Origin of the sequence: Enterobacter sp. BIDMC 29 (genome assembly GCF_019378755.1) — a bacterium.
Taxonomy (GTDB): Bacteria; Pseudomonadota; Gammaproteobacteria; order Enterobacterales; family Enterobacteriaceae; genus Enterobacter; species Enterobacter ludwigii.
The window spans coordinates 1,540,912-1,656,254 of record NZ_CP080000.1 but is presented as its reverse complement, the minus strand read 5'-3'; the positions used below and the strand labels follow the sequence as shown (position 1 = coordinate 1,656,254).

100 protein-coding genes and 2 pseudogenes (1 of these 102 running past the window's edge) are annotated in these 115,343 nt (G+C 55.1%); 54 read left to right on the top strand and 48 right to left on the bottom strand.

Annotated features, from left to right (window positions below; all coding sequences use genetic code 11):
- A protein-coding gene (locus JTA15_RS07350) for a hypothetical protein (protein ID WP_219373061.1) crosses the window boundary here: on the top strand, positions 1-55 show its end. The gene continues 704 nt to the left of window position 1, outside the view; only the last 55 of its 759 coding nucleotides appear in the window; the start codon falls outside the window, past its left edge; it ends in the stop codon at positions 53-55.
- Between the two features lie 69 nt (positions 56-124).
- Here the strand turns inward: JTA15_RS07350 and JTA15_RS07345 are convergent, their stop codons facing one another.
- The 4 genes from JTA15_RS07345 to JTA15_RS07330 form a co-directional block, all read right to left on the bottom strand.
- Positions 125-688 carry a DJ-1/PfpI family protein gene (locus tag JTA15_RS07345; protein ID WP_025204027.1) on the bottom strand — a complete coding sequence of 188 codons (564 nt, stop codon included), beginning with the start codon at positions 686-688 and terminating at the stop codon, positions 125-127.
- Positions 689-905: 217 nt separating this feature from the next.
- Entirely contained in the window at positions 906-1,046 is a 141-nt protein-coding gene (locus tag JTA15_RS07340) for an Ecr family regulatory small membrane protein (RefSeq protein ID WP_020882478.1), read from the bottom strand.
- A gap of 73 nt (positions 1,047-1,119) precedes the next feature.
- Positions 1,120-2,352 carry a sensor domain-containing diguanylate cyclase gene (locus tag JTA15_RS07335; protein ID WP_014170316.1) on the bottom strand — a complete coding sequence of 411 codons (1,233 nt, stop codon included), beginning with the start codon at positions 2,350-2,352 and terminating at the stop codon, positions 1,120-1,122.
- Between the two features lie 92 nt (positions 2,353-2,444).
- Positions 2,445-4,574, bottom strand: a complete 2,130-nt coding sequence (locus JTA15_RS07330; protein ID WP_219373060.1) for a bifunctional diguanylate cyclase/phosphodiesterase — start codon at positions 4,572-4,574, stop codon at positions 2,445-2,447.
- Positions 4,575-5,031: 457 nt separating this feature from the next.
- On the opposite strand from JTA15_RS07330, the gene JTA15_RS07325 reads away from it, so the two are divergent.
- The 3 genes from JTA15_RS07325 (at position 5,032) to dbpA (ending at position 9,225) form a co-directional block, all read left to right on the top strand.
- Complete coding sequence (locus JTA15_RS07325; RefSeq protein ID WP_219373059.1) at positions 5,032-6,183, top strand: methyl-accepting chemotaxis protein; 1,152 nt, start codon at positions 5,032-5,034, stop codon at positions 6,181-6,183.
- Positions 6,184-6,383: 200 nt separating this feature from the next.
- Positions 6,384-7,367 (top strand): zinc transporter ZntB, encoded by a 984-nt coding sequence (gene zntB / locus JTA15_RS07320; RefSeq protein ID WP_047356423.1) that lies wholly within the window; start codon positions 6,384-6,386, stop codon positions 7,365-7,367.
- Between the two features lie 484 nt (positions 7,368-7,851).
- On the top strand, positions 7,852-9,225 hold the full coding sequence (dbpA, locus tag JTA15_RS07315; RefSeq protein ID WP_014170312.1) for an ATP-dependent RNA helicase DbpA: 1,374 nt from the start codon (positions 7,852-7,854) through the stop codon (positions 9,223-9,225).
- 50 nt (positions 9,226-9,275) lie between these two features.
- Here dbpA and ttcA read toward each other — a convergent pair whose 3' ends face one another.
- Positions 9,276-10,211 (bottom strand): tRNA 2-thiocytidine(32) synthetase TtcA, encoded by a 936-nt coding sequence (gene ttcA / locus JTA15_RS07310; RefSeq protein WP_032678259.1) that lies wholly within the window; start codon positions 10,209-10,211, stop codon positions 9,276-9,278.
- A 141-nt stretch (positions 10,212-10,352) separates the two neighbouring features.
- Positions 10,353-10,469, bottom strand: a pseudogene (locus JTA15_RS07305) (site-specific integrase); the annotation flags it as partial.
- A 90-nt stretch (positions 10,470-10,559) separates the two neighbouring features.
- On the opposite strand from JTA15_RS07305, the gene JTA15_RS07300 reads away from it, so the two are divergent.
- The 5 genes from JTA15_RS07300 to JTA15_RS21700 all read left to right on the top strand — a co-directional run bounded on the left by JTA15_RS07300 (position 10,560) and on the right by JTA15_RS21700 (position 12,394).
- Complete coding sequence (locus JTA15_RS07300) at positions 10,560-10,904, top strand: DUF1294 domain-containing protein (RefSeq protein ID WP_020884005.1); 345 nt, start codon at positions 10,560-10,562, stop codon at positions 10,902-10,904.
- A 144-nt stretch (positions 10,905-11,048) separates the two neighbouring features.
- The gene (locus tag JTA15_RS07295) at positions 11,049-11,498 is read left to right on the top strand and encodes a hypothetical protein (protein WP_219373058.1); all 450 of its coding nucleotides are present in this window, start codon (positions 11,049-11,051) and stop codon (positions 11,496-11,498) included.
- Positions 11,499-11,632: 134 nt separating this feature from the next.
- Complete coding sequence (locus JTA15_RS07290; protein ID WP_014170281.1) at positions 11,633-11,830, top strand: hypothetical protein; 198 nt, start codon at positions 11,633-11,635, stop codon at positions 11,828-11,830.
- Between the two features lie 3 nt (positions 11,831-11,833).
- Positions 11,834-12,247 (top strand): GFA family protein, encoded by a 414-nt coding sequence (locus tag JTA15_RS07285; protein WP_020884007.1) that lies wholly within the window; start codon positions 11,834-11,836, stop codon positions 12,245-12,247.
- A gap of 69 nt (positions 12,248-12,316) precedes the next feature.
- Positions 12,317-12,394 carry a hypothetical protein gene (locus JTA15_RS21700; RefSeq protein ID WP_223263916.1) on the top strand — a complete coding sequence of 26 codons (78 nt, stop codon included), beginning with the start codon at positions 12,317-12,319 and terminating at the stop codon, positions 12,392-12,394.
- A 408-nt stretch (positions 12,395-12,802) separates the two neighbouring features.
- On the opposite strand, the gene ompC is transcribed toward JTA15_RS21700, so the two are convergent.
- Both ompC and nifJ read right to left on the bottom strand, forming a co-directional pair.
- Complete coding sequence (ompC, locus tag JTA15_RS07280) at positions 12,803-13,912, bottom strand: porin OmpC (protein ID WP_219373057.1); 1,110 nt, start codon at positions 13,910-13,912, stop codon at positions 12,803-12,805.
- 392 nt (positions 13,913-14,304) lie between these two features.
- The gene (gene nifJ, locus JTA15_RS07275) at positions 14,305-17,829 is read right to left on the bottom strand and encodes a pyruvate:ferredoxin (flavodoxin) oxidoreductase (RefSeq protein ID WP_219373056.1); all 3,525 of its coding nucleotides are present in this window, start codon (positions 17,827-17,829) and stop codon (positions 14,305-14,307) included.
- Positions 17,830-18,102: 273 nt separating this feature from the next.
- Here nifJ and JTA15_RS07270 point away from each other — a divergent pair, with 273 nt between their 5' ends.
- Positions 18,103-18,369, top strand: coding sequence for a DUF333 domain-containing protein (locus JTA15_RS07270; protein WP_014170276.1), 267 nt, complete (start codon positions 18,103-18,105; stop codon positions 18,367-18,369).
- Here the strand turns inward: JTA15_RS07270 and hslJ are convergent, their stop codons facing one another.
- The 4 genes from hslJ to JTA15_RS07250 all read right to left on the bottom strand — a co-directional run bounded on the left by hslJ (position 18,370) and on the right by JTA15_RS07250 (position 21,473).
- Positions 18,370-18,807 (bottom strand): heat shock protein HslJ, encoded by a 438-nt coding sequence (hslJ, locus tag JTA15_RS07265; protein ID WP_014170275.1) that lies wholly within the window; start codon positions 18,805-18,807, stop codon positions 18,370-18,372.
- A 127-nt stretch (positions 18,808-18,934) separates the two neighbouring features.
- A complete protein-coding gene (locus tag JTA15_RS07260) occupies positions 18,935-19,063 on the bottom strand; it encodes a DUF2474 domain-containing protein (RefSeq protein ID WP_014170274.1) in 129 nt (42 codons plus the stop codon).
- Positions 19,063-20,073 carry a cytochrome d ubiquinol oxidase subunit II gene (cydB, locus tag JTA15_RS07255; RefSeq protein WP_219373055.1) on the bottom strand — a complete coding sequence of 337 codons (1,011 nt, stop codon included), beginning with the start codon at positions 20,071-20,073 and terminating at the stop codon, positions 19,063-19,065. The genes JTA15_RS07260 and cydB overlap by 1 nt, the downstream gene beginning before the upstream one ends.
- Positions 20,073-21,473: a cytochrome ubiquinol oxidase subunit I gene (locus JTA15_RS07250; RefSeq protein WP_219373054.1), complete on the bottom strand. Its 1,401-nt coding sequence runs from the start codon at positions 21,471-21,473 to the stop codon at positions 20,073-20,075. Before JTA15_RS07250 ends, cydB begins: the two co-directional genes overlap by 1 nt.
- Positions 21,474-21,867: 394 nt before the next feature.
- Between JTA15_RS07250 and JTA15_RS07245 the strand changes: the two genes are divergently transcribed.
- The 9 genes from JTA15_RS07245 to JTA15_RS07205 all read left to right on the top strand — a co-directional run bounded on the left by JTA15_RS07245 (position 21,868) and on the right by JTA15_RS07205 (position 30,361).
- Positions 21,868-22,056, top strand: coding sequence for a hypothetical protein (locus tag JTA15_RS07245; protein WP_020884014.1), 189 nt, complete (start codon positions 21,868-21,870; stop codon positions 22,054-22,056).
- An 82-nt stretch (positions 22,057-22,138) separates the two neighbouring features.
- Positions 22,139-23,548 carry a PLP-dependent aminotransferase family protein gene (locus tag JTA15_RS07240; RefSeq protein WP_020884015.1) on the top strand — a complete coding sequence of 470 codons (1,410 nt, stop codon included), beginning with the start codon at positions 22,139-22,141 and terminating at the stop codon, positions 23,546-23,548.
- Positions 23,549-23,821: 273 nt separating this feature from the next.
- On the top strand, positions 23,822-24,967 hold the full coding sequence (gene ydcS, locus JTA15_RS07235; RefSeq protein ID WP_020884016.1) for a putative ABC transporter substrate-binding protein YdcS: 1,146 nt from the start codon (positions 23,822-23,824) through the stop codon (positions 24,965-24,967).
- 15 nt (positions 24,968-24,982) lie between these two features.
- Positions 24,983-25,996 (top strand): ABC transporter ATP-binding protein, encoded by a 1,014-nt coding sequence (locus JTA15_RS07230; RefSeq protein ID WP_032678252.1) that lies wholly within the window; start codon positions 24,983-24,985, stop codon positions 25,994-25,996.
- 1 nt (position 25,997) lies between these two features.
- Positions 25,998-26,942 carry an ABC transporter permease gene (locus tag JTA15_RS07225; protein WP_219373053.1) on the top strand — a complete coding sequence of 315 codons (945 nt, stop codon included), beginning with the start codon at positions 25,998-26,000 and terminating at the stop codon, positions 26,940-26,942.
- Positions 26,932-27,738: an ABC transporter permease gene (locus JTA15_RS07220; RefSeq protein WP_032680927.1), complete on the top strand. Its 807-nt coding sequence runs from the start codon at positions 26,932-26,934 to the stop codon at positions 27,736-27,738. The genes JTA15_RS07225 and JTA15_RS07220 overlap by 11 nt, the downstream gene beginning before the upstream one ends.
- A 24-nt stretch (positions 27,739-27,762) precedes the next feature.
- Positions 27,763-29,187: an aminobutyraldehyde dehydrogenase gene (patD, locus tag JTA15_RS07215; protein ID WP_050736870.1), complete on the top strand. Its 1,425-nt coding sequence runs from the start codon at positions 27,763-27,765 to the stop codon at positions 29,185-29,187.
- A 155-nt stretch (positions 29,188-29,342) separates the two neighbouring features.
- Positions 29,343-29,516 carry a GhoT/OrtT family toxin gene (locus tag JTA15_RS07210; protein ID WP_032670341.1) on the top strand — a complete coding sequence of 58 codons (174 nt, stop codon included), beginning with the start codon at positions 29,343-29,345 and terminating at the stop codon, positions 29,514-29,516.
- Positions 29,517-29,602: 86 nt separating this feature from the next.
- Positions 29,603-30,361 carry an alpha/beta fold hydrolase gene (locus tag JTA15_RS07205; RefSeq protein WP_219373052.1) on the top strand — a complete coding sequence of 253 codons (759 nt, stop codon included), beginning with the start codon at positions 29,603-29,605 and terminating at the stop codon, positions 30,359-30,361.
- A 33-nt stretch (positions 30,362-30,394) separates the two neighbouring features.
- Here the strand turns inward: JTA15_RS07205 and JTA15_RS07200 are convergent, their stop codons facing one another.
- Genes JTA15_RS07200 through JTA15_RS07190 form a run of 3 tightly spaced genes read right to left on the bottom strand, consistent with a single transcriptional unit; the run spans position 30,395 to position 36,904 of the window.
- Positions 30,395-32,569 carry a virulence factor SrfC family protein gene (locus JTA15_RS07200; protein WP_219373051.1) on the bottom strand — a complete coding sequence of 725 codons (2,175 nt, stop codon included), beginning with the start codon at positions 32,567-32,569 and terminating at the stop codon, positions 30,395-30,397.
- Entirely contained in the window at positions 32,566-35,547 is a 2,982-nt protein-coding gene (locus tag JTA15_RS07195) for a virulence factor SrfB (protein WP_121339639.1), read from the bottom strand. Before JTA15_RS07195 ends, JTA15_RS07200 begins: the two co-directional genes overlap by 4 nt.
- Positions 35,548-35,551: 4 nt before the next feature.
- Positions 35,552-36,904 (bottom strand): SrfA family protein, encoded by a 1,353-nt coding sequence (locus JTA15_RS07190; protein ID WP_063924907.1) that lies wholly within the window; start codon positions 36,902-36,904, stop codon positions 35,552-35,554.
- A 283-nt stretch (positions 36,905-37,187) separates the two neighbouring features.
- Between JTA15_RS07190 and JTA15_RS07185 the strand changes: the two genes are divergently transcribed.
- Both JTA15_RS07185 and JTA15_RS07180 read left to right on the top strand, forming a co-directional pair.
- The gene (locus JTA15_RS07185; RefSeq protein ID WP_025204114.1) at positions 37,188-38,786 is read left to right on the top strand and encodes an ABC transporter substrate-binding protein; all 1,599 of its coding nucleotides are present in this window, start codon (positions 37,188-37,190) and stop codon (positions 38,784-38,786) included.
- 51 nt (positions 38,787-38,837) lie between these two features.
- Positions 38,838-39,071, top strand: coding sequence for a YdcY family protein (locus JTA15_RS07180; protein WP_219373050.1), 234 nt, complete (start codon positions 38,838-38,840; stop codon positions 39,069-39,071).
- A 14-nt stretch (positions 39,072-39,085) separates the two neighbouring features.
- On the opposite strand, the gene JTA15_RS07175 is transcribed toward JTA15_RS07180, so the two are convergent.
- Together JTA15_RS07175 and JTA15_RS07170 are read right to left on the bottom strand one after the other, a co-directional pair.
- Entirely contained in the window at positions 39,086-39,535 is a 450-nt protein-coding gene (locus JTA15_RS07175; RefSeq protein ID WP_050736865.1) for a DMT family transporter, read from the bottom strand.
- Positions 39,532-40,050 (bottom strand): GNAT family N-acetyltransferase, encoded by a 519-nt coding sequence (locus JTA15_RS07170; protein ID WP_020884028.1) that lies wholly within the window; start codon positions 40,048-40,050, stop codon positions 39,532-39,534. The genes JTA15_RS07175 and JTA15_RS07170 overlap by 4 nt, the downstream gene beginning before the upstream one ends.
- A 150-nt stretch (positions 40,051-40,200) precedes the next feature.
- On the opposite strand from JTA15_RS07170, the gene JTA15_RS07165 reads away from it, so the two are divergent.
- From JTA15_RS07165 to JTA15_RS07155, 3 genes are all read left to right on the top strand, one after another.
- Positions 40,201-40,776, top strand: a complete 576-nt coding sequence (locus JTA15_RS07165; protein WP_032670344.1) for a helix-turn-helix domain-containing protein — start codon at positions 40,201-40,203, stop codon at positions 40,774-40,776.
- 65 nt (positions 40,777-40,841) lie between these two features.
- Positions 40,842-41,882 (top strand): NADP-dependent oxidoreductase, encoded by a 1,041-nt coding sequence (locus JTA15_RS07160; RefSeq protein WP_025204117.1) that lies wholly within the window; start codon positions 40,842-40,844, stop codon positions 41,880-41,882.
- Between the two features lie 254 nt (positions 41,883-42,136).
- Positions 42,137-42,805: a GntR family transcriptional regulator gene (locus JTA15_RS07155; RefSeq protein WP_020884031.1), complete on the top strand. Its 669-nt coding sequence runs from the start codon at positions 42,137-42,139 to the stop codon at positions 42,803-42,805.
- 133 nt (positions 42,806-42,938) lie between these two features.
- Here JTA15_RS07155 and pqqU read toward each other — a convergent pair whose 3' ends face one another.
- The gene (gene pqqU, locus JTA15_RS07150) at positions 42,939-45,053 is read right to left on the bottom strand and encodes a TonB-dependent receptor PqqU (RefSeq protein WP_219373049.1); all 2,115 of its coding nucleotides are present in this window, start codon (positions 45,051-45,053) and stop codon (positions 42,939-42,941) included.
- 242 nt (positions 45,054-45,295) lie between these two features.
- On the opposite strand from pqqU, the gene JTA15_RS07145 reads away from it, so the two are divergent.
- Entirely contained in the window at positions 45,296-46,357 is a 1,062-nt protein-coding gene (locus JTA15_RS07145; protein ID WP_020884033.1) for a YncE family protein, read from the top strand.
- A gap of 70 nt (positions 46,358-46,427) precedes the next feature.
- Here JTA15_RS07145 and ansP read toward each other — a convergent pair whose 3' ends face one another.
- Both ansP and JTA15_RS07135 read right to left on the bottom strand, forming a co-directional pair.
- On the bottom strand, positions 46,428-47,924 hold the full coding sequence (ansP, locus tag JTA15_RS07140) for an L-asparagine permease (RefSeq protein WP_219373048.1): 1,497 nt from the start codon (positions 47,922-47,924) through the stop codon (positions 46,428-46,430).
- A 347-nt stretch (positions 47,925-48,271) separates the two neighbouring features.
- Positions 48,272-49,807: a PAS domain-containing methyl-accepting chemotaxis protein gene (locus JTA15_RS07135; protein WP_025204119.1), complete on the bottom strand. Its 1,536-nt coding sequence runs from the start codon at positions 49,805-49,807 to the stop codon at positions 48,272-48,274.
- A 341-nt stretch (positions 49,808-50,148) separates the two neighbouring features.
- Between JTA15_RS07135 and JTA15_RS07130 the strand changes: the two genes are divergently transcribed.
- From JTA15_RS07130 to pptA, 10 genes and pseudogenes are all read left to right on the top strand, one after another.
- A complete protein-coding gene (locus JTA15_RS07130) occupies positions 50,149-50,688 on the top strand; it encodes an AAA family ATPase (protein WP_219373047.1) in 540 nt (179 codons plus the stop codon).
- A gap of 110 nt (positions 50,689-50,798) precedes the next feature.
- The gene (locus JTA15_RS07125; RefSeq protein ID WP_032678238.1) at positions 50,799-51,818 is read left to right on the top strand and encodes an LLM class flavin-dependent oxidoreductase; all 1,020 of its coding nucleotides are present in this window, start codon (positions 50,799-50,801) and stop codon (positions 51,816-51,818) included.
- Positions 51,797-52,918 (top strand): amidohydrolase, encoded by a 1,122-nt coding sequence (locus JTA15_RS07120; protein ID WP_032680943.1) that lies wholly within the window; start codon positions 51,797-51,799, stop codon positions 52,916-52,918. The genes JTA15_RS07125 and JTA15_RS07120 overlap by 22 nt, the downstream gene beginning before the upstream one ends.
- Before the next feature lie 16 nt (positions 52,919-52,934).
- Positions 52,935-55,198 (top strand): annotated as a pseudogene (locus JTA15_RS21695) (NtaA/DmoA family FMN-dependent monooxygenase).
- Between the two features lie 9 nt (positions 55,199-55,207).
- A complete protein-coding gene (locus JTA15_RS07105; protein WP_047366414.1) occupies positions 55,208-55,717 on the top strand; it encodes a GNAT family N-acetyltransferase in 510 nt (169 codons plus the stop codon).
- Positions 55,718-55,726: 9 nt separating this feature from the next.
- On the top strand, positions 55,727-56,653 hold the full coding sequence (locus JTA15_RS07100; RefSeq protein WP_176587194.1) for an amino acid ABC transporter permease: 927 nt from the start codon (positions 55,727-55,729) through the stop codon (positions 56,651-56,653).
- Positions 56,637-57,410: an amino acid ABC transporter ATP-binding protein gene (locus tag JTA15_RS07095; protein WP_014170239.1), complete on the top strand. Its 774-nt coding sequence runs from the start codon at positions 56,637-56,639 to the stop codon at positions 57,408-57,410. Before JTA15_RS07100 ends, JTA15_RS07095 begins: the two co-directional genes overlap by 17 nt.
- Positions 57,411-57,419: 9 nt before the next feature.
- Positions 57,420-58,307 (top strand): transporter substrate-binding domain-containing protein, encoded by an 888-nt coding sequence (locus tag JTA15_RS07090; protein ID WP_020884043.1) that lies wholly within the window; start codon positions 57,420-57,422, stop codon positions 58,305-58,307.
- A gap of 40 nt (positions 58,308-58,347) precedes the next feature.
- On the top strand, positions 58,348-58,965 hold the full coding sequence (locus tag JTA15_RS07085) for a glutathione S-transferase family protein (protein ID WP_219373046.1): 618 nt from the start codon (positions 58,348-58,350) through the stop codon (positions 58,963-58,965).
- A gap of 37 nt (positions 58,966-59,002) precedes the next feature.
- Entirely contained in the window at positions 59,003-59,233 is a 231-nt protein-coding gene (gene pptA / locus JTA15_RS07080) for a tautomerase PptA (protein ID WP_020884045.1), read from the top strand.
- Between the two features lie 43 nt (positions 59,234-59,276).
- Here pptA and JTA15_RS07075 read toward each other — a convergent pair whose 3' ends face one another.
- Entirely contained in the window at positions 59,277-59,576 is a 300-nt protein-coding gene (locus JTA15_RS07075; protein WP_014170235.1) for a helix-turn-helix transcriptional regulator, read from the bottom strand.
- A gap of 160 nt (positions 59,577-59,736) precedes the next feature.
- Between JTA15_RS07075 and fusA the strand changes: the two genes are divergently transcribed.
- Positions 59,737-61,836, top strand: a complete 2,100-nt coding sequence (gene fusA / locus JTA15_RS07070) for an elongation factor G (protein WP_014170234.1) — start codon at positions 59,737-59,739, stop codon at positions 61,834-61,836.
- 42 nt (positions 61,837-61,878) lie between these two features.
- Here fusA and JTA15_RS07065 read toward each other — a convergent pair whose 3' ends face one another.
- On the bottom strand, positions 61,879-62,454 hold the full coding sequence (locus JTA15_RS07065; protein WP_047955659.1) for a flavin reductase family protein: 576 nt from the start codon (positions 62,452-62,454) through the stop codon (positions 61,879-61,881).
- 143 nt (positions 62,455-62,597) lie between these two features.
- Here JTA15_RS07065 and nhoA point away from each other — a divergent pair, with 143 nt between their 5' ends.
- Complete coding sequence (gene nhoA / locus JTA15_RS07060; RefSeq protein WP_020884048.1) at positions 62,598-63,443, top strand: N-hydroxyarylamine O-acetyltransferase; 846 nt, start codon at positions 62,598-62,600, stop codon at positions 63,441-63,443.
- Between the two features lie 42 nt (positions 63,444-63,485).
- Here nhoA and narI read toward each other — a convergent pair whose 3' ends face one another.
- From narI to JTA15_RS07030, 6 genes are all read right to left on the bottom strand, one after another.
- Positions 63,486-64,166: a respiratory nitrate reductase subunit gamma gene (gene narI / locus JTA15_RS07055; protein ID WP_014170231.1), complete on the bottom strand. Its 681-nt coding sequence runs from the start codon at positions 64,164-64,166 to the stop codon at positions 63,486-63,488.
- Positions 64,163-64,858 (bottom strand): nitrate reductase molybdenum cofactor assembly chaperone, encoded by a 696-nt coding sequence (gene narW / locus JTA15_RS07050; RefSeq protein WP_025204126.1) that lies wholly within the window; start codon positions 64,856-64,858, stop codon positions 64,163-64,165. Before narW ends, narI begins: the two co-directional genes overlap by 4 nt.
- On the bottom strand, positions 64,858-66,402 hold the full coding sequence (gene narH, locus JTA15_RS07045; RefSeq protein ID WP_020884050.1) for a nitrate reductase subunit beta: 1,545 nt from the start codon (positions 66,400-66,402) through the stop codon (positions 64,858-64,860). The genes narW and narH overlap by 1 nt, the downstream gene beginning before the upstream one ends.
- Positions 66,399-70,139, bottom strand: coding sequence for a nitrate reductase subunit alpha (locus JTA15_RS07040; RefSeq protein ID WP_219373045.1), 3,741 nt, complete (start codon positions 70,137-70,139; stop codon positions 66,399-66,401). The genes narH and JTA15_RS07040 overlap by 4 nt, the downstream gene beginning before the upstream one ends.
- A gap of 66 nt (positions 70,140-70,205) precedes the next feature.
- Complete coding sequence (locus JTA15_RS07035; RefSeq protein ID WP_219373044.1) at positions 70,206-71,591, bottom strand: NarK family nitrate/nitrite MFS transporter; 1,386 nt, start codon at positions 71,589-71,591, stop codon at positions 70,206-70,208.
- Between the two features lie 206 nt (positions 71,592-71,797).
- Positions 71,798-72,373, bottom strand: coding sequence for a TetR family transcriptional regulator (locus JTA15_RS07030; protein WP_219373043.1), 576 nt, complete (start codon positions 72,371-72,373; stop codon positions 71,798-71,800).
- Between the two features lie 116 nt (positions 72,374-72,489).
- Between JTA15_RS07030 and JTA15_RS07025 the strand changes: the two genes are divergently transcribed.
- Positions 72,490-73,977, top strand: coding sequence for an MFS transporter (locus JTA15_RS07025; protein WP_040017572.1), 1,488 nt, complete (start codon positions 72,490-72,492; stop codon positions 73,975-73,977).
- A gap of 38 nt (positions 73,978-74,015) precedes the next feature.
- Here JTA15_RS07025 and JTA15_RS07020 read toward each other — a convergent pair whose 3' ends face one another.
- From JTA15_RS07020 to yddG, 3 genes are all read right to left on the bottom strand, one after another.
- Positions 74,016-74,474: a GFA family protein gene (locus JTA15_RS07020; RefSeq protein ID WP_020884055.1), complete on the bottom strand. Its 459-nt coding sequence runs from the start codon at positions 74,472-74,474 to the stop codon at positions 74,016-74,018.
- A gap of 79 nt (positions 74,475-74,553) precedes the next feature.
- Positions 74,554-75,627 (bottom strand): porin OmpD, encoded by a 1,074-nt coding sequence (gene ompD / locus JTA15_RS07015; protein ID WP_020884056.1) that lies wholly within the window; start codon positions 75,625-75,627, stop codon positions 74,554-74,556.
- 630 nt (positions 75,628-76,257) lie between these two features.
- On the bottom strand, positions 76,258-77,136 hold the full coding sequence (gene yddG, locus JTA15_RS07010) for an aromatic amino acid DMT transporter YddG (RefSeq protein ID WP_219373042.1): 879 nt from the start codon (positions 77,134-77,136) through the stop codon (positions 76,258-76,260).
- Positions 77,137-77,357: 221 nt separating this feature from the next.
- On the opposite strand from yddG, the gene fdnG reads away from it, so the two are divergent.
- Genes fdnG through fdnI form a run of 3 tightly spaced genes read left to right on the top strand, consistent with a single transcriptional unit; the run spans position 77,358 to position 81,947 of the window.
- Positions 77,358-80,405: a formate dehydrogenase-N subunit alpha gene (fdnG, locus tag JTA15_RS07005; RefSeq protein WP_131701781.1), complete on the top strand. Its 3,048-nt coding sequence runs from the start codon at positions 77,358-77,360 to the stop codon at positions 80,403-80,405.
- A gap of 11 nt (positions 80,406-80,416) precedes the next feature.
- Positions 80,417-81,301: a formate dehydrogenase subunit beta gene (fdxH, locus tag JTA15_RS07000; RefSeq protein WP_219373041.1), complete on the top strand. Its 885-nt coding sequence runs from the start codon at positions 80,417-80,419 to the stop codon at positions 81,299-81,301.
- A complete protein-coding gene (gene fdnI, locus JTA15_RS06995; protein ID WP_108648216.1) occupies positions 81,294-81,947 on the top strand; it encodes a formate dehydrogenase-N subunit gamma in 654 nt (217 codons plus the stop codon). The genes fdxH and fdnI overlap by 8 nt, the downstream gene beginning before the upstream one ends.
- A 43-nt stretch (positions 81,948-81,990) precedes the next feature.
- Here the strand turns inward: fdnI and ppk2 are convergent, their stop codons facing one another.
- Positions 81,991-82,809 (bottom strand): polyphosphate kinase 2, encoded by an 819-nt coding sequence (gene ppk2, locus JTA15_RS06990; RefSeq protein ID WP_108648217.1) that lies wholly within the window; start codon positions 82,807-82,809, stop codon positions 81,991-81,993.
- Positions 82,810-82,975: 166 nt separating this feature from the next.
- Here ppk2 and araJ point away from each other — a divergent pair, with 166 nt between their 5' ends.
- Positions 82,976-84,154 (top strand): MFS transporter AraJ, encoded by a 1,179-nt coding sequence (gene araJ / locus JTA15_RS06985; protein WP_219373040.1) that lies wholly within the window; start codon positions 82,976-82,978, stop codon positions 84,152-84,154.
- A 30-nt stretch (positions 84,155-84,184) separates the two neighbouring features.
- Here araJ and JTA15_RS06980 read toward each other — a convergent pair whose 3' ends face one another.
- Positions 84,185-85,387: an NAD(P)/FAD-dependent oxidoreductase gene (locus JTA15_RS06980; RefSeq protein ID WP_025204136.1), complete on the bottom strand. Its 1,203-nt coding sequence runs from the start codon at positions 85,385-85,387 to the stop codon at positions 84,185-84,187.
- Positions 85,388-85,586: 199 nt separating this feature from the next.
- On the opposite strand from JTA15_RS06980, the gene JTA15_RS06975 reads away from it, so the two are divergent.
- Complete coding sequence (locus JTA15_RS06975) at positions 85,587-86,093, top strand: Rrf2 family transcriptional regulator (protein WP_014170178.1); 507 nt, start codon at positions 85,587-85,589, stop codon at positions 86,091-86,093.
- A gap of 43 nt (positions 86,094-86,136) precedes the next feature.
- Here JTA15_RS06975 and adhP read toward each other — a convergent pair whose 3' ends face one another.
- From adhP to JTA15_RS06945, 6 genes are all read right to left on the bottom strand, one after another.
- Complete coding sequence (gene adhP, locus JTA15_RS06970; protein ID WP_020884077.1) at positions 86,137-87,147, bottom strand: alcohol dehydrogenase AdhP; 1,011 nt, start codon at positions 87,145-87,147, stop codon at positions 86,137-86,139.
- A 204-nt stretch (positions 87,148-87,351) separates the two neighbouring features.
- Positions 87,352-89,061 (bottom strand): ABC-F family ATP-binding cassette domain-containing protein, encoded by a 1,710-nt coding sequence (locus JTA15_RS06965; protein ID WP_219373039.1) that lies wholly within the window; start codon positions 89,059-89,061, stop codon positions 87,352-87,354.
- A 323-nt stretch (positions 89,062-89,384) separates the two neighbouring features.
- A complete protein-coding gene (locus JTA15_RS06960) occupies positions 89,385-91,082 on the bottom strand; it encodes an NAD-dependent malic enzyme (protein ID WP_020884079.1) in 1,698 nt (565 codons plus the stop codon).
- A gap of 176 nt (positions 91,083-91,258) precedes the next feature.
- Positions 91,259-91,396: a stationary-phase-induced ribosome-associated protein gene (gene sra / locus JTA15_RS06955; protein WP_013096533.1), complete on the bottom strand. Its 138-nt coding sequence runs from the start codon at positions 91,394-91,396 to the stop codon at positions 91,259-91,261.
- Between the two features lie 95 nt (positions 91,397-91,491).
- Complete coding sequence (gene bdm / locus JTA15_RS06950; protein WP_020884080.1) at positions 91,492-91,707, bottom strand: biofilm-dependent modulation protein; 216 nt, start codon at positions 91,705-91,707, stop codon at positions 91,492-91,494.
- A gap of 231 nt (positions 91,708-91,938) precedes the next feature.
- On the bottom strand, positions 91,939-92,790 hold the full coding sequence (locus JTA15_RS06945; RefSeq protein ID WP_025204138.1) for a Vmh family MBL fold metallo-hydrolase: 852 nt from the start codon (positions 92,788-92,790) through the stop codon (positions 91,939-91,941).
- Positions 92,791-92,901: 111 nt separating this feature from the next.
- Between JTA15_RS06945 and JTA15_RS06940 the strand changes: the two genes are divergently transcribed.
- Positions 92,902-93,777 (top strand): LysR family transcriptional regulator, encoded by an 876-nt coding sequence (locus JTA15_RS06940; RefSeq protein ID WP_020884082.1) that lies wholly within the window; start codon positions 92,902-92,904, stop codon positions 93,775-93,777.
- A 23-nt stretch (positions 93,778-93,800) separates the two neighbouring features.
- Here the strand turns inward: JTA15_RS06940 and JTA15_RS06935 are convergent, their stop codons facing one another.
- Entirely contained in the window at positions 93,801-94,760 is a 960-nt protein-coding gene (locus JTA15_RS06935) for a hypothetical protein (protein WP_219373038.1), read from the bottom strand.
- A gap of 127 nt (positions 94,761-94,887) precedes the next feature.
- Between JTA15_RS06935 and JTA15_RS06930 the strand changes: the two genes are divergently transcribed.
- Positions 94,888-95,316, top strand: a complete 429-nt coding sequence (locus tag JTA15_RS06930) for an OsmC family protein (protein ID WP_014170171.1) — start codon at positions 94,888-94,890, stop codon at positions 95,314-95,316.
- Positions 95,317-95,339: 23 nt separating this feature from the next.
- Here JTA15_RS06930 and JTA15_RS06925 read toward each other — a convergent pair whose 3' ends face one another.
- Positions 95,340-96,245 carry a LysR family transcriptional regulator gene (locus JTA15_RS06925; RefSeq protein ID WP_219373037.1) on the bottom strand — a complete coding sequence of 302 codons (906 nt, stop codon included), beginning with the start codon at positions 96,243-96,245 and terminating at the stop codon, positions 95,340-95,342.
- A 153-nt stretch (positions 96,246-96,398) separates the two neighbouring features.
- On the opposite strand from JTA15_RS06925, the gene JTA15_RS06920 reads away from it, so the two are divergent.
- Positions 96,399-97,148 carry an SDR family NAD(P)-dependent oxidoreductase gene (locus tag JTA15_RS06920; RefSeq protein ID WP_020884087.1) on the top strand — a complete coding sequence of 250 codons (750 nt, stop codon included), beginning with the start codon at positions 96,399-96,401 and terminating at the stop codon, positions 97,146-97,148.
- A 26-nt stretch (positions 97,149-97,174) separates the two neighbouring features.
- Here JTA15_RS06920 and JTA15_RS06915 read toward each other — a convergent pair whose 3' ends face one another.
- Genes JTA15_RS06915 through JTA15_RS06885 form a run of 7 tightly spaced genes read right to left on the bottom strand, consistent with a single transcriptional unit; the run spans position 97,175 to position 104,012 of the window.
- Positions 97,175-98,107: an ABC transporter ATP-binding protein gene (locus tag JTA15_RS06915; protein ID WP_025204144.1), complete on the bottom strand. Its 933-nt coding sequence runs from the start codon at positions 98,105-98,107 to the stop codon at positions 97,175-97,177.
- Positions 98,100-99,086 (bottom strand): ABC transporter ATP-binding protein, encoded by a 987-nt coding sequence (locus JTA15_RS06910; RefSeq protein ID WP_219373036.1) that lies wholly within the window; start codon positions 99,084-99,086, stop codon positions 98,100-98,102. Before JTA15_RS06910 ends, JTA15_RS06915 begins: the two co-directional genes overlap by 8 nt.
- The gene (gene ddpC, locus JTA15_RS06905; protein WP_020884090.1) at positions 99,083-99,979 is read right to left on the bottom strand and encodes a D,D-dipeptide ABC transporter permease; all 897 of its coding nucleotides are present in this window, start codon (positions 99,977-99,979) and stop codon (positions 99,083-99,085) included. The genes JTA15_RS06910 and ddpC overlap by 4 nt, the downstream gene beginning before the upstream one ends.
- A complete protein-coding gene (locus JTA15_RS06900; RefSeq protein WP_014170162.1) occupies positions 99,976-100,998 on the bottom strand; it encodes an ABC transporter permease in 1,023 nt (340 codons plus the stop codon). The genes ddpC and JTA15_RS06900 overlap by 4 nt, the downstream gene beginning before the upstream one ends.
- Positions 100,999-101,021: 23 nt before the next feature.
- Positions 101,022-102,554 carry an ABC transporter substrate-binding protein gene (locus tag JTA15_RS06895; protein ID WP_219373035.1) on the bottom strand — a complete coding sequence of 511 codons (1,533 nt, stop codon included), beginning with the start codon at positions 102,552-102,554 and terminating at the stop codon, positions 101,022-101,024.
- Between the two features lie 15 nt (positions 102,555-102,569).
- Complete coding sequence (gene ddpX, locus JTA15_RS06890; protein ID WP_014170160.1) at positions 102,570-103,145, bottom strand: D-alanyl-D-alanine dipeptidase; 576 nt, start codon at positions 103,143-103,145, stop codon at positions 102,570-102,572.
- Positions 103,146-103,157: 12 nt separating this feature from the next.
- A complete protein-coding gene (locus JTA15_RS06885; protein ID WP_219373034.1) occupies positions 103,158-104,012 on the bottom strand; it encodes a MurR/RpiR family transcriptional regulator in 855 nt (284 codons plus the stop codon).
- Positions 104,013-104,278: 266 nt separating this feature from the next.
- Here JTA15_RS06885 and JTA15_RS06880 point away from each other — a divergent pair, with 266 nt between their 5' ends.
- The 8 genes from JTA15_RS06880 (at position 104,279) to JTA15_RS06845 (ending at position 115,288) form a co-directional block, all read left to right on the top strand.
- Positions 104,279-105,760: a carboxylesterase gene (locus JTA15_RS06880; RefSeq protein ID WP_047744690.1), complete on the top strand. Its 1,482-nt coding sequence runs from the start codon at positions 104,279-104,281 to the stop codon at positions 105,758-105,760.
- A 93-nt stretch (positions 105,761-105,853) separates the two neighbouring features.
- Entirely contained in the window at positions 105,854-107,065 is a 1,212-nt protein-coding gene (locus JTA15_RS06875) for a diguanylate phosphodiesterase (protein WP_219373033.1), read from the top strand.
- An 89-nt stretch (positions 107,066-107,154) separates the two neighbouring features.
- Entirely contained in the window at positions 107,155-108,060 is a 906-nt protein-coding gene (locus JTA15_RS06870) for an aminoimidazole riboside kinase (protein WP_219373032.1), read from the top strand.
- Between the two features lie 173 nt (positions 108,061-108,233).
- Positions 108,234-109,751 carry a carbohydrate porin gene (locus JTA15_RS06865; RefSeq protein WP_014170154.1) on the top strand — a complete coding sequence of 506 codons (1,518 nt, stop codon included), beginning with the start codon at positions 108,234-108,236 and terminating at the stop codon, positions 109,749-109,751.
- Between the two features lie 67 nt (positions 109,752-109,818).
- On the top strand, positions 109,819-111,189 hold the full coding sequence (locus JTA15_RS06860; protein ID WP_025204151.1) for a sucrose-specific PTS transporter subunit IIBC: 1,371 nt from the start codon (positions 109,819-109,821) through the stop codon (positions 111,187-111,189).
- Positions 111,189-112,595, top strand: a complete 1,407-nt coding sequence (locus JTA15_RS06855) for a sucrose-6-phosphate hydrolase (RefSeq protein WP_219373031.1) — start codon at positions 111,189-111,191, stop codon at positions 112,593-112,595. The genes JTA15_RS06860 and JTA15_RS06855 overlap by 1 nt, the downstream gene beginning before the upstream one ends.
- A 28-nt stretch (positions 112,596-112,623) precedes the next feature.
- Entirely contained in the window at positions 112,624-113,640 is a 1,017-nt protein-coding gene (locus JTA15_RS06850; RefSeq protein ID WP_196087876.1) for a LacI family DNA-binding transcriptional regulator, read from the top strand.
- A gap of 97 nt (positions 113,641-113,737) precedes the next feature.
- On the top strand, positions 113,738-115,288 hold the full coding sequence (locus tag JTA15_RS06845; protein WP_040017542.1) for a methyl-accepting chemotaxis protein: 1,551 nt from the start codon (positions 113,738-113,740) through the stop codon (positions 115,286-115,288).
- Positions 115,289-115,343 lie beyond the last annotated feature (55 nt).

Genomic DNA, 115,343 nt, shown 5'->3' with positions numbered 1-115,343 from the left:
AGCCCGCAGAAAAGCGCGTGAGCGGGAAGCGCAGTGGGAGCAGCAGGATCGCTAAATCGCCGGGCGACACATTATTCCCAGCAGATTGCTCCCGCCAGGCGCTGCTGGCGGGAGCAGGGCAACGTTATTCTAGCAATGCACTGAATTTCGCCAGCCATTGCGGATGCGCAGGCCAGGCGGGGGCAGTGACCAGATTACCGTCTACGTGCGCCTGATCGATACCGATATTGGCATAGTGCCCGCCGCCGAGGCGGACTTCAGGCGCACAGGCGGGATAGGCGCTACAGGTTCGTCCTTTTAATATGCCGGCAGCAGCGAGCAGTTGCGGTCCGTGGCAAACCGCAGCAATCGGTTTGCGCGCGGCGTCGAAGGCCTGCACCAGTTTCAGCACGTCATCATTTAGCCGGAGATATTCAGGGGCTCGTCCGCCCGGGATTAGCAGCGCGTCATAATCCTGCTCTTTTACGGCGGAAAAATCGGCATTGAGGATAAAACGGTGGCCCGGCTTTTCACTGTAGGTCTGGGCACCGTCGAAATCATGGATCGCCGTCATGATGTAGTCGCCACGGGATTTGTCCGGGCAGACGGCGTCCACCTGATGGCCAATCATTTGTAAAGCCTGAAAGGGCACCATTGTTTCATAATCTTCGGCGTAATCGCCGACCAACATCAGGATTTTCTTGCTCATCATTTCTCACCTTTAGGTTTAACGATGTTTAAGATATAGCCTGGCACAGCTGAATTGCCGGAAATAAAAAAAGCCCGTCAGAGAACGGGCGAAATAAGCAAATGATTTAATGATTCGTTATCAACTTGTTGGAGGATAACGTTGCGTATTTTACGCACCTCTTACCGGTGCTGATACCTGACAAATTCGGTAGGTGAAACAAGGAATTAAACATGCGTCATAGCGCATCGAAGGTGGGGTAGATACTGTTCTCAAGGTATTCCACCAGAAACCAGATCTCACCGCTGAAAATAAACCAGAAGCCAAATATAATAACGAATAAAATAATTATGGTGAGTATTATTTCTGTTTTTCCCATTGCACATCTACCCACCTGTGGTCCATTTATTCGAGAGGGGCATTGTAACGGGGCTGACGAAGATACACCAGTTTCATGCCGCCAGGACTTTATTGCGCCCATCACTTTTGGCGCGATAAAGCGCATCGTCCACACGTTTAAACAGCTCATCCATACTCTCGCCCGGATTATGTCGCGCCACGCCAATGCTGACGGTGAAGCGAGGTAAACCCGGGATCGTAATGCGGGCGACCGCATCGCGCACAGTTTCGGCGATTTGCAGGGCGGTGTCGAGCGGGGTGCGCGGCAGCAGGATGACGAACTCCTCACCGCCCCAGCGGAAGACCAGGTCCTCTTTGCGGCTACAGGCTTCCAGCGTGCGCGAGAGCGAGATCAGCACCTCATCACCTTTCAGGTGGCCGAAGAGGTCGTTGATATTTTTGAAGTGATCGGTATCCACCAGCAGCAGGCTAAATTGCTGCTGCGCGGGAAGATGATGGGTGTTGGCCTGGTCGGTGATGATATAGAACTGACGCCGGTTGAGCAGGCCCGTCATGGAATCACGCAGTGCTGCGTGTTCCAGCTCCTGCTCCAGCCTTTTTTGCTCGGTGATATCGTGGATAATGCACAACATCAATTTGTCACCGTAAATTTCAATCGGCCCGGCATAGGTCTGAACATGGCGAGTGGAGCCATCGGCCAGACGGTGGATAAAGTTGAGGGGCTTATGGCCGCCCGGCAACGCGGCAATCTCCGTCATCACGGGGATCACATCCCGCCCCAGAGTATTGATTTCCCAGGTATGTTTTCTGCACATTTCATCATGCGCATAACCGTAAAAAGTCAGCGCCGCCAGATTGGCATCCACAATCTGGCCATCCCGGGACGGATCGATAAGCAGCATTGGCGCGCTGTTGGTCAGGAAAAAGCGCGCGTAAAATCCCTGTTTTTTGCGCTGGTAGGTCGCGGAGCGGCTGGCCTTAAGCCCGGAGAGAACCTGCTGCGTCAGCCCTTCAAAAACAATAACATTCCCCTGGGGCACGAAATGGGCAAGTGAAAGACGGCAGCTCAACGCGGTTTCATGTCCATCGCGGGAGATGGTCCAGATTTCGACGATCTCCTGCTCACTCTTCAGTTCAGGCACATACATCGACAGCACGTGATGCGCGTTGGCGGAATAGGTACCTTTGCGTAGGTCATCCAGGGTTTTATCGCCCATGATCTGAGCGGCGGCCACATTTGCAAAAATGATCTGTTCTGAAGCAGGTGAAATGAGCCACACGGGGGTTTTAATTAAATTCAGCGCATCAAAACAATTTTGCGACATAGCGTATTCCTGTACATCGGCACCATGTGCCTGAGGATCATGACAGAATTAACGGGAGTGGACTCCTTTGAAACATACTCTACTTAACCCGGTCAGGCATGATTTTTTTGTGAAATATATACGGGTTCCGCGTGAATTTTACCAATGGGTATAATTTGTTTGTCTGAGTTTTTTTGCAGCAGCAGCCAGGGAACCTGTTCGGCAGGTAAAGGACGGGAGAAAAGGAACCCCTGCAGGTAATCACAGCCGAGGTCCGTCAGCACCACCTGTTGTTCTTCCGTCTCGATCCCTTCCGCAACCACATTCATTTCCATGGTCCGGGCGATATTGATAATGGTTTCCACCAGCTTGCGGCTTTTTTCATTTACCAGCATCGAGTGCACAAAGCTTTTGTCGATTTTTAGCTCTTTAGCGGGCAGAACGCTCAACATCAATAGGTTGGAATAGCCGGTGCCAAAATCATCAATCGAGACGGTAATCCCGGCTTGATTGAACGCATTGAGTAATTCAATACTGCGGTCGAGATTTTTCAGTGCGGTACTTTCTGTCACCTCAAGGATAAGCCGGGAGGGCGACAGATTATATTTATGCAACATCGACGAAATGATGTGGAAGATATCCGGCTGTTCGAACTGGACGGGGGAGAGGTTAAAGGACAATGTCCACTGGCTGAAACCTTGTTCTGTCCAGAAATGAAGCTGACGGCATGCCGCTTCAATTGCCCAGTTCCCCACCGGGATGATCAGCCCCGTTTGTTCCAGCGACGGTAAAAACAGATTAGGTAGCAACACCCCTTGCTCAGGGTGCCGCCAGCGCAGAAGGGCTTCAAAACCGTGAATAGTGGTGTCTTTTGCATGCCAGGTCGGCTGATACCACAGTTCAAACTGATCGCGTTCCAGCGCCTGAGTTAACTCCTGCAGGAAGCCGGGGTTGGCCGGAATGGCCGTTGACATCTCGTTCCGGTAGACGGCCCAGCCGTTTCGTCCATCCTCTTTGACGCGATTCAGGGCCGCATCGGCTTTTAGCTTCAGCTCATGCAGCGTCTCGCCATCCTGCGGGTAGAGGCTGACACCCGCGCTGATTGTTGTGCTCAGCGTGTGCCCACAAAGTGAAAACGGGCGGCGCATATCCTCCAGCAATGTCGTGAGCAGCGGGTTGAGTTTATCGTCGTCACACTCGGGAACCAGCAGGATAAAGGCGTCGCCGCCAAGCCTGGCGAGTGTCATCTCGCGGGTAAGGCGGGCGGTAATGCGCTGCGCGAGAGAGATTAACAACTCATCCCCGGTGTTGTGGCCCCAGGTATCGTTGATGCGTTTGAAATGATCGACGTTGAGGAAAATCACGGCGAATGGCTTCTTGCTGAGCAATGCGCTGCGCAGGCAATCCTGCATCCGAATGTCCATCTGGTGGCGATTAGCGAGACCGGTGAGCGCATCAAACCGCGCCTGCAGTTCAAGCTGACGATTAAGCTGGCGTAGGTTGTCGGTCAGTCGGTTCGTCCGCCGGTGCGAGTCGATGAGCGAAATCATTAACATACCGCCGAGCAGGCACAGTGTGGTGACAGAAACCCAGACCGATAACCCCAGCTCGCTGATACCACCGGGCAGGGTATGCGTCATTTCCTGAAAATGGGCGGCATGCATGCCGGTGTAGTGCATCGCGCAGATTGCGACACCCAGCACGCAGGCCGCGAGAATACGATTGATAAACACCCCTTTGCGCATATCCCGCAGGCGGAATGCCAGCCACAGCGCCGCGCCGGAGGCCATAACGGCAATCAACACGGACACGGCAACAATGCGTCGATCCCAGAGAATATGGCTGTCCAGCATCAGTGCGGCCATACCGATAAAGTGCATACAGACCACGCCAGCACTCAGGAGCACCGTGGCAACGATCAATCGAAAAGGGGAAAGGGTTTTACCCGTTACGGCAATATTGATGGCGACCGTGGATGCTACCACCGCCACGCCCAGTGAGGCGAGGGTTAACCAGAGGTTATAGCTCATTATCATCGGCATTTGCATCGACAGCATGCCGATGAAGTGCATTGACCAGATCCCTATCCCAAGCGTGACGCCTCCGGCGATACGCCAGAACATCGCCGTTTTACGGCTGGAAAGCGGGATTTTTCCGGCGCTGTCCAGGGCCACAAATGAGGCGATAAAGGCCACCAGATACGAGAGGGCTATTAACACAGGGTCCCACGATATATTGAGCATTATGCAATCCCACGCCAAAGAGGGTTACCGATTTCGCCTGCCGGGCACGTCTTTAACTGGCAACGTACATGCGCATTCAAATAATATGAGTTATGTATCGTGCAAAACGACCGGTCATATTAAAACGTTAAGGCTGGCGGTGAATATAAAATATATTCTTTCCGGCACCTATTAAGCATTGCTAAACAAAGGCGAATAATTGCAGCAAAGCTCCTTAAATATGAGCGCGGCCATATTGTCTCATCGCAGGCGATGGTATCGCTTAAAGTGGCAGGAAACCAGTATCACAGGATGCTGCATATAACATTTTCACTAATACCCTGTTTTTATCTGACTTAAGTTAAATCTCAGGTGGCTAACGGCGAAAGGTGAAACCAGCGTTGTTCGTCAGGACAAACAACAACACGAATGCTATAAATCTTAATGCCGACCTAAATATAAAATCGTGGATATAATCATGCTAAGAAATATTAGTGTCAGAACCTTCATTGCCGGGTTCCTTTTATGTCTTTTCCTGGTTGATGCAGGTGTCGTTGTTCTATTTTCCAGCAAATCCTCTCTCTTTATTTCACTCAATATCATTAATTTCGTTGCGCTATTTTTGCTCTGGGGCTACATGACAAAGTATCTTGTGACGCCGATCAATACGGTGAAAAAAAGTATTGAAGAAGTGACTGCAGGCAATCTTGGTGTGACTATCCCTGAATTTGGCAATAACTGTGCAGGGCGTTTAATCCCCGGGATTAACAGCCTCTCCAGCAACATCGCGACCCTGGTACGCGAGATCAGAGCCTCGTCGCAAACCGCCATGACCTTGTCCGATCAACTCTCCGCGCGTAGCGCGCAGCTTTCGGTGAAAACAGAGCAGCAGTCTGCATCGCTGGTGCAAACGGCTGCCAGCATGGAGCAGATGGCAGCAAGTACCCGAAATAATGCCGATAACACCCGACTGGCCAGCGAGCAGGCAAACAGGGCGACACTGCAGGCGCGTAAAGGTGGCGAGTTGATGGGGCAGGTGGCCACCAATATGCAATCCATTACCGAATGTGCACAGCAAATGACGGAGATTATCTCAATGATCGACGGCATTGCCTTCCAGACGAATATCCTGGCGCTAAACGCGGCCGTTGAGGCGGCCAGAGCCGGCGACCACGGAAAAGGGTTTTCGGTGGTGGCAGAAGAGGTGCGAAACCTGGCCCACCGCAGTGCGGATGCCGCCAAAAACATCAAAACGCTGATTGAAGTGACCAGCAATAACGTCACTCAGGGCGTGACCGTTGTGTCCGAGGCTGAAAAGAATATGCAAGAAATTGTGACCGGCTCCGGCAATGTCAGCCAGTTGATGGATGACATTTTCACCTCGACGTCAGAGCAGGAGAAAGGCATTTCCCAGATTACGCTGGCCTTATCTGAGCTGGAACGGGTCACGCAAAGTAACGTTACGATGGCAGAAGAACTCAACGGATCCTCTGATGTACTGCGTAATCAGGTAAGTGAACTGCAGGCGCGGACGCGTAACTTCCGGCTCGAAAAGGGGGATCAGGCTGAATCCACGCCTTCTCATGCTGGCCCGCTGTCATTCCACTCGCGTCCCGGTCACTCCCTCTGATGCACGAAAAGAGCCTGGTCAACCGGGCTCTTTTATCCGGACTTCTCGCCACTGAATTACCCTCCCGTGCGGTCTGAAAAGGCGCCTGGCGGAATACGGTTATTTCCTGAGCGAATTCAGCGCGATGCGAAACATAGTTGTTGCTTAACCCCTGATGAAAGCTAGACTGACAACGAAAGAGCTGAAAAGGGGGAGGCGCGGTGGAGAGTATAAAAGGATCAGAACTAAACGTTCCTGATGCAGTTTTTGCCTGGGTGCTGGATGGTCGTGGCGGTGCCCGACCGCTGGAAGACAACGATGTTATTGATAATGAGCATCCCTGCTGGCTACACCTTAACTATACCCATCCGGACAGTGCCGACTGGCTGGCCTCGACGCCGCTCCTGCCGAACAACGTGCGTGATGCGCTGGCGGGTGAAAGCCTGCGGCCACGCGTGAGCAGAATGGGGGACGGCACGCTCATCACTTTGCGTTGCATTAACGGCAGCACCGATGAACGTCCTGACCAGCTGGTCGCGATGCGTGTTTATATGGACGATGGTCTGATTGTCTCCACCCGTCAGCGTAAAGTTCTGGCGCTGGATGACATTGTGAACGATCTGAAAGAGGGCACCGGACCGACCGATTGCGGAAGCTGGCTGGTGGACGTCTGCGACGCGCTGACTGACCATGCGAGTGAGTTTATCGAAGAGCTGCACGATAAAATCATCGACCTCGAAGATAACCTGCTCGATCAGCAGATCCCGCCGCGCGGTTTTCTGGCGCTTCTGCGTAAGCAGTTAATTGTCATGCGCCGTTATATGACGCCACAGCGGGACGTATACGCGCGTTTGTCCAGCGAAAGGCTCAACTGGATGAATGACGATCAGCGACGCCGAATGCAGGATATTGCCGACAGGCTGGGCCGCGGACTTGATGAAATCGATTCCTGTATTGCCCGCACGGGCGTCATGGCGGATGAAATCGCGCAGGTGATGCAGGAGTCACTGGCAAGAAGAACCTATACGATGTCGCTGATGGCAATGGTCTTTCTGCCGAGCACATTCCTGACGGGATTGTTTGGCGTGAACCTGGGCGGAATTCCCGGCGGAGCGGCCCATTATGGCTTTACCGCATTTTGCGTCATGTTAGTTGTTTTGATCGGTGGTGTTGCATGGTGGTTGCATCGTAGTAAATGGCTGTAAATTTACGCTTTTTTCAGCTTTTACGGAGATCAAAACGCTCTTTTAATTGAGCGAAGTCAATAAACAATGACCCCGTAAGGTGCAATATTACTCCCGCAGGTGAATGCAACGTCAAGCGATGGGCGTTGCGCTCCATATTGTCTTACTTCCTTTTTTGAATTACTGCATAGCACAATTGATTCGTACGACGCCGACTTAACTAGTCGGCTTTTTTTTGCCTCCTGTTCCCCAGCGTCTACCCTAAAAGGGACGTCAGTAAAACCTGGAGGGAATGATGAGCATCTTACTCGCTCTGCAACTGCAGTATTCACGTCAGTCCGATCCGATCCCCACCGATCCGACGCCGATGCCCGATCCTGTTCCGCGTCCGCAACCCATGCCTGACCCGCCGCCCGATGAAGAACCGATTAAATTGTCGCATCGAACCCCGAGATCTGCGAGGATACGCGCCATCTGACCGCAAAGATGACCACGAGAGACTATTGTGACCGCTTTTTCAACCCTGAATGTACTGCCCGCCGCCCAACTCGATAACCTCAACGAGTTGGGATACCTCACCATGACGCCTGTTCAGGCGGCCGCATTGCCCGCCATTCTTGAGGGGCGTGATGTACGCGTTCAGGCTAAAACAGGGAGCGGAAAAACGGCGGCTTTCGGTCTGGGTCTGCTACAGCATATTGATGCTGCGCTGTTTCAGACGCAGTCTCTGGTGCTGTGCCCAACCCGCGAACTGGCGGACCAGGTCGCGGGCGAGCTGCGTCGTCTGGCGCGATTCCTGCCTAACACCAAGATTTTAACCCTCTGTGGCGGACAACCGTTTGGCGCGCAGCGTGATTCGCTTCAGCATCCACCACACATCATTGTGGCGACGCCTGGCCGACTGCTCGACCACCTGCAAAAAGGTACGGTCTCGCTGGATGCATTACACACGCTGGTCATGGATGAGGCAGACCGGATGCTGGATATGGGCTTCAGCGATGCTATCGATGAAGTGATCCGTTTCGCGCCTGCAGACCGTCAGACGCTGTTATTTTCGGCGACCTGGCCTGAAGCGATCGCCGCAATCAGTGGCCGCGTGCAGAAAAATCCGCTCACCATCGAAATTGACAGTGTTGATGCGCTGCCTGCTATCGAGCAGCAGTTTTATGAAACGTCCCAGCACGGAAAAATCGCGCTCCTGCAGAAGGTGCTCAGTCAGCATCAGCCCGCTTCCTGCGTGGTGTTCTGTAACACCAAAAAAGATTGTCAGGCGGTCTGTGACGCCCTGAACGCTGCAGGGCAGAGCGCGTTATCGTTGCATGGCGATCTGGAACAGCGCGATCGCGATCAGACGCTGGTCCGTTTCGCTAACGGCAGCGCCCGCGTGCTGGTTGCCACCGACGTGGCGGCGCGCGGTCTGGATATTAAATCGCTTGAGCTGGTCGTGAACTACGAGCTGGCATGGGATCCTGAAGTACACGTTCACCGTATCGGCCGTACTGCGCGTGCCGGAAACAGCGGTCTGGCCATCAGCTTCTGCGCACCGGAAGAGGCGCAGCGCGCCAATATTCTGTCTGAAATGCTGCAGATTAAGCTTAACTGGGTGAATGCACCGGGCAATGTCAGTCTCGTTCCGCTGGAAGCAGAAATGGCAACGCTGTGTATTGATGGCGGTAAAAAAGCCAAGATGCGTCCGGGTGATGTGCTCGGTGCGCTGACCGGAGACGTGGGGCTGGATGGGGCTGATATCGGCAAGATTGCGGTACATCCTGCACATGTTTATGTTGCTGTTCGCCAGTCGGTTGCCCATAAGGCCTGGAAACAGCTGCAGAACGGGAAAATCAAGGGTAAAACCTGTCGCGTTCGTCTGCTGAAATAAGATTTAAACGCGTCTCAGACCGTGGTCTGAGACGCGTTTGCATTATTTCACTATTTYACTTCCACGACATTCAGGCGCAGTTCTTCAAACTGATTGTCATCTTCTTCTGGCTGCCAGCCAGCAGGTTTCACGGGGATCTCTTCCCGGTCAAACGCCAGATCGCCGCCATTCACCACTTCCGACTCATGGTTGATACCTTTGAAATCGAAAAGCTCAACATCCGCGAGGTGAGAAGGCACCACGTTCTGCATCGCGCTGAACATGGTTTCGATACGGCCCGGGTAGCGTTTGTCCCAGTCACGCAGCATGTCACCAATCACCTGACGCTGCAGGTTCGGCTGAGAGCCGCACAGGTTACATGGAATGATCGGGAATCCTTTGGCCTGAGAGAAACGTTCGATATCTTTCTCGCGGCAGTAGGCAAGCGGTCGGATCACAATGTGTTTGCCGTCATCGCTCATCAGTTTTGGCGGCATGCCTTTCATCTTGCCGCCGTAGAACATGTTCAGGAACAGCGTCTGCAGGATATCGTCGCGGTGATGGCCGAGTGCGATTTTGGTTGCACCCAGTTCTGTCGCGGTACGGTACAGGATGCCGCGGCGAAGACGAGAGCAGAGCGAGCAGGTGGTTTTGCCTTCCGGGATCTTCTCTTTCACAATCCCGTAGGTATTTTCTTCTACGATTTTATACTCAACGCCCAGTTTTTCGAGGTATTCCGGCAGAATGTGTTCCGGGAAACCAGGCTGCTTTTGATCGAGGTTAACCGCCACCAGGGAAAACTTCACCGGCGCGCTTTGCTGAAGATTACGCAGGATCTCCAGCATGGTGTAACTGTCTTTACCACCTGACAGGCAGACCATAATGCGGTCGCCTTCTTCAATCATATTGAAGTCTGCAATGGCTTCACCAACGTTACGGCGCAGACGCTTTTGCAGTTTGTTCAGGTTGTATTGCTCTTTCTTATTAATATCTTGATTTTGTTGCATTTAATCTGTACTCAAATTTCAAATGGGGCACCAGTGGGGCAAACGGTTTAGAGGGGCAGCTTCTTTCCGCATTGCCCTCTCTTTGCTGTTCATCTCTTCACTCTATGAAGCTTAGATTTCAAACACCCTCTGCGCATTTTAGTGCCCCATCTGACTGGCAATAAAAGACGGGTCAGCGCCTGCGGTTAACCACCAGCATGCGAAAGTGTGCCGTGTATGGTACGGATTGTTGCGCCGAATGCCAGCACGTTTTACAGGATTTTGAATTGTGGACGGCAGCAACCTTGCTTTGTGATATCGCGTATAATGCGGCTTCGACATACTCTGAACATTCCAGTGGCTTGTGCTATGACCCTCAATCGCTTTTGTTATTTGCTTCTGTTGATCGCCGCAATCGGAAGTCTATTCACCTCGCATCCGTTTATCCTGTGGCTCCTGCTTATCAACGTACTGACGTTAGCGATGTATGGCGCCGACAAAATGGCGGCGCGAAGGGCCATGCGCAGAGTGCCGGAAGCCACACTGCTGGTATTTGGCCTTATCGGCGGATGGCCCGGGGCGATTATAGGTCAGCAACTGTTTCGCCATAAAACGCAAAAGCAGCCCTTCAAAACCTACTTCATTGTCAGTGTCATCGTCAGTATTTCAGCGATGGTGGCGGTGTACCAACTCTTTCCTGTTTTAACGTACTGAGCGTGTACAAACGGAATGCAATAATGCGATGACCACGGTAGATAACTAAAAACGACTGCCAATAGTAGTAGGAATATTCTTAAGGTGTTGCTGTTTTTTTCACGATCTGAATAATGTGTGCAACGACACGGATGACAACATCTCATGAAAATTCAAACTATTACACTGGCAATGCTGGTGGTCGTTTCTGCGCCTTCGAGGTCAGCTTTTCAGGAACGGGAATATAATACCTGGTATATAAAAAATGCTGTTCTTTACGATATGACCCAGACTTCAGACGGTTTCCCGGTCATGTTGAGCATCTCTCAGCCTGAGCGGAAATCAGCAAATTTGCTGGTCTCCTATATCACCGAAGGGCGCTGTGGCGGGACCCGACAAGAACTTAACGTGAATGGCAAAGTGCTTGCGGCCACGTATTATTGTGTTCAGGTTGGGCAGAACCGGATAGAGCATTTTTCGGTGAAAGATGCGCAGAGCGTTAACGGCATGGTTAACCATCTGAAATCGGATTTTACCTTACTTCTTCAAAACGACATCAAGGTCTGGGCCGCGAACATTAATGCGCCCAAATACGGCCTCGCGCCGCGATTCTGACACGTACACCTCGACCTCATCGTCTGTTAACGGAGGGGTTACGCCCTGTATCACAGCATAAATAGCATCCGTGACAACGCCACGTTTTACCACAATCCTGCTACGCTTTTTGTGTTGTACAAGGGAGCACAAACATGAAGAACAAAGATGAACAAACGGGATTAGTGGGACTGGCAATTGGTGCCGCCGTTATCGGTCTTGTTTCAGCACAGCAACCCATCCATCGCGACAGTATTGTGAGTGAACTGGTCAGACTCGGCAGACAGAAAGGCGATGGCGTTGAAGATGAGGTTTTCGTTAAGGCTGCCGAGCTCGTGAGAAAGGGGGTGTAACCGATGGCTGATATTCGTCATGCACAGTGCCATTGTGGCGCGGTGGCGTTTACCGTTGAACTTTCAGACGGATTAAATACCGCCCGGCGCTGCAGCTGCTCTTTTTGCCGGATGCGGGGCGCCGTGGTGGTCTCGGCACCGCTGTCAGGCATTACCGTAACAAAAGGGGCGGATAAGCTCACGGAATATCGTTTTAACACAGGAACAGCCCGCCATTTCTTCTGCTCGGTCTGCGGGATTTATACCTTCCATCAGCGGCGTTCAAATCCCAACGAATACGGCGTGAATGTGGCCTGTTTTGAGAATGTGACCCCCTTTGATTTTGCCGAAGTGGCGGTGATGGACGGCGTTAATCATCCCGCGGATGGCGACAGCGGGGTTTTCGGCTACCTCTCTTTTCGTCAAAAAGAAGCGTAACTGCCGCCTGGCCAGATTTTAACAATGCGGCCTATAGTGGGGAGTGGGTATCCGAAACAGGAGAGAAATATGCTGTATGTTGAGAAAGACGATCCGCGTGAGGCGCCTGAGTCAGGTGATAAAAAGCCTCAGCCGGTCAAAAAATAGTCCGTTGATACGTTTCCCGCCACCGGCCCTGCTGGTGGCGTATTGTTTGGGGGAAACCTTAGCTGCCATCCAGATGATTCAACAGTGCGCCGAGATGCCCAACGACACCACCAAAATCAAAAATTAACGCCATCCATATAATCGCCAGAAGGGTAAGTACGGCAACTGATACACGACCAAACAATGCAGTTATCCTTAATGAAGCAAAGTCTATAAGGCTAGTCTACATGGGTTTCTTTAAACTTACCCTTAACGACACCGTCATAAATTTTCCTTTTGAGATGATTCACACATTCACTGAGCCGAGAGGCGCGAAGAGAGGGAAATATGATGGGAGAGAAGAGGAGGGCTGGCGTCAGGCGTCGCAACGAAAATAACGAGCCCGCATCACGATGCGGGCTCCTGGGATCAGAACTGGTAAACCAGACCTAATGCAACGACATCATCCGTGCTAATGCCGTTATTTTTGTAGAAACTGTCATCTTCATCCAACAGGTTGATTTTATAATCAACGTAGGTGGACATGTTTTTGTTAAAGTAGTAGGTTGCGCCTACGTCAGCATATTTAACCAGATCCTGATCGCCCTGACCGTTGGCCAGGTCTTTACCTTTAGACTGCAGATAAGAAATTGCCGGGCGCAGGCCGAAGTCGAACTGATATTGCGCGGTCACTTCAATGTTTTGTGTTTTATTGGCCACGGCATCCGTATTATCGCCATAAGGGGTCATATTGCGGGTTTCAGAATACATTGCCGCCAGATAAATATTGTTGGCGTCATATTTCAGGCCTGCAGTCCAGGCATCCGCTTTATCGCCACCGGCAGTGGTATTCATCACCTGTTCGTTGGTACGGTCAGAAGAGGTATAGGCAGCACCCGCGCTGATACCCATGCCAAAGTCATAGGTGGTGGAGATACCGAAGCCGTCACCGTTCTCATGGCGCGTGTCGCGACCATTGTTGGTGCCTTCCTGGTTGTTGCTGGCATCTTCGTTCTTACCCTGATATTGCAGGGCAAAGTTCAGACCCTGTACCAGACCATAGAAGTCAGTGTTACGGTAGGTTGCAACCCCGTTGGCACGGCCAGTCATAAAGTTGTCTGCATTGGTGTAAGAGTCACCACCGAATTCAGGCAACATATCGGTCCAGCCTTCCACGTCGTACAGAACGCCGTAGTTACGACCGTAATCGAAGGAGCCATAGTCACCGACTTTAACACCGGCGAAGGCCAGACGCGTCCATGATTGGTTATCAGACCCTTCAGTGTTATTGGCCTGGATGTTGTATTCCCACTGGGCGTAACCGGTCATCATGTTGTTGATCTGGGTTTCACCCTTGAAGCCCAGACGCATATAAGTTTGATCGCCATCTTTAGAGGCATCGTCGGAGAAGTAATGCAGACCATCTACTTTTCCGTACAGATCTAATTTATTGCCGTCTTTATTATAAATTTCTGCAGCATGCGCAGCGCCAGCCATTAACAGCGCTGGAATCATCAGGGCCAGTACTTTTCTTTGCATTTTGGAATTCCTTTGCAGTTGTTTTTATTTAATTACGTATTGAACTTTCCACACGAGAAAGCTGTCTCATGCTAAATCACTCCTGACCAAGAATAATAAAATATAATTGTTACGAGTTAAGTTAATTCTTAACCGGATTATGCGACGGAAATAGTCATTGGTTTTATGAATGATTTAAAGCTAATCATATTAAATGAAAATTATTAATTGCCCATTAAATCAGATAACCTCAGCGGCGTTATATGCCTTTAAGATTTTTCATCCATAATTTATGTGAATGTCATTTAGTGAATTAACGTGATATTCATTAATTATCTGGACTCGCCCGGTGTGAATACATCGGGCTTTTTTTATGGCAAAAAAATGCCCGGACAAGCCGGGCAGAGGGAGAGTCAGTCGCGGGTGGGTTTTTCCGCTTTTCCGGCCATTTGCGCCAGGAAATCATACCGTTTTTGCAGATCGGCGGCGGCATCTTTCCACAACTGCTCGGCCACCTCTGGTTGTTGCGCGTTGAGGCGACGGAAGCGCTGTTCCTGCATTAACGTTTCGGCCAACGCATCGGAAGGCGGGCGTGAATCCAGCGCCAGAGGCAATTTACCTTCATCGGCGCGGCGTGGGTCGAACCGGTAGAGCGGCCAGAAGCCGGTTGCGGTCAGCTGGCGCATCTGATCGTGGCTGAGTGCCAGGTCGTAGCCATGCTCTTCACACGGGCTGTAGGCAATGATCAGCGACGGACCCGGGTAGGCTTCCGCTTCCTGAATGGCTTTCACCGTCTGGTTCAGCTGCGCGCCCAGCGAGATTTGCGCGACATACACATGGCCGTACATCATCATGCTGACGCCGAGATCTTTACGCGCCTTGCGCTTGCCGTGTTCACCAAACTTAGTTACTGCGCCAAGCGGAGTAGCTTTTGACGCCTGGCCACCGGTGTTGGAATAGCACTGCGTATCCAGAACCAGAATGTTGACGTTTTCGGTAAGGCTTAACACGTGATCCAGCCCGCCAAAGCCGATGTCATACGCCCAGCCGTCACCGCCAATCAGCCAGATTGATTTTTCCACCAGCGCGTCAGCGTCGGTCAACAGCTGCCCGGCACCTTCTACGCCCTGCAGAGCGTTGCGCAGTTCCGCAACCTGCTCACGACGACGTTCTGGCGTTGCATCGGCGTGCAACGCCTCATTCAGCTCCGCCGGGATGTGGCCAGCAAACTGTTCCAGTAACCGCATCACGCGTGCGCGGTGCTGGTCAACGGTCAGACGGAAGCCCAGACCAAACTCGGCGTTATCCTCAAACAATGAGTTCGCCCATGCCGGACCGCGGCCATGGGCGTCGGTGGTGTACGGCGTGGAAGGCAGATTACCGCCATAGATTGATGAACAGCCCGTGGCGTTAGCGATCAACATTCTGTCGCCGTACAGTTGCGTGAGCAGCTTGATATACGGCGTTTCACCGCAGCCGGAGCAGGCGCCTGAATATTCGAACAGCGGAGTAATGAGCTGCGAGGTACGAATATCAATACGCTCCAGCGTGCTACGGTCGATCTCCGGCAGGTTCAGGAAGAAGTCATAATTTACCTTCTCTTCTTCGACATGCTCGAGGCGCGACATCATATTGATGGCTTTGATGTCCGGATCCTGACGATCTTTCGCCGGACAGACCTCAACGCACAGATTACATCCGGTGCAGTCTTCCGGAGCGACCTGCAGAACATACTTCTGTCCGCGCATATCACGGGATTTCACATCAAGTGAATGCAGGCTGGTCGGGGCGTCTTCCATCGCTTCCGGGGAGACCACTTTGGCACGAATGGCCGAGTGCGGGCAGGCTGCTACGCAGTGGTTGCACTGGGTACACAGCTCCTCTTTCCAGATGGGGATTTCTTCGGCGATGTTGCGTTTTTCCCAGCGCGTGGTGCCCATCGGCCAGGTGCCATCCGGCGGCAGCGCGGAGACGGGAAGGGCATCACCCAGCCCGGCCAGCATGGCTGCCGTCACGGTTTTCACGAAATCCGGTGCCGCGTCAGAAACCACCGGTGGACGGTTCGGGCTGGATGGATCAACCGCTTGCAGCGGTACTTCAAATAAAGACTCGCGCGCCAGCGCCAGCGCCTGCCAGTTACGCTCGACCAGCTCCTGACCTTTACTGCTGTAGCTTTTGGCAATCGCTCCCTGCAGTTCCATCAGCGCGCTGTCTCCCGGCAGGATCTGCGTCAGGTGGAAGAAGGCCATTTGCATCACGGTGTTGATTCGCGCGGCAAGGCCACACTCGCGGGCAATTTTTGCAGCGTTAATGACGTAGAAGCGGGCTTTTTTCTGGTTCAGCACCGCCTGCACTTCCTGCGGCAGCCGCGACCAGACTTCATCCACGCTGTATGGCGTATTGAGCAGGAAAATACCGCCCGGTTTCAGGCGCTCTGCCATCTGGTACTTATCGATGAACTGCAGCTGGTGACAGCCCACAAAATCAGCCTGCGAGATAAGGTACGCCGAGCGGATAGGGTGCTCGCTGACACGCAGGTGGGAAACGGTCAGCCCGCCTGCTTTTTTGGAGTCGTAGACAAAATACCCCTGGGCATACCACGACGTGGAGTTCCCGATAATCTTAATGTTGTTCTTGGTCGCGGAGACGCTACCGTCGCTGCCCAGTCCATAAAACAGCGCCTCAAGTTTTGCGGTGGAAGGCAGCGTGTTTTCCGGCAGGGGCAGAGAGAGGTTGGTCACGTCATCATAAATACCGACGGTAAAGCGCGGTTTTGGTTTAGCCTCGCTCAGCTCATTAAACACCGCCAGCACACAGTCCGGGCCAAACTCTTTGGAGGACAACCCATAGCGACCCCCGATCACGCGGGGCAGTGTTTCGCGCTCACCGCAATTAAACGCTTCAGCCAGCGCGGACATGACGTCCAGATACAGAGGTTCTGCGTGGGCGCCAGGCTCTTTAGTGCGATCGAGCACCGCCACGGTGCGCGCGCTTTCCGGCAGGGCGGAGAGCAAATGTCGCGCGGAAAACGGTCGGTAGAGCCGCACTTTGAGCACGCCGATTTTTTCACCACGGGTCAGCAGTTCATCCACCACCTCTTCACAGGTGCCAATGGCTGACCCCATGAGCACAATGACCCGTTCCGCCTGCGGATGGCCGTAGTATTCAAACGGTTTGTATTGCCGTCCGGTTGCCGCGGCAAAATCATCCATCGCCTTCTCAACGTGATCATAAACGGCGTTGTACCACGGGTTCGTTGCTTCCCGGGACTGGAAATAGGTATCCGGGTTGGCCGATGTCCCGCGGATCACGGGGTGTTCCGGGTTCAGCGCACGGGCGCGATGTGCGTCGATTTCCGCCTGCGGCAGAAGATTGAGGAGGGTGTCGTCAGTCAGCGGAACAATTTTATTGATTTCGTGAGAGGTACGAAAACCATCAAAGAAATGAATAAAGGGCACGCGACTCTTCAGCGTCGCCATGTGCGAAATTAACGCGAAGTCCTGTGCTTCCTGAACGCTGCTGGCGCACAGCATGGCGCAACCGGTCTGGCGGACGGCCATTACGTCTGAGTGATCGCCAAAGATGGAGAGGGCGTGTGTCGCAACGGTTCGTGCGGCAACGTGAAGCACAAACGGGGTAAGTTGTCCTGCCAGTTTATAGAGCGTCGGGATCATCAACAATAATCCCTGCGACGAGGTGAATGACGTCGACAAAGCACCGGTCTGCAGCGCCCCGTGTACGGTCGCGATAGCGCCAGCCTCAGACTGCATTTCCACGACTCGTGGGACGTCGCCCCAGACGTTTTTCAGTCCGTTGCCCGCCCAGGCATCGGCCTGTTCGGCCATCGTAGAACTTGGCGTAATTGGGTAGATGGCGATAACTTCACTGGTGCGAAACGCGACGGACGCGACTGCACCATTACCGTCAATAGTTTGCATAGGACAACACCCTTACATTGCGCAAAAAAAGGAGCCCGAAAAAAACACAACGGGCTTTGAATATTATTCCCTTAGTTTAGCAAAGGTCGGATTTTACGATTTTCGCTTTTGTGTCCTCGGTATTCTCGACATCAATGAGTAGATCAATCTTTTGGCGAAAAAATTGCGAGAAATTGTTTCAGAAGCGCATAAATACGCACTTTCACTCTCGACGACACGGCATGGGATGCCTATTATGCATAGGTTTCGCATTATTAATGGGGGAGAGAGAGCATGCGTTCAGCATTTTGGGTCGGGTGTGCCGCGTTATTATTATCGGCATGCAGCAGTGAACCTGTTCAGCAGGCAACGGCGGCACACGTAACGCCGGGAATGAAAGCGGCGATGTCCAGCTCCGGACAAGCCAACTGCGCGATGATTGGCGGCTCGCTGTCTGTTGCCCGCCAGCTTGACGGCTCAGCTATCGGGATGTGCGCATTGCCAAACGGCAAACGCTGCAGTGAACAGTCGCTTGCCGTAGGATCCTGCGGAAACTACTGATTACTCCGCACGCTTAAACATTAGCGTTTTATCGGCTGTCGCCAGCGTTAACTGGTCTTCAGTCAGGTCGACCTGCGCCCCTTTGCGCAGCATGTCGCCAATGGCCTGATCCAGTTCGTTCAACTGTGGTTCGGTACAGAGCTTGCGCGTCATGGCGAGCGTTTTGACCTTGAGCTCACCTTCGGACAATTTCCCCTGTCCGTTAAACGTGTTACACATCACGCCGGAAACGCTAATGTTATTAACCAGACTGATATCAGACAGGGCTTTGAAGCTGATCTCTGGTTGCGTTGTCGTGGCCTTAACGGCTTTCCCGTCCACATTCTCCAGCACAAAACGGTGGCTCTTAAGTTGGTCCGGCTGAACGGAGGCTTTACCAGGATTAACGCACCCGGTGAGGACAAGACTGATAACACTTAACGCAATGAGCTTTTTCATTTTTCTTCTCAGACGATAGATACTGTGAATCTTTTTTTCAGTGTAACGATACTCTGCCGTGCGTTAATGGGGTTTATCTGAAAGTGCGGGCGGGTACCGGGCAACGTTGTCGTTGCCCGCAATACGATCAGTGCGATTTAAACCCTGCGGCCGTCATTAACATGCGAAAGAGCATACTGACCGCCGCCAGTGCCAGTACGCTGCCGCCCCAGATAATGGCCAGCCACATGACTCTTTTCCAGAAAGGTTGTTGCATCAGTGATAACCCTCTCCATGCTGTACTTTTCCGCGAAACACGTAGTAACTCCAGAAGGTGTAGACCAGAATCACGGGAATGATCAACAACGCGCCCACCAGCATAAAGCCCTGGCTTTGTGTCGGAGCCGCCGCCTGCCAGAGCGTGATTGACGGGGGAATAATGTGCGGCCAGATGCTGATCCCAAGTCCGCTAAAGCCGAGAAAAATCAGCCCTAACGTCAGGATAAACGGCAGATGATGGCTCTCTGGGTTATTCAGGCAACGCCACTGACACAGGCTCAGGATCACCACCAGCACCGGCACGGGCAGCAGGAAGAAGAGATTCGGCAGGGTAAACCAGCGCGCGGCGATGGCCGGCTGCGCCAGTGGGGTCCAGAGGCTGATTGCTGCAATGAATACCAGAAGCAGGATCAGGAGCGTTCTGGATACCCGTCGCATTCGCTGTTGCAGCGCGTTTTCGCTTTTCATCACCAGCCATGTCGAGCCTAACAGCGCGTAGGCCACCACCAGACCTGCGCCGCAGAACAGGTTAAAAACGGTCAGCCAGTCGAACGGTCCGCCACTGTATGTGCGCCCGGTGACGCTAAAGCCGTTGATCACTGCGCCCACCGTCATGCCCTGGGTAAAGGTCGCCAGGATCGAACCGCCGATAAACGCTTTGTCCCAGAAAGGGCGGTGTGCCGGCGTGGCTTTAAAACGAAACTCAAATGCCACGCCCCGGAAAATAAGTCCGATCAGCATTAACGTCAGCGGAATAGTGAGGGCATCAATAATGACCGCATAGGCCAGCGGAAACGCGCCAAACAGCGCCGCACCGCCGAGCACCAGCCAGGTTTCATTGCCGTCCCAGACCGGCGCAACGCTGTTCACCATCACATCGCGATCGTCGGCATCAGGCGTAGCCGGGAACAGGATACCTATCCCCAGATCAAAACCATCCATCACGATATACATCAGCGTGGCAAAGACGATGATAACAAACCAGATAATGGAAAGATCGATACCCATTATGGTTGCTCCTTATGTTCAGTAGTAACGGCAGAAAGCGGGCGTGCGGGACGTCCATCGGACTCGGTGGCAAACGATTCATGAGGCTGAGGTCCTTTTTTAATCAGGCGGACCATATAGCTGTAACCCACGCCAAATACGGAGGTGTAGACGACGAAGAAGGCCAGCAGACTCACGCTCATATGCAAGTCACCATGGGCAGAAACCGCATCCTTCGTTCGCTGAAGCCCGTAGACGACCCACGGCTGGCGGCCCACTTCGGTAGTGACCCATCCGGCCAGGATGGCAATCAGCCCGGTGGGTCCCATCAGGAGGGCAAACCACAGGAAGGGACGCGAAGCGTACACGCGCTTTTTATAACGTAACCAGAGCGCCGTTACCCCAAGCAGCAGCATCAGCATGCCTAAGCCCGCCATAATGCGGAATGACCAGAAGACGATGGTGGAATTTGGCCGGTCTTCCTTTGGAAATTCTTTCAGTGCCGGAACCTGTTTGTCGAGGCTGTGCGTCAGAATAAGGCTGCCAAGCGCCGGGATCTCCAGCCCAAAGCGGGTGCGCTCCTGTTCCATATCCGGCCAGCCAAACAGCAGCAGCGGGGTGGGTTCACCCGTTGGGTTCTCCCAGTGGCCTTCAATGGCTGCTATTTTAGCGGGCTGATGCTTCAGGGTGTTCAACCCGTGCATATCACCCACCATCGCCTGAAGGGGAGCCACAATCAGGGTCATCCACAGCGCCATGGAAAACATCGCGCGGATGGCGGGGGTGTTGTTTCCGCGCAGCAAATGCCAGGCTGCGGATGCGCCGACAAACAGGGCGCTACTCAGGAAGGCCGCTATCGACATATGCAGCAGGCGATACGGGAAGGAGGGGTTAAACACCACGGCAAACCAGTCTACCGGCACCACCTGTCCGTTGACGATTTCAAAGCCCTGTGGTGTCTGCATCCAGCTGTTTGATGAGAGGATCCAGAAGGTTGAGATAACGGTCCCCAGCGCCACCATGCAGGTTGCAAAGAAATGCAGACCCGGCCCGACTTTATTCCAGCCGAACAGCATAACGCCGAGGAATCCTGCCTCGAGGAAGAAGGCAGTAAGCACTTCGTAGGTCAGGAGCGGGCCGGTAATACTGCCGGCAAATTGTGAAAACCCACTCCAGTTGGTCCCAAACTGGTAGGCCATGACCAGCCCGGAGACCACGCCCATACCGAAGTTAACGGCAAAAATCTTCGACCAGAAATGGTACAGCGAACGCCAGACCGGGTTTTTGGTTTTCAGCCACAGGCCTTCTAGCACAGCGAGATAACTCGCCAGACCGATGGTGATTGCCGGGAAAATAATGTGGAAGGATACGGTAAAGGCAAACTGTATCCGTGCAAGATGAAAAGCATCTAAACCAAACATGCACAACCTCAATGTCAAACGGTGTGCTGTTATGGTATAGGGGCGAAATAACGAGTATCAGACGCAGAAAAGCGAAATTTACCTATAACAGTTCATGAAAACATCACGCTTTGCACATCTGATATAGCTTGCGTGAAAGAATAAAAAAATTATTTTTATGAAATTTATGCATTAAACAGCTTGCCTTGTTATCAACATCATGCGTTAATGGCCCTCTGGGTTTGAGTCCAAATAAACATCTGACGTAGTTTTATAAAGCAGTTCTCATCACGTTGTGCCTCTCCGCAGCCTCTCTTGGGTCTTTTTCTACACTCCGATTAGTTTTTGTTTCAAACCACTATCGCCTGAAGGGCCCATTAAGCAATTAACGTTTTTACGTTTACAGGAGAATCCTATGACTTCTTATATCCATTTCCGCTGCCCATGCTGCCATGGTTCGCAGTACCGTACCTCAGCTTTTGATGTGTCTGAGAAAAACCCGTTCGGTGCAAAATGCATTTTTTGCAAATCGTCGATGATTACCCTCGATCATCTGGCCGCTGCCCGCCACGCTCAGCGTAACGTCACCGAACTGCGTAAGTAATGCATCTGGCTAACTATAACAGTTAGCAAAATCTTCTCTTTTTCTCCTGCTGATATACACTGTCGGTCATAAGGAGAATCTGATGAAAAAATACCAGCGTCTGGCGCAACAAATTATCTCGCAGATCGAGCTTGGCGTATGGTTGCCGGGCGATAAGCTGCCTTCTCTGCGAGAGCAGGTCGCGAGCAGCGGCATGAGTTTTATGACCGTGGGCCACGCGTATCAGATGCTGGAAAGCCAGGGGCGTATCGTCGCCAGGCCGCAGTCGGGCTATTACGTTGCCTCGCGCCCGACCGCACACCAACCTGCACCGCCTGCCCAGGTGATGCGGGACGAAGTGGTAGATATCAACACCTATATCTTCGACGTATTACAGGCCAGCCGCGACCCGTCGGTGGTTCCTTTCGCTTCTGCCTTCCCCGACCCCCGGCTTTTCCCGCTGCAGCAACTTAACCGTTCGCTGGCCAATGTCAGTAAAACCGCCACAGCAATGAGCGTAATTGAAAACCTGCCTCCGGGTAACGTTGACCTTCGCCACGCCATTGCCCGCCGCTATGCGCAGCAGGGAATGAATATCTCACCGGATGAGATTGTCATTACCGCAGGGGCACTCGAAGCCCTGAATCTTAGCCTGCAGGCCGTTACCGAGCCTGGTGACTGGGTGATTGTCGAAAACCCCTGTTTCTATGGTGCACTGCAGGCGCTTGAACGCCTGAAACTTAAAGCGCTGTCGGTGGCGACGGACGTCCGCGAAGGGATCGATCTGAATGCGCTTGAGCAGGCGCTCAATGAGTATCCGGTCAAAGCCTGCTGGCTCATGACCAACAGTCAAAATCCCCTCGGCTTCACGCTCAGCGCAGAGAAAAAAGCGCACCTGGTCGCGCTTCTCGCCAGGCACAACGTCACCCTGATCGAAGATGATGTCTACAGCGAACTCTATTTTGGCCGGGAGAAACCCCTGCCAGCGAAAGCCTGGGATCGTGACGATATGACGCTCCACTGCTCGTCCTTCTCGAAATGTCTGGTGGCGGGGTTTCGCATCGGCTGGGTGGCGGCAGGTAAACATGCGCGACGCATTCAGCAGCTACAGCTGATGAGCACCTTATCGACCAGTTCACCCATGCAGCTGGCGCTGGTGGATTACCTTGCGACAAAACGCTATGACGCCCATCTTCGCCGCCTGCGACGCACGCTGGCCGAACGCAAACAGCAGGCGTGGCAGTCGCTTTTGCGCCATATGCCGGCAGGCGTCAAAATTCATCACAACGACAGCGGCTATTTTTTGTGGCTGGAACTCCCGGCGCAGCTGGATGCCGGGCTGCTGAGTGAGAAAGCGCTAATGCACCACATCAGTATTGCCCCCGGTAAGATGTTTTCGACCTCTGACGCCTGGACACCATTCTTCCGGTTTAATACCTCCTGGGCGTGGGGGGAGCGGGAAGAACAGGCTGTGATTCAGTTAGGGAAATTAATTAGCAGCATGCTCGAATAATAATCTCCGCACCTTTCTAAAATAATCATTCCTTATCCTGATGGCGGTACGGCGAATATTCCGCAGTACCGCATCATAGGAAATCTGCATACCGCCTCTCAACGCTAACTCCTTGTCTATAATCCAGTTAACGGGGAATGCGCCCTCGGTCACACCTTGATGAAATTTCTTTAAGCCGCACGGTGCGGCGCATTTGCGCGGTCTACGTTTAATAAGGGAGATATTTTTACGGCACGGCTGCCGCTAAATTTCATTGCGACAGGAGTAATTCTTATGAGCAAAAAATTTGCCCGCAGCAGCCTGTGCGCGCTCGGCATGACCCTCATGACAGCGCACGCCGCAGAGCCACCGAAGGCTATCGGCGACGGGGAAGGACGACTGGATATTATTGCCTGGCCCGGGTACATCGAACGGGGACAAACCGATAAAAATTATGACTGGGTCACCCAGTTCGAAAAAGAGACTGGCTGCGCGGTGAACGTAAAAACCGCGGCCACCTCGGATGAAATGGTTAGCCTGATGGCGAAAGGAGGATACGATCTGGTCACTGCCTCGGGCGATGCCTCACTGCGCCTGATCATGGGGAAACGCGTTCAGCCGATTAACCCCGACCTTATCCCAAACTGGAAAACCCTCGACCCGCGGATCGTCAAAGGTGAATGGTTTAACGTCGGCGGCAACGTCTACGGCACGCCGTATCAGTGGGGGCCAAACCTGCTGATGTACAACAGCAAAACGTTCCCGACGCCGCCGGACAGCTGGAGCGTCGTCTTTACGAAACAGAATTTACCTGACGGTAAAACCAATCAGGGCCGCGTGCAGGCCTATGATGGCCCGATTTACATCGCCGATGCGGCGCTGTTTGTCAAAGCCACGCAGCCGCAACTGGGTATCACCGACCCGTACCAGCTAACAGAAAAACAGTATGCCGCCGTACTGAAGGTATTGCGTGACCAGCATGCGCTGATCCACCGCTACTGGCATGACACCACCGTTCAGATGAGCGACTTTAAAAATGAAGGCGTAGTGGCCTCCAGCGCCTGGCCCTATCAGGCCAATGCCCTGAAAGCGGAGAACCAGCCTGTCGCCACTGTTTTCCCGAAAGAAGGGGTAACCGGCTGGGCGGACACCACCATGCTGCACGCGCAGGCCAAGCACCCGATGTGCGCCTACAAATGGATGAACTGGTCGCTGACGCCTAAAGTGCAGGGCGATCTGGCGGCCTGGTTTGGCTCGCTGCCCGTGGTACCGGAAGGGTGTAAAGCCAGCACATTGCTCGGCGATAAAGGCTGCGAAACGAACGGCTACAACTATTTCGACAAAATCATGTTCTGGAAAACCCCGATTGCAGAAGGCGGCAAATTCGTTCCTTACAGCCGCTGGACACAGGATTACATCGCCATCATGGGCGGCCGTTAATCGCAGGAGCAGAACATGACGTACGCAGTAGAGTTTAATGACGTTTCCCGTCTGTACGGTGACGTGCGGGCGGTGGATGGGGTCACCATTGCTATTCATGACGGAGAGTTTTTCTCCATGCTGGGGCCTTCGGGCTCCGGTAAAACCACCTGCCTGCGTTTGATAGCCGGTTTTGAGCAGCTGTCAGGCGGCGCAATCAAAATCTTCGGTAAAGAGGCGAGCGCACTTCCCCCATGGGAACGCGATGTGAATACCGTGTTCCAGGATTATGCGTTGTTCCCGCATATGTCGATCCTCGACAACGTCGCGTACGGGCTCATGGTCAAAGGTATCGACAAGAAAACGCGCCATGCGCAGGCGCGTCAAGCGCTTGAAAAAGTGGGGCTAAGCTTTGCTGTCACGCGTAAGCCTTCGCAGCTTTCCGGCGGGCAACGTCAACGTGTCGCCATCGCGCGGGCGCTGGTCAATGAACCCCGGGTATTGCTGCTGGATGAACCGCTCGGCGCGCTCGATCTTAAACTGCGTGAGCAGATGCAGTTCGAGCTGAAAAAGCTGCAGCAGGAGCTCGGCATCACCTTTATTTTCGTCACTCACGATCAGGGGGAAGCCCTGTCGATGTCTGACCGGGTCGCGGTTTTCAATAATGGCCGCATTGAGCAAGTCGACACCCCGCGCGATCTCTATATGCGTCCAGGAACGCCATTCGTGGCGAGCTTTGTCGGGACCTCGAACGTGTTTGACGCCGGTATGGCACACAACGTGTGCGGGATGGAAGGCATCTATTCTTTACGACCGGAACATATTCGCCTCAATGAGAGCGGTGAGGTTCAGGTTGAGGGCGTGGTGCAGGCAGTACAGTATCAGGGGGCGGCAACGCGTCTTGAGCTAAAACTCGCTGACGGTACAAAACTGCTGGTCAGCCAGGCCAATTTTAGCGATGCCGCAACGCTGAACGGCGTGACGCCGGGACAGGCGGTGATGGCGTCGTGGTCACGTGATGCCATGGTTCGCCTGCAAGAGGAGAGGTGACATGAACACGCGTGTCGCGCCGCCTCCCGCCCACCGTAGCCGCATGAGCCGCCTTACCGCACTGTTCTGGCGTAAGCCATCGCTTGGGCTGTTCCTGCTGCTGCTCGCGCCGCTAATGTGGTTTGGCATCGTTTATCTGGGATCGCTTCTCACGCTTTTATGGCAAGGGTTTTATACCTTTGACGATTTCACCATGGCGGTCGCGCCGGACCTGACGTTTGCCAATATCCTGGCGCTTTTTAATCCGGCAAACTATGACATCATCCTGCGTACGCTGATGATGGCCATTGCGGTGACCATCGCCAGCGCTATCCTCGCGTTTCCGATGGCCTGGTACATGGCACGTTACACCCACGGCAAGTGGAAGGCGTTCTTCTATATCGCCGTGATGCTGCCAATGTGGGCCAGCTATATTGTTAAAGCCTATGCCTGGACGCTGCTGCTGGCGAAAGACGGGGTAGCGCAGTGGTTTCTGAGCCACCTGGGGCTGGAGCCGATCCTGACCGCGATCCTTACGCTACCGGCCATTGGCGGAAACACGCTTTCCACCTCCGGGCTGGGGCGTTTTCTGGTGTTCGTCTATATCTGGCTGCCGTTTATGATCCTGCCGGTACAGGCGGCGCTGGAGCGGCTGCCCGCGTCGTTACTGCAGGCTTCAGCCGATCTCGGCGCGCGACCACGCCAGACTTTTCGTTACGTCGTTTTGCCGCTGGCAATCCCGGGCATTGCCGCAGGGTCAATCTTCACTTTTTCCCTGACGCTGGGCGATTTCATTGTTCCACAGCTGGTGGGGCCGCCGGGGTACTTTATTGGCAATATGGTCTATTCCCAGCAGGGCGCTATCGGCAATATGCCCATGGCCGCGGCCTTCACCCTGGTACCAATTGTCCTCATCTCGCTTTATCTGGCGTTCGTGAAACGTCTGGGAGCATTCGATGCACTCTGAACGCGCACCGTTGTTCCTGAAAGTGGCAGCCTGGGGAGGCGTTATCTTCCTTCATTTTCCGCTGCTGATTATTGCGACCTACGCCTTTAACACCGAAGACGCCGCGTTCAGTTTTCCGCCACAGGGGTTGACCTTGAAGTGGTTCACCGTGGCAGCAGGGCGTGGCGATATCATTGAATCAGTGACGTTGTCACTTCAAATCGCTGCGCTGTCGACGGCTATCGCGCTGGTGCTTGGCACGCTTGCTGCAGCGGCGCTGTGGCGAAGCGCGTTTTTTGGCAAAAATGCGATCTCGCTGTTGCTGCTGTTGCCGATTGCGTTACCGGGGATTATCACCGGTCTGGCGCTGTTGACGGCGTTTAAAACCATTGACCTTGAGCCGGGTTTTTTCACCATCGTGGTCGGTCACGCCACGTTCTGCGTGGTGGTGGTGTTTAACAACGTGATTGCCCGTTTCAGACGCACCTCCTGGAGTCTGGTCGAGGCGTCAATGGATTTGGGAGCCGACGGCTGGCAAACCTTCCGTTACGTGGTCCTGCCGAATCTCGGTTCGGCGTTGCTGGCCGGGGGGATGCTGGCGTTTGCACTCTCGTTTGACGAAATCATCGTCACAACATTTACCGCGGGACACGAGCGCACGTTACCGCTGTGGTTGCTTAATCAGCTCGGGCGTCCGCGCGACGTGCCGGTCACCAACGTCGTTGCACTGCTGGTGATGCTGGTCACAACCCTACCCATTCTGGGAGCCTGGTGGCTAACCCGCGACGGCGAAAACAGTGCCGGAAGCGGGAAATAACATTGATTTCAACAGGACAATGCTATGCAAACACAACTGCTGATAAATGGTGAACTGGTCGCCGGGGACGGGGAAAAACAGCCGGTCTATAACCCTGCCACCGGAGAGGTACTTTTGGAGATTGCTGAAGCGTCAGCAGCGCAGGTCGACGCGGCGGTCCAGGCCGCCGATCGCGCATTCATTGAATGGGGACAAACCACGCCTAAAACGCGTGCCGAGTGTCTGCTGAAGCTGGCTGACGTGATTGAAGCCCACGGCGAAGAATTTGCCCGTCTCGAATCGCTCAATTGCGGTAAGCCACTGCACTGTGCGTTGGGAGATGAAATTCCGGCTGTGGTCGACGTTTTCCGCTTCTTTGCCGGCGCCGCCCGCTGCCTGAACGGGCTGGCCGCCGGCGAATATCTTGACGGTCACACATCGATGATACGCCGCGATCCGGTGGGCGTGGTCGCCTCCATTGCGCCATGGAACTATCCGCTGATGATGGCGGCATGGAAGCTGGCACCCGCGCTGGCCGCGGGTAACTGTGTGGTGATCAAACCTTCGGAGATTACCCCACTGACGGCCCTCAAGCTGGCGGAACTGGCGAAAGACATCTTCCCGGCAGGCGTTCTGAACGTTCTGTTTGGCCGCGGAAAAACGGTCGGCGATCCGCTGACCGGCCACGAAAAGGTGCGTATGGTGTCGCTCACCGGTTCTATTGCCACCGGCGAACATATTATTGGACACACGGCGTCCTCGATTAAACGCACCCATATGGAGCTGGGCGGCAAAGCCCCGGTTATCGTTTTCGACGACGCCGATCTTGATGCGGTTGTTGAAGGGGTACGTACTTTCGGTTTCTACAATGCGGGGCAGGATTGTACGGCAGCCTGTCGTATTTATGCGCAGAAAGGCGTTTATGCCGCGCTGGTGGAAAAACTGGGTGCCGCGGTGGCGAGCCTGAAGATGGGTGCACCGGAGGAGGAAACCACCGAGCTGGGCCCGCTCAGTTCCGAAGCCCATCTTTCACGCGTCTGTAAGGCGGTTGATGAGGCTAAAGCCCTGAGCCATATTCGCGTGGTGACCGGCGGCAGCAAAAAAGAGGGGGCAGGCTACTATTTCCAGCCAACCCTTCTGGCAGGGGCAAAACAGGACGATGCTATCGTTCAGCGTGAAGTGTTTGGCCCGGTTGTAAGTGTCACCGAGTTTGATGACGAAGCGCAGGTGCTGGCATGGGCGAACGATTCGCAGTACGGCCTGGCGTCATCGGTCTGGACCCGCGATGTAGGGCGTGCCCACCGGATGAGCGCGCGTCTGCAGTACGGCTGCACCTGGGTTAATACCCATTTTATGCTGGTGAGCGAAATGCCGCACGGCGGGATGAAGTTATCCGGCTACGGCAAAGATATGTCGGTGTACGGCCTTGAAGATTATACCGTTGTTCGCCACGTGATGATAAAGCACTAAGCCCCCATGCCCGGTCGCATTCAGCGCCGGGCATTCTCTGCCTGCAGTACATATCCCATATTATTCAGATGGTTATTATGTAATGAAAAAACTTGATCTGTATCAACATATGACGCATATTGCGTGCGGTTATTTTTTCGGCTCTGGTAAACAGAATGACGTTGTATCAAAAGATGTTGGTTTTTTACGCAATCATGGCTTCTGTCTGTGCATTAATTACCTGGTTCCTCTCTAAAGACCGCAAACGTATCCGACTGCTCAGTGCTTTTCTGGTGGGGTCAACCTGGCCAATGAGCTTTCCCGTTGCGCTGTTGATCTCGCTTTTCTGAAGCACGCTTCCCGTTTTAAAAGATGAACATAGCATTCCAGACACGAAGACTGTATAAATACACAGTGAATCGTTAAAGGAGTGCTTATGAACAGTTTTTACTCGCAGCAGGCCGGCTGCGTTGTGCGCTGGCACGATCTTCCCGGCTCTGGCGATCCTGTGGTGTTTATTCACGGGTTAGGCTGCGCCTCTTCTTATGAATATCCTCGTATCGTCTCTGACGCCCGGTTTGGTGCGCGCAGAGCCATTCTTATCGATCTCCCCGGCAGCGGTTACAGCGACAAACCCGTGCAGTATCGTTATCGCACCAGCGAGCAGGCGCGAGTGGTGGCTGAACTTTTGGACCATCTCAAACTCGATAGCTTCTGGCTATATGGTCATAGTATGGGTGGCAGCATTGCTATCGAGGCAGCAGGACTGCTGGCGCCACGCGTAAAAGGGTTGATGGTGTCGGAACCCAATTTTCACGCCGGGGGTGGCATGTTCAGCCGCTCTATTGCTGCACAGACGGAACAACAGTTCCTGGCGCAGGGGTATGATGCGCTGCTCAGTGCAGAAACCTCACCCTGGGCGGGCAGTCTGCAAAGCAATGCGCCGTATGCCGTGTGGCGTGGCGCGTCCAGCCTGGTGGAAGGGGTAGAGCCGGAATGGGAGGTTCAGTTTTTGTCTCTGCGCTGTCCGGTGACGTTGATTTTCGGCGAGTGGTCTCTACCTGATGATGATGTGGACTCTCTGCAAAAGCGGGGCGTTGAGGTGAAAATCATCCCAGCGGCCGGACACTCCATGTCATGGGAAAATCCGTCGGCACTGGCGCAGACGTTAGCAGAGTGTATGACCACGACCTGAAAGGATAGCCCGCATCTCTGCGGGCCAGGAGCGCTAACGTAACAGGGCTTGTAAGGCCTGGCGTGCGGCAGGCTGTACATCGTGCGGGTGGTGGAAATCGATGTTCTCTATTGCCCGGCTATAGAGGGCGACCAGCCAGTCATAGACATACACCGTTGCCGCATGTACGGGTTGTTCTCCCAGACGCGTCAGGCGCGGCGCGGTACTGTTGACCACCGGTGTGACAAAGATTGCCTGGCCTTTACGGATGCGGCTCGCCGGGCGTGCCTCTGCGGGTGTCCGATCGTAGCCCAGCCAGCCAATGAAGTTGCCCATTACGGCATGCAGTTGAGCAGCGCTGCTCTTGTCGGTTTCAACGATGTTCTGCAACTGCTGCGGCAGGTTCAGTCGGTAGCTGGCCACCACCAGAACGTCGGCAATTTGCTGCAAAACAGCGGGTTCCAGCCCAAGGCGCGCGGCAGTGGCATCGTTGCGGCTCCACTGGCGCAGATGGTTTATCCAGACTTTATGCGCCAGGCGAGCTTTGTCTTTGGTCTGGAATGGACTGGCGTTCTCCTGGGCATGCTCGGCAAACAGGTCAATGGTATCCGTAAACAGTCCGTTCACCTGCTCCTCGCGGGGCTGCTGAACGGCCAGCAGGGTTTCAAAGGCTTTAAGCGGCGGCAGAAGACCTTCAAGCAGTTCACCGTGGCGGGCGGCGGAGCTTTGCAGAACGCGCACCATGTTTTCGGCCTGAGTTCGTCTGGCGCCGGGTTCCTCAACCAGCGGTGCCAGATACCCCTTCATCAGGGCCGAGAGTTCCTGGCGCAGCATTGCTTTCAGCGTGCTAAGACGCTTCTGTCGCTGAGCGGATAACGTGGCCTGAGACAACCACTCGATCACGCGCTGCATGCTGTGGCTGTCCAGCGCCTGCAGTGTCCCCCAGCGCACACCCGGTTTGCCCAACAGGTGCTGTACCGTTTCATCAAGGTTCTGACGGGTGGTAAAACGTGCGTCGTGAGGCGTAATCGCCCACACCAGCCCCGGCAGGGCGGATTCTTCAACCGGCTGAGTCTCTTTGACCCAGTTCATCAGCACCCGGGCTTTTTTAGCCGTTTGCTCGTGCTGGGCTGTCGCATTGCAGATAACAAGCACGTCCGGCTGCAGCTGCTGGCGATAATGCTCCAGCAGCCACTGGCATTTAGCCTGATTCAGTGTATCGGCGCTGTTATCTGAAAAGACCGGAATATCAATAATATCGACATTATCCAGGGCGCTGCTTTCGACCGGCAAGACCAGCTCACGCGTCAGGAAGGCGAGCGTATCGACAGGGATACTGATGGCGTTAAGCATCTCGCCGTTGTTCAGCGGATGAAGCAGCGTCTCCTGGGCCTCCGGAAGGGAAAAGGTGCCGTGAGTCAGGAACCCTTCGCCCGGCAGCCCGAAGTTATCGACCAGCAGGCTGAGCGGGGCGGCGAGTTCTCCGGCATGGCTGGTCTGATGCAGGACATGAGCGAGCTTTAACCACTGCTGGGTCAACTCCTGTTGCTCACCCCACAGCAGCGACCAGACGCTGGCTCGCGTGCTGAGATCGAGCGAAGGGACCAGCTGTGCAAACTGATGCCACAGGGCATCATCAATTTGCTGTTTCGCGGCAGGTACTGAGCTTTGCCAGAAGCGGGCGATGGCACCCACGTCCTGAGCCGTAATACCAGGAACGCCCTGCGGCTGGCGCAGGCCACGCCACTTCTCCAGGCGCGTCTCAATGACCGCTTTATCCACGGCGCGGATGTCCGGCTGCAGCGTGGTGCGGGCGATAAACAGCTGAACCAGCTCTGCCTCTGTCACCAGGCTCAGGCGCAGCGGGAACGCCTCATCCACCACTTCTGCATTTCCGCGAGTGAACCGCACGGCCATGTTGGTCAGGGCATGTCCCGGATTAATGTGCGAAAAATAGTCAAATGTACGCTGGCCTGGCGTAACGTTCAGGCGGCCATTACCGCTGCCGCACAGCGATAAAAGCAGATGCGCTTTTGCACTCTGAGAATGACCGTAAAGTCCAATACTGCCCGGGCGGGACAGAGCGCGGTCAATGGCCTGCTCCCGTGCCTGCGTCGCGTTGATGCGCGCAAGAAGGGCATCGGCCTCGTTATCCAGCACAGGGGCGTTCAGGCGCGTCTCATTTATCCACCCGATTAAGGCCTGAGTGGTGGTCATCGTCGCAGTCATTTCAGGTATACGCTCCCGCTGTCGATCCAGTAGTGGCTGCCGCTATGACGGCGATCGGCCAGAGTATTCAGTTTGAAGGTTAAAGCATCAGGCGGAACCGGCGTCCCGTCCTGCAACCAGGCATCGCTCAGCGCGAAGGATTCAGGCCCTTCATGCTTATTGCCGCCGCAAAGTTTGAGCCGCACGTTCAGCACGCCGTCACCCGCAATCGCTTTGGCCAGTTCGGCCGAGTTGATGCTAAGCGTATAGAGCGGCGTTGCCGGCCAGCGCGCGTTCGCCAGCTGGCGGAAACCGAGCGTCACATTTCCGCGCAGGGGGAAGTGCAGACGAGCGTCGAGTTTCGCACCCGGTTTATCCAGGTCGATATCCTGATACCAGACGTTTTCTTCACGCAGGGTGTTCACGGTGTTATCCAGGACGCCCAGATAGCGAACCGTCGAATATGCACCGATATCCGCGGCTTTAAAGTTAAAGCGCGGCAGTCGCAGGTCTAGCGCCAGGCTGCAAAGCATCGCGCCGACGGCGGCGGTCGATTTTGGATTACCAATGCGTCCTTGCTGGCTGAACGGGTACCATTCATGAACCTGGTATTTATCCAGCCAGACGATGCGATTAACCGGCACCGGCTGCAGATGGCGAATAAGCGCCTGAACGCCAGGCAGGCAGCCCGGACGCCCCGTGATCAGCAGAATATCGCAGCTGTAATGTGAAATGGCCTCGCACACCGCATGCAGGGGTGACGCCAGCGTGAACTGGCCTGCCAGCATCGCATCCTGCATTTCACGGAAATTCACGTGCAGCGGAACGGCAAACAGATCGAAGGCTTCTGAACCTGCCGGCAAGGCATGATCGACGGCCTGTTGCAGATAATTCATCACGTTGCGGGTCGGTTTCTGCGACAGCAGATCGCCAAAGGTGGCATGCAAGCCTGCCAGCGGATCGTCGATGTCGCTGGATTCCCACGCGGCAAGGATGGCGTGACCAATCGGCATAAAGAGCTGAAGCGCCGTTTGCTGGCGCAATACCGCCTGAGTATCGATACGTCCTGAGTCACCAAACAGCGAGGCCATCAGCAGAGAGGCATCGGCGATACCGGACTTCTGCAGCTGGGTTTGCAGGGCGGGTAACACATAGCGCTGGATGACGTCCAGCAGGGTGTCGTCACCGGCCACTTTAAACCCTTCACGGAACAGCAGCTGCGGCGTGATTTTGACGTTGTTACCGGAGCCGTCATCCAGCTGATAATGGGTGATCGCCATGTCGGTTGTGCCACCGCCAATGTCGATAGAGGCGACACGCAGCGAGCGCCCCGGCTGCACGCCCGGTTCAGGTTCACGATCCGGGCGGGCGAGGGAGGCGAAGAACGCTTCCGTCTGACCACCAAAATGCGAGATCGCTTCGTTGTACAGCCACACCAGTTGACCACAGCTGGCCTCGTCCCACTCCATCTGGATTGCAGGTACCGGCACCACGCTTTTTTCCTGGTGCTTACGGGTGGCAAAATCGTCGTCCTGCGGGTGCCAGCCCATCGCTTTCCAGACGATAGCGATCGCTTCGAACATGCGGCGACGGAAGATCTCGCGTTCCTGCTTCGGCATCGCCGAGGGCAGGGTCAGGATCAGCGTACGCAACTGGCGTGGTGAGGCCGGAAAGCCCAGACGCAGGCGCGTGGCAACGCTGTTGATCTGCCCCAGCGCCTGTGCCAGCAGTTCGCACAGCATATGCGTCATCAGCGTGCTGCGGCTGTACTGCGGGGAGAAAACCGGCAGTCGCTCGTCCTGCGGCAGCGTAAAGAGCGGTTCACCGTCATCGTTCATCAGGTTCATCAGCGGGAACGCGGTCGCCAGCGGTTCGCGCTGGGTCTTGCTGTTCATCTGGCTAAAGCGCCAGTCCTGGACCACCGGGGTTTCATCCCACAGGTAGCGACGCGGGCTGGAGATACCGCTATTACCTTCCGTGCCCAGACGGTGCGTAGCCAGTTTGCGGGCTTCATCGCCCACGCGGACAATAGACGGCCAGACAAAGGCATCTTCACGCCCACTTTCCACCGAGAAGTGCTGCTTGCCAAAACGCGCTTCTGAAAACTCCAGACGACTGGTAAACAGCGGCTCATTGAGGAACTGTGGTTCGCTTAACGAGCGCACCTGCAGTTCGGCCGTCTGGCGCAGACCGTCGTTCGCATCACCGTGATCTTCAATAATAACGCCGCAGGTATGGGTATTCCCGACGTCGAGGATCAGGTCGACCGGAATAGCCGGCGTACTGAGGGTATGGGTGACAAATTTCACTTCCGGCACGGTAAGCTGTTCACCGAGCATGGACAGCAGGTTGAGCCAGTGTGCCTGGTACTCAAAGCTGCGCATTGCCTGCTGCAGGTCGCGTTCCGCGCGGTTTTCAACGTCGGTCGCATAGTGGGTAAACGCCTCGCGCAGCCAGCCGTCAATCCAGGTCTGGTCGAGGAAGCTTTCCACCTCATCATCTCGCCACGCCAGTCCGAAACGGGTGCCGTTGAGAATGTCATTTTCAACCGGGGACAGCGCGGCAGTAGCATGCTCTGCAATCTGGCTGTCGAGAGCGAGCGTGACGCGGTGTGTATTACCTGCCGCATCAGGCGTTTCAAGTTTACGCACCTGGACACGCGCCCAGTTATCCGGCCCGTCAACAAAGGTACGTGGCGGATTGAAGCGCAGGAAGGGAATGGGGAGCCAGACACCATCCAGCACCGTCAGGGACTGATGCAGTGGGATCGTGGTTTCCGGTTTCACCACTTCAGGCTGTCCGCCGTTCAATCCCGGCAGCGTGTAACGCCCGTTGACGAGATCGAAATCGAGACGCAGAAGCGGACCGTTGGCGGTTTTACGTACGAAGCGCCCGTTGCTGGCGGTGTCCTGCGGAGTCAGGCCAAAATCGAGGAATTGCACGCCGCTGTTGGCAATAAGCGTGACGCTCTGTTTATAGTCGCAAAGATTTACCAGCATAGGGTCAGGCACCTGCTTTCTTGAACGTCAGTGGAACGACGGTTTTGGCATCATAACGGGCATTACATTCAGCGACATCGCTGGTGCCTGCTTTACAGGCAACTTCCGGCATCGGGTAGCGTGAACCGTCTGTGCAGCGGGCATTACCGCGACTCTTAATCATCAGTTCGCCATTGCTGTGCAGCCCGGAGAAAACCTCCACGCGGCAGACAACATTGTCACCGTGAACAACACGAGCGAAGCCTTTATTGTTCTGGATCTGATAGCGCAGCGACGGTGGTTTGCCGGTAATCGGATCTTTCACGTCGAGGATCGCACGCCATGTTCCGTTCAGAAAACGCGTCGACCCCGCTTTCACCTGGTTTGCTTCCATGACCATGGCGTCTTTCGGGATCGCCGCAATCACAACCGGCGCAGGCGCTGGGGCGGCAACGGGAGCCGGCTCTTTTTCTTTGCTCGCGACCACCTCTGCCTGATGCAGCGGTAATTTCATCGGCAGTGGCTCAACGGCTTTAATCGGCTTTGGCGCAATGGCGACAGGTTCAGGGGCAACGACAGCCACTGGCTCGGCAGAAGGGGCCTGTTTTGGCCACAGCAACGGGGTGGCAATCGCGGCAACGATCACGGCGGCAACCGGAAGCGTCCACAGGGGAACGCGGCGTTTTTTGGCTACGATCGCAGGCTCTGGCTCGGGTTCTTCCACAGGCGGCACAATGACCGGCGCAGGCTCAGGCGTATACAGTTCGTCCGGCGTGATGCGCACCACCGTGGCTGGGGCGATCAGCGGCTCATCGGCCTGTTCAAAGGTCAGGACTGGGGTCGGTTCCGGCTCGGGTTCAGGGTCTTCAATGACAATCGGGGCTGGCTCAGGGATCAGCGATTCACGTAAACAGTCGAGTACGTCGTCACGTGCATTCTCATTGAGGTTTACAAACCCCCAGAAGCTTATGACCGGCTTTCCATCAACCAGGAAAAGGAAATTTTCGCCGGGAAACTGAAATGCTTTCGACAGCAGGGAGCCGAAAAGCTGTTGCGCTGTTTTTGGCGACTGCAGGCACTTCTTACTGAGCGATTCAACGCTGGCCAGAGTATTTTCCAGATAGCGCAGGGCGCGATAACGATCGTCTTCGTTCGCCGCTTTCCAGCTGGTTACACAACCGTCGACCGGCGAATACCAGTCGACACGGTCGCCACCATCATTGACCTGCGGAATAGCCAGACAGTCGACAATCGCCTGTTGTTTGCGTAACCGGAGCGCTTCCCGGATTTGTAACGCTGATTCAAAAACGGCTTGTCCGCCGCCGCCAACGGCCTGAAAGTCATCCAGATTACCGCTGCGTAAAAGAGTTTTTGCCACGATTTGATCCCATATACTTCTTCACACCGTTACTTTAACGAAATCGGGAAGCAACCAAACGGAGGAAGAGACGCCAAAAGGGACGATTTCTTGTGGCATAGAAAGGTGCGGTTGTGCTTGACGAATAATGGCACTTAAGGCAAATCAACCTCTGGCACACTGGCTGTAAAACCAGCGGAAAACGTTGCTTTAGAATAACCTGATAGTGATTCGTTATTTGCCAGGTTATAGCGGCTGTGCTGTTATTACAGTCCAATATAATAAAACTGCCAGGGTTATAACCATGTCTACAGGGAAAACGCTGCTCGCCCTCGCGCTGAGCACTCTCTTACCAGCAGGTGCCGCATGGGCGGCGAATAATGACACCATCATTTATTGCTCTGAAGCATCACCGGAGTCTTTCAACCCGCAGATCGCCAGCTCAGGCCCGTCATTCGTGGCCAGCTCTCAGGTCCTGTATAACCGCCTGATCAATTTCGACCCGGTGAAAAACACCCCGGTACCGTCGCTGGCAGAGTCCTGGACAATTTCCCCGGACGGTAAGACTTATACCTTTACGCTGCGTAAAGGAGTCAAGTTCAACAGCAATAAATACTTCAAGCCGACCCGTGATTTTAATGCGGATGACGTTATTTTTTCCGTCATGCGTCAGAAAGACCCTAAGCATCCTTATCACAATGTCTCCCAGGGTAATTACGAATACTTTAATGATGTAGGCCTGGACAAGCTGATTCAGGACGTCAAAAAGGTTGATGATTATCACGTGCAGTTTACGCTGAGCGAACCAAACGCCGCATTCCTTGCTGACTGGGGGATGGATTTCGCCTCTATTCTTTCCGCTGAATACGCTGACGCGATGCTGAAAAAAGGGACGCCTGAGAATGTCGATACCTGGCCGATTGGTACCGGGCCGTACGTTCTGCAACAGTACAAAGTGGATTCGCTGATCCGCTACGTCGCTAACCCGAACTACTGGGAAGGTGCGGTTCCGACGAAACATCTTATTTTCTCCATCACGCCAAACGTAGAAACGCGTCTGGCGAAGCTGCAGACCAACGAATGCCAGATCATTCCGGCACCGTCACCGGTTCAGTTTGATGTTATTAACAAAAATAAAGACCTGAAGCTGCACGCCGTGGAGGCGTTGAACGTGGGGTATCTGGCGTTCAATACCGAGAAAAAACCGTTTGATAACGTGCTGGTGCGTCAGGCCCTGAACTATGCGACGGACAAAAAAGCCATCGTGAATGCGGTCTTTATGGGTTCCGGTACGGTGGCGAAATCACCCATTCCGCCGAATATGCTGGGCTTTAATAACGATCTGAAGGACTACAGCTACGATCCTGAAAAAGCGAAAGCTTTATTGAAACAGGCCGGTCTGGAGAAGGGCGCGGACGTGACGCTGTGGTCAATGCCTGTGCAGCGTCCGTATAACCCTAACTCGAAGCGTATTGCGGAGATGATCCAGAGCGACTGGGCAAAAGTCGGCGTGAAGGCCAAAATTGTCTCTTACGAGTGGGGCGAGTATCTCTCCGGTATGCGTAAAGGGGAGCATGATTCCGCGTTGTTTGGCTGGATGTCCGATAACGGCGACCCGGATAACTTTGCTGATGTACTGCTGGGATGCGACAGCATCAAAACCGGATCGAACGCCGCGCGCTGGTGCGATAAGGGGTATGATGATCTGGTCAAGAAAGCCAAGCTGACCAGCAACCCGGGTGAGCGTGCGAAACTCTACAGCCAGGCGCAGGAGATCTTCTATGCCCAGGCACCGTGGATTGCGCTGGCGAACGGCAAAACGTTCTACGCCACCCGCAGCAACGTAACGGGGTACAGCGTGAGCCTGATGGGCAGCGATTTCTCCAAAGCGAAACTGAACTGACATTTTTCCCGGCAGGCACCGCGCCTGCCGGGCAGCTGACAAGGAGTGACAATGTCACATTTAAATGAAGTTATCGCCCGTGTCGATACCGCCATCGAAGAGGGAGTGATTAGCCGAATGAATGAACTGCTGATCGAACTGAGCGACGACGCAGCGTTAAGCCGTGAAGATCGCTACAGTCAGCAGCAGCGTCTGCGTACCGCGATTGTACATCACGGTAAGCAACATAAAGAAGAGATGGACGCCCGTCAGGAATTGCTGACCAAAGGCGGTACGATTCTGTAGCGGTAAGCCGGGGGTCAGAACTGGCGTCTCGCGACCAGCCACGCCCCGACCACCAGCATTACGGCACCGCACACCGGGCCAATCAGCGCGCGCAAGGGGATGCCACTGCTTCTGAGTACATCCATCACCAGCCCGCCAATCAACTGGCTTGCCACCAGCACGGCGATGGTTGTCGCTGCGCCAACATTTTGATAGCCGCTGATACTGGCAAAAACAAAAAACGACCCTAACAGCCCCGGGATCAACGTCCACCAGCGGATCGTTGAGGCCAGCTCGCTAAATCCGGCGAAGCCCTGTTTTAGCAGCAGAATGCTGACAAACAGCACAATGCCAACCAGCGAATTCAGCAGCATCGCGATAAGAATGGTCGAGGAGGACTGAGTGATGCGCACCATTAAGGTGTTTTGCACCACCAGGCCAATTCCCGCCGCCACCAGAAAAGCCAGCGTCAGAGACTGATTCATGAGATAGCGTCCGGATCGCTGCGCTCATCAAGCTGCAACTGCATAAAGGTCAGATCCAGCCAGCGGCCAAACTTGGTGCCCACCTGCGGCATCTGGCCGGTGGTCACAAAACCGAGCGTCTCATGAAGATGAATAGAGGCCTGGTTTTGCGCCTCAATGCCCGCCACCATGACGTGTTTGCCGAGGGTCCGCGCTTCAATAATCAGCGCGTTCATCAGCGTGCGGCCAATACCTTTCCCCTGATGATCCGGATGAACGTAGACAGAATGCTCTACCGTATGCCGGAAACCGTCAAAGGCGCGCCAGTCGCCAAACGAGGCGTAGCCGGTGATAACGCCATTCTCTTCACTCACCAGCACCGGGTAGCCTGCGAGGGCACGCGCCTCAAACCAGGCAATGCGGTTATCCGTATCGACGGTTTTATCATTCCAGATCGCGGCAGTATGCAGCACCGCGTGGTTGTAAATCTCCCCAATAGCGGCGCAGTCTTCTTTGCAGGCATGACGAACGATCATGTTTGAACCTCTGAGTATGTTGTTCACTATAGTATTACGTTATGAGTACGATATTACACAACTGTACAGACGGATGGCTATGACATAAGCCAGATTTTTTTGTTATCAAAACCGCGTTGAAATGCCGTTCATACACTATAGTATGACGTCATGAATACTATGACAGACACAATGAATCAAAGGATTAGCGCGCGAATTCGCCTTGAACGCGAGTCGCGAGGATGGTCATTAAGCGAGCTTGCTGACCGGGCCGGCGTCTCGCGCGCCATGATCCACAAGATAGAGCGCGGGGACAGCAGCCCGACGGCGACCTTGCTCGCGCGGTTATCCGGCGCGTTTGGCATCAGCATGTCAACGCTGATCGCCAGGGCCGAAATGCAGGAAGGAAAGCTGCTGCGTCTGGAAAACCAGCCCGTCTGGCGTGACCCTCAGACACACTACCTCCGCCGCCACGTTTCACCCCGCACCGATCTGCCCATCGATCTTGTTCAGGTTGAGCTGCCGGCGGGAAGCGATGTCCCTATGCCCGCCTCGTCGTATGCGCTGGCGCGCCAGCTTATCTGGCTGCAGTCTGGCGAACTGGTTTTCCAGGAGGGCGATACCCGTCATGAAATGCACGCCGGTGATTGCCTGGAACTGGGGCCGCCCAACGACTGCCGGTTCATTAATGAGACGAATGAAACCTGTATCTATCTGGTTGTGCGGCTTAACCAGTCTGGCTCGTAAAGTTAAAGCGTTTACGCCGATCATGAGCCAGGCTCTAATGACATTTGTACCAGAAGGAGTTCCTGATGAATCAATCTGTTTCGCAAAATCGCCGCTGGGTTCTGGCTTCTCGTCCGCACGGTGCGCCGGTCGCGGAGAATTTTCGTCTGGAAGAGCAGCCTGTTCCTGAACCTCAGGCAGGACAGCTTTTGCTGCGCACGGTCTGGCTGTCGCTTGATCCTTACATGCGTGGCCGCATGAGTGATGCACCGTCCTATTCACCGCCAGTGGAAATTGGGGCGGTCATGGTGGGGGGAACGGTCAGCCGCGTGGAGCAGTCAAACCATCCGGACTATACGCCGGGTGAGTGGGTGCTGGGCTACAGCGGCTGGCAGGAGTATGAAATTTCAGACGGCAGCGGCCTGGTGAAACTGGGCGATAATATTTCTCACCCCTCGTGGGCGCTGGGCATTCTGGGTATGCCAGGGTTTACCGCCTATATGGGGCTACTGGACATCGGCCAGCCTAAAGCCGGTGAAACGCTGGTGGTTGCGGCGGCGACGGGGCCGGTTGGTGCGACAGTCGGGCAGATCGGTAAAATCAAAGGTTGCCGGGTGATCGGCGTTGCCGGTGGTGCAGAAAAATGCCGCCATGCCGTCGAGGTGCTCGGGTTTGACCAGTGCCTGGATCACCATGCCGATGACTTCGCGGCCCAGCTTGAAAAGGCCTGCCCGAAAGGGATTGATGTCTATTATGAAAACGTCGGCGGGAAAGTTTTTGACGCCGTGTTGCCCTTACTGAACACCTCGGCGCGCGTACCGGTATGTGGTCTGGTGAGCGGTTACAATGCGACGGGTCTGCCGGAAGGGCCGGATCGTTTGCCGTTATTGATGGCGACGATTCTGAAGAAACGGATTCGTATGCAGGGGTTTATCATCGCTCAGGATTACGGCCATCGCATCAAGGAGTTCCAGGATGAGATGGGGCGCTGGGTGCAGGAAGGCAAAATTCACTACCGTGAGCAGGTTACAGACGGCCTGGAGAATGCGCCTGATGCGCTGATTGGCCTTCTTGAAGGAAAAAACTTCGGCAAAGTCGTGATTCGCGTCGCGGGTGACAATAAATAATCTAAAATATGGCGGGGTTTCCCGCCATATTTATTTGTGAAGATACGATATATTGTCTTTAATTAACTGGACATGGCTTTTCGCGCCTTCCGTTCAGATGAGCACGAAAACGAAAAAAAATAAATTTTGCATTTCTTGACATTTTTACAGACTTCCCATCACCAGGCATGACGATACAGGATATATCGGAACAGCGTCGTTTATAAAAAACGGCGTTTAAAAATAGCATTAAGTATTAGCTACAGGAATTGAACATGCTTGATTTGGACCATTTAGAAAAAGCGCAAAGGATCAGTCTTACCATGCAAGTCGAACTCAGTTTGAAAGGCGCGTTAATTACAGGCTCACTGAAACCTGGCGCTCGACTGATTACCAAAGAAATTGCTGATAAATTAGGAACCAGTATTACCCCGGTCCGCGAGGCGCTTTTGCGTCTGGTGTCGTCTGGGGCATTACACGCCACGCCGGCCCAGGCGTTTCTGGTTCCTGAGGTCACGCTTGAGCGTTATAACGAGATTAACGCCATCAGAAAACAGCTTGAGCCTATGGCGGTAGCTGCCGCCTGTCAGCATATGACGGAAAATAAGCTGGAGGTGTTGCGCAAGCTATCAGAGACATTCCATGAAGCCATGCGCAACGGGCACGTTCAGCAGGCGCTGCATGCTAACCGCATCTTTCGGTTTACGCTTTATCAGTACGCGGAAATGCCGACACTCAGCGCCTTAATTGAGCAGCTATGGGTGCGTATTGGACCTTGCATGAACTATCTGCATCAGGAGCTTAACGACATCAAGGTGTCGACTTATCACTACGCCGAGCTCCTGTCCGCGCTTGAGCGAAGAGATGTTGATGGCAGTCAGAAGGCGATAGAGACGTTGATTGATGAAGCGAACACGCTTTTACAGCGACAATATTTTAACTGAGAGATTATTTAGCAGAGCGACTATATCCTGCCGCGAATTATATTCCTGGTTAAATACTCCTGATGGCTTATTGCCATCAGGAGCGTTATTCCATTTATAAAAATAATATTCAGCAAAAAAGAATGCTTTTTGCTTACTCGAAGCGATAAGAGACTGACAGACCTACGCCGTAGTTACGGCCCGGTGCAGGTTCGTAATAACGCCCGTTGGATTCATTCACGATAACCGATCCGACATACTCTTTATCGAACAGGTTATCGACGCGACCAAAGACGTCCATTCCCCAGTTACCGTAGTTGAATTTATACCCGGTATTCAGCCCAACCACCGTGTAGGACGGGGCTTTCGCCGTGTTCTCGTCATCCGCCATGATATCGCTCATGTAGCGCACATCCGATCCCGCATACCAGCCTTCTTCCGGCTGCCAGCCAAACGAGGCATAACCCATATTGCGGGCAATGCCCGGCATACGGTTGCCGTTACAGTCGCCGGTGCTGCACACGTTGGTACGATAGGTGGCGTCCAGATAGGTCCACGCCATTTTCAGCTTCCAGTTCTCAGCAAACTGCTGATCCAGGGAAACTTCAACCCCCTGACGACGGGTTTTACCGGCGTTTTTATAGCTGGTACGACCGCCAGCGCTGGCATCGACGACAATCTCGTCATCCGTATCGGTGCGGAACAGCGCTGCCGTCAGCAGACCATTACCGATACGGGTTTTACTGCCCACTTCATAGGTATTGTTCGTGGAAGGTTTCAGGCCAATGTTGAGGCCGCCCTGGTTATCCGCACGATAAGAGAGCTCATTGATGGTTGGCGTTTCAAACCCGCGACCTGCCGCAGCATAGAGATTCCACGCATCGGTCACGGCATATTTCACCGAACCGGCCGGGAGCCACTTATGATAGCTTGCGTCACCGCTGTCGTCTCCGTTGCCCGGGGTCACGTAATGGTCGTTGGAGTCAAACCAGACCGAGCTGTAACGGACGCCGGCATCCACGGAGAGTTTCTGCGTTAACTGCCAGCTGGTTTGCAGGTACGGGTCGACGTTCCACATCAGGTTACGTTCATTACGACGTTTGTCGCCCTTGACGCCGTACTCCGGCACGCCGTTGTTCATGACGAAGTTCTCGTATCCGCGACGATCTTCGCTCATGTTTTCGTAGTTCAGACCGGTGGTAAAGGTGACCGGAACCAGCAGTTCGCCACGGTGCGTCCAGCGGGTATCAATCCCCTGGTAATGGCGCTGCATATCAATCACGCCGCCGGAGTGGGAAGGTCTCAACTGAGGCTGATAAGGAATTGACTGGTACTGCGTCATTTCACGTTCGCCGGCGTACATCATGACGCTGAGATCGTCCTGGGTGCTGAGCTGACGATCGTAGCGCAGGCCAGCCTGGGTCTGCTTGATGGTCTTGCGCGTATTATATTGATCGCCACGCGGAGACTGGCGAGGGTTGTCATGCCACTCCTGGGCACTCAGTCCACCCGGATCGTTAGCTTTCATGTCCACGCTGTTGAAAATCAGCGTCAGCTTGCTCACGTCATCAATACGAACACCCAGTTTAGCGTTGGCGAGATTCTTCCGCGCGCCGCTGTGGTCGCGATAACCTTTGGTCGTGAAACGGGTAGTGGACACGGTGTAATCCACATCCCCGGCATGCGTCCCATCACCCATCGCGCCGGCGGCTTTCATTCCATAGCGCCAGGTACCGTAACTGCCGTAATAGCTGCTGGCCTCGATGGTCGGCGGCTGCTGCCCGGTCTGGGTCGTCATGTTGATCACACCGCCAGAGGCGTTGCCATAAAGGGCAGAGAAGGGGCCGCGCAGCACTTCTACGCTGTCCACGCTGGAGAGGTCGATATTGGAGGTTTGTCCCTGTCCATCCGGCATGGTTGCCGGAATACCGTCGACATACATACGGATACCGCGCACGCCGAAGGTTGAGCGGGCACCAAATCCACGCATCGAAAGCTGGAGATCCTGAGCATAGTTCTGGCGGTTCTGGATCTGCAGTCCCGGCACGCTGCCAAGAGATTCAGACAGGTTAATGCGTGGCGCAGCATGACGCATATCCTCGCCATTCACGACGCTGACCGCCGCCGGGGTATCGAGCTCCGAGACGGTTTGCGGCGTGGCGCTGACGATCATGGTCTGTTCATCGGCACTCATCGCAGTGAGAGGCGCAGAGATAACAGGAACCAGCAGCAGTGGAAGCGTTGCCTTACGGGCAGAAATGATTTTCATGAAATAGACCGGTTATGGAAAAAAACGTACCAAATGGAACATGTCCATATATGTTAAATCTTTTGTAAATCTTTTGAAAACTATAACCGCACATTGCGTTAATGAAAGGCCGGGAAGGAAAGAAAAACTCCACATTTAACTCATAAATGATTACTATTCTCATTATCAAAACGGCAATGCCATGACGTTGCCTGCCGGAAGTGATGTCAGCAGTAAACCCTGTGTTCAAAAAAGGAATTGTTATGTCTTTACGTCATCTGTGCTCGCCGCGCCTGAGTATGTCTCTGCTGTCAGGGGCGTTACTGTTTGCCGGAACCTTCCAGGTTCATGCTGCCGAAGAGATGTTGCGCAAAGCGGTAGGGAAAGGCGCATATGAAATGGCCGTGAGCCAGCAGGAGAATGCGCTGTGGGTCGCGACATCGCAGAGCCGCAAAACGGACAAAGGCGGGATTGTCTATCGCCTTGACCCGGTCACGCTGGACGTGACGCAGGTCATTCATAACGATCTCAAACCGTTCGGTGCCACCCTTGATAATGCCACCCAGACGCTGTGGTTTGGTAACACCATCAACGGCGCGGTAACCGCGATTGATGCCAAAACGGGTGAGGTGAAAGGGCGACTGGTGCTGGATAACCGTCAGCGCAGTGAAACCGTCAAACCGCTGCAGCCGCGCCAGCTGGTGGCCGATGACAGCACAAACACGGTTTACATCACCGGCGTAGGCCAGGAGAGCGCGATTTGGGTGGTGGATGGTGCAACGCTGAAGCTGAAAGAGACCATCGGCAGCACCGGTAAATTCAGCACTGGCCTGGCGCTGGATGCGAAGGCAAAACGTCTTTACACCACCAACGCTGATGGCGAACTGGTGACGATTGATACGGCAACCCACAAAATCCTCAGCCGTAAAAAAGTGCAGGACGACGGTAAGGAGCACTTCTACTTGAATCTGAGCCTGGACACCGCCGGACAGCGTGCGTTCTTAACCGACTCAAAGCAGCCGGAAGTGCTGGTGGTGAATCTGAAGGACGGCAGCGTCATCAAGAAAATTGCCGTGCCTGAATCGCTGGCCGTTCTGTTTAACCCGGCGCGTAACGAAGCGTATGTGACGCACCGTGAAGCGGGTAAGGTGAGCGTAATCGACGCGAAAACCTACAACGTTACCAAAACCTTCGACACCCCGGTCTACCCGAACAGTCTGGCGCTCTCAGCGGATGGCAAAACCCTGTATGTGACGGTAAAACAAAAATCGACCCGTCAGCAGGAAGCCACCCAGCCTGATGACGTGATTCGTATCACACTCTAAGTTTCGCTCCTCAACACAAAGAAAAAGGGAAGGCGCAATGCCTTCCCTTTGTATAACCAGCAGGTCGATATTAACGCGACGTCTCTTCAACCAGCGGGGCGTCGTGTTTGGCATCATCAGGATGAACCGGCGCCGTACTGTGAATTTCTTGTACGCGTTTACGCACGCCAAACCAGCCGGCAATCAGCAATACGGCCAGCAGAGGAATGGTGGCAATCGTGTAGGTACCGTTCGGGTAATCAAACGCCATCAGCACCAGCACGCTGAACAGGAACAGCAGGGTGAGCCAGGAGGTCACCGGTGCGCCCGGCAGCTTAAAGCTGACTTCAGCGGTTTTGCCTTCTTTGATCGCTTTGCGCAGACGCATCTGGCAGACCACGATAAAGGCCCAGGAGGCGATGATGCCGAGCGCGGCAACGTTCAGCACGATTTCGAATACCTGAGACGGTACCAGGTAGTTCAGGAACACGCCGAAGACATACACCACTAGCGTCGCCAGAATGCCCGCGTAAGGCACATGCTGACGGCTCATCTTCGACATGAATTTCGGCGCCGAGCCGCCCATCGACATGGAGCGCAGGATACGACCGGTGGAGTAAAGACCCGAGTTCAGACTGGAGAGCGCAGCCGTCAGCACCACGATATTCATGATGCTGCCAACATAAGGCACGCCCAGTTTAGAGAAGAAGGTCACAAACGGGCTTTGACCCGCCTGATAGGCGTTCCACGGCAGCAGCAGAACCAGCAGCACCACGGAACCAACATAAAAGAGACCGATACGCCAGATAACGCTGTTAATGGCTTTAGGGACCATGGTCTGTGGGTCTTTACATTCACCCGCCGCGGTGCCGACCAGCTCAATGGACGCGAAGGCGAACACCACACCCTGAACCAGCACCAGCGCAGGCAGCAGGCCATGCGGGAAGAAACCGCCGTTATCAGTGATCAGGTGGAAACCGGTGGCATTGCCATCAAGCGGTTTACCGCTACCGAGGAACACCGTACCCACGACCAGGAACACCACGATGGCCAGCACTTTTACCAGCGCGAACCAGAACTCCATCTCCGCGAACCACTTCACGCCGATCATGTTCATGGTGCCGACAATGGCCAGTGCGCCCAGCGCAAACACCCATTGTGGCACATCCCCAAACGCGCCCCAGTAGTGCATGTAAAGCGCGACGGCGGTGATATCGACAATACCGGTCATTGCCCAGTTGACGAAGTACATCCATCCAGCAACGTAAGCCGCTTTTTCACCGAGGAATTCACGGGCGTAAGAGACAAAACTGCCGCTGGAAGGGCGATGCAGTACCAGTTCGCCCAATGCACGAAGAATGAAGAAAGAGAAGATCCCGCACACCAGATAGACCAGGGCGAGAGCCGGGCCAGCCATCTGCAGACGAGCGCCAGCACCTAAAAACAGACCCGTTCCGATAGCGCCGCCGATGGCGATCATTTGAACCTGACGGTTGCCCATCGCTTTGTGGTAGCCCTCTTCATGGGAGTTTAACCAGCGACGTTTAGCAGCGTGATGATCGGCTGCGCTTTTATTGCTTGTTTTCATTGAGTTACCTGTTTGCCTGTCTGAACCATTATCGTGATAGTCCTGCCTGGCAGAGTGCAATACAAACGATTGCTTCTGCGCAAACACATGTTGCCTTCCCAGTCATTCTGCGTATGGATAAGGCGAAACATGGCGAGGCATCCTACCTGCAATTCATAAGCGACGCAAAATATAACCGTGCCGAAAGTGATGCACGTCGAAGGAAATCGTGTGGTCAGAGCAGACGGGGATCACAACACGCTGAATAGCGGTGAGTTTTTAGACAAATCCATTAATGAAGTGGTGCTTTAATCATCAGTTTCGCTTAATGATTGCGCAAAGCAACCAGCTCATAACGGCGCCTTTGCTCAACCGCCAAAAACGGCAATCGCCTGTTGCAGGCGGGTCGTGCGCTGCGTCAGATGGTGTGCGGCGTCCGTCACGTTATCCACCATACCGGTATTGTTTTGGGTCATTGTACCGATGCGGGAGATGGACGCGTTAATCAGGGTCAGCGCCTGCGTTTGCTCCTGCGTGGCGTGGCCTATCTCCTTAATCAGAGAAGACATCTCCATGACATTGCCAATCATCACCGTGAGCTGCGATTCAGTTTGCTCGACCTTCTCCACGCCGGCGTTCACGCTGGAAACGTTTTTCTCTATAAGCGTTTTGATCTCTTTGGCCGCGGTGGCAGAGTGCTGGGCAAGGTTGCGCACTTCGGCCGCCACGACCGCAAAACCGCGGCCGGCATCACCCGCACGCGCCGCTTCAACGGCCGCGTTCAGCGCCAGAATATTGGTCTGGAAAGCGATACGATCGATGACGCTGATGATATCGACGATCTGGCTATTATCCTGCGACACGGACTGCATCATGCCGATAGTCTCTTTCATCATTGCTTCACCGCGGTGAGCGCTGGTGCGGGTGCGATCTGCCATCAGGATCGCGTCTTTCGCCGTTTCAGCCGTCTGCTGAACCGCGCTGGCAATTTCTTCCACGGCTGAGGCCGTTTGCTGCAGAAAGTCTGCGGTTTCTTCGGTACGTGTCTGTAACGCCATACCTTCTTTCGCCACCTGCTGGCTGATTGTACTTATACCGCTGATTTGCGCACCGACATCGTCCACCAGCGAATGGAGGTTCAGACCCGACTGATTCACCATGCGCATCATCAGGCCGATTTCATCGACGCGGTCAAAATGGTAATAGTCCGCTTTACGTCCTGAAACCACCCGCTGCATTTGCTGGACAATGGATTTTACCGGCTTTGCAATTTGCGCATGAAGATAAACGGCCAGGGCAATAAATAGCAGAGCCAGACCGACAGTCTCAACAATACGATCGGCAAATATAAACAGCTGCAAACAAGCGAGCAGGGCGGTTATCGCAATACCAAGATGGATCCTTTTACTGGTGCTGAGGCGTTTAAACAGCGACGTAAAAGAGAACAGACCGTGGCGAACAAACAGGCCTTTATAAAAGCGGTGATGTTTTAATTCATTATTGCGCACTTTCTCATACCGTTTTTCACTGACAGCAATCTCTTCACGCGAAGGAATATTCCGCACAGAAATATAGCCGGTTAACGTTTCATTCTGATAAACCGGGGTGACGTTTGCGCGCACCCAGTAGTGATCGCCGTTCTGGCGGCGGTTCTTGACCAGCCCCGTCCAGGTCTCACCCTGTTGCAGGGTAAACCACATGTCGCCAAACGCCTCTGCAGGCATGTCGGGATGGCGAATAAGATTATGCGGCTCACCGAGAAGACTCTCTTCTTTATAGCCGCTGGCGTCAATAAAGGCAGAGTTCGCATAGGTAATATGGCTGTGCGTATTGGTGGTCGACATGAGCGTCGAACCTTCGTTAAGTAAATACTCGTTTTGTGTAACGGGAGTGTTATTCCGCATCAGTAACCCCATGGTCATATATCAATAAAAAAGAGCCCGTTAAACATTCAGGCAAGTTTGAAAGGTTTGTTTTTATTTTTACTGTCGGCATATTCTCTACGAAAGTTATGCGTTCCGGAATACCCTGTATTTAGTATTTTTTATTTTTAAAATGCATCCGATGTAATAAAAATGAAAACATTTATCGGTGCGTTTTTGTAGCACCCTGCAAATAAACGCCATAAGGAAAATTAAAAGCGGGAGATCACGCTTCGACGTAAACTGACCCGCCGAAATAGCGTTTCGTTAACAAGATGAAAACGCTATGCTTTAAGGGTTTTTCTTCAACAGGGGGCAACAGGGTGAAAGTGAATGTGATTGGTACCAGCGGGAGTGGAAAAAGCACCCTGGCGAAGCGTATCGCCGCAGAACTGGATATTCCTTACATTGAAATGGACCGACTTTACTGGTGTCCGGACTGGCGGGGCACCCCGGACGCTATCTTGCTGGAAAAACTGGAGACGACGCTAAAGGCGTCAGCGGAGTGGGTGCTTGATGGCAACTATAACCGTACGCGTCCTGTGAAATGGCGAGACGTGGATCGGGTGGTGTGGGTGGATTATGGGTTCGCCCGAACCCTGTATCAGGCTGTCACCCGAGCGTTCAGGCGCGCCTGGCACAAACAGGAACTGTGGCCCGGTACGGGAAACTGTGAGAGTTTTCGTCGCTCATTCTTGAGCCGTGAGTCCATTATTATCTGGACAATCAAAACCTGGCGCAGCAACCGCGCACGTTATGCACGCGATATGGTAGACCCGCAATACGCCCATATTCATTTTGTCCGCATTACCCGCCGCAGTGAGGTGGAAAACCTCATTTCATCGCTTAAGTCACACGCGTAGCATGGATTTATATATCTGATTTCCGGCAAACCAAATGTAAATTAATTGTTTCTCAGAGGTGAAATACGCCTTTAATAATGACGACATGTTAAGTCAAACGAGAACGCAACATGTCCTGGCGAATCAGTATTCTGGATAAAAGCCCCATCGCTGAAAACGAAACGGCTGCCGATGCACTGGCGCGAACCCTGGCGCTGGCACAGCAGGCAGAAAATCTGGGCTATCACCGTTTCTGGATTGCCGAACACCACAACACGCCCCAGCTGGCCAGCCCTTCACCCGAACTGTTAATCGCCTGGATCCTCGGGCAAACACGGCGTATCCGCGTGGGCTCTGGTGGCGTCATGCTCCAGCACTACAGCCCTTACAAAGTCGCAGAAAATTTCAACCTCCTGGCCGCGCTTGCTCCCGGGCGCGTGGATCTGGGCGTCGGGAAAGCCCCAGGCGGCCTGCCGCTCTCCACCCGGGCGCTGCAGCAGGGCCTCGATCAACAGCAAAAAGGCAGTTTTGCCGAACAGCTGACACAGCTTCACCACTGGATCCAGCCGGAAAATCAGTCGGTGGACGAGGCCGTTCGCGCGACGCCGCTGCCGCCGGTTCCGGCGCAGGGGTTCCTGCTGGGGGCCAGTACCGAAAGCGCGCTGCTGGCCGCGAAACTTGACTGGCATTTTGTCTTTGCTGCTCACCTGAATGGGGATCCGGCGCTGCTGCGTGAAGTCATTACCACCTGGCGTAACCACAGCGCCCGGGATGCGATTGTGGCGGTGCAGGTCATCGTCGCCCAGTCGCAGGCTGAGGCGGAGGCACTGGCACAACAGGTTGAAGTCTGGGGCGTCGAACTGGCAAATGGGCAGCGCGTCACCGTGGCCAGCGAAGAGCAGGCCTATGCCTTTGCCCGACAGGCGGGCAGCGAGCCGGTGCGCATTGCCCGTCGGGCACAGTCGCTGCTGGCGGGAACAGCTGAATCGGTGCTGGAACAGTTGAACGCCCTGCACGAAAAATGGGGCATTGATGAATTCATTATTGATACCCCCGTTGCGGATGGCGTAACGCGACTACAGTCTCTGCGTCTGCTGGCGCAGGCGAAGCTTAACAAGGAGGTCGCCGTATGCGTTTTGACGAACAACTGATTGCCTGGCGCCGGGAGCTGCACCAGAACCCGGAGCTGTCCGGCCAGGAGGTCGAAACGACCGCTCGCCTGCGTCAGTGGCTGACGACGGCTGGTATTACGCCGCTGCCTTATGCGCTTCAGACCGGCGTGGTGGCCGAAATTGGCACGGGAAAAAAGCTGATTGCGCTGCGAGCCGATATTGACGCCTTGCCCATTGAAGAGCGCAGCGGCGTGCCGTTTAGCTCACAGCGTGCGGGGGTGATGCATGCCTGCGGACACGATATTCATACCAGTGTGATCCTCGGGGCGGCGCTAAAGCTTAAAGAGCGTGAAGCGTCTTTAAACGGGCGTGTGCGGATCCTCTTTCAGCCGGCTGAAGAGAACTTTGGCGGCGCGAAAAGTATGGTGCGGGCCGGTGCCTTACGTGATGTCAGTGCCATCTTCGGGATGCATAACGAGCCGGGGCTGCCGGTCGGGGAATTTGCCACCCGCGGTGGGCCGTTCTACGCCAACGTCGACCGTTTTGTTATCCGAATTACCGGTAAAGGCGCGCATGCTGCACGTCCGCATGAAGGTAACGACGCCATCGTGTTGGCGAGCCAGCTGGTAACGGCGTTGCAGAGCGTTGCCAGCCGCAACGTCAACACGCTTGATTCCGTGGTGCTGAGCGTCACGCGCATTACCGGGGGCAATACCTGGAACGTCCTGCCGGAAAGCGTTGAGCTGGAAGGCACGCTTCGCACCCACCGCGTGGAAGTGCAGCAGAATGTGAAAGCACGCGTCGGCGAAATTGCCGCCGGGTTTGCCAGCGCGTTTAGCGCGCAGATCGACATTACCTGGTACGCCGGGCCTACCGCGCTGGTCAATGACGTGCACTGGGCCGAATTTGCCACCGCCGTTGCCAGAGAATCTGGGTATGAAACGCAGCACGCCGAGCTGCATATGGGTGGGGAAGATTTCGCGGTGTATCTGCAGCAGATCCCCGGGGCGTTTGTCAGCATCGGTAGCGCCAGTCCGTTCGGTTTACATCACCCGGCCTTCAACCCGGATGAAGCATTAATTGAGCCCGCTGCCCGCTATTTTGCACAGCTTGCGGAAAAAGCCCTGCAACACGTTTAATTCTGAAGAGGTGAATATGTCTGCAACCCGACAATTGCGGCTGGGAACCATTTTGCATGGTGCTTCCGGGAACATGTCTGCCTGGCGTCATCCGGCGGCGGTCGCCGATGCCAGCATTAATTTTGATTTTGTAAAAGCCACGGCGTTAAAAGCCGAAGAGGGGAAGCTTGATTTTTTATTCGTCGCCGACGGCCTCTATATTAACGAGAAATCCATCCCGCATTTCTTAAACCGGTTTGAGCCGTTAACGGTCTTGTCCGCACTGGCAAGTCTGACCTCGCGCCTCGGTCTGGTCGGTACCTTATCGACCTCCTATAGCGAACCGTTTACCGTGGCGCGCCAGTTTGCCAGCCTGGATCATTTGAGCAACGGACGCGCAGGCTGGAACGTGGTGACCTCACCGCTCGAGGGATCGGCGAAAAACTTCTCGCGCGAGAAACACCCTGAACATGCGCTGCGCTACCGGATAGCGGATGAATACCTCGACGTGGTGAAAGGACTCTGGGATTCCTGGGAGGGGGATGCCTTTGTGCGCAACAAAGAGAGCGGCCAGTTCTTTGACCCGGCAAAACTGCATACGCTTGATCACCACGGCGATTTCTTCCAGGTGGCCGGTCCGCTCAATATTGGCCGCACGCCGCAGGGACGCCCGATTGTCTTTCAGGCGGGTGCATCGGATGACGGAAAAAAACTGGCTGCGAAACATGCTGACGCCATTTTTACCCATCATGAAACGTTAGAGGAAGCCAAAGCGTTTTATCGCGACGTGAAACACCAGCTTGAATCCAATGGCCGCAGGGCATCGGACTTACATATTTTTCAGGGTGTCAGCGTGATTGTTGGCAAGGACGCGGAGGACGTGGAGAACCAGTATCAGACAACCGCGGCTCTGGTGTCTATTAACGATGCCCTGAATTACCTCGGCCGTTATTTTGAACATCACGATTTCAGCCAGTACCCGCTCGACGAGCCGTTCCCGGACATCGGTGAACTGGGTAAAAACAGTTTTCGCAGCACGACCGATGAAATTAAGCGTAATGCTCGCGAACGCAACTTAACCCTGCGTCAGGTTGCACTCGAAGCGGCATCCCCGCGCCCGCGCTTTTCCGGTACGCCGGAGCAGGTGGCAGACGGTCTGCAGGGCTGGTTTGAGGCATTCGCCGCGGACGGCTTCATTATTCAGGGTGGAACGCCGGACACGTTCCCGCGTTTTGTTGACCAGGTTGTCCCGGTGTTACAGGCCCGCGGTTTATTCCGCACCGACTATCCCGGCACTACGCTGCGCGACAGTCTGGGGTTAGACGAACCGCAAAACCAGTTCACACAACAATAATAGAGAACCTCGTTATGCAGAAATCATCGCTTATTCTGGCGCTTGCGCTGGCCTTTTCCCCTGCCGTCTGGGCAGAGAATGTGAACATTAATGGCACTGGCGTGAGCCTGGAAGCCAACAAAACGCCGGTCAACACCGCCAAAAACAGCGACGCCATCGCGCAACTGCCGAAAGATTATCGCTTCGCCGTGCCGGGCAAATTCACCGTGGCGGTTGCCGCGCTTAACTCACCGCCGCTGACCGTTTTTTCCGACGACAATAAAACGCTGCTCGGAAGCGAGGTGGACGTTGCCCGTCTGGTGGCCGACAGCCTTGGGCTGGAGCTGAACGTGGTGCCAACCTCCTGGGAGGACTGGCCTCTCGGCGTCGCCTCCGGGAAATACGATGCGGCGATCAGCAACATCACCGTAACCAGAGAGCGCAAAGAGAAGTTTGATTTTGCCACTTACCGTAAAGATTCCCTCGGCTTCTATGTGAAATCGACCAGTCCGATTACCTCGCTGCAGAAGGCGGAGGACATCGCCGGGCTGCGCATCATCGTAGGTTCCGGGACCAACCAGGAGGCTATCCTGCTGGCGTGGAATGCGCAGAACGTGAAGAAAGGCCTGAAGCCGTTTACCCCGATCTACACCAAAGACGATGCATCACAAACCCTGTCTCTCCAGTCAGGGCGCGCAGATGCGTTCTTTGGCCCGAACGTGACTGGCGCATGGAAAGCGGCGCTGACCGGGAAAACCAAACGGGTTGGGATTGTCGACGGCGGCTGGCCGAAGGCGGCGCACATTGCGGTGACGCTGAAAAAAGGCAGCGGCCTGGTCGAGCCGGTACAGACCGCACTTAACGGGGTCATCAAAAACGGCGATTACGACAAAGTGCTGAACCGCTGGGGGGAAGGGGTAGAACGTATCCCTCAATCAGAAGTGAACCCGGCAGGACTGGGTGACTAAGGAGGCGCTATGCGCGAGCATTTTCGGGACGTGTCACCGGAAGACGCCGATCTTCAGCCCATTATCGACGGATTATTCGGTGAATATGCCGCCCGCTATGGCGACTACTTCTCTAAAGACGCGGAAGTGGAGCTCACGGAGTGGTACCTGGCCCCGCAGGGGCTGTTTATTGTCCTTGAGCGTGACGGCGACATCATCGCCACCGGCGCGTATAAACCGTTTGATGAACGCACCGCTGAAATCAAACGAATCTGGACGCACAAGGCGCTGCGTCAACAGGGGCTGGCGGCCCGCGTCGTCCAGGAGCTGGAGCGTCGGGCGGTACAGGCCGGTTACAGCCAGATCTACCTCACCACCGGTTTTCGTCAGCCGGAAGCGGTCAGGCTCTATATCAGCCAGGGCTATCAGCCGCAGTTCGATCTGAACCGCGATCCGGAAGAGTACAGCCAGCCGCCGTTTGATGGCCGGCTGCGTTTCACCAAAACGCTGGTCAGTGAAGCGTTCAGTAAAACAGCATGAGGAATGACAATGAGCAACGTTGAAACCATTAAGGTGGTCCCGGCGCGTTATCCGCTGCGGACTGTCGGTGCCGCGGTGGCGCTGTTTGTGCTTGCGGTGGTCATTCAGTCCGTGGCCTTTAACCCGCGCTGGGAGTGGTCTGTTTTTGCCCGCTGGTTCTTTGATCCGGTTATCCTTGAAGGCGTAGGGCAGACATTGCTGTTGACCCTGATCGGCACTGCGCTGAGCGTGGTCATTGGCGGCCTGCTGGCGCTGGCGAGGCTCTCTTCATCCTGGCTGCTGAGCAGCCTGGCCTGGGGGTATATCTGGCTGTTTCGTTCGTTGCCGCTGATTGTGGTTCTGATCATTCTCTATAACTTTTCCTATCTCTACGACACGCTCTCGCTCGGCGTACCCTTCACCGCCATTACCTGGGGTCGCTTTGAAACCATCAACGTGCTGGGACAGTTTTCCACCGCCGTGGTGGGGCTGACGCTGGTTCAGAGCGCGTATACCGCCGAGATCATTCGCGGCGGTTTTCTGGGGGTGGATCATGGTCAGTATGAAGCGGCGGCGGCACTCGGTCTGCCAGCCTGGCGTCGCACGGTGCGTATCATTTTGCCGCAGGCGCTGCGCACGATTCTGCCGTCCGGATTTAATGAAATTATCAGTCTCGCGAAAGGCACGGCGATGGTGTATGTCCTGGCGATGCCGGAACTCTTCTATACCATTCAGATGATCTATAACCGCACGCAGGAGGTGATCCCGCTGCTGATGGTCGGTGCGGTCTGGTATCTGGTGATTACCACCGTGTTGTCTGCCATTCAGCATGTTGTGGAGCGCGGGCTTGCCCGCAGCGAACGCCGTTCAGCCGTTAATCAAAACCGGGTAGCCAGTCGCGTCCGTTCTGTATCCACCGCATCAGTACAGGAGCCCGTCCATGCAAACCTCTCCTGAAGGGCATATTTCGATTACCGGCGTCAGTAAGTTTTTTGGTCGCCATAAAGCGCTTGATAACGTCTCGCTGGAGATCCCGCCCGGATCGGTAACGGTGATCCTCGGGCCTTCCGGATCGGGTAAATCGACGCTTCTGCGTACCATTAACCATCTGGAACGCGTCGACGAAGGGTTTATCCAGATTGACGGTGACTACATCGGTTACCGCCGTCAGGGTGACAAACTCTACGAGCTGAAAGAGAAAGAGATCCTCAAGCAGCGCGTCAATGTGGGCTATGTCTTCCAGAACTTTAATCTCTTTCCGCATCTCACAGTGCTGGAAAACCTGATTGAAGCGCCCATCGCCCATAAAAAACTGAGTAAGAAAGAAGCCGTTGAAAGGGCATACAGCCTGCTGGATGTGGTCGGGCTGCGCGATAAAGCCGACGCCTGGTCGCGCCATCTCTCCGGGGGCCAACAGCAGCGTATTGCTATTGCCCGCGCGCTGGCGTTACGTCCCCGGGTAATGCTGTTTGATGAGCCCACTTCAGCGCTCGACCCGGAACTGGTTGGCGAAGTGCTGGATGTGATTAAAAAGCTCGCCCGCTCGGGTACCACGCTGGTGGTGGTCACCCACGAGATCGGCTTTGCCCGGGAAGTGGCGGATCAGGTGGTCTTTATGGTCGACGGCAAAATTGTGGAGCAGGGCAGCAGTGACGACGTATTAACCCGTCCGTCGCACCCGCGAACGCGCCAGTTCCTGTCAAAAGTGCTGTAAGGAGCGCAGATGAAATATGCTTTTCTGGCCGGTCTGGCTTTTACGACCGCGAGCCATGCGGGTATCGATTTACACGCCAACGAGCAGCCGCTGCCGGTGACGGTAGATCGGCAGGCCGTCGCGAAGATCCCCGCGAACTATAAATTTGTTGAGCCGGGCACGCTCACGGTAGCGATCTCAGCGCTCAACTCTCCACCGCTGGCGCTGCTTGCCAGCGATAACCGGACGCGGATTGGCAGCGATCCGGATATTGCCCGCTTGCTGGCGGGCAGTCTGGGGTTAAAGCTGAAGCTGGTTCCCACGGCCTGGGAAGACTGGCCGCTGGGGATCAGCTCCGGACGCTATGACGTGGCGCTGGTGAATATTGCGGTGACCGAACAGCGAAAAGAGAAATTTGATTTTGCGACCTATCGCGTCGACTCGCTGGCGTTTTCCGTGAAATCCACCAGCGCGGTCCAGGCGATTAACAGCGCAAAAGATCTGGCAGGCAAAAAGGTGATTGTGGGTTCCGGGACCAATCAGGAGCGCATTCTGCTGGGCTGGAATGAAGAGAACAAAAAAGCCGGTCGTGCGCCTGCGCTGCCGGTCTATCTGACCGATGATGCTTCCGGCAACCTCTATATTCAGTCCGGCAGGGCGGATGTGTTCTTCGGACCTCAATCCGTATCCGCCTATAAAGCGGCGTTGACCGGCAAAACGCGCGTAGTGGGTCTCGGGCCGAAGAGAGCCTATGTCGCCACGACGACCAAAAAGGGCAATGGGCTGGTTTATGCTTTGCAGGCTGCGCTGGAGGGCGCTATTACGCGTGGAGAGTACCAGCGGGTGCTGGCACGCTGGGGGGAAGAGGGCGAAGCGGTGACACAATCCGACGTGAACCCGCCTGGGATAACCTATTAGTCATGTCTACACTTAGGGTTTTCATCCCGGAGGGGGCAACATGATGAAACTCTATGGCGTACCCGGCTGGGGATCGGCAATCAGTGAAGTGATGCTGACTCTGGCAGACATCCCTTATCAATTTATCAACGTGGACGGGTTTGACCAGCCCGGTCCGCAGCGTGAGTTGCTGAAAGCACGCAATCCGCTGTGTCAGGTACCCACGCTGGAACTGGAGAACGGGGCGATCATGACCGAAACGGCGGCGATTGCCCTGATGGTGCTGGACAGATGTCCCGATCTTGCGCCTGCCGTCGGCCAGGCTGAGCGGCAGCAGTTTCAGCGGTTGCTCATCTGGTTTGTTGCGAACGTTTATCCCACCTTTACCTATGCCGACTACCCCGAACGCTGGGTGCCGGATGCGCCGGAGCAGTTGAAAAACAGCTGTATTGAATACCGAAAATCACTCTATCTGTGGTTTGACAGCCAGCTCAGTGCCACCCCTTTTGCACTCGGGGAACGGCTGACGCTGCTTGACGTCTACATCACGGTTGCACGCACCTGGGGGCCTCGCCATGCATGGTTTGCGGCGAATACGCCGAAGATAACGGCGATTGCGGATACCGTGTGCCAGCTGGCGGAACTGCACAAGGTGTTAAAGGCAAACGAGATAATCTGATAACGTGGAACTCACATTCATAACTGGAAGCCTGCATATGCCACACGTAGATATCAAATGTTTTCCCCGTGATTTGAACGACGACCAAAAAACCGCGCTGGCGGCGGATATTGCCGAGGTGATTACCCGTCATCTGAACAGTAAAGATCGCTCTATTTCGGTCGCCCTGAATGAAGTGCAGGAAGCCGACTGGAAAGCGCAGGTCTGGGATACCGAAATTGAACCCAACCTGGATCACTTAATTAAGAAACCCGGCTATTCAATGTGAGAGAGGGGCGGGCGGCGCGGAGTCGCCCGACACGACACACGCGTTACTTCGTCTGCAGCAATATTGCCATCAGCCCCGGAAAGCGGGCATCAAGATCGTCCCTGCGCAGTGAAATCATATTTTCTCGTCCCTGCGGGCGCTGCCAAATCACGCCGCTGTCGCGCAAGACGCGCCAGTGATGGGTCATCGTCGATTTCACCACCTCGTCCGGGCGCAGCGCGTTACAGCTCAGTTCGCTGCCATCGGCCAACCTGCGGATAATCGACAGCCGTAGCGGGTTACCGAGGGCAAAAAGCACATTTTCCAGCAGTATTTGTTCAGTTTCAGGGTGGTTCGGGATCATCGTTTTCCTGCGTCTGGTGTCAGATTGAGCTATATCAACAATAGGTCAACCGTAAAAAAATAGTTCGATAATACTCGTACAATAGGACTATTATAGCAAACGAACGAACACGCGACCATCCCGGTCGTCACAACGCCGTCTTAATGACTAAGGAAATATTATGCCCCGACCCATCCCTCTCGAACGTTATCGCAACATCGGTATCTCCGCGCATATCGATGCCGGTAAAACGACCACCACCGAGCGCATCCTGTTTTATACCGGTATGAGCCACAAACTGGGTGAAGTACACGATGGCGCGGCAACTACCGACTGGATGGCACAGGAGCAAGAGCGCGGGATAACCATTACCTCTGCGGCAGTCAGCTGTTTCTGGCCAGGTATGGACCGGGGCTTTGAACCGCACCGGATCAACATTATCGACACCCCAGGCCACGTGGATTTCACCATTGAGGTGGAGCGTTCCATGCGTGTACTCGACGGCGCTGTCATGGTGTATGACTCCGTCGGTGGCGTGCAGCCGCAGTCGGAAACCGTCTGGCGTCAGGCGAATAAATATCATGTCCCGCGGCTGGCCTTCGTCAACAAAATGGACCGCCCGGGGGCGGACTTCTTCCGCGTCGTGCGAATGATGCAGGAGCGTCTGAAAGCGAATCCGGTCCCGATTGTTATTCCGGTGGGGGCAGAAGAACACTTCACCGGCGTGGTGGATCTCATCAAAATGCGTACCATTTTGTGGGACGATGCCACCCAGGGCATGGTGTTTACCTATGCTCCTGTGCCGGATGACGTAGTGAGTACTGCGCAGGAATGGCGGGAAAAAATGGTCTCTGCGGCGGCGGAAGCCAGCGATGAGCTGATGGATAAATACCTGGAAACGGGTGATTTAGAGGAAGCGGAAATCATCAGGGGGCTGCGTATGCGGACCATCTCCGGTGAAATCCAGCCGATGCTGTGCGGCAGCGCGTTTAAAAATAAAGGCGTGCAACGCATGCTCGATGCGGTCATTGAACTAATGCCGTCGCCTCTGGACGTGCCCGCCATTGATGGTGTGGATGAGAATGGGCAGCATGCCGAGCGTCATCCAGACGACAACGAGCCGTTCTCTGCGCTGGCCTTTAAACTGATGAGCGACCCGTACGTCGGACAGCTGACCTTTATCCGCGTTTACTCTGGCGTGCTGCGCAAAGGCGACGCGGTGTTCAACCCGGTGAAAGGGAAGAAAGAGCGCATTGGGCGCATTGTGCTGATGCATGCTAACGATCGCCACGAAGTGGATGAACTGCGCGCGGGCGATATCGCGGCCTGCGTTGGGTTGAAAGATGTGACAACCGGTGACACGCTCACCGACCCGAATGCCGTCATCACGCTGGAACGGATGGAGTTTCCGGACCCGGTTATCTCGCTTGCGATCGAGCCGAAAACCAAAGGCGATCAGGAGAAAATGGGCATTGCATTGCAGCGCCTGGCAGCGGAAGACCCTTCGTTTCGTCTGCACACCGATGAAGAGTCCGGCCAGACAATTATCTCCGGGATGGGTGAGTTACATCTTGAGATTATCGTTGACCGCATGCGGCGTGAGTTCGGCGTTGAGGCGAACATTGGTCGCCCACAGGTCACGTACCGTGAAACCCTGCGTAAAGCGGTGAAGGATATCGAAGGGAAATTTGTCCGACAGTCCGGCGGTAAAGGGCAGTACGGCCATGTGGTGCTCAGTCTGGCGCCGTTAGAGCCCGGCAGTGGTTTTGTGTTTGAAGATGCCACCAAGGGCGGCGTTGTCCCGCGCGAGTATATTCCGTCTGTGGAGAAAGGCCTGCGCGAAGCCATGAACAGCGGTGTCCTGGCGGGGTATCCGGTTGTCGATGTGAAAGCGACCCTGACGTTTGGCTCCTATCACGAGGTCGACTCCTCGGAAATGGCGTTCCGCATGGCGGCGATCCTCGGCTTTAAAGAGGGCGCTCGCAAAGCGGACCCGGTGATTCTTGAACCGGTCATGCATGTCGAGGTGGAAACACCGGAAGAGTACGCCGGCAACATCATGGGCGATCTCTCTTCCCGCCGCGGCATGGTGCAGGGAATGGAAGAGCAGTACGGTAGCCAGATTATTCGCGCGGATGTGCCGCTGGCGGAGATGTTTGGCTATGCCACGACGCTGCGTTCGATGTCGCAAGGCCGCGCGACCTACACGATGGAATTCCATCATTTCGCGGAAGCACCGCGTAATGTTGCGGATGAAATTATTGCACGGCGCGCGAAGTAATTTAAAAGCCCTTTCCCTCGCGGAGAGGGCTTTTTTTATAGGCTATTTTTCCAGCGCCTTTATCATTTTCCCACTGGTCACAAACGTCCCGGCCCCCAGATGATGCAGGGTGTTCAGCTTATCGCCGTCAAACTGCCAGCGTCCGGCGACAAACGCGCGTTCATCTGCGGCTGCCGAAACAACCTCACCAAACAGCGTATCGTATTTTTCTGCGGCTGCGGTAACCGGGAGTAAACGACACTCCATCCACGCCAGGCATTTCTCTTCAATCACCGGCAGGCCGAGTACCGGACCTTGCACAACCGGGATCCCGTAGCAGTTGAACTTGTCTTCGTCGCGCCCGCTCACGCTGCCGACGGCATAAGCCCAGTTAGCCGCTGCCACGCCAGGGATGACAATGCCGAACTTCCCGCTGCGCTCAATCAGTTCACGCGACCAGGTGCTTTTGTCCACCACAATTGCGATACGCGGTGGCTCAAACTCTACCGGCATCGACCAGGCCGCAGCCATGACGTTACGACGGTCGATAGACTCATCGCGGCTGGTAATCAGTACCGTAGGGCCATGGTTCAGCAGACGGCTGGCATGCTTTAATTCAACGGGACGAAACGCGCTCATGAACATTCCTCTCAGCAGGTATGCTGGCATTAAACGTCTGATGGGTAGCCGAAATCAAGATGCACCCGCAAAAAGCACTTTTGCGCATATGGAGGCCGGAAAATAGTTTATAAACAGGGAACATCACATCATGGAAGCGAATCATGTCCCCATTTCTGAGTGCTTATTTTGCCCGTACGGGCTGGCAACAGCCTGTTCAGGTTGACATCGACACCCTGCGGGCGCTGCATCTACACCACAACTGCGCGATCCCCTTCGAGAATATTGACGTCGTGATGCCGCGCGAAATCCATCTGGAAGATCAGTGCCTGGTCGACAAACTGGTGACGGCGCGTCGTGGAGGCTATTGCTTTGAGCAGAACGGCCTCTTTGAACGTGTTTTGCGTGAAGTGGGCTTTACGGTTCGCAGCGTGCTGGGCCGCGTGGTCTTAGCCAGTCCGCCACAGATGCCGCCGCGTACGCATCGTCTGCTGCTGGTTGAACTCAACGGCGAGCGCTGGATTGCCGACGTCGGTTTTGGCGGACAGACGCTGACGGCGCCGATTCGTTTGCTCGCCAACGAGGAGCAGGAGACACCCCACGGGCTGTACCGTTTGCTGAGCGAGGGCAACGACTGGATCCTGCAGTTCAGCCACCACGATCACTGGCAGTCGATGTACCATTTTGATCTGACAACGCAGTATTTCAGCGATTACGTGATGGGCAACTTCTGGTCGGCGCACTGGCCGCAATCCCATTTTCGCCACCATCTGTTGATGTGTCGCCATCTGCCTGACGGCGGAAAGCTGACCCTGACCAACTTTAACTTTACCCACTGGCAGAAGGGGCATGCGGAAGAGCAGGTCCATCTTCCCGACGCGAACGCGCTGTATCAGGTGATGCAGTCACGGTTTGGACTGGGCGTTGACGATCCAAAACACGGGTTTTCGCTGGACGCGCTGACGGCGGTGATGGCCGGGTTTGATACACATCCTCAGGCCGGGAAATAGACCGGTGGCGCTGCGCTCAGGCGTAGCGCCACCCGGCAACACTCAGCGGCGCGATCTCACCACCTGATATCTACGCGTTAAATACTCCACCGGCGCGCTCCAGACGTGCACCAGTCGGGTGAAGGGGAAGATCAGGAAAATGGTCATGCCCAGCACCAGATGAACACGGAAGATAAACGCCACGCCCGCCAGATGTTCGGACGAGCCACCGCGGAAGGTCACTACCGACTGCGCCCAGTCCACCAGCTTGAGCATCTCGCTGCCGTCGGGATATTTCGCGGAGAACGGAATGGTGGTGAGCCCAAGAATACACTGCACCAGCAAAATGCAGAGGATCAGGATATCTGCCGTGGAGGAGGTCGCCCGGATACGCGGGTTCGTCAGCCGGCGAATCAATAATCCCGCACCGCCCACCAGCGTGAGCACGCCGCAAACGCCACCCAGAATCATCGCCATCAGCTGTTTCTGCGACATCGGCAGAAACCACGAATAAACCCAGTGCGGCGTCAGCATCCCGAAAAGATGTCCGAAGAAGATCCCCAGGATCCCGATATGGAACAGATTCGACCACAGCACCATGCCGCGCTTATCCAGCATCTGGCTGGAGGAGGCGCGCCAGGTATACTGCCCGTAATCGTAACGCAGCCAGCTTCCCACCAGAAAAACCGTGCCGCACAGGTAGGGGTAAATATCGTAGAAAAAGACGTTCAGAAACTGGATCATTTTGGGCCTCCCGCACTGACGTCGACATACTGCGGGGCAACGTCCTGGCTAAAGCGTCGTTGATATTGCTGCATCGGTGAGGTATCACACGATGTGGCGTTGTCCTCGATAAACTTGACCTGTTCCTCTTCCCAGACGGCGTCCAGCGCCTGGCGGGTATCATCCCGTTTCTCGGTGGAAACCTGTTTCGCCACGCTGTCGCTGGTCAGACGCGTGCCTGCGAGCGTCAGGAGCGCATCGAACAGCTGATAATGCGCCACGCCGCGCTGCTTCAGGCGACCGCCAATCAGCGCCAGGATCGGCGCAACGTTGTGTAGCCCTTCGCGGGCCTCGTCGTCGGTGACGAGGCTGAGATACTCCAGGTAGAGCGGCAGATAGTCCGGCAGCTCGCGACAGTCCAGCTGCAGGCCGGCTTTTTCGTACTGGCTCATCAGGTCGACCATCGCCTGGCCGCGATCGCGGGATTCAGCATGAACGTGCTCAAACAGCAGCAGCGAGGTCGCACGACCCCGCTCAAACACCTCGCACCATTCGGCCTGCTTATCCAGCAGCGCGGCATCCAGATGCTGGCGGGCAAAGGGCAGTAACGCAGGGAGATCCTGTTCTATCAGGGAAAGTGCTTCCTCGCGATTTTCCCATAATGTTTCATCGGGATACTCAATCAGCAGGGCGATGATTTTGAGGATCTGCATCACTCTCCCTCCCCGTGGTCGCGCACTTCGGTGATGTTGATGGCATCAATGCGGCTGCTGTTAAAGAGGTTGAATTTGGTGTCGGAACCGTGGCACCCGTCGCCAAAGGAGAAGCCGCAGCCGTTGCGTTCCGGGAAGGCGTCGCGCGCCATTTCGCGGTGGCTGGTGGGGATCACGAAACGATCTTCGTAGTTGGCAATCGCCAGATAGCGGTACATCTCTTCGACCTGCTCGACGCTAAGGCCCACTTCTTCGATGGCGCGGGTATCGGTCACGCCTTCAACGGTCTGAGAGCGTTTGTAATGACGCATGGCCATCATGCGTTTGAGGGCGCGCAGCACCGGAGCAGGATCGCCCGCGCTGAGCATGTTGGCCAGATACTGCACCGGTATGCGCAGGCTTTCGACCGCCGGTAACACGCCGTCGTTGAGCGGCAGGCCGCCCGCGTCTGCGTAAGACTGGATCGGTGACAGCGGCGGAACGTACCAGACCATCGGCAGGGTGCGGTATTCCGGATGCAGCGGCAGGGCCAGCTTCCAGTCCATCGCCATCTTGTAAACCGGGGAACGCTGGGCGGCGTCAATCACGTTCTGCGGAATACCTTGCTTGAAGGCTTCTTCAATGACCGCCGGGTCGTGCGGATCAAGGAACACGTCACACTGGCGTTCATAGAGGTCGGTTTCATGTTCGGTGCTGGCCGCTTCTTCAATGCGATCCGCGTCATACAGCAGCACGCCCAGATAGCGAATACGCCCGACGCAGGTCTCCGAACAGACGGTTGGCTGGCCAGACTCAATGCGCGGGTAGCAGAAGATGCATTTCTCCGACTTTCCGCTTTTCCAGTTGAAGTAGATTTTCTTGTACGGGCAACCGCTGATGCACATGCGCCAGCCACGGCATTTGTCCTGGTCAATCAGCACAATGCCGTCTTCTTCACGCTTGTAGATGGCACCGCTCGGGCAGGTGGCCACGCAGCTCGGGTTCAGGCAGTGTTCACACAGGCGCGGCAGGTACATCATGAAGGTGTTTTCAAACTGGCCGTACATCTCCTTCTGGATCTTGTCGAAGTTGCGGTCGCGGGCGCGTTTTTCGAACTCGCCGCCAAGCAGTTCTTCCCAGTTCGGGCCGCCAACAATTTTGTCCATCCGTTTGCCGCTAATCAGCGAGCGCGGGCGGGCCGTCGGGAGGTGATCGCCTTGTGGAGCACGGTGCAGATCCTGGTAATCAAACGTGAAGGGTTCGTAGTAATCATCAATGCCGGGCAGGGACGGGTTGGCAAAGATTTTCGACAGCACGCCCACGCGCCCGCCGAGACGCGGCGTCAGCTTGCCGGTGATCCCGCGTACCCAACCGCCTTGCCACTCCTCCTGATCTTCCCAGTTTTTCGGGTAGCCAATCCCCGGTTTGGTTTCGACGTTGTTGAACCACGCATATTCCATACCTTCACGCCCGGTCCAGACGTTTTTACAGGTGACCGAGCAGGTGTGACAGCCAATGCATTTGTCGAGATTCAGCACCATTCCAACCTGTGAGCGTATTTTCATTTTTTCGCCTCCTGTACCTGATCCCGACCTTCGCCATCCAGCCAGTTAATGTTTTTCATTTTGCGGATCATGATGAACTCGTCGCGGTTAGAGCCGACGGTGCCGTAATAGTTGAAGCTGTACGCCAGCTGGGCGTAGCCGCCAATCATGTGTGTCGGTTTGGGACAGACGCGCGTCACCGAGTTATGGATCCCGCCGCGACGACCGGTGACTTCTGAACCCGGAATATTCAGGATACGTTCCTGCGCGTGGTACATCATGGTCATGCCCGGCGGGACGCGCTGGCTCACCACTGCCCGGGCGGTCAGGGCCCCGTTGGCGTTGAAGGCTTCGATCCAGTCGTTATCCTCAATGCCTAACTCTCTGGCATCGGTTTCGCTGATCCAGACGATAGGCCCCCCGCGTGACAGCGTCTGCATCAGCAGGTTTTCACTGTAGGTCGAGTGAATGCCCCATTTCTGGTGTGGCGTCAGGAAGTTCAGCGCCTTCTCAGGAAAGCCGTTCGGCGGGATTTCGCGCATATGGCTAACGCTTCGGGTATCAATCGGTGGGCGATAGGCCACCAGACTCTCCCCGAACGCGCGCATCCACGGATGGTCCTGATACAGCTGCTGACGACCGGAAAGGGTGCGCCAGGGAATAAGCTCGTGAACGTTGGTATAACCGGCGTTATAGGAGACATGCTCGCTCTCAAGGCCCGACCAGGTGGGGCTGGAGATAATTTTCCGCGGCTGGGCCTGAATATCGCGGAAGCGGATTTTCTCATCTTCTTTGTTCAGCGCCAGATGGGTGTGATCGCGACCGGTCAGTTCGCCCAGCGCTTGCCAGGCTCGCACTGCCACCTGGCCATTCGTTTCAGGGGCGAGGGCGAGGATCACTTCAGAGGCGTCAATCGCCGTTTCAATACGCGGGCGTCCTTTTGCCGGGCCATCGAGCTTCACGTAGTTCAGCTTGCCAAGGAAATCGACCTCGCTCTGGGTATTCCATGAAATGCCTTTCCCGCCGTTGCCGAGTTTGTCCATCAGCGGGCCGAGTGATGTAAAGCGCTCGTAGGTTTCCGGATAATGCCGTTCGACCACGGCAATCGTCGGCGCCGTTTTACCCGGAATGAGATCGCATTCGCCTTTGCGCCAGTCCTGAATATCAAACGGCTGTGATAGTTCCCCCGGGGAGTCGTGCTGCAGTGGCTGCAGTACCACGTCCGTTTCGGTGCCAAGATGACCGACGCACACCTCTGAGAAAACGCTGGCAATACCTTTGTAAATCTCCCAGTCGCTGCGGGATTCCCAGGCCGGGTCGACGGCAGCTGAAAGCGGATGAATAAACGGATGCATATCCGACGTATTCATGTCGTCTTTTTCATACCATGTCGCGGTGGGCAGCACGATATCGGAGAACAGGCAGGTGCTGGACATGCGGAAATCGAGCGTCACCAGCAGGTCAAGCTTGCCCTCGATGGCCTGAGTTTGCCACTCCACCTCTTCGGGCTTCACGTCATCCGTCGACCCTAAATCCTCGCCCTGGATGCCGCTTTCGGTACCAAGCAGGTATTTGAGCATGTACTCGTGACCTTTCCCCGAAGAGCCGAGCAGGTTAGACCGCCAGACAAACAGATTGCGCGGGTGGTTTTTACCGTTGTCAGGCTGTTCGCAGGCGAAACGTATATCGCCCGATTTTAATGCCTGCACGGTGTACTCCTGCGGGGTCATGCCGGCAGCGTCGGCCCGGGCTTTAATGTGCAACGGGTTGAGGTTTAGCTGCGGTGCCGAGGGCAGCCAGCCCATACGCTCTGCCCGGACGTTAAAATCGATCAAGTGACCGGTGAATTTTGTCGCGTCCGCCAGCGGAGAGAGTAACTCCTGTGCGGTCAGTTTCTCATAACGCCACTGGCAGGCGTGGTTATAGAAGTACGACGTACTGTTCATCTGGCGCGGGGGACGGTTCCAGTCCAGCGCAAACGCCAGCGGCAGCCAGCCGGTTTGCGGACGCAACTTCTCCTGACCCACATAGTGTGACCAGCCGCCGCCGCTTTGACCCACGCAGCCGCAGAACACCAGCATGTTGATCATCCCGCGGTAGTTCATGTCCATGTGGTACCAGTGGTTCACCCCGGCACCGAGGATAATCATCGACCGGCCGTGCGTTTTGTGCGCCGTGTCGGCAAACTCACGGGCAATTTTCTCTATCAGGTAAGCAGGGACGCCGGTGATCTGCTCGCCCCAGGCGGGAGTATAAGCTTTGATCTGGTCATAGCTGCCCGCCGCGTTGCTGTCTTCCAGACCACGATCGAGGCCGTAGTTAGCGAGAATCAGATCGTAGACGCTGACCACCCGTTTCTGGTTGCCATCGGCCAGCGTCAGGGTTTTACTCGGTACACGGCGCGTCAGGACCGGCTCCTGTTTGACGCTACGGAAGTGTGGATTTTCATTGCCGCCAAAATAGGGGAATGCCACCTCTGCCACGCTGTCGTGGGTAATCAGCAGCGAGAGGGTGAGCTCCGTTTCATGATCTGCCGCCAGCGGCGCCAGGTTCCATTTGCCTTTTTCGCCCCAGCGGAAACCAATGGACCCGTTCGGCACCACCAGATCGCCGGCGATATCAAAGGCGACGGTTTTCCACTCAGCATTATTGGCTTCTCCCAGCCCGTCCGTGAGATCAGAAGCCCGCAGCATCCGCCCCGGCACCACGCGGCCATCGGCCTGTTCATCCAGCAGCACCAGCATCGGCATGTCGGTGTAGCGGCGGCAGTAGTTGAGGAAGTACTCGCTGGGGTTGTCGAGATGGAACTCTTTGAGGATCACGTGGCCCATTGCCATCGCCAGCGCGCTGTCGGTGCCTTGCTTGGGTGCCAGCCACTGATCGCTCAGTTTGGCGACCTCGGAGAAGTCCGGGGTGATGGCCACGGTTTTGGTGCCTTTGTAGCGGACCTCGGTAAAGAAGTGGGCATCTGGCGTACGCGTCTGCGGAACGTTAGACCCCCAGGCAATGATATAGCTGGAGTTATACCAGTCTGCGGATTCCGGCACGTCGGTCTGCTCGCCCCACGTCATGGGCGAGGCGGGCGGCAAATCACAATACCAGTCATAAAAGCTGAGACAGGTGCCGCCCAGCAGAGAGAGATAACGCGTCCCGGCGGCATACGAGACCATCGACATCGCCGGAATCGGTGAAAAACCGGCCACGCGATCGGGGCCGTAATGTTTAATGGTCCAGACGTTGGCGGCAGCAATCAGCTGGTTCAGCTCTTTCCAGCTGGAGCGGATAAATCCGCCGTGTCCGCGTGCCTGCTTGTAGCTCCGGCTCTTCTGCGGATCGTTCTGAATGGCATCCCAGGCCAGCACCGGATCGCTGTGTTGCGCCAGCGCGTCACGCCACAGTTCGATTAGCGTGCGGCGCACCAGCGGGTATTTCAGCCGGTTGGCGCTGTAAAGGTACCAGGAATAACTTGCACCGCGCGGGCAGCCGCGCGGCTCGTGGTTAGGCAGGTCGGGGCGGGTACGCGGGTAGTCGGTCTGCTGGGTTTCCCAGGTAACCAGGCCGTTTTTGACGTAGATTTTCCAGCTACAGGAGCCCGTGCAGTTCACGCCATGGGTGGACCGCACAATCTTGTCGAACTGCCATCGCTGTCGGTAGCTGTCCTCCCAGTCACGGTTGGTGTTGTACACCTGCCCGTGTCCATTGGCGAAGCTGTCGCCTTTTTGTTTGAAATAGCGAAAGCGATCCAACAGTTTACTCATGACATTTCTCCTGCTTCGATAGCCTTTTCGGAGAGGGCTGCCCACTCTCAGGCGAATGTGTAATTGTTATTGTTGTGAAGATTTGCGGCCATAAACCAGCCAGGTCACCAGGACGCAGACGATGTAAAACACGAGGAAAACTTTCATGGCACCCACAGGCGAGCCGGTCATGGCCAGCGACGTGCCGAAGGCTTTCGGAATGAAGAACCCGCCGACGGCACCGATGGCGGAGATAAAGCCCAGCGCTGCTGCGGTTTCGGTGACTGCTTCATGCTGCGCCTGCTCGTCACTTCCCCCTTGTTGCTTCACGCGGGTGAGGGTGATTTGGCGGAAAATGATGGCAATCATCTGAAACGTTGACCCGCTGCCCAGTCCGGCGGTGAGGAACAGACCCATAAAGACCAGATAGAAGGCGAGAAAACTGCCCGACCCGGAACCGGGAAGCGTCAGGAAAAGCAGGGCGCTGAAAAGCGCCATAAAGACGAAGTTAATCAGGGTGACGCGTACGCCGCCGAGTTTGTCTGAGATCATCCCGCCCGCAGAACGGGCCAGCGCGCCAATCAGTGGGCCAAAAAAAGCCAGATGGAGGATATTGACGTCAGGAAACTGGGTTTTCGACAGCATGGCGAAGCCTGCTGAAAAACCGATAAACGAACCGAAGGTTGCCAGGTAGAGGAGGCTCAGGAGCCACAGGTGAAAACGTTTTAATACCGGTAGCTGGCTGGCAATCGTGGCCTTAGAGCTCGCGATGTCATTCATGCCGAAAAACGCCGCAATCGTGGCCAGCAAAAGAAGGGGCGCCCAAATCCACGCGGCATTGGCCAGCCACATCGTTGAGCCGTCATCCTGCGGCACGCCGTTTACGCCGAGAAAGGTGAACATGGGCAGGAAGATCACCAGCGGCGCGACCAGCTGCATTACGCTCACGCCCAGGTTCCCCAGCCCGCCGTTAATCCCCAGGGCGCTACCCTGTTTCGTTTTCGGGAAGAAGAAGCTGATATTGCCCATGCTGGAGGCGAAGTTAGCGCCGGCAAAACCACACAGCAGCGCGATGACGATAAAGATCCAGTAGGGAGTGGCAGTGTCCTGAATCGCGATCCCTAACCAGACGCAGGGAACAATCAGGATCACCGTGCTTAACACCGTCCAGTAGCGTCCACCAAAGAGAGGAACCATAAACGAATAGGGGACGCGCAATATCGCACCGGACAGGGAGGGTAAGGCTGTTAGCATAAAAAGCTGGTCGGTGGAAAAATTAAATCCAACTTTATTCAGATTGACCGCAATGGCACTAAATAACATCCATACGCAAAACGCTAATAACAGACAAGCCACAGAAATTAAAAGATTTCTTCGGGCAATATGTTTTCCTTTATTCTCCCAGAATTGCGCGTTTTCGGGTTTCCAGTTGCTCAGCAGATAAGGATTATGCTTCTCACTTTGTTGTGACATGTCGCCCTCTTGCTTAACCATAAAAAGAAAAAATGGAGTAAAAACAGGTGGATGTCTGGCAGTGTGTTTCTGGAATTATTGGATGGTTTGGGATACATCTGAAAGGATAGATAAAAAAGCGAATCCCTGAGCCGGGAGGGGAAATAAGGGTTCGCTTAATGTGTTACGAATTGTAAGTGAGGGTTGTTAATACTCATAAGTGAGTATTAACACAATTCCAGAGAGATTAATTTATCAAGATGGTTATTAAAGGCAGCGTCGTCCATCTCTGGGATATCTAATATATAAATGCCGTCCAGGCCACACACCAGACCAATTAAACGCCAGGCAATATTTTCTGGCCGATCGCCCGGGGTAAAATCTCCCGCGTCAGTGCCTGCTTTGATAAGGGCGACGGTCTCCTGGTGCCACATCTCCATGGTCAGTACATATGCGCCCCTGATGTCCGTATCCCGGCTTGCCAGGATCTGCGCCTCACGCCACAGGCGAATATAGGGCTCAAACCGGCCATCATCGCTGCCGAGCATGGCATGTAGCTGCTGTCGCCAGCTGGCCTGCTTGCCGACCACATCCGCATCCAGCAGTTCACGGATCAACCGCACAAAAGCCAGCGATTTTAGCTCCCCGCCAGAGGTGAAATGGTGGTGGACCTGTCCGGTGGCGACGCCGGCTTCGGCGGCAATTCGCCGTACCGTCATTGCGGAAAGTCCGTCATAGAGCGCCACGCGCATAGCGGCCTGTAAAATCTCTTCCCGCCTTTCATCCTTGCTCAGATATCGCATTTTCACTCACTCTTAATGGGACTGAAACAAGTGTAACAAAAAGCTGGACACTCGTTCAACTTTACGTAGGATCGCAAGCTGGACATGTGTCCATGATTTAAAAGAAAAGGAAATTTATGTTTCGTCAGTGGTTAGCGTTAGTCATTATCGTGCTGGTGTATATCCCGGTGGCGATCGACGCGACGGTACTGCACGTAGCGGCGCCGACGTTGAGTATGACGCTGGGTGCCAGCGGTAACGAATTATTGTGGATCATCGATATATACTCGCTGGTGATGGCGGGGATGGTGCTGCCGATGGGCGCACTGGGTGACCGCATTGGTTTTAAACGGTTGTTGATAATTGGCAGTACGCTGTTTGGCTTGTCATCGCTGGCAGCTGCATTTGCGCCTTCAGCAGGATGGCTGATTGCTGCCCGCGCCTCGCTGGCGATTGGGGCGGCGATGATCATCCCGGCCACGCTTGCGGGGATCCGCACGTTGTTCGTTAATGCGCGCGATCGCAACATCGCGCTTGGGGTCTGGGCCGCCGTCGGTTCAGGCGGTGCGGCGTTTGGTCCGCTGATTGGCGGTATGTTGCTGGAGCATTTTTACTGGGGATCGGTCTTTTTGATCAACGTGCCGATCGTGGTCATCGTTGTTTCTCTTGCCGCGCGTCTGGTGCCTCGTCAACAGGGACGCCCGGAACAGCCGCTGAATATTGCCCATGCAATCATGCTGATTGTGGCGATATTGCTGCTGGTCTACAGCGCGAAAACCGCGCTCAAAGGGGTGCTTTCTCCGTGGCTGGTGGCAATGACGCTGCTCACCGGAGCGGTGATGCTGATGATCTTTGTGCGGATCCAGCTTCGCGCCCGCGTGCCGATGATCGACATGCGCCTGTTCTGTCATCGCATTATTTTAAGCGGTGTCGTGATGGCGATGACCGCCATGATCGCGCTGGTGGGGTTTGAGCTGTTGATGGCCCAGGAGCTGCAGTTTGTGCATGGCTTTACGCCGTTTGAAGCGGGGATGTTTATGCTGCCGCTGATGGTCGCCAGCGGGTTTAGCGGGCCGATTGCCGGTGTGCTGGTCGGTCGTCTGGGGCTGCGGCTGGTGGCGGCAGGCGGAATGGGGCTGAGTGCCGTCAGCTTTATCGGTCTGTCACTGCTCGACTTCAGCACGCAGCACTGGCAGGCATGGAGTCTGATGGTGCTGCTGGGCTTCAGTGCCGCCAGTGCGCTGCTGGCCTCAACCTCGGCAATTATGGCGGCCGCGCCAAAAGAGAAAGCGGCTGCTGCAGGGGCGATTGAAACCATGTCCTATGAGCTGGGCGCAGGGTTAGGCATTGCCATTTTTGGTCTGCTGTTAACCCGCAGCTTCTCGGCGTCAATTGTTCTGCCGCAGGGACTGAGCGCGACGCTGGCCGATAAGGCCTCGTCATCGATTGGCGAAGCGGTGAACGTGGCGCAGAGCCTGACTCCAGGGCTGGCGGAGTCGTTAATTGCGGCGGCAAAAACGGCCTTTATCACGTCACACAGCGTGGCGTTAGGCAGTGCCGGCGCAATGTTACTGGTGCTGGCGGTCGGGATTTGGTTTAGCCTGGCAAACGTACCGAAACAGTAAAAAACAGGCCCGGTGGTGCAATGCTTACCGGGCAACCCTCAGTGTGCGTCATGGGGAGTCAGCAGGCAGCGCTTGTCGTGTGCTTCAATTTCGGTGCCGCTAAAGCGCGCGTATTGCCCGGTCAGGCCGAAGAATGCGGGTTGCGTTTCTGTATAGATTTCAGCGGCAAGTATCAGACGGCGACGTTCGTCTTCGCTCATCTCAAGCTGTGTCCAGGGAATGAAATAGCGCGTCGTTGAGCGTGCGGTCAATGTGAACCACAGCGGGCAACCGCATCCGGGACAAAACCAGCGTTCGCCGCGCGCAGATGACGTGAAATGAGAAGGGGCTATCGACTCTTCTTCCACAAGCGGTTGACCCTGCGCTTCCAGATACATGGCCATTCCCCCCGACCATTTCTGGCACTGGGTACAGTGGCAGGCATAGACGTCGAAATTGTTGAGGGAAACGCTGAATTGGCTCATCCCACACAGGCAGCGTCCTTTGAAAATATGCATGGCGTGCTCCTTTATTACGCCAGTCAAACCGAATAAAAAAAGCCAGCCACGAAGGCTGGCTTTTTTATACTAACAAATCTTAGAACTGGTAGGTCAGACCAACAGCAACGATGTTGTCGGTAGAAACGCCAGCTGCTTTAGTGAAGCTGCTGTCGTCAACCAGGTTGATTTTGTAATCAACGTAGGTAGACATGTTTTTGTTGAAGTAGTAGCTCGCGCCAACGTCAACGTATTCAACCAGATCCTGGTCGCCGTAAGTACCAATGTCTTTACCTTTGGATTTCAGGTAAGCAATGGATGGACGCAGACCGAAGTCGAACTGGTACTGAGCAACCACTTCGAAGTTCTGCGCTTTGTTAGCGATGAAACCGCTACCGAAGTTGGTCATGTTACGGGTTTCAGAGTAGGTGGTTGCCAGGTAGATGTTGTTGGCATCGTACTTCAGACCCGCAGCCCATACTTCCGCGTTTTCGCCGCCTGCATTCAGATTGCTTGCAGCAGCAACCTGACGGTCAGTACGGTCAGATTTCGCGTAGGTAGCACCTACACCGAAGCCTTCGAATTCATAAGTAGAAGACAGACCCCAGCCGTCACCGTTCGCTTCGGTGATGTCGTTACGGTCGTTTTTACCCTGGTACTGAGCAGCCACGTTCAGGCCGTCAACCAGACCGAAGAAGTCGGTGTTACGGTAAGTTGCAACGCCAGTCGTACGGCCAGTCATAAAGCCATCAGTCTGAGTCCAGGTATCACCACCGAATTCTGGCAGAACGTCAGTCCATGCGCCGATGTCGTAAGCAACACCGTAGTTACGACCGTAGTCGAAAGAACCGAATTCGTTGAATTTCAGGCCCGCGAATGCCAGACGGGTTTTGTTGCCGTCAGAACCCTGAGATTCAGAGCGGTTGCCTTTGAACTCGTATTCCCACTGGCCGTAACCGGTCATCTGGTCGTTGATCTGAGTTTCACCTTTGAAGCCCAGACGAACATAGGTTTTGTCGCCGTCGTTGCCAGCGTCATCAGAGAAATAGTGCAGACCTGTTACTTTGCCGTACAGATCCAGTTTGTTACCGTCTTTGTTAAAAACTTCAGCCGCGTTTACAACGCCTGCTGCCAACATGGAAGTCACTGCCACTGCAACTAATTTAAGTTTCATCTTAAATATTCCTTATAATTTTCTTCAGTATTTCCTGAGCCACTTTGAACGATTTCTAAACGAGGCTAATCATCAATGGCATGCTATTTTTAAGAATCTTGTAGTAGGGTTTCAATAATAAGTTTCAAAATATTAGCAATAATTTCAATTAGTGTGATCCGGATCGGATAAATTGCGGCTGTAACGAATGAGATGGTGGGGATTTGTGCATTTTTTGATGAATTATTCAACAAAACCATTGGCCGCAATATAGTTTTCAGCCGTTTTAGTTTCTTTTGTTAATTGTCGGTATTTTCTGTCTGTTTACGCGTTCGATATAAATGTCATTTGTTTAAAATCAGTTGGTTAACCATTTCATTATACGGAATAATCGTTGTTGGACATGAAACACACAGAAACACACTATTGCACTTTGTGCTATATACATTGTTAATATTCGCAAGGGATTAATAACGTAACGGTGTCAAGTTATGTCAATAAAAGACGACGGAGATTTACGAAAGGGCGGTAATATAAACAGAATCTAAACGGCTTTTCTAACGCGCCGATCATTATTTTGACGCGCGATCACATATTAAATTTATGTTAATTCCCGCCGGGCGATTATGGACCCGGCAGAAGATAGCGATATTATTTTCGCGTGGCGTACCAGCACAACAATGACCCGGCACAAACCATTAATGCGCCTTGCCAGAAAGAAAACGAGAGGGGGGAATTCAGCAATACGGCAGCGAGTGCTGCTGAGAGTACAGGCGTGAAATAGGATACCGCTGCGAGGACCGTGACGTTGCCATGAAGAATACCGATATTCCATGCCGCATAGCCAAACCCCAGTGCGACGCTGCACATGATGAGCTTTACGACCACCGGGAGAGTAAACACCATTTGCGGCTGTTCGCTGAACGCATATTTCACCCACAGACTGAGCGCGGTGAGCAGCACGAAAAGCGTTATCCCGTTTTGCCCGTTGGCAAACTTACTGGTGACGGTGCAGTATGCCGCCCAGATAAAAGCCCCGGCGAACGCCAGCGCGTAGCTGAGCGGGCTTGAGATGACATTACGCATGATGTCATCAAGATGTAGCCCTTGCTCTCCGCCTAATACCCAACAGACGCCCAACAATGAGACGGCTAAGCCCGGGATCACCCACAGGGTGGACCGTTGGCCGTTAAATAAAATGGCAAACACTATCGTCAGGCTTGGCCAGAGATAATTGACCATTCCCACTTCGATAGCCTGGGAGCGCGTTGCGGCATAGCCTAACGACAGGGCGAGGCAAATTTCATAGCTGACAAACAGCACGCTGCCGGCAATAAGATACCGGGGTGAAAACCGTCTGATATCAGGAAATCCTACCGTCACCAGGCACAGTAATCCGCTGAGGGTGTATATCATTGCGGCGCCTCCCACCGGTCCCAGCCCCTCACTGACGCTACGAATGAGGCCAACCATGGTGCTCCACAACAGTATCGCCACCAGTCCCGTGAGCGTTGCTCTCTTTCTGTCCATAACCCTGCCACCGCTATAAAAATCAAAGGAAAAATTTATAGCATTAATCCTCCTGCCATCGCGAATTATTCTCTTAAGTCTTTAATCAAAAAGAGGTATTTAAACTCCGTGGGGGTGACTATTAAGGGGGTGAAGACAAGTGACCTTGATTTGACGCAAAAAAAACAGGGGCTTTACTGCTAGTTTGCGGCGCGAAGTCTTAAATGAAAACGAGGACAACAATGGACGTCAGCCGCAGACAATTTTTTAAAATCTGCGCGGGCGGTATGGCCGGAACAACAGCCGCAATGCTGGGATTTGCACCCAAAATGGCGCTGGCTCAGGCACGCAACTATAAACTGCTGCGCGCTAAAGAGATCCGTAACACCTGCACATACTGTTCCGTAGGTTGTGGGCTTTTAATGTATAGCCTGGGCGATGGCGCGAAGAACGCCAAAGAAGCGATTTATCATATTGAAGGGGACCCGGATCATCCGGTGAGCCGTGGCGCACTTTGTCCGAAAGGGGCGGGTCTGCTGGATTATGTCCACAGCGAAAACCGTCTGCGCTATCCGGAATACCGTGCGCCAGGATCTGACAAATGGCAGCGTATCTCCTGGGATGAGGCGTTTTCCCGAATCGCAAAACTGATGAAAGCTGACCGCGACGCAAACTTTATCGAAAAGAACGCGCAGGGCGTTACGGTGAACCGCTGGCTGTCGACCGGCATGCTGTGCGCATCCGCGGCAAGTAATGAAACCGGCATGCTGACGCAAAAATTTGTGCGCTCACTCGGCATGCTGGCGGTAGATAACCAGGCGCGCGTCTGACACGGACCAACGGTAGCAAGTCTTGCTCCAACATTTGGTCGCGGTGCGATGACCAACCACTGGGTTGATATCAAAAACGCCAACGTCGTGATGGTGATGGGCGGTAATGCCGCTGAAGCCCATCCGGTGGGTTTCCGCTGGGCGATGGAAGCGAAAAACAATAACGATGCGACGCTGATCGTTGTCGATCCGCGCTTTACGCGTACGGCATCGGTGGCGGATATCTATGCGCCTATTCGCTCCGGTACGGACATTACGTTCCTCTCGGGCGTTCTGCTGTACCTGATTGAAAACAATAAAATTAACGCTGAATACGTTAAGCATTACACCAATGCCAGCCTCCTGGTACGGGATGATTTTGCCTTTGAAGAGGGGTTGTTCAGCGGTTATGACGCGGAAAAACGGCAGTACGATAAATCGTCCTGGAACTACCAGTTCGATGAAAACGGCTACGCCAGACGCGATGAGACCCTGAGCCATCCGCGCTGCGTATGGAATTTGCTGAAACAGCATGTTTCCCGCTATACGCCGGACGTCGTGGAGAATATCTGCGGTACGCCAAAAGCAGATTTCCTCAAGGTGTGTGATGTACTGGCCTCTACCAGCGCCGCCGACAGAACCACGACGTTCCTGTATGCACTCGGCTGGACGCAGCATACCGTCGGTGCGCAAAACATCCGCACCATGGCAATGATCCAGCTGTTGCTCGGAAACATGGGCATGGCCGGCGGCGGCGTGAACGCCCTGCGCGGACACTCCAACATTCAGGGCTTGACCGATCTGGGCCTGCTGTCGACCAGCCTGTCAGGCTATCTGACGCTGCCGTCTGAAAAGCAGACTGATTTGCACAGCTATCTGGCGGCCAACACGCCAAAAGCGACGCGTGCCGATCAGGTGAACTACTGGAGTAACTATCCGAAGTTCTTCGTCAGCCTGATGAAGTCGTTCTATGGCGATGCCGCGCAGAAGGAAAACGACTGGGGCTTCGAGTGGTTGCCGAAATGGGACCAGGCCTACGACGTCATTAAGTATTTCAACATGATGGATAAGGGCAACGTTACGGGCTACATCTGCCAGGGCTTTAACCCGGTGGCGTCTTTCCCGGACAAAAACAAGGTCGTTCGCAGCCTGAGCAAACTGAAATACATGGTGGTTATCGATCCGCTGGTGACCGAGACCTCCAACTTCTGGCAGAACCACGGCGAGATGAACGACGTCGATCCCGCATCGATTCAGACCGAAGTATTCCGCCTGCCGTCCACCTGTTTTGCAGAAGAAGACGGGTCGATTGCCAACTCCGGCCGCTGGCTGCAGTGGCACTGGAAAGGCCAGGATGCACCGGGTGAAGCGCGTAACGACGGCGAAATCCTGGCCGGGATTTACCATCGTCTGCGTGAAATGTATCGCACCGAAGGGGGGAAAGGCGCTGAACCGCTGCTGAGGATGAGCTGGAATTACAAACAGCCGGACCATCCTGAATCCGAAGAGGTCGCCAAAGAGAATAACGGCGTTGCGCTGGCGGATCTGTATGACGCGAACGGCACGCTGCTGGCGAAGAAAGGCCAGTTGCTCAACAGCTTCGCGCTGCTGCGGGATGATGGCACGACCGCGTCGTCATGCTGGATCTACACCGGCTCCTGGACGGAACAGGGTAACCAGATGGCGAACCGCGATAACGCTGACCCGTCAGGGCTGGGCAATACGCTGGGCTGGGCATGGGCATGGCCACTGAACCGTCGCGTGCTGTACAACCGTGCTTCTGCGGATATCAACGGCAAACCGTGGGATCCGAAACGGATGCTGATCGAATGGAACGGCAGCAAATGGACGGGTAACGATATTCCGGACTTCAGCACCGCCGCACCGGGGACTGAGACCGGGCCGTTTATCATGCAGCCGGAAGGGCTGGGACGCCTGTTTGCCCTCGATAAGCTGGCGGAGGGTCCGTTCCCGGAACACTACGAGCCAATGGAAACGCCGCTCGGTACCAACCCGCTGCACCCGAACGTCATATCCAGTCCGGTGGTGCGTATCTATGAAGAGGACGTCCTGCGTTTAGGCAAGAAGGACAGGTTCCCGTATGTCGGGACAACCTACCGCCTGACCGAGCATTTCCATACCTGGACCAAGCATGCACGGCTTAACGCCATTGCCCAGCCTGAACAGTTTGTGGAGATCAGCGAAACGCTGGCGAAAGCGAAGGGTATTGCCAACGGTGACCGCGTGAAGGTGAGCAGCAAGCGCGGCTTTATTCGCGCGGTTGCGGTGGTTACGCGTCGTCTGCAGGCACTGAACGTGCATGGTCAGCAGGTGGAAACCGTCGGTATTCCGCTGCACTGGGGCTTTGAAGGGGTGGCGCAAAAAGGCTACCTCGCCAATACCCTGACGCCAAACGTCGGCGATTCCAACTCGCAAACGCCGGAGTACAAAGCGTTTCTGGTCAACATCGAGAAAGCGTAAGGAGCGAATACATGGCAATGGAAACACAGGACATTATTAAACGCTCCGCGACCAACTCTATCACCCCCGCGCCTCGTGCGCGGGATGATAAGGCAGAAGTCGCCAAGCTTATCGATGTCACTTCCTGCGTGGGATGTAAAGCCTGCCAGGTGGCCTGCTCGGAGTGGAACGATATCCGCGATGAAGTGGGACACTGCGTCGGGGTTTACGATAATCCGGCGGACCTGAGTGCCAAATCCTGGACGGTGATGCGTTTTAGCGATACCGATCAGAACGGCAAGCTGGAGTGGCTGATCCGTAAAGACGGTTGTATGCACTGCGAAGATCCGGGATGCCTGAAGGCCTGTCCGTCAGCCGGGGCCATCGTCCAGTACGCCAACGGAATTGTCGATTTCCAGCAGGATAACTGCATCGGTTGTGGCTACTGCATTGCGGGCTGTCCGTTTAATATTCCGCGCCTCAGTAAAGAGGATAACCGGGTCTACAAATGCACCCTGTGTGTCGATCGCGTGAGCGTCGGGCAGGAGCCTGCCTGCGTGAAAACCTGCCCGACCGGGGCTATCCACTTCGGGACAAAAAGAGAGATGCTGGAGGTAGCCCAGCAGCGCGTGGACAAACTGAAAGCGCGCGGTTACGCCAGTGCGGGCATTTATAACCCGCAGGGGGTGGGGGGAACGCACGTGATGTATGTTCTGCACCATAACGACCAGCCGGAGTTGTACCACAATCTGCCGAAAGATCCTGCGATCGATACCTCGATCAACCTGTGGAAAGGGGCGCTCAAACCGCTCTCTGCGGCGGGCTTTATCGCTACTTTCGCCGGGTTGATTTATCACTACATCGGTATCGGACCCAACAAAGAGGTGGATGACGATGAGGAGGAACCTCATGAGTAAGTCATGGATTGTGCGCACGAAGTTTGTCGACCGCGCCTGTCACTGGACGGTAGTGATCTGCTTCTTCCTGGTGGCGGTCTCGGGGATCTCCTTCTTCTTCCCGACGCTGCAGTGGCTGACGGAAACCTTCGGGACGCCACAGATGGGGCGTATCTTGCATCCGTTCTTCGGCGTGCTGATTTTCGTGGTGCTGATGTTTATGTTGGCGCGCTTCGTACATCACAATATTCCGGACAAGCATGACATTCCATGGCTGAAGGGGATTATTGAGGTTCTGAAGGGCAATGAGCATAAGGTTGCGAAGGTCGGCAAATACAACGCCGGGCAGAAGATGATGTTCTGGACCATCATGAGCATGATTTTTGTGCTGCTGGTCACCGGCGTCATTATCTGGCGGCCGTACTTTGCGCACTACTTCCCCATACAGGTGATTCGCTACGCGCTGCTTATTCACGCGACGTCAGCCATCATTCTGATCCACGCCATCCTGATCCACATGTATATGGCCTTCTGGGTCAAAGGGTCGATTAAAGGCATGATTGAAGGGAAAGTGAGCCGCCGCTGGGCGCAGAAACACCACCCGCGCTGGTACCGTGACGTTGAGCGGCTGGAAGCGAAACAGGACAGTACGAAAGGGATGCCGTAAGTCCCGCGCTCGCGGGTCAGCGAATGACCCGCGAACGCTTCAGTCAAAAACGCTCTTCAACATACCGGAACGGGTATTGGGTCGGCTTCACTTTACCAATCTTACGCTTCGGCAAACTCACCGCTTCGATGTGAATGGCTTTGTACGGGATTTGCGCCAGCAGGTGCGAAATAATGTTCAGGCGCACGCGTTTTTTATCTTCCGAACGGGCGACAAACCACGGCGCCCAGGCGGTGTCGGTGGCAGCAAACATCGCATCTCGCGCCACGGTATATTCATCCCACAAATTAAAAGACTTAATGTCCATTGGCGATAATTTCCAGGTCTTTCGCCCGTCGTTAATACGATCGCGCAGACGACGCTCCTGTTCTTTCGGCGTGACCTCCAGCCAGTATTTGAGCAGGATGATCCCGGCATCCACCATTGCTTTTTCCATCACCGGCGTGCCATCAAGAAACTTCTCGACCTGCTCCTGTGTGCAGAATCCCATCACCCGTTCAACGCCCGCGCGGTTGTACCAGCTGCGGTCAAAAATGACGATTTCGCCAGCGGCTGGCAGGTGGGGGACATAACGCTGGAAATAGAGCTGGGTCTTCTCTTTTTCCGTCGGCGCGGGGAGCGCAACAACCCGGAAGACGCGTGGGCTAACGCGTTCAGTGATGGCTTTAATGGTTCCGCCTTTACCGGCACCGTCGCGCCCTTCAAAGACAATACAGACCTTTAAACCCTTTGCGACGACCCACTGCTGGAGCTTAACCAATTCAACGTGGAGGCGACGAAGCTCTTTTTCATACTCTTTCGTTTTTAACGGCTCATGCTTTATGACATCAACTGCGACACTGGTTTTCTTCTTGCTTCCCATGATTGTCATCCTCAGGTTGTCCGGCGCGGGAAAAAGCGGGGCCGCACTATCAAGTGTAATCCACCTGAATTAATGGATTAACGTGTCAGCCAGCTGATTTGAACTGGCTCACCATACAAGATTGTTCAATAATGCCCGTCGCGCGTTGTTAACCAGTGGTTGTGGTATGAAAAAGACAATTTTTTCGTTGGCACTTGGCACGTTTGGCCTGGGAATGGCTGAATTTGGCATTATGGGCGTATTAACTGAACTGGCCCATGACACCGGAATTTCAATTCCCGCCGCCGGGAATATGATTTCGTTTTACGCCTTTGGTGTGGTGATTGGTGCCCCGATTGTGGCGTTGTTCTCAGGCAAGTTCTCGTTAAAATCCACGCTGTTGTTTCTGGTGGTGCTGTGTGCCGTCGGTAATGCAATTTTTACCTTTTCTACGTCGTATGCCTGGCTGGCGATAGGGCGGCTAATTTCCGGTTTTCCGCACGGCGCCATTTTTGGCGTCGGGGCGATTATTCTCTCGAGAATTGCGCCTCCGGGGAAGGTGACGGTCGCCGTGGCGGGCATGATAGCCGGCATGACGGTTGCCAATCTGGTGGGCGTACCGCTGGGCACCTGGCTGGGTCATGAATTCAGCTGGCGCTACACCTTTTTCCTGATTGCCCTGTTTGATGCTCTGGTGATCATCTCGGTACTGGTCTGGGTGCCGCACATCCATGATCGCTCCGAAATCAAATTGACCGCGCAATTTTCCTTTCTGAAAAAACCGGAGCCGTGGCTGATTTTTGCCGCCACCATGTTTGGCAATGCTGGTGTGTTTGCGTGGTTCAGCTTCGTCAAACCGTTTATGGTCAACGTCTCTGGCTTCTCCGAAGGCGTCATGACGGTCATCATGATGCTGATGGGGCTGGGTATGGTGTTAGGTAATCTCCTGAGCGGGAAATTATCGGGTCGCTTCAGTCCGCTGCGTATTGCCGCCACCACCGACATGGTCATTGTCGCGTCACTGCTGTTGCTATTCGCCTTTGGGGAACATAAAACGGCGTCGCTGGTGATGGGCTTTATCTGCTGTGTCGGGCTGTTTGCACTCTCTGCGCCGCTGCAAATTCTTCTCCTGCAAAATGCGAAGGGCGGTGAGATGCTGGGTGCCGCAGGCGGGCAGATGGCATTTAACCTCGGCAGTGCGATAGGGGCGTATTTTGGCGGGATGATGATCACGCTTGGCTTTAGCTGGAGCTATGTCACGCTGCCAGCGGCTGTGCTCTCTTTCTCAGCCATGAGTTCACTGCTGATCTACGCGCACCTTCGGGCCAGAAAGGCAGACGCCGGTTCGCTCGCTTCCGCACGTTGAACCGCGCCGGTAAGGCGCGGTAGAAGGGCATTAGACAAATTTCGCCAACGGATCGGCAGCGGCAAACGCCACGGCTTTGTCCGCTGCTGGCGGGTAGATAAGTTCATTGGTGATGGCGATTTTGATTTTCTTTGCGTCATCACGCACCGATTTGACGGCCTGGTCCCACCCTTCAGTGTAAACGGCACCCCAGGCACCCAGGTCCAGACAGGTCACGTAGTTAACCTGGCGGTAAGGATAAGGCGTGCGATTCAACAGGCTGGCTGCCGCGTTGTGGCCGGCAAATTTACCCAACTGGATCGCGTGCTGGCAGGTCATTAGCGCCGTGTTCCCCATCTCGTCCGTTCTGGCGTAGGCCATATCTCCCGTCGCGTACACGTCCGGATGAGCCGGAACCTGCAGCGTTTCTGTCACTTTCAGACGCCCCTGGTTATCGCGTTCGCCGTTAATCTGTTGTCCAAGCGGGTTTGCTTCAACGCCTGCCGTCCAGACTACGGTTGCAGCGGGGATACGTTCGCCGTTTTTCAGCGTTACGCCGTTCGCATCGATGGCCTCAATTTCACTGTTCAGACGCCACTCAATCCCCAGTTCCTGGCTCGCGTCTTCAATGGTGTTACGCAATGCTTCACTGTATCGTCCGCCAATGACATGACCCCTTTCAACTACGATAACTCTTGTCGCTGTATCATCACCGAAGCGAGCGCGCAGTCGGGCAGGAAGCTCGGTTGCCAGTTCAATGCCGGTAAAACCGCCGCCACAGACAACCACGGTATTGCGCGCAGCGGTGGAAGGGCGCGAGACCAGGGAGTCAAGATGCTGCTCAAAGGTCTGTGCGGATTCAAGCTGATCGATATCAAAGGCGTACTCAGCCAGCCCGGCAATCGGTGGACGCTTGCTCTGACTGCCGGTGGCCAGCACTAACCGCTCGTAACTCACTGCGGCAGTTACGCCATTCGCATCACGATAGGAAACACTTTTCCCTTTTATATCAATGAATTCTGCTTTGCCGGCGATAAAATCAATACCCAGTTCAGCGAACAGTCCGGTCAGCGGCGAGACCAGCGACGTCACGTTCTCTTCATAGAAGCGCGGGCGAACACGCAACTCGGGGGCGGGTGCCAGCACGGCGATCTTCAGGCTGTTATTGCCCTCCAGCGCATTCAGACGCGCGGCACTGACTGCAGCCCACATGCCGGAAAAACCACTGCCCACAATTAAAATCTGCTTCTTCATCTTCGATCCTTTTGATCATCACGCTGTATACCTGACATAACTACAACTATACTTGTCGCAGTTAACTGCGACAACTTCTTTCTGAGTTAAATTTTAATGCTGCATAAAATCAGCATGTTAATGAAAAAGGGGAGGGTAGTTGTGATTGTGGGCAATAACGCCGTTATAATGACCCAGATAAATAACTTCGGAGTTAACCATGGCGTTTTACAGTTCCGGTGTGGAATACGGCATTCACAGCCTGATGTGCATGGTGGATGCAAAAGGCAATGAGCGTGAGATGAGCGTCCGGGAAATGGCCGCCCTGCAGGGTGTGCCGTATGATTACCTGGGAAAAATCTTCACCCGTTTGTCACGTGCCGGGCTGGTGAGCAGCACGGAAGGTAAGGGCGGCGGGTTTAAACTGGCGCGCCCGGCGGAGTTGATCACCGTACTGGATGTGGCGCACGCCATTGACGGTGAGAAGAACATGTTTGAGTGTCGCGAGGTGCGTCAGCGGCTGGCGGTGTTTAATGAAACGCCTCCTGCCTGGGTGTGCAATGGCCCGTGTGGCGTACGTTCGGTCATGGATAGCGCACAGCAACGCATGGAAGAGGAGTTAGCGCGACATACCATTCTCGATCTGGCGCGCAAGATGTACCGCAAAGCGCCGGATACCTTTCAGATTGAGGTTCAGGAGTGGATTTCTGACCGGCGATCGTCGTAGTGAAATGCCGGGTAAGGCAAAACCGCCCCCCGGCAACCGGCGATTAAGAGCGTAAATCAATCACCATACGACCGCGGATTTGACCCTGCTCCATCTCTTTAAAGATGGCATTGATATCTTCCAGCGGACGCATTGTCACTTTTGGCACCACTTTGCCCTCTGCTGCAAACTGGAATGCCTCCATCAGGTCCTGACGGGTTCCCACCAGCGATCCGACGACCTGAATGCCGTCCAGGACCAGGCGCGGAATATCCAGGCTCATCGCTTCCGGCGGCAGGCCAACGGCGACCACGCGGCCACCGGCACGCACGGCATCCACCGCTGAGTTGAAGGCTGCTTTTGCCACGGCAGTTACCACCGCAGCATGTGCGCCTCCGGTTTTCTCCTGAACAATTTTCGCTGCATCTTCGCTGCGAGAGTTAATGGTTAAATCTGCCCCCATGCTGGCGGCCAGTTTCAGCTGTTCATCGTTCACATCAATGGCGATGACCTTGGCGTTGAACACGTTTTTAGCGTACTGCAACGCAAGGTTACCCAGACCACCAAGGCCGTAAATCGCAATCCACTGGCCCGGCTTAATGTGGGACACTTTTACCGCTTTGTAGGTGGTGACCCCCGCGCAGGTGATGCTGCTCGCCGCTGCGGAATCCAGACCGTCCGGCACTTTTACCGCATAATCGGCGGTCACGATGCACTCTTCAGCCATCCCACCGTCAACGGAATAACCCGCGTTTTTCACATCCCGGCACAGGGTTTCGTTGCCGGTATTACAGTATTCGCAGTGTCCACAGCCTTCAAAAAACCATGCCACGCTCGCACGGTCGCCAATTTTCAGCGAGTTGACGCCTGGGCCAATCTCTTTAACGATCCCTATTCCTTCGTGACCCAGGATCACCCCGGTCTTATCGCCGAAATCACCGTTCTTCACGTGAAGATCGGTATGACATACGCCGCAGCATTCCATCTTCAGCAGGGCTTCACCATGCTTAAGCGGACGTAATGATTTTTCGGTGACATTGACCTGATGATCCTGAGTGACAACAGCAGCCTTCATATGTTTCTCCTTGTTCATGATGAGATTCTGCATAGCAGGTGTACTACTTCTTAAGGATTAATACTTAGGCGCGTTAATGCAAGGTGGCAGCAACATAATGTCATCATTTGATTCGATTTTGGATTAAGAATACAGCGATCCTCTAATAATCAGGGGGGCGTTCAGGGGCAGAGCGGCCCGGCGAGACGCTCGCCGGGCGCGGACTTACAGTTTTGCTTCTATCGCCTCAATCTCCTGGCGCCATTGCGCCTGCAACTGCGGCTTCTGGTGCTTCGGTTTGCGGGCCAGGTCTTCCTCCAGCAATGTCTCCAGCGCGATCAGCCGTTCAAGCAGGTCGTCAAACTGCGAAGGGCGATCGTGCTGTTGTTTCGGTGAACACGGCGATGTTATCAGGCCTGCACTTTCACGCAGCCGTTCAAAGACCGCTTCGGCGTCATGCCATTCACTCAACCTGCCGTCCTCAATCAGCCAGAAACGGTTGCAGCTTTGGCTGATTAATTGACGGTCATGGCTGACCAGCAGCACGCCACCTTCAAATTGCTGCAGGGTTTCTGTCAGCGCCTCTTTGCCTTCCATGTCCAGATGGTTGGTCGGTTCATCCAGCATCAGCAGGCTATAGCGCGCTAACGTCAGGCCAACAAACAGCAGGCGAGAGCGTTCTCCACCGCTGAGCGTACTGACTTTCTGACCGTGACGTGGCCACGCAAAGCCGGCACCGATCAGGGCCATCTTGCGATTCTGCGGATCGGGGGCAAACGGCTCCAGTGCGTCAAACAGCGATGCATCGTCCGGGAGCTGGTTCAGCGTCTGGTCATAATAGCCAGGCGATACGCGTGGATGGAGTTTCAGCCCATCGTCAGCCTGCTCGCCGCGAAAATGCCGCCAGATCAGCTTCATCAGGGATGATTTACCGCAGCCGTTACGTCCAACGATGGCCACGCGGTCGCCGCTTTTGATACGCGCGATGTCAATATTAAACAGCGCAGGCAGTCCGGGCGCCGGCGGCACCGCGAGGTTTTCAAGCTCCAGCAGACGGTCGGCCCGCAGCGCGTCGCCGCGCAGGGTTAATGTCCACTGACTTCCCGCCGTGACCTCCGTCTGACTCTCTTTCAGCCGTTCAACCTGCTTTTCCATCTGTTTCGCTTTGCGGGCCAGGTCTTCGTTGTCGTAGACTTTGCCCCAGGTCGCCAGTCTTTTTGCGCTGGCCGCGACGCGGTCGATCTCCTTTTGTTCTGCCTTGTGGCGCTGCGCATCACTTTCGTCTTTCGCATCCAGCGCTTTGCGTGCGGCGGTGCAGGGAAGGGCAAAGTAATGCAGCATCTTATCGCGCAGGATCCAACTGCCGTTGGTCACGGCATCCAGCAGCTGCCTGTCATGTGAAACCAGCACAAAGCTGCCTGACCAGGCCTGTAAAAATTGCTCCAGCCAGAGCATGGTGGGTAAATCGAGGTGGTTACTCGGTTCATCCAGCAGCAGCAGGTCCGGCGCATTAATCAAAGCCCGCGCCAGCAGCAGACGCGTATGTTGCCCGCCGCTCAACGTTGCCGAGGTTAATGTCCAGTCCTGCGGCGTAAAGCCCATACTCGCCAGCAGCGTTTCCGCTTTCCAGCGCAGGCTCTCGCGTTCAGCCGCAGGCAGTTGTGCCAGCACGGCATCCAGCATGCTCAGGGGATAAATCCCGTCCGGGAGATGTTGTTCTACGCGCGCCATGATGCAGTGTCCGGCCAGCGCGACCGTTCCGGCGGCAGGCGTGTCCGTACCGTCCAGCACCTTCAGCAGCGTACTTTTACCGCAGCCGTTGTCGCCCAGCAGACCGATGCGATCGCCTTTTTTCAGCGTAAAGGAGAGAGAGTCGAAGAGCGTACCAAACGCCGTATCAACACGTAGAGATTGTGCAGTGAGTAAAGTGCTCATTGTTGCTTACCCAAGAGTTACAGGCATGTTTATGCCTCGTCAAACATCGCTGACGATAACTCAGTAAGCCCGAGAGAAGGGATTTCAGGGGTTGGTGTCTTCGCTCAAGCAGAAGTTATCGCAGCACGATACCGATAACGCTTGAGCTGGTGCGATCACCAAATGTATGTGAAACATTGAAAATTTCACAGTACAGCATAATTGGCCTCCTTATATATTCAGTAGGTTAATGGATGAAGGCAGTGTAGCGGGGATTTTACGGCCCGGCAAGCGCGGGCAGAATGGCAGGCCGGGAGGCATGATTGCCTGACCCGGCCTGTTCTTTAGATAGACGTTCTGCGATAGCTGCGGTATTCCGGCATCCAGAAGTTGTCGTCAATGGCCTGCTGCAGCGCATCGGCGGAGGTTTTCACCGCCACACCTTGCTGCTGTGCCATTTTTCCTACTGCGAAAGCGATCGCGCGGGACACCTTATGAATGTCTTTCAGCTCTGGTAACACCAGGCCTTCACCGTTATTCACCAGCGGTGAGTGTTTCGCCAGGGTTTCGCTGGCGGACATCAGCATTTCGTCGGTAATGCGCGAAGCACCGGACGCGATAACCCCCAGACCAATCCCCGGGAAGATGTAGGAGTTGTTGCACTGCGCGATCGGATAGGTTTTATCCTTCCACACCACCGGGTCGAACGGACTGCCGGTTGCCACCAGTGCGTTACCTTCGGTCCAGGCGATGATGTCCTGCGGCGTTGCTTCTACACGGGAAGTCGGGTTAGAGAGCGGCATCACGATAGGGCGTTCACAGTGCTTGTGCATTTCGCGAATAATCTCTTCGGTGAAGAGGCCGGTTTGCCCGGAAACGCCGATAAGAATGTCCGGCTTCACGTTGCGCACCACGTCCAGCAGGGAGAGCACCTCGTTGTCGGTATCCCAGTTTTTCAGGTTCTCGCGTTTCTGAACCAGTCGGGTCTGGAACGGCAGCAGGTTAGGCATACCGTCGGTCAGCAGGCCGAAACGGTCAACCATATAGACGCGGGAACGGGCCAGTTCTTCACTCAAGCCCTCGCGCTGCGTCTGAGCAATAATCTGCTCGGCAATACCGCAGCCCGCAGAGCCTGCGCCCAGGAAGACGATTTTCTGGTAGCTCAACTGGCTGCCTGCCGCACGGCTGGCGGCGATCAGCGTCCCAACGGTCACGGCGGCGGTGCCCTGAATGTCGTCGTTGAATGAACAGATGTCATCGCGGTAGCGGTTCAGCAGCGGCATGGCGTTTTTCTGCGCAAAGTCTTCAAACTGCAGCAGCACGTTCGGCCAGCGTGCCTTAACGGCCTGGATAAAATCATCAACAAACTGATAATACTCATCGTCGGTAATGCGCGGATGACGCCAGCCCATGTACAGCGGATCGTTGAGCAGCTGCTGGTTGTTGGTACCCACATCCAGCACTACCGGCAGGGTGTACGCCGGGCTGATACCCCCACAGGCGGTGTACAGCGAGAGCTTACCAATTGGGATCCCCATTCCGCCAATGCCCTGATCCCCGAGGCCGAGAATACGTTCCCCGTCAGTCACAACAATGACCTTGATGTTGTGGTTCGGCACGTTCTGCAGAATATCGTCCATATTGTGACGGTTCTGATAAGAGATGAATACGCCGCGGGAGCGACGGTAGATCTCAGAGAAACGTTCACAGGCCGCACCCACCGTTGGGGTGTAGATCACCGGCATCATCTCTTCGAGGTGGTTCTGAACCAGGCGATAGAAGAGGGTTTCATTGGTGTCCTGAATGTTACGCAGGTAGATGTGCTTATCGATTTCAGTCTTGAAACCCTGATACTGGATCCACGCACGTTCAGCCTGTTCTTCAATGGTTTCCACCACTTCGGGCAGCAGACCAAGCAGGTTGAAGCTGCTGCGCTCTTCCATGCTGAAGGCGCTACCTTTGTTGAGCAGGGGGAATTCCAGTAAAACCGGACCGGCATAAGGGATATATAAGGAACGATGTTTTTTCAGTTTGTTGTCCATGTCACTCACTCTTTTTTTGAAGATCCGTCCCTGACACTGCTGTTTGTCATCTTTCTGGCCTGTGCGGTGGGGTGCGGTCAGGCGGTATTATAAAGGAGCTAAATGTTAATTACCGCAACACATAAACAAAAACACCATCGGTTTTGCCGATGGTGTTCAGGATCTCTTACTGGAACTTACTTGCCAGCGTGGCGTTTTCTGCCGGTGGCATGGGTGACTTGCGTTTCACTGTCGCCCTCAATCACCACTTTACGTTGGTTAGAAAGCTTGTAGTTCAGTCCCAGAATATGGCGTGCCTGACGGTTCGATTTCATCTTTACTCCTCAATCCTGTTGATAGTTTTAAGGACAAGTTTGCTTACGCAAACGAAATGTAACCCCTTAGGTTGCAGATCCAGCTTAGCAGGTTTTTACAAAGAGGCATTCTGTCCACTGACCACGTAGTTAATGGTCTGTTGGTAGATGTCACTGAGGATGTCATTGTCTGTGGATTCCACCCATTTGGTCAGTTCCATCAAAATGTCATCTTCAGTCACAGCACCGTGTTCGGCGTGAAGACCCTGTGCGATCGCGTTAACGAGTTCAGGTTGTGCTGCTGCAGTATTTGCCGGGTAATAAGTAAACATGCTGCCTCCGTGTCGTTGTCTGTGTAATGGTACGGCTCGCAAAAAATGTAATTCACAAACAGAATGGCAAATATTTTCCTTGCTGTGTCTAAGATTCATCTTAGAAATAAAAATGACATAAGTGCATGCTTTTAGACACTTTTAGAAATGGAGAAATAATGACAGGGGACGAGGGGGGATATTTTGATGCCGCTCCTGCTATCCGAGAAAATAGCAGGAGCAGAGATTAATTTACCATTTCATTTCGCCGGTATTCACTTTCGCACTTAATTCCAGCGAGCTCTCTTCGGCCAGGCCCGGATACGCTTTTTTCATGGCGCTAATTACGCCAGCAGAATCTTTGTGATTAGCCAGCGTCTGCTCGAACCGCTGCAGATATTCACGGGTAAAATCGATAGCGCCGGTACCTGACGGTGGCGTCCCCAGATAGTGACCCGGGATCACGCGCTCCGGTTTGTGCGCCGCCATGTTTTCCAGCGTGTCCTGCCACTGCTGGCGACGTGCGCGGGTCTGGGTATCGGCCGTCCACAGATGGATGCCCCATGAAACGCCCGTGCCGCCAAGAATCGTCTTCGCTGATGGGATCCAGACATAGGCCGCGTAGCTGTCTGGCTGTTCAATATCGATTTTCTCACCATCAACCATAAACGTGGTGGAGGTCAGCACCTGGGGAACGATCAGCGTAGTTGGCGCGCCGTCTTTCATCTGTGGGCCCCAGAAGGCCAGCTTGGCATCTTTGGTGGCCTTGATATGGTCAACCACCTGCTGAGTCGCCACGACTTTCGCATTCGGGAACGCTTTAACCAGCGGCTGCAGACCAAAGTAGAAGTCCGGATCGCCGGAGGTGATCACAATCTTGTTCAGGGTTTTACCGCTGCGGCGAATTTTCTCCACCAGTGCTTCACCGTCTTTCACGCTGAACTGCGCGTCAAACAGGACGGCCTCTTTCGGGCCGGACACCAGCGTCGACGAGACCGCAAAAATGCCTTTCTCCTGCGGGTTCCAGGTATCAATGGTCAACGGTGCGGCAAAGACCGCCGGCGTGAAGAGGGTGCATAGCAGTGCAAGGCGAGTGAGCTTCATCATCATGTCTCTTTTTATCAGGAAAGACCCTATTGTACCGAACTCTACATTTGCCAGAATTCCTGAAACAAGACATGCTTAGTTTCATAAATCGAGCAAATGGAGCGTTATATGGATCGCGTTATTGCCGCACAGGTCTATAACCGGATTTGCGAGCTGGGAAGTTTGAGTGCCGCAGCCCGTGCGCTGGGCATTTCCCGGCCCATGGTAAGCCGTTATCTTGAGCAGATGGAGAAGTGGGCGGGGACCCGGCTGGTGAACCGCTCAACGCGCAAGCTGACGCTGACCGCAGCAGGGGAAAAGGTACTGCAGAAAACGCGTACCCTTTCGCAACTGTCGCAGGAGATTGAAGGCCAGTCGGAGAAAGATTTACCTTCCGGCACCTTACGGGTAGCCTGCGCGCACTTTACCGCCATGCACATGATTGCGCCGGTACTGCCCGGGCTGCTGGCGCGTTATCCGCAGCTCAGAATTGAACTGGATGTGAATAACCATCCCGTGAGTCTGGTGGGCGAGCGTATTGACGTAGCCGTGCGAATTACCGATAACCCGGAGCCGGGGATGATTGCCCGCAGGCTGGGCGAGTGCCGTTCGGTGCTTTGCGCCTCGCCGGACTATCTTGCGCAGCACGGCACGCCCGTGACGCCTGAGGATTTGGCGCAGCACAATTGTCTGCATTACAGCTTCTTTGCGGGTCAGTCGTGGCATTTTGTGACGCTGGAAGGCGAAAGCGTGAGCGTCGCGGTGAGCGGCAATCTTAGCGCCAGCATCTCGTCGTTGTTGATGGACGCGGCGGTTAAACATTGCGGTATTGCAATGCTGCCCGAGCACGAAGCGCAAGGGGCGCTCGAGCAAGGGCTGCTGGTCCCGGTGCTCACAGACTTAGTGCCTAAGCCGCTCGCCATTCACGGGATTTACCAGTCGCGGGAATATCAGCCTGCGGCCCTGCGCGTCTTTCTTGATGAAATTGCAGGGCATCTGAACTGATGCCCGCGCAGTGAGCCTGTGGCTTATTTCGTCGTCAGCCAGGGCGACGTCGTGCTCCAGAAAATAATATCTGCGCCGAGATACGCTTCTGCGAACTGAACAAATTCATCTTTGGTGAAGGGCTTGCCGGTAGCCGGGTTTCGGTAGGTGAGCGTGGGCTCCTGAACGGCCATGGCGACCAGCGGCAGTTTGTTTTTATACTGGTTAAAGAACGGATAGGCGTTTTTCATTTGCGCCTTGCGGTTGGGAACAATATCCGGTCCGCCAAGCCCGATATTATGGGCACTGGCGTATTCAAACAGCCGCCCCATGTAATTATGGTCATTGTTCCATTCACACGGCCAGAAGTTCACATATTGTACGACATGGGATTGCGTGAAAACCTTTCGCGCAAAGGCGAGGTTTTCCATTTCTCCGGCAAAATAGTTGTCGCACGAAAATCCTGTCGGCGGCTTTTTCTCATCAAGGTCAATGGCGGTTTCCGGTAAGTTCACACCGTAAACCTGGCCATCAAAACGCTTCGCCAGGGCTGCCAGTAAGGCCTGATACCGTTCACGCACGGCAGGATCCCACTGCCGGGCTACCCAGCCTGAACCTGTTGGTTTCCCTTCACCAGGATTGTCAAACTGCGGAGAAATACCGCCGCTGTACTTTGTGTCTGCCATCAGATAATCAGGGACATACCGGGCATCTTTTTCGAAGAAGCGATCCTGAATTTGAACAAACAGCTTTTTATCGCTGGCCTTCAGGCGCGCCAGGTCTCGTTCTATGGATGAGAAGTCATATCTGTTTTTCTCAGGCTCCAGTGCACGCCAGTTATAAACGATCTGCGCGCCACCGATATCACGACGGGCGATAAGCGCGGCGGCGGCATCAAGGTCGCCCGAGCTGGTATAGATAAAATTCTCCGGCGTGCTGGCAAAGAGGGGGAGCGTCACGGCGAGCGTGGTCAGTGCCACGACAAGCCTGGTGTTTAGCATCATAGGCCTTTCCCTTTTGATGGTTCGAAGTGATGTATCGCATCAACGCCAACCAGAATACTCTGTGTTCCAGGACGCGTCAGATCTCTGGTCTATACTTAACCCTTTGTAAGCCAAAAGGAGAGCAAGAATGACAATTCATAAGCACGGTTCAGCACACTGGTCTGGCGATATTAAACGCGGAAAAGGAACTGTTTCTACCGAGAGCGGCGTTCTCAATCAACAGCCTTACGGCTTCAACACCCGTTTTGAAGGCGAAAAAGGGACCAACCCGGAAGAACTGATTGGTGCCGCACACGCAGCCTGTTTTTCGATGGCACTGTCGCTGATGCTGGGTGAAGCAGGCTACACCGCCGATTCCATTGATACCACCGCCGACGTGTCACTGGATAAAAAAGAGGGCGGTTTCGCCATTACGAAGGTCGCACTGCAGAGCAAGGTTACTGTCCCTGGCATTGACCCTCAGCAGTTCGATGGCGTTATTCAAAAAGCGAAAGCCGGCTGCCCGGTTTCCCAGCTGTTGAACGCGGAAATCACGCTGGATTACACGCTCAATTAAACCTCAGCCGGGTTAACACCCGGCTATCCCTTCAGCGCGGCAGGAAACACTTCTGCCAGCCAGGCGATAAACACTCTCAGTCGATGTGTCAGATGCCGGTTCTGCGGATAAACCACATGAAACGGATAAGCGTCAGGTCGCCAGTTGCTAAGAATTTCAGTTAACGTCCCCGCCTGTAAATGCCTTTTTGCCGAATACTGAAACGTCTGAATAATGCCTAAACCTGCCACCGCCGCCGCCAGATGAGCGTTGCTTTCATTGACCCCAAGGAAGTGCGGAATACTTATCTCCAGCTTTTCTCCCTTTTCCCTGAAGCGAAACGGAAAGGCCCGACCGGTGACGGGAGAAAGGTAGCTAATCAGCTTATGGCCATTGCACAGTTCCCGCGGATAGGCCGGTACGCCATGATGTTTTAAATAATCGGACGTCGCGCAGGTGACCATTTCGGCGTTGCCCAGATGGCGGGCAATAAGGGAGGAGTCGTCCAGAGGGCCGCCGCGGATCACGCAGTCAACGTTACCGCTGATCAAATCCACGGGCCGGTCTGCCACGCCAAGGTCGATGCGTATTTCCGGGTAACGTTGCATAAAATCCGGGAGCAGGGGGATCAGCACGTCGCGCGCGGTTGAACCGCCCACATCCACGCGCAGATGGCCTTTCGGCGTCGCGCGAGAAACGCGAAACGAGGTATCGATATCTTCAATATCAATCAGCACCCTGAGCGCTTTTTCATAGTACCCGGCACCCTCCGGTGTGGTGACTACCCGTCGTGTCGTGCGATGTAAAAGCCGGATCTCCAGGTGTGCTTCGAGCGATTTCACCAGCTTGCTCAGGGTGGCGATAGGCATATTCAGAGAATCAGCCGCACGGGTAAAACTTCCGGTTTCCACCACCCGCGTAAATGCGCGCATTGCCATGAGCTGGTCCATTCGTACTCCGGATTATTTCCACCTGTGAATAGTGATTTTCATTTTTGCCCGTTTTTCATTAATCCTGCAACCGATAGAGTTTATTCAACGCAAGCGAAAACCTCTTCAACCGTTTTTGCGGGCATCCTGAAAATATGATTAAAGGTGAATAACATGAATACATCTCTCGCAGGTAAAATTGCCCTGGTTACGGGCGGTAGCACAGGTATCGGTCTCGCCACCGCGCAGGAACTGGCGGCCCAGGGCGCGAAGGTTTATATCACCGGACGTCGTCAGGCGGAGCTGGACGCTGCCGTTGCACAAATTGCCACCGCGGCGGTCGGCATCCGTGCGGACGTCTCTCAACTTTCCGACCTCGATAAAGTCTATGCGCAGATTGCAAAAGACGAAGGGCGTCTGGATATTCTGTTCGCCAATGCGGGTGGTGGCGACATGCTGCCGTTAGGCGCTATCACTGAAGAGCAGTTTGACCGCATCTTTGCAACCAACGTTCGCGGTGTACTGTTCACCGTGCAAAAAGCGTTACCGCTGTTATCTGCCGGATCGTCGATCATTCTGACCGGATCCACGGTGTCCATTAAAGGAACCGCAAACTTTAGCGTATACAGCGCCAGTAAAGCCGCCGTGCGCAACTTTGCCCGTTCGTGGGCGCTGGATTTGCAGGGGCGCGGTATTCGCGTCAACGTGGTGAGCCCGGGGCCCATCAAAACCCCAGGGCTGGGTGACCTGGTGCCGGAAGAACATCGTCAGGGGCTGTATGATGCGCTGGCCGCCCAGGTGCCGCTGGGACGCTTAGGCGCGCCGGGAGAAGTGGGTAAAGCGGTGGCGTTTCTGGCCTCAGATGCAGCAAGTTTTATCAACGCCACCGAACTGTTTGTCGACGGTGGAATGGCGCAAATTTAAACGTGAAACAGCGCCACCCTGCGTGGCTACTCGCTCAGATTGCGCCAGCAACGCACGCTACAGCCCTCAACTGAAGGCTGTAGCGACTGCGGATGCTCGCACCCTTGCGCTGCCTGCGGACAACGGTCCCGGAAATAACAGCCGGTGGGAAGGTGACGATTGCCAGGAAGCTCTGTTTTACGCAGCGCCAGGTTTTCATCCAGCGGTTCACCGGTTCTGGGGACGGAATCAAGCAGCAGCCGGGTGTAGGGATGGCGTGGCCTGACAAGGACCTGATCGGTGGTTCCCAGTTCCACGATCTGGCCCAGATACATCACCGCCACACGATCGCTCATGTGTCTGACCACCGAGACGTTATGTGAGATCAACACATAGGTGAGGTTCCGTTCCTGCTGCAGTTTTACCAGCAGGTTGAGGATTTGCGCCTGCACGGAAATATCCAGCGCGCTGGTGGGTTCGTCGAGTACGATGATGTCTGGATTGGACGACAGCGCCCGGGCGATAGCAATGCGCTGGCGCTGCCCGCCTGAAAAGGCATGCGGTAACCGGTCAAGGTATTCCGCACGAATACCCACCTGCATCGCCAGCGTCTCTGCAAGCTGGCGCCGTTCGCGTTCACTGCTGCGTTTTTGCACCCACACCGGCTCGGTGATGATGCGCCACACCGGTAAACGCGGGTCGAGGGACGAGAGCGGGTCCTGAAAAACCATCTGCATGCCGCCCGCGTGATGCGTCCGCTGATAGTCGCCGGTGCTGGGCCTGAGCATGCCCATCAATAGCTGTGCCAGCGTGCTTTTCCCGCAGCCGGATTCCCCAACAATGCCCAGCGTTTCGCCGCGACGGATCTGCAGGTCCAGCCCATTGAGGGCATGCACCTGTTCCGTGACGCGGCCCAGCCAGTTTTTGCGCGCGGGAAAGTTGACATGCACGCTATCCAGTTCAAGCAAAATGTCAGACATGGTGTTTCTCCCGTTGCGGGTACCAGCAGGCAGCCATCTGGCCCTCTGCACCATTGGGAAGCAAGCGCGGTGCCTCACCGCATTTCGTCCCGGCGGTAAAGCAGCGCTCGCGGAACGCGCAGCCTTGTGGAAGCTGGCTGAGATTAGGCACCGTGCCGGGAATGGCCGGAAGCAGCTCGCGCGGCGCACCGTTTTCAGGTGCACATTGCAACAGGCCGATGGAGTAGGGATGAACGGGATGGTGGATCAGCGTTTGCGTGGCACCGCTCTCAATTACGCTTCCCGCGTACATCACATACATCCGGTCACAGAGCTGGGAAACCACGGCCATATCGTGGCTGATAAACAGCACCGAGGTTCCGCTGGCCCGCGCCTTGTGCTTCAGCAGACGCAGGACCTGCAGCTGCACGGTCACATCCAGCGCCGTGGTCGGCTCGTCGGCGATGATAAGTTCAGGCTCGCAGGAGAAGGCAAGGGCGATCATCACTCGCTGACGCATGCCGCCGGACAGTTCAAACGGATAACGCGCCATCACCGCTTTCGCGTCCGGGATTTGCATCTCCTCCAGCAGGGCAATCGCTTTTTGCTGCGCCGCGCGACGGTCGAGCGGCTGATGCTGGCGGATCACCTCCACCATTTGCTTGCCAATCCGTCGCGTTGGGTTCAGGGCGGTCATGGGCTCCTGAAAAATCATCGCCACTTTTGCCCCGCGCCACTGGCGTAACTGTTTTTCCGATGCGGTCAGAACATCTTCTCCCAGCAATGTCACCTGACCGTGATGAATTCGGTAGCTGCCTTCCGGCAACAGGCGCATGGCGAGCATGGCGGTAACCGACTTCCCCGACCCCGACTCGCCCACTACGCCGACAATCTCACCCCGTTTAATCTCCAGCGAGACGTGGTTCAGCGCATGAACCTCACCGCGGTATATCGGGAAACTCAGATGTAAATCCTCGATGGTTAAAACAGAGTCGGTCATGACTGTTTCCCTCCTGATTTCGGATCCAGCAGGTCGCGGATGCCGTCACCAAAAAGATTAAAGCCCACGGCGGTAATCAAAATGGCCGCGCCAGGAAAAGCGCAATACCACCACTGGTCAAGTACATAGTTGCGCCCTACGGCAACCATCGCGCCCCATTCGGCGGTGGGTTGCTGTGCGCCCAGACCGATAAAGCCCAGCGTGGCGGCCATCAGAATGGCGCTGCCAATATCCAGCGAAGCCTGCACAATCAGCGGCGGCAGGGCGTTGCGCAGAATATGCCAGCTGATTAAATGCCAGCGTGATGCGCCGAAGGTGCGGGCCGCCTGAACATAGGTAAACTGGCGCACGACAAGGGTTTGCCCGCGTGCCAGACGCACGTAAAACGGAATACGTACAATCGCGATGGCGAGCATTGCGTTAAACAGGCTCGGCCCCAGCGCCGCCGCCAGCGCCATGGTCAGCACCAGCGAGGGAATGGAGAGCATCACGTCCATAATGCGCATAATAATGGCGTCGCCGCGCCCGCCCAGCACGCCAGACAAACAGCCCAGCAGCGAGCCAATACCACCCGCAATCACCACGACGGCCAGCCCCGCGCTGATCGACTGCTGGCTGCCGGCGAGCACCCGGCTGAACAGATCGCGGCCAACCTCATCGGTGCCAAACCAGTGTTCGGCAGACGGAGCCTGCAGACGCGCGGTCAAATCCAGCGCATTGGGGTCATGCGGCACAATCCACGGTGATGTCACCATCAGCAGGAGCATCAGGATCATGATCGCGGCGCCAATCAGCGTGAGGGGACTTTTACGCAGCATCCAGAACAGTTTTGCCCAGTTGATGCCTGCTTTCGCTGTTTTAACCGGGACGGGCGTTTCCTGAGTCAACATCATTCGGCACCTCCGCGCCCGATTCGCGGGTCAACCCACAGATAGAGCAGATCGACCACCAGATTAACCAGCACATAGGCCAGTGAGACCACTACCGCGAAGCCCATAACAGCAGGGAAATCGAGTGCCTGAATAGAGGTGACGACCCAGGCGCCCATTCCCGGCCAGGCAAAGACGGTTTCAGTGAGGACTGCGCCATACAGCAGATCGCCCAGTGCCAGTCCAAGCACGGTAATCGACGGGATCATCGCATTGGGCAGGGCATAGCGCAGCACGATGTACCAGCCGGGCAATCCGCTGGCGCGTGCGGTTCGTATGTAATCTTCACTGAGCTGCTCCAGCATGGCCGAGCGGACCTGACGCGCTACAATGCCAAGATGAACAAATGCCAGCGTCATTGAAGGTAAAATCAGATGCTGCAGGGCATTGAAAAAGACCTCCCCGTTGCCTTCCAGCAGCGCATCCACCAGATAAAAGCCAGTAACGCGCGTCGGTGGATCGAGCCAGTCGTCAAGCCTTCCGCCGCCCGGCAGAAGTTGCAGATGCCCGTAGAAGAGGACAATCACCCCCAACCCAAGCCAGAATGCGGGCGTTGAAATGCCCGTCATCGCCATTAACCGCACCAGATGATCCAGCCAGCGGTCACGGTAGACCGCCGATAAAATCCCCAGCGGCACGCCGATAACCAGCGCCAGCAGCAGGGAACAAAAAGCCAGCTCCAGGGTGGCCGGGAAAAAGGCTTTCAAATCTTCCGCGACCGGACGTCCGGTGCGGATAGAGGTGCCTAAATCGCCATGGGCCAGCGCATCCACATAGCGACCAAACTGGATATACAGCGGTTGATCCAGCCCCAGCTGCTGGCGGATGCCTTGCACAATGTCGTCGCTGGCGCGGTCTCCGGCCAGCAGGCGGGCCGGATCGCCGGGGATCAGGTGTGAAATAATAAAGGTGATGATACAGACACCGGCCACCACCAGGATTAACCCCCAGCAGCGCTGGCGCACAATGCTCCAGAACGTCATACACTTTCCCCCGGCGAGAACCGTTATTTACTCATGGTGGCGATGTTAAAGACCTGCTCCAGCATTGGATTAAAGGTGAAGCCTTTCACCTCTTTGTTCATCGCCAGCTGGTAGTTCTTCTGGAACAGATACACGTAGGCCGCCTCGTCGATCACCACCTTCTGCGCCTGCTGGTAATCGTGGGTACGCTCCGCCTGATCGGTGGTTTTCAGGGCCGCCTTCAGCAGGGCGTCGACCTCTTTGTTCTCGTAAAACGAGCGGTTACCCGGCAACCCTTTTTTGTCCGACTCAAACCAGTAGTTCATGAACATGTACGGGTCGGCAAAGTCCGGGCTCCAGTTGCCAATAGCGATGTCATAGTCACCTTTCCCGACACGATCGCGCATGGTGGCGTTAGCCAGTTTTTCCAGCTTCACGTTGATGCCGATCTTGCCGAGGCTCGCCTGCGTGGACAGGGCGATCGGCTCCCAGTTGGGGTCGTTGTCTGAATAGAGGAATGTCAGGCTTGTCGGCTTGTCTTTGACTTTCTCCAGCGCGGCTTTGGCTTTGGCTTCGTCAAAGCTGTACTGCATTGCCGTGGCGTCAAACCCCCACATGCCGTCCGGTATCGGGCCGCGCATCTGTTTGCCATTGCCACTCAGGATGCCTTTCACCATTCCCTGATAATCCGTTGCCCAGGAGACGGCCCGACGTAAATCCACCTGATTGAGCGGGGCTTTGCTGTTATTCAGATAAAGATAGGTCACGCGCAGGGACGGATATTCCGCCACCGCCACTTTGCCTTCTTGCTTAAGGGCTGAAATCTGATCGACGGGCAGTGAATCGGCGATATCCAGATCGCCACGGGAAAGCTGCAGGCGGCGTGAAGCGCTTTCACCAATAATTTTCACCGAAACACGCTTGAAGTGTGGTTTTTCACCCGCCCAGTGTGGGTTCGGAACGAGCACCAGCTGCTGACCTTTCTGCCAGCTTTTCAGCATGAAAGGCCCGGACCCAGCAGTGTTTTGCGCTAAATAACCGCGTGCATCATCGGCAGCGTTCGCCTTTAACACCGCCGGGTTAACGATCGACGCACCGTCGTTGGCCAGGGTATAGAGGAATGGGGCAAACGGCTGGCTGAGGGTGAATTTTACCGTGTGCGGATCGACCGCATCAATTTTGAGATCTTTCGGGAACGCTTCAGACGGCCCCTGGCTAAGCTTCAGCAGACGTTCAAAGGAGAGTTTTACCGCCTCGGCAGTAACCGGCGTGCCATCGGCGAATTTCGCGTTATCGGTAAGGGTAAAGGTCCACTCTTTCTGATCCTCTGACGCTTTCCAGCCCGTTGACAGGTCGCCCTCCACCTCGGTGGAGCCTGGCTTGTACTTCACCAGACGCTGATAGGCGGGGTAGGTCACCGTCCAGTCGTTGTTATCAATGGTCACCGCCGGGTCGAGCGTTTGCGGGTCGGCCGCTTTTCCGATCACCAGCATATCTTTCGGGACGGCAGCCAGCGCAACCGGTGCGCTGAGTGCCAGCGAGGCGGCGATCAGGGTGGTAAGAAGCGTTGTTTTCATGGCAGTGCTCCAGTTTTAAAGAGGGGTGTGCGTCAACGGGAAACAGGCAAAACGATCGTCAAGCAGGGGATAGCTGGCCGCGTTCGGCAGCTCGAAGTGCCACCATTCGCTGCTGATCCCCACAAAGCCGCCACCGGACATGATGGCGTTAAGCAGCAGGCGATTGCGCTGCGCGTGCGGCGGCACGGACGGGTGCCAGGCATGCGAGCGGTCGTGCATTTCGTCAAAACCGGCCCCCATATCCAGCACGGTGTTCTGTTCGTCCATCAGCGTAACGTCGATGGCCGTCCCGCGGCTGTGGTTGGAACCAATCGCCACATCAACCACGTATTCCGGGTTCGGGCAGGCATCCCACAACTGAGCCTGCGCTTCCTGCGGGCGATAAGCGTCGTAGACCACCAGCTTCAGCCCGGCCAGTGCGGCGATGCTGATGGCTTTCGCCAGCGCGGTGGCCGCATCGGTATGCAGCAGGCACAGCGCCTCCTGATAAATCGGACGGCCCGTGATGTTGTCGGCTGTGGCGTATTTCAGATCGATATGCAGCGCAGGGAAGGTCTTCGCCACATCAATCAGTTCACTCTCTGGGGGCATAGCTCCGCTCCTTTAACGTTCGAATTGACCAAACTCTTGTTGTAATTGCCGGTTTACCGCCAGCCGCGGTGGAAGGGCATCACCCAGCGCTTCCACGACACCTGACAGCAGCAGGTTGAACAGACAGCTCACAGGTGCCAGCGAATCCCAGAAATGGCCGGTTTCGGTTTTCACCTGCAGTAAATCAAGCGGGTAATCCCGCGCCCACGGGCACCAGATATCGGTGATCAGGGCCAGCGAAATACCTTTTTCGCTCGCGACCCGACAGTACTGCCGCGCAATGGTGGAATAGGTGCGGGTATCGGTCAGCACCACGTAGGGGTGGGCGAAACCGGAGTTCAGGGATTCAACCCAGCTGCCGGACACGCCTTCGGCGTAACTGACGCGCGGACGAAGGTACTCAAGATGACTGAAGAAGGCATTGGCTATCCCACGTGTCGACTGGATCCCCAGCACAAAAACCGCATCCGCGTGGGCAAGCTGATGAACCACATGGCGAAATGCGTCGGTGTGCGCCAGCTGATAAACTTGGGTGATGGCATCCACCTCCAGCGACAGAGAGTGTTGAAGGCGGTTGGGCAGAGGGGACTGCTGCTGCCAGGAGTCCAGCCGCTCGTTCATACCCCAGGGCTGATGCGGGTCGCGCAGGCTCTTTTTGGCATCTTCCAGATTGCGGTAGCCGAGTTTTCGCAGAAAGCGTCCCACGGTAATGCCGCTGGTGCCGGTCGCCAGACCCACGCTTTCAGCTGTTTCAAACGGGATCTGTGCGGCATGCGCCAGCAGCCAGCTCGCCACCCGCTTCTCGCTGGGGGTCAGCTGGCTGAACGTGGCTTCAATACGGCTCAACACCTCGGGTTTCGTCGTCATACCGCCTCGCTGTTAACAGGCTGTCAGTCATCAGGTTTGTGTTATTTGATTAACAATGCATGACGCGTGCCATGTCCACAGAGAGACGGGACGCCGCTGTGCTGCAAACTTCATGCAATATTTAGTTAACCAATGATCAACATTTGTGCAGCGTAGTTCACTTTTGGTGCACTGGCTGAGTGGGGAGGTATGAATTTCGTGAATACGTCAGCGTCTTCACATTTTTGATAAGATAGAGACAACGTAAATATGAAAGGGATCCCGGCATGGCGAACTTGCCCTGGCGTATCAGCGTGCGCCTGATGGCGCTCGCAAAGAAAATGGCGACGATCGCAGGAGTGGTACTGATCGTCCTGCTCGCGGTTCGGGTTTATCTCTCGCAGCAGGGGCCGGAATTGCATCTCTGGCATACCTGGCGGGCAGATGAGATGTCCGTACGCGAGATCGATAAGGCGAATTTTGCCCAGTATGTCGCCCGGGAAAACGCCATTTTCACCGATCTGGATAACGCGGTAACGCGCAAAACCCAGGGTGAGGAGCGCACGCCGTTAAACCGCTACTACCGTCAGAGCCTGGTTTGGCCCGGTAAATTTTCACCCGATGCCAACCGCTCCTTTGTGCTGATGCCCGCCGGAACGCCACGCGGCGCGGTGGTGTTGCTGCACGGGCTAACAGATTCGCCTTACAGTGTCCGGCATCTTGCCCGTGATTATCAGCAGCACGGTTTTGTGGCGGTGGTTCCACGCCTGCCCGGTCACGGCACCGCGCCCGGCGCGCTGACCGACGTTGACTGGGAGAGGTGGCTGGCGGCGACGCGCCTTGCCGTGCGCGAAGCCACGCGGCTGGCGGGAGACAATGTTCCCCTGCATCTGGTGGGTTACTCCAACGGTGGGGCGCTGGCGATGAAATATGCCCTTGATGCGCTGGACACGCCTGCGCTTCGCAAACCGCAACAGCTCATCCTGCTCTCGCCAATGATTGGCGTCACGGCGTTCGCCCGGTTTGCAGGATTGGCCGGATTGCCGGCGATGTTACCGCCGTTTGCCAAAGCGGCATGGTTAAACATCTCGCCGGAATATAACCCGTATAAATACAACTCCTTCCCGGTCAATGCGGCGCGCCAGTCATGGCTCTTGACCCAGGCCCTGCAGGAGCAAATGGGGCGGGATGCCCGGGAGCACAGGCTGGACCAGCTGCCGCCGGTACTCGCATTCCAGTCGGTGATGGATTCAACGGTCAGCACCCGCGCCGTGGTCACCGGGTTATTTGACCAGCTTCCGGCGAACGGCAGCGAGCTGGTTGTATTTGATATCAATCAGGCCGCCAGCTTCCGTCCTCTCTTTAAACCGTCGTCGTGGGCGGCGACCTCTGAGTTACTGCCTGTGGCGAAAAGGCGTTACGGTGTCACGATTATTACCAATGCCAGCGCGGACAGTTTTGCTGCGGTGGCGAAAATAACCCCGGCGGGAGGCACCGATGAGACCGCGGTACCGCTGGCGATGTCCTGGCCGCAGGAGGTCTATTCACTGTCGCATGTCGCCGTGCCGTTCCCGCCTGATGACGATCTCTATGGCCGACATCCTGCGGAGAAAAACCGGTATGGCATTAGCCTCGGCACGATTGCGCTGTGGGGGGAAACCTCCGTGCTGAGTGTAGGCAAAGACGCGTTAATGCGGGTGACCTCGAACCCGTTTTATGCCTACATGCAGGAGAGAATTGACAGACGCATCGGGGATGAGAAAAAGTAGCCTCTCCCGCAAGGGGTTAATCTGTTAGGTCGCGCAGATGAAGTATGTTAAACAGTAATGTCCAACGCATACCTCTTATCGGAACACGTTTTTGTGCTGACTACTCTTATTTACCGCAGCCAGTTGAATTTATCCTGCCGATCCGCCGAACTCCAGGCGCTGGTTGAACAGGCCAGGACGCGCAATGCCGGGTTGAATATTACCGGCGTTCTTCTTTCAAAAGGGGATGATGTCCTGCAACTCCTCGAAGGCTCGGAAGAGAGTGTGGTTAGGCTGTTTCAGAAGATCCGTGAGGATAAGCGGCACAGCGGCGTGGTTGAGCTTATGCGGGATTACGGCCCCCGCAGACGTTTTGAGAATGTCGGTATGCTGCTGTTTGACCTGCAGAACCAGTCGCCGAAAGACGTTCTGCAGTCGGTGCTGCATTACAGCAAACTGGACAGTTATCTGACATCTGATGATCGGGTGTTCAAATTTATTCAGACGTTTATTACCGGCAAACGACCGGCCCCGTCGGGGGCGCGTTTTGCCCCGGAGAAATGGACGCTCTCGCGTGAGAAATCGCCGTTTGGCGAGAGTCTGGGTCTGCTGGACAAACAAACCTGCCAGTTCGCCCTCCAGCCCATCGTCGAACCGCTGGAAGGGAAAATCAGTTCGCTTGAGGCCCTTATCCGCGGTAATGACGGGAGAAGCCCGGAGCATTTTTTCAGCCGCCTCGATCAGGACAAAATCTATGAAGTCGATCTCCAGACCAAGGCCTGGGCTTTTGCGCTGGCCGACAAACTGGGGATCGGGAGCCATAAAATCGCGGTGAATCTTCTCCCGATGTCGCTGGTGAAAGTGCCTGGCGCCGTGGAGTTTCTGGTTGAACAGATTAAACAACATGGGCTTCAGCCGGAGCAGGTGGTCATTGAAGTGACCGAAAACGAGATGATTTCCGGGTTCAACAAGTTCAATAGCGCCATTAAACACCTGCGCGCTGAAGGTATTGGCCTGGCGATCGATGATTTCGGTTCCGGATACGCCGGGCTTTCACTGCTGACCCGATTCCAGCCGGATAAAATTAAAATTGACCGCGAAATTGTCAGCAATATCCATCTCAGTGGGCCAAAACAGGCGATTGTGCGCTCGATAGTCAGCTGCTGCACCGACCTTGAAATCACCCTGGTGGCGGAAGGCATCGAGAAGCTGGAAGAGTGGTGCTGGCTTGAATCTGCCGGGATCCGACGTTTTCAGGGCTTTCTGTTTGCCCGTCCAGCGCTGAATGGCGTAGGCGATATTAGCTGGCCACACCTGGTGCGTTAAGCCAATTTTCCTTCCGTATTATTTCCCCTTCGTCCTGCCTGTGCTTAAATAGCTAAAACGGTTTAACATTGTTTAGCTGAGAGGATCACATGCAAAAAATCTGGGTACTTGGCGATGCGGTAGTGGATTTATTACCGGAGGGAGAAGGCCGGTTGCTGCAATGCCCCGGCGGCGCGCCGGCTAACGTGGCGGTCGGTATTGCCCGTCTGGGCGGGAAAAGCGCCTTTATCGGCAGGGTCGGCGACGATCCTTTCGGTCGCTTTATGCATAAAACGCTGGCTGACGAGCAGGTTGACGTAAAGTGGATGCGCCTCGACCCGGCACACCGCACGTCAACTGTGGTCGTGGATCTGGACGAACAGGGCGAACGCTCTTTCACCTTTATGGTTCGCCCGAGCGCCGATCTGTTTCTGGCATCAGCCGACCTGCCGCCCTTTAGCGCAGGAGAGTGGCTGCATGTCTGTTCCATTGCCCTGAGCGCTGAACCGAGCCGTTCTGCAACGTTTCAGGCCATGAACACGGTCAGGGAAGCGGGGGGTTATGTCAGTTTCGACCCCAATATCCGCCCGGATCTCTGGCCGGATGAGGACGACCTGCGCCGCTGCCTCGAACAGGCGCTGCAATGCGCTGACGTCGTCAAACTCTCCGTCGAAGAACTGGCTTTTTTAACCGCCGGCCTTGAGATCACGGAAGGGCTGGCCGCGCTGATGCGCCGCTGTCCGGCCCGGCTGGTGCTGGTCACTCAGGGCAAAGACGGGGTCATCGCCTGGCATGACGGAACGATGAAACATTATCCGGCAACCCCCGTTGAATGCGTGGACACCACGGGCGCAGGTGATGCCTTCGTGGCGGGACTGCTTTATGGACTGGCTTGCGCTGGGAGCATTGACAGCCACGATCTTCCACGCGTGATCGCATTAGCTCAGCGCTGCGGCGCGTTAGCCACCACGGCTAAAGGGGCGATGACCGCGCTACCTTATCACCCGCAACTGTAATTCCTCCCGCAACGGGCCGTCTGTCGGCGGCCTGAATTGTCGCCTCGATCACACTTACTAAATCGGTTTAGCAAAAAAGATTGCCGATCCAAAATTGGCAGGTTTAGTATCATCAACCTAAACCGGTTTAGCAATTTAGCACTTTCAATGACTTCTTTTAGGGATGCGACAAAATGTATAAAAAACGCAGACTTGCCGTGATGATAGGCATGCTGGCCGGGAGTACCTCTGTTTTTGCCCAAACGGATATGACGAGTATCGAAGCGCGTCTTGCTGCCCTGGAGCAGCGTCTTCAGGCTGCGGAAACCCGCGCGCAGGTTGCGGAGAAACGCGCCACCGACGCAGAACAAAAAACGCAGCAGTTGGTGACTGCCCAGCAGCAGGCGCAAACAACAACCCAGCAAGTGGCGCAGCGTACCGCCGCCCTGGAGAAGAAAGCCGATCAGAGCAGTGGGTTTGAGTTTCATGGCTATGCCCGTTCTGGCCTGCTGATGAACGATGCGGCGTCGAGCAGTAAAAGCGGCCCTTATCTGACGCCAGCCGGGGAAACCGGTGGTGCGGTCGGGCGTCTGGGGAATGAAGCCGATACCTACGTTGAGCTGAACGTGGAACACAAACAGACCCTGGATAACGGGGCAACCACGCGCTTCAAGGCCATGCTGGCGGATGGTCAGAAAACCTATAACGACTGGTCCGCTGACACCAGCGATCTCAATATTCGTCAGGCGTTTGCTGAACTGGGCAATCTGCCTGATTTTACCGGCGCGCTGAAGGGCAGTACCTTCTGGGCCGGTAAACGCTTCGACCGCGATAACTTTGATATTCACTGGCTGGACTCCGATGTGGTGTTCCTGGCCGGTACCGGTGGTGGCGTGTATGACGTGAAATGGAATGAATCGCTGCGCAGCAACTTCTCTCTTTACGGGCGTAACTTCGGCAGCGAAGAGCAAATCGACAATAACGTTCAAAACTACATCCTGAGCATGAACCACTTCGCCGGGCCGTTCCAGCTGATGGTGAGCGGCCTGCGGGCAAAAGACAACGACGACCGCAAAGACAGCAATGGCGATCTGATAAAAACCGACGCCGCCAACAATGGCGTCCATGCCCTGGTCGGATTGCACAATGAAAGTTTCTACGGCCTGCGTGAAGGTTCAGCCAAAACGGCGCTGCTGTACGGCCACGGGCTGGGGGCAGAGGTGAAGAGCATCGGTTCCGATGGCGCATTGCTCTCTGAAGCCGATACCTGGCGATTTGCAAGTTACGGTGTCACGCCTCTAGGTGGCGGCTGGCATATCGCGCCTGCCGTTCTGGCCCAGAGCAGTAAAGACCGCTATGTCAAAGGCGACAGCTATGAGTGGGTCACGCTCAATACCCGCCTGATTAAAGAAGTCACGCAGAATTTCGCCCTGGCGTTTGAGGGCAGCTATCAGTACATGGATTTAAATCCGGAAGGGTATAAAGACCGAAACGCCGTCAACGGAAGTTTCTACAAGCTGACCTTTGCCCCAACGTTAAAAGCGGGCAAGATCGGCGATTTCTTCAGCCGTCCTGAGTTGCGTCTGTTCGCCACCTGGATGGACTGGAGCAGCAAACTGGATAATTACGCCAGCGATGATGCCTTTGGCAGCAGCGGTTTCAACGCCGGCGGGGAATGGAACTTTGGGGTACAGATGGAAACCTGGTTTTAACCTTTTACGCTCCCGCAGTGCGGGAGCGTTTTTCACATCATAAAAATACAGTCAGGCAGAGGTATCTATGGATTTTGATAATATCGCCCGCGCGCTCATTCCGCTGCTCGGTGGCAAAGAGAACATCGCCAGTGCGGCGCACTGCGCAACGCGTCTTCGACTGGTGCTGGTCGACGACACGCTTGCCGATCAACAAGCCATCGGCAAGGTTGACGGCGTTAAAGGCTGTTTTCGCAACGCCGGGCAGATGCAGGTGATTTTTGGCACGGGGGTGGTTAACAAGGTCTACGCCGCGTTTATCCAGGCGGCAGGGATTAGCGAATCCAGCAAGTCCGAAGCGGCTGACCTGGCGGCACGCAAGCTGAACCCGTTCCAGCGCATTGCCCGACTGCTCTCAAACATCTTTGTGCCGATCATTCCAGCGATTGTGGCCTCCGGTTTACTGATGGGCCTGCTCGGGATGGTCAAAACCTACGGCTGGGTCAATGCCGATAACGCGCTCTATATCATGCTGGATATGTGCAGCTCAGCGGCGTTTATCATTCTGCCGATCCTGATTGGCTTCACGGCCGCGCGTGAATTTGGCGGTAACCCATATCTGGGGGCGACCCTCGGCGGCATTCTGACGCACCCGGCGCTGACAAACGCCTGGGGCGTGGCGTCTGGCTTCCACACCATGAACTTCTTCGGCCTTGAGATTGCCATGATTGGCTATCAGGGAACGGTATTCCCGGTGCTGCTGGCCGTCTGGTTTATGAGTATCGTGGAGAAAAACCTGCGCCGTATTATTCCGGATGCGTTAGATCTGATCCTGACGCCGTTCCTCACCGTTATTCTCTCCGGCTTTATTGCCTTGCTGATCATTGGCCCGGCCGGGCGTGCGTTAGGGGATGGTATCTCCTTTGTTCTGAGCACCCTGATCGCCCATGCGGGCTGGCTGGCCGGGCTGTTATTTGGCGGGCTTTACTCGGTTATCGTTATCACCGGTATTCACCACAGTTTCCATGCCATTGAAGCCGGGTTACTGGGGAATCCGTCGATTGGCGTTAACTTCCTGCTGCCTATCTGGGCGATGGCCAACGTGGCGCAGGGGGGAGCCTGTCTGGCGGTCTGGTTTAAAACCAAAGACGCAAAAATTAAAGCCATTACGTTACCGTCTGCGTTTTCGGCCATGCTGGGCATTACCGAAGCGGCAATATTTGGTATCAACCTGCGTTTCGTGAAACCGTTTATCGCCGCGCTGATTGGCGGTGCGGCAGGCGGGGCGTGGGTGGTCTCGGTGCATGTTTATATGACCGCCGTCGGGCTGACTGCCATCCCGGGCATGGCGATCGTGCAGGCAAGCTCGCTGCTCAACTATATTATCGGCATGGTGATTGCCTTCGGCGTGGCGTTTACCGTCTCGCTGCTGCTGAAATATAAAACGGATTCTGAATAATGACGTTACCTTCCCGCTGGCCTGCAATCCTGCAGGCCGTCATGAAAGGCCAGCCGCGTGCGTACGCCGACAGCCATTATCCGCAATGGCATCCGGCACCGGTGACGGGGCTAATGAACGATCCTAACGGGTTTATCTGGTTTGCCGGGCGTTACCACCTGTTCTATCAGTGGAACCCGCTGGATTGCGACCATCGCTATAAGTGCTGGGGACACTGGAGTTCCGCAGACCTGGTGCACTGGCAGCACGAACCGATGGCGCTGATGCCCGATGAGGAGTATGACCGCAACGGCTGCTATTCCGGCAGCGCCGTCGATAACAACGGTGTCCTGACGTTGTGTTATACCGGCAACGTGAAATTTGATGATGGCAGCCGCACCGCCTGGCAGTGCCTTGCCACGCAACAGCCCGACGGTACATTCAAAAAACTCGGTCCGGTTCTTGCGCTGCCGGAAGGCTACACCGGGCACGTGCGTGACCCGAAAGTGTGGCAGCACGACGGGGTGTGGTACATGGTACTGGGGGCGCAGGATCTGCAAAAACGCGGCAAGGTACTGCTGTTCACATCTGCCGATTTGCACCACTGGGCGTCTTGCGGAGAGATTGCCGGTCATGGTGTGAACGGCCTGACCGAGGCAGGATACATGTGGGAGTGCCCGGACCTGTTTGACCTCGACGGGACACACGTACTGATCTGCTGCCCGCAGGGGCTGGCGCGCGAACCGCATCGCTATCTCAATACTTATCCGGCCACGTGGACGAGCGGGGCGTTCGACCATACCCGCGCTACGTTTGAACATGGCGAGTTGCACGAGCTGGACGCCGGTTTCGAGTTCTACGCTCCCCAAACCACGGTGGCGGAAGACGGACGGCGGATCCTGATCGGCTGGATGGGCGTGCCGGACGGTGAAGAGATGCTTCAGCCCACACGGGCGCAGGGGTGGATCCATCAGATGACCTGCCCGCGAGAATTACACTTCCGTGACGGCAAACTGTGGCAGACGCCGGTGCGCGAGCTGCACGCACTGCGTGAAGAGGAGTGTTGCTGGCAGGGTAACGCCAGCGATGCCCCGGCTCTTGATGCGACGCGCCTTGAGTTCGAGCTCACCTCATCTTCAGTAACCGTGGATTTCGCCGGTGCGTTGCGCCTTATCGTCGAGGACAGCGGGTTGCGTCTGGAACGCGCCAGCCTGAAAACCGGGGAGACATTGACCCGTTACTGGCGGGGCGACGTTCATCATTTACGCGTTCTGTGTGACAGCTCCAGCGTTGAAATTTTCATCAATCATGGCGAAGGGGTGATGAGCAGCCGCTATTTTCCTGACCATCCGGCACGGGTGCGATTCGAAGGTGGGTCCGACATCACATTACGCTACTGGTCGCTGCGCGGCTGCATGGTAGAATAAGGGTTTTGGCAGCCGGATCTAAGTCGTTGTGAGAAAAACAAAACGCGTCACAATTAAAGACATCGCGGAACTGGCGGGGGTTTCAAAAGCCACCGCCAGCCTGGTACTGAACGGGCGCAGCAAAGAGCTTCGCGTGGCGGAAGAGACGCGTGAGCGCGTGCTGACGATTGCGAAAGAGCATCATTACCAGCCCAGCATTCACGCGCGCTCGCTGCGTGATAACCGTAGCCACACCATCGGTCTGGTGGTGCCGGAGATCACTAACTACGGCTTTGCGGTGTTTTCTCACGAACTGGAGACGCTGTGCCGTGAGGCGGGCGTTCAACTGCTCATCTCCTGCAGTGATGAAAACCCGGGGCAGGAGACGGTGGTGGTTAATAACATGGTGGCGCGTCAGGTGGACGGGCTGATCGTGGCCTCCAGTATGCTCAATGATGCCGACTACCAGAAGCTGAGCGAACAGCTGCCGGTCGTCCTTTTTGACCGCCATATGAACGACAGCACATTGCCGCTGGTGATCACCGATTCCATTACCCCGACGGCGGAACTGGTGGCCGACATTGCGCGCCAGCATCCTGATGAAATTTACTTCCTTGGCGGGCAGCCGCGGCTTTCCCCGACGCGCGATCGTCTGGAAGGGTTTAAGCAAGGACTGCAAGAGGCCAATGTGGCGCTGCGCCCGGAGTGGATCATTCACGGAAACTATCACCCGAGCTCCGGCTACGAGATGTTCGCCGAGCTGTGCGCCCGCCTGGGACGCCCGCCAAAAGCCTTGTTCACTGCCGCCTGTGGTCTGCTGGAAGGGGTATTGCGCTATATGGGTCAGCATAACCTGATGCAAAGTGATATCCGGTTAGCCAGCTTTGACGATCACTACCTCTACGACTCGCTCACCATTCCGGTTGATACCATTCGCCAGGATAACCGCCAGCTGGCGTGGCACTGCTTTGATCTGATTGGCAAACTGATCGACGGCGAAACGCCACAACCGTTACAGCGAAAACTGGATGCCACCCTGCAGCGGCGCTATAAAGCGAAAGCATAGCCCTGGCTGTTGAAGGGAAACGTTAATAACTTTAATTAATTTAAGTTTTGGATCGGCCGATAACGATAGGGAATGTTTATTCTTGAGGTATCGGTCCATGTCGTTAAAAAAATCATCCCTGATTGTCCTTTTTGCTCTGCTTTTCTTCTTTGTCGTCAGCACCATTACCAGCGTTGGCCTCATCATTAAAAGTAATAATTCCCTGGATAATGTGAACAAAGAAATCCAGGTTGTGCTGTCGATCATTGACCCCATTAACCACAGCCGTACCTTGCGTGTCAGGGTGATGGAGTACGTGAAGATGGTGGAAGCGGGGAACTCGGCTGACGAGTCAGCGAAACTTTCCGCGGTTAAAGAGGCCCTCACAAAAGCGGATCATGCCTTTGCGGCGTTTATGGCGTCTCCGCGCCTGTCGGATGAAGCGCCGCTGGTGAGCGCGTATCAGGATGCCTGGCAAAACTACCGTAACCAGGGGCTGGCACCGTTGATTGATGCCGCCGCTGCGCACGATGTCGCGAAGTTTAATGCGCTTATCCCGGAGGTGTCCCGCCTCGACCGTCAGTATGAAATCGTTCTCGACCAGGTCCTTGCCGTTCACCAGAAATATGCCAAAACCCTGAACGAGGATGCGAGCAGTAATTTCATCTCCGGTCTGGCGATCATTGCGGCGATTGCTTTCCTGTTTGTAATCGTGATTGTTGCCGTCAGCCTGCTGATGAAGCGCTTTGTTTTCGCGCCGGTCAACCTGGCACGCGAGCACTGCAGCCAGATTGCCGCCGGTAAACTGGACATTCCAGTGCCGGTAAAAGGCACCTCCGGCAATGAAATCGATCACCTGATGGGCTCAATGGAGCAGATGCGCCAGGCGCTTCTGTCGACTATCGCCCAGGTGCGTGACGCGAGCCAAACCGTCACCCACGCCGCGCAGGAAATTGCTTCCGGGAATATCGATCTGGCTTCACGCACCGAGCAGCAGGCCTCCGCGTTAACCCAGACGGCGGCCAGCATGGAAGAGCTGAGCGCGACCGTGGCGAATAACACCGATAACGTTCATCAGGCAGGAAAACTGGTGCAGGACGCGGTGAACAATGCGCACACCGGTGAGGCCGTGACCCGCGAAGTGATCGAAACAATGAATACCATCGCGGCGAACTCTAAGCGCATCGAGGACATCACCAGCGTCATCAACAGCATTGCTTTCCAGACCAATATTCTGGCGCTCAACGCCGCGGTTGAAGCAGCACGTGCCGGCACACAAGGACGCGGCTTCGCCGTGGTGGCCAGTGAAGTGCGCACCCTTGCACAGAAAAGCGCGGTTGCCGCGAAAGACATTGAAAGCCTGATTGCTCAGTCGGTTTCCAGCGTCAAAAACGGTGCTGAACTGGTGAACCGCTCAGGCGAAGTTATTGATTCAATTATCAGTTCCGTGAATAAAGTGAATACGTTGATGGAGCAAATCTCCGTGGCCTCTGAAGAGCAGAGCCGCGGGATCAGCCAGGTTGGTCAGGCGGTGACAGAGATGGATGGCGTGACCCAGCAGAACGCCGCGCTGGTTCAGCAGTCCGCCGCCGCCGCCGCTTCACTGGAAGAGCAGGCGCAGCAGCTCTCAAGGAGTATTTCGAGCTTTAGTTTGCCGGCGCAGGCGTGATTGATAATGAGAGGCTCCTGAGGGAGCCTTTTTAATGTCTGGTGTAGCTGAAAAG

Excerpts from the sequence above, each read along its gene's own strand:
- JTA15_RS07345 (WP_025204027.1), bottom strand. The coding sequence starts at position 688 with ATGAGCAAGAAAATCCTGATGTTGGTCGGCGATTACGCCGAAGATTAT.
- JTA15_RS07340 (WP_020882478.1), bottom strand. The coding sequence starts at position 1,046 with ATGGGAAAAACAGAAATAATACTCACCATAATTATTTTATTCGTTATT.
- JTA15_RS07335 (WP_014170316.1), bottom strand. The coding sequence starts at position 2,352 with ATGTCGCAAAATTGTTTTGATGCGCTGAATTTAATTAAAACCCCCGTG.
- JTA15_RS07330 (WP_219373060.1), bottom strand. The coding sequence starts at position 4,574 with ATGCTCAATATATCGTGGGACCCTGTGTTAATAGCCCTCTCGTATCTG.
- JTA15_RS07325 (WP_219373059.1), top strand. The coding sequence starts at position 5,032 with ATGCTAAGAAATATTAGTGTCAGAACCTTCATTGCCGGGTTCCTTTTA.
- JTA15_RS07300 (WP_020884005.1), top strand. The coding sequence starts at position 10,560 with ATGACCCTCAATCGCTTTTGTTATTTGCTTCTGTTGATCGCCGCAATC.
- JTA15_RS07295 (WP_219373058.1), top strand. The coding sequence starts at position 11,049 with ATGAAAATTCAAACTATTACACTGGCAATGCTGGTGGTCGTTTCTGCG.
- JTA15_RS07290 (WP_014170281.1), top strand. The coding sequence starts at position 11,633 with ATGAAGAACAAAGATGAACAAACGGGATTAGTGGGACTGGCAATTGGT.
- JTA15_RS07285 (WP_020884007.1), top strand. The coding sequence starts at position 11,834 with ATGGCTGATATTCGTCATGCACAGTGCCATTGTGGCGCGGTGGCGTTT.
- JTA15_RS21700 (WP_223263916.1), top strand. The coding sequence starts at position 12,317 with ATGCTGTATGTTGAGAAAGACGATCCGCGTGAGGCGCCTGAGTCAGGT.
- ompC (WP_219373057.1), bottom strand. The coding sequence starts at position 13,912 with ATGCAAAGAAAAGTACTGGCCCTGATGATTCCAGCGCTGTTAATGGCT.
- nifJ (WP_219373056.1), bottom strand. The coding sequence starts at position 17,829 with ATGCAAACTATTGACGGTAATGGTGCAGTCGCGTCCGTCGCGTTTCGC.
- JTA15_RS07270 (WP_014170276.1), top strand. The coding sequence starts at position 18,103 with ATGCGTTCAGCATTTTGGGTCGGGTGTGCCGCGTTATTATTATCGGCA.
- hslJ (WP_014170275.1), bottom strand. The coding sequence starts at position 18,807 with ATGAAAAAGCTCATTGCGTTAAGTGTTATCAGTCTTGTCCTCACCGGG.
- JTA15_RS07260 (WP_014170274.1), bottom strand. The coding sequence starts at position 19,063 with ATGCAACAACCTTTCTGGAAAAGAGTCATGTGGCTGGCCATTATCTGG.
- cydB (WP_219373055.1), bottom strand. The coding sequence starts at position 20,073 with ATGGGTATCGATCTTTCCATTATCTGGTTTGTTATCATCGTCTTTGCC.
- JTA15_RS07250 (WP_219373054.1), bottom strand. The coding sequence starts at position 21,473 with ATGTTTGGTTTAGATGCTTTTCATCTTGCACGGATACAGTTTGCCTTT.
- JTA15_RS07245 (WP_020884014.1), top strand. The coding sequence starts at position 21,868 with ATGACTTCTTATATCCATTTCCGCTGCCCATGCTGCCATGGTTCGCAG.
- JTA15_RS07240 (WP_020884015.1), top strand. The coding sequence starts at position 22,139 with ATGAAAAAATACCAGCGTCTGGCGCAACAAATTATCTCGCAGATCGAG.
- ydcS (WP_020884016.1), top strand. The coding sequence starts at position 23,822 with ATGAGCAAAAAATTTGCCCGCAGCAGCCTGTGCGCGCTCGGCATGACC.
- JTA15_RS07230 (WP_032678252.1), top strand. The coding sequence starts at position 24,983 with ATGACGTACGCAGTAGAGTTTAATGACGTTTCCCGTCTGTACGGTGAC.
- JTA15_RS07225 (WP_219373053.1), top strand. The coding sequence starts at position 25,998 with ATGAACACGCGTGTCGCGCCGCCTCCCGCCCACCGTAGCCGCATGAGC.
- JTA15_RS07220 (WP_032680927.1), top strand. The coding sequence starts at position 26,932 with ATGCACTCTGAACGCGCACCGTTGTTCCTGAAAGTGGCAGCCTGGGGA.
- patD (WP_050736870.1), top strand. The coding sequence starts at position 27,763 with ATGCAAACACAACTGCTGATAAATGGTGAACTGGTCGCCGGGGACGGG.
- JTA15_RS07210 (WP_032670341.1), top strand. The coding sequence starts at position 29,343 with ATGACGTTGTATCAAAAGATGTTGGTTTTTTACGCAATCATGGCTTCT.
- JTA15_RS07205 (WP_219373052.1), top strand. The coding sequence starts at position 29,603 with ATGAACAGTTTTTACTCGCAGCAGGCCGGCTGCGTTGTGCGCTGGCAC.
- JTA15_RS07200 (WP_219373051.1), bottom strand. The coding sequence starts at position 32,569 with ATGACTGCGACGATGACCACCACTCAGGCCTTAATCGGGTGGATAAAT.
- JTA15_RS07195 (WP_121339639.1), bottom strand. The coding sequence starts at position 35,547 with ATGCTGGTAAATCTTTGCGACTATAAACAGAGCGTCACGCTTATTGCC.
- JTA15_RS07185 (WP_025204114.1), top strand. The coding sequence starts at position 37,188 with ATGTCTACAGGGAAAACGCTGCTCGCCCTCGCGCTGAGCACTCTCTTA.
- JTA15_RS07180 (WP_219373050.1), top strand. The coding sequence starts at position 38,838 with ATGTCACATTTAAATGAAGTTATCGCCCGTGTCGATACCGCCATCGAA.
- JTA15_RS07175 (WP_050736865.1), bottom strand. The coding sequence starts at position 39,535 with ATGAATCAGTCTCTGACGCTGGCTTTTCTGGTGGCGGCGGGAATTGGC.
- JTA15_RS07170 (WP_020884028.1), bottom strand. The coding sequence starts at position 40,050 with ATGATCGTTCGTCATGCCTGCAAAGAAGACTGCGCCGCTATTGGGGAG.
- JTA15_RS07165 (WP_032670344.1), top strand. The coding sequence starts at position 40,201 with ATGAATACTATGACAGACACAATGAATCAAAGGATTAGCGCGCGAATT.
- JTA15_RS07160 (WP_025204117.1), top strand. The coding sequence starts at position 40,842 with ATGAATCAATCTGTTTCGCAAAATCGCCGCTGGGTTCTGGCTTCTCGT.
- JTA15_RS07155 (WP_020884031.1), top strand. The coding sequence starts at position 42,137 with ATGCTTGATTTGGACCATTTAGAAAAAGCGCAAAGGATCAGTCTTACC.
- pqqU (WP_219373049.1), bottom strand. The coding sequence starts at position 45,053 with ATGAAAATCATTTCTGCCCGTAAGGCAACGCTTCCACTGCTGCTGGTT.
- JTA15_RS07145 (WP_020884033.1), top strand. The coding sequence starts at position 45,296 with ATGTCTTTACGTCATCTGTGCTCGCCGCGCCTGAGTATGTCTCTGCTG.
- ansP (WP_219373048.1), bottom strand. The coding sequence starts at position 47,924 with ATGAAAACAAGCAATAAAAGCGCAGCCGATCATCACGCTGCTAAACGT.
- JTA15_RS07135 (WP_025204119.1), bottom strand. The coding sequence starts at position 49,807 with ATGCGGAATAACACTCCCGTTACACAAAACGAGTATTTACTTAACGAA.
- JTA15_RS07125 (WP_032678238.1), top strand. The coding sequence starts at position 50,799 with ATGTCCTGGCGAATCAGTATTCTGGATAAAAGCCCCATCGCTGAAAAC.
- JTA15_RS07120 (WP_032680943.1), top strand. The coding sequence starts at position 51,797 with ATGCGTTTTGACGAACAACTGATTGCCTGGCGCCGGGAGCTGCACCAG.
- JTA15_RS07105 (WP_047366414.1), top strand. The coding sequence starts at position 55,208 with ATGCGCGAGCATTTTCGGGACGTGTCACCGGAAGACGCCGATCTTCAG.
- JTA15_RS07100 (WP_176587194.1), top strand. The coding sequence starts at position 55,727 with ATGAGCAACGTTGAAACCATTAAGGTGGTCCCGGCGCGTTATCCGCTG.
- JTA15_RS07095 (WP_014170239.1), top strand. The coding sequence starts at position 56,637 with ATGCAAACCTCTCCTGAAGGGCATATTTCGATTACCGGCGTCAGTAAG.
- JTA15_RS07090 (WP_020884043.1), top strand. The coding sequence starts at position 57,420 with ATGAAATATGCTTTTCTGGCCGGTCTGGCTTTTACGACCGCGAGCCAT.
- JTA15_RS07085 (WP_219373046.1), top strand. The coding sequence starts at position 58,348 with ATGATGAAACTCTATGGCGTACCCGGCTGGGGATCGGCAATCAGTGAA.
- pptA (WP_020884045.1), top strand. The coding sequence starts at position 59,003 with ATGCCACACGTAGATATCAAATGTTTTCCCCGTGATTTGAACGACGAC.
- JTA15_RS07075 (WP_014170235.1), bottom strand. The coding sequence starts at position 59,576 with ATGATCCCGAACCACCCTGAAACTGAACAAATACTGCTGGAAAATGTG.
- fusA (WP_014170234.1), top strand. The coding sequence starts at position 59,737 with ATGCCCCGACCCATCCCTCTCGAACGTTATCGCAACATCGGTATCTCC.
- JTA15_RS07065 (WP_047955659.1), bottom strand. The coding sequence starts at position 62,454 with ATGAGCGCGTTTCGTCCCGTTGAATTAAAGCATGCCAGCCGTCTGCTG.
- nhoA (WP_020884048.1), top strand. The coding sequence starts at position 62,598 with ATGTCCCCATTTCTGAGTGCTTATTTTGCCCGTACGGGCTGGCAACAG.
- narI (WP_014170231.1), bottom strand. The coding sequence starts at position 64,166 with ATGATCCAGTTTCTGAACGTCTTTTTCTACGATATTTACCCCTACCTG.
- narW (WP_025204126.1), bottom strand. The coding sequence starts at position 64,858 with ATGCAGATCCTCAAAATCATCGCCCTGCTGATTGAGTATCCCGATGAA.
- narH (WP_020884050.1), bottom strand. The coding sequence starts at position 66,402 with ATGAAAATACGCTCACAGGTTGGAATGGTGCTGAATCTCGACAAATGC.
- JTA15_RS07040 (WP_219373045.1), bottom strand. The coding sequence starts at position 70,139 with ATGAGTAAACTGTTGGATCGCTTTCGCTATTTCAAACAAAAAGGCGAC.
- JTA15_RS07035 (WP_219373044.1), bottom strand. The coding sequence starts at position 71,591 with ATGTCACAACAAAGTGAGAAGCATAATCCTTATCTGCTGAGCAACTGG.
- JTA15_RS07030 (WP_219373043.1), bottom strand. The coding sequence starts at position 72,373 with ATGCGATATCTGAGCAAGGATGAAAGGCGGGAAGAGATTTTACAGGCC.
- JTA15_RS07025 (WP_040017572.1), top strand. The coding sequence starts at position 72,490 with ATGTTTCGTCAGTGGTTAGCGTTAGTCATTATCGTGCTGGTGTATATC.
- JTA15_RS07020 (WP_020884055.1), bottom strand. The coding sequence starts at position 74,474 with ATGCATATTTTCAAAGGACGCTGCCTGTGTGGGATGAGCCAATTCAGC.
- ompD (WP_020884056.1), bottom strand. The coding sequence starts at position 75,627 with ATGAAACTTAAATTAGTTGCAGTGGCAGTGACTTCCATGTTGGCAGCA.
- yddG (WP_219373042.1), bottom strand. The coding sequence starts at position 77,136 with ATGGACAGAAAGAGAGCAACGCTCACGGGACTGGTGGCGATACTGTTG.
- fdxH (WP_219373041.1), top strand. The coding sequence starts at position 80,417 with ATGGCAATGGAAACACAGGACATTATTAAACGCTCCGCGACCAACTCT.
- fdnI (WP_108648216.1), top strand. The coding sequence starts at position 81,294 with ATGAGTAAGTCATGGATTGTGCGCACGAAGTTTGTCGACCGCGCCTGT.
- ppk2 (WP_108648217.1), bottom strand. The coding sequence starts at position 82,809 with ATGGGAAGCAAGAAGAAAACCAGTGTCGCAGTTGATGTCATAAAGCAT.
- araJ (WP_219373040.1), top strand. The coding sequence starts at position 82,976 with ATGAAAAAGACAATTTTTTCGTTGGCACTTGGCACGTTTGGCCTGGGA.
- JTA15_RS06980 (WP_025204136.1), bottom strand. The coding sequence starts at position 85,387 with ATGAAGAAGCAGATTTTAATTGTGGGCAGTGGTTTTTCCGGCATGTGG.
- JTA15_RS06975 (WP_014170178.1), top strand. The coding sequence starts at position 85,587 with ATGGCGTTTTACAGTTCCGGTGTGGAATACGGCATTCACAGCCTGATG.
- adhP (WP_020884077.1), bottom strand. The coding sequence starts at position 87,147 with ATGAAGGCTGCTGTTGTCACTCAGGATCATCAGGTCAATGTCACCGAA.
- JTA15_RS06965 (WP_219373039.1), bottom strand. The coding sequence starts at position 89,061 with ATGAGCACTTTACTCACTGCACAATCTCTACGTGTTGATACGGCGTTT.
- JTA15_RS06960 (WP_020884079.1), bottom strand. The coding sequence starts at position 91,082 with ATGGACAACAAACTGAAAAAACATCGTTCCTTATATATCCCTTATGCC.
- sra (WP_013096533.1), bottom strand. The coding sequence starts at position 91,396 with ATGAAATCGAACCGTCAGGCACGCCATATTCTGGGACTGAACTACAAG.
- bdm (WP_020884080.1), bottom strand. The coding sequence starts at position 91,707 with ATGTTTACTTATTACCCGGCAAATACTGCAGCAGCACAACCTGAACTC.
- JTA15_RS06945 (WP_025204138.1), bottom strand. The coding sequence starts at position 92,790 with ATGAAGCTCACTCGCCTTGCACTGCTATGCACCCTCTTCACGCCGGCG.
- JTA15_RS06940 (WP_020884082.1), top strand. The coding sequence starts at position 92,902 with ATGGATCGCGTTATTGCCGCACAGGTCTATAACCGGATTTGCGAGCTG.
- JTA15_RS06935 (WP_219373038.1), bottom strand. The coding sequence starts at position 94,760 with ATGATGCTAAACACCAGGCTTGTCGTGGCACTGACCACGCTCGCCGTG.
- JTA15_RS06930 (WP_014170171.1), top strand. The coding sequence starts at position 94,888 with ATGACAATTCATAAGCACGGTTCAGCACACTGGTCTGGCGATATTAAA.
- JTA15_RS06925 (WP_219373037.1), bottom strand. The coding sequence starts at position 96,245 with ATGGACCAGCTCATGGCAATGCGCGCATTTACGCGGGTGGTGGAAACC.
- JTA15_RS06920 (WP_020884087.1), top strand. The coding sequence starts at position 96,399 with ATGAATACATCTCTCGCAGGTAAAATTGCCCTGGTTACGGGCGGTAGC.
- JTA15_RS06915 (WP_025204144.1), bottom strand. The coding sequence starts at position 98,107 with ATGTCTGACATTTTGCTTGAACTGGATAGCGTGCATGTCAACTTTCCC.
- JTA15_RS06910 (WP_219373036.1), bottom strand. The coding sequence starts at position 99,086 with ATGACCGACTCTGTTTTAACCATCGAGGATTTACATCTGAGTTTCCCG.
- ddpC (WP_020884090.1), bottom strand. The coding sequence starts at position 99,979 with ATGATGTTGACTCAGGAAACGCCCGTCCCGGTTAAAACAGCGAAAGCA.
- JTA15_RS06900 (WP_014170162.1), bottom strand. The coding sequence starts at position 100,998 with ATGACGTTCTGGAGCATTGTGCGCCAGCGCTGCTGGGGGTTAATCCTG.
- JTA15_RS06895 (WP_219373035.1), bottom strand. The coding sequence starts at position 102,554 with ATGAAAACAACGCTTCTTACCACCCTGATCGCCGCCTCGCTGGCACTC.
- ddpX (WP_014170160.1), bottom strand. The coding sequence starts at position 103,145 with ATGCCCCCAGAGAGTGAACTGATTGATGTGGCGAAGACCTTCCCTGCG.
- JTA15_RS06885 (WP_219373034.1), bottom strand. The coding sequence starts at position 104,012 with ATGACGACGAAACCCGAGGTGTTGAGCCGTATTGAAGCCACGTTCAGC.
- JTA15_RS06880 (WP_047744690.1), top strand. The coding sequence starts at position 104,279 with ATGGCGAACTTGCCCTGGCGTATCAGCGTGCGCCTGATGGCGCTCGCA.
- JTA15_RS06870 (WP_219373032.1), top strand. The coding sequence starts at position 107,155 with ATGCAAAAAATCTGGGTACTTGGCGATGCGGTAGTGGATTTATTACCG.
- JTA15_RS06865 (WP_014170154.1), top strand. The coding sequence starts at position 108,234 with ATGTATAAAAAACGCAGACTTGCCGTGATGATAGGCATGCTGGCCGGG.
- JTA15_RS06860 (WP_025204151.1), top strand. The coding sequence starts at position 109,819 with ATGGATTTTGATAATATCGCCCGCGCGCTCATTCCGCTGCTCGGTGGC.
- JTA15_RS06855 (WP_219373031.1), top strand. The coding sequence starts at position 111,189 with ATGACGTTACCTTCCCGCTGGCCTGCAATCCTGCAGGCCGTCATGAAA.
- JTA15_RS06845 (WP_040017542.1), top strand. The coding sequence starts at position 113,738 with ATGTCGTTAAAAAAATCATCCCTGATTGTCCTTTTTGCTCTGCTTTTC.